Source organism: Bacteriovorax sp. BSW11_IV (genome assembly GCF_000447755.1).
Lineage (GTDB): Bacteria > Bdellovibrionota > Bacteriovoracia > Bacteriovoracales > Bacteriovoracaceae > BSW11-IV.
In genome coordinates this window covers 1-106,830 of sequence record NZ_AUNE01000025.1, presented here as the reverse complement: position 1 = coordinate 106,830, position 106,830 = coordinate 1, and the positions used below count along the sequence as shown (strand labels likewise).

The following is a 106,830-nucleotide window of genomic DNA, read 5'->3' as shown; positions in this document are numbered from 1 at the left end:
CATCTTTTGTAACTGTTTCAAACTTTGTAGAATTGGACTTTATTAACTTCAGTAGTTCTGGATAATATCCATAATCCTGAACTACTCCTACTTTTATTGTTAGAAGATCTTCAATCCTTTTAATTTCTAAGTTGCTATCTTTTCTTACGGCAACAATTAATGGAGATTGAAACATTGGTACAGTCAACTCGAGAGTCGCACCAAAAACATCAGAGGCCCATGCTGGCCATAGAAGATCAGACTTTCCCTCATTAACCATCTTAATTGCGCGCGACCAAGGAACAAAATGAGTCACAAGAGTATCTCCATTTTCCTCTAGAATACTTTTAATGATTGGAATTGTAATACCAGATTCAGGACAAGAGACACATGTGAAAGGTGGCCACTCTAATGAAGCAATTTTAATGACTCTTCCATATGAACTTTGAATTACTGCAAGTAATATGCAAAGAGTATAGATTAAATTTTTTAACATCGAAATGCGCCTCAATTTATTCTTCTGGCAAAGGTATCTGTTCTACTTCGTTGATAACTTTTGGGAACTCATTATTCTTCCATCTAAGCTTTGCCCTTTCTAATTTCTCTTTATCAGATGAGACAAAGTTCCACCATATATATCTTTTCTCTGGAAATGTTTCCCCACCAAAGAGCATATACTGAGCATCGCTAGATGCTTGAAATGATATTGCATGACCCTTCTTAAAGACAATTAGGGAAAAACGTTCATAGCTTTTTCCCTCTATTTCTACGGTCCCATTAACGACATATAGCGCACCTTCCTCATTATTTCCTAGATTCAATGAGAACTGCTCACCCTCTTTTGTTTGACCATAAAAGTAAAAAAGCTTTGAGTAAACGGGTAATGGAGAGCTTGAGCCCATTGACTCACCTGCAATGAGCCTCAATTGGGTATCCCCTTTTTCTATTAGAGGAAGGGAGCTCTCCTTCACATGAACAAAGCTTGGCTCAACGTCTTCACTCTCTTTCGGAAGGGCCACCCACAACTGTATTCCCTCTAAATTCATCGCTGTATCACTTTGCGCTCTTTCACTATGAACAATTCCGCTACCGGCAGTCATCCAATTAACTTCACCTGGTCGAATCATTTGCTCATTGCCTAGACTATCTCGGTGCATGATTTCACCACTAAAAAGATAGGTAATTGTAGAAAGTCCAATATGAGGATGGGCCCTGACCTTCATCTTCTTCTCACCACTCAACGTCACTGGCCCCATATGATCCCAAAAGATAAAAGGTCCTACCATACGCTTTTTCATGTATGGTAAAAGCCTTCTTACAACAAAGTTATCACCTAGGTCTGACTCTCGTGGTTCAATAACAAGTTCAACATTAGACATATTCCCTCTTTCCTTTGAGTTATAGCGCTTCTTGACCAACGACATTCATATTCTTATCAAAATTCATAAATGGATTATAACAAATTTCCCAAAGATTGTTTTCAGGGTCTGAAACATACCCACTATATCCCCCCCAAAAAACATCCTCTGGCTCTTTTAAGACAACAACTCCTCGCTGCTTTAGAAGTGAGAAGATATCATCAACCTCGGCCGTTGAAGTATAGTTAATGGCCAATGAAAAAGGCTTAAAACCTGTTCTTGTGTCATTTTCATGAACTTCTTTTGCAAGTAAATGTTCAGGATAAAAGGAAAGCATGAATCCATTCAATTGATAAAAAACGATATTTTCATTTTCAGAGACAGGCCTCCAAAGAAAAACCTTCTCATAATACTCACGCATTTTAGTAAGATTTTTCACACCTACTGTAATCAAAGATAATCTTTGTTCCATATGTTCTCCTTAAAATATTTTCTATTTTATCACAATTCTATGAATTGAGTTTAAGTTGAATAATGAATGATAAGTGTGAAAATTTGGCGCTATATAAAGAAGGCCCTAAGAAGTCTATTCTTAGGACCATTGATTAAGACTAATCTCTTGAGTGAGCAAGTTGACCAGCAACATAAGTTGCTTTGACTGCTCTATCATCACCTAAAGTCATGAGAACAAAAAGTTGTTCTTCAATTGACTTTACTCTCTCATTTCTTGTTTTAAGAAGTGGAGTTGATTCTGGATCAAGAATAACAAAATCGGCCTCATGACCTACTTTAAAAGTTCCAATTTTATCATCAAGATCTAGGGCCTGAGCTCCTCCCAATGTTGCGAGAAAGAACGCCTTTAATGAATCAAGGGGATAATTATTCAATTGGGCCATTTTATAACTTTCATTCAATGTTTGAAGCATAGAAAAACTAGTACCAGCACCAATATCTGTTCCCATACCAACATGAACAGGTCTTTTTGGATCTTTGGCCTGATTAATTTTAAATAACCCGCTTCCTAAAAAGAAATTTGATGTTGGACAGTGAGCAATGGCCGTTCCTGTTTCATGACAACGACACATTTCTTCTTCAGTTAAGTGAACACCATGAGCAAGAACAGATCTTCTTCCCGTTAGGCCAAACTTCTCATAAACATCGTAGTAACCTTTATGCTTTGGAAAAAGATCTTTTACCCATTCAATTTCAGCAAGGTTTTCAGAAATATGTGTTTGCACGTATACATCTTTATGTTCACTCCAAAGGGCACCGGCCATTTCTAATTGCTCTGGCGTACTCGTTGGTGCAAACCTAGGCGTAATGGCATATAGACTTCTTCCATTTTTATGCCATTTTTTAATAAGGGCCTTTGAGTCGTCATAGCCCGTTTGAGCTGTATCAAGAAGTTTCTCTGGTGCATTTCTATCCATAAGAACTTTACCCGCAACAAGCCTCATATTTTTTCTATTGGCCTCTTCAAAAAGAGCATCAACTGATTCTGGATAAACGGCACAGAAAACAAGAGCACTTGTAGTCCCATTTCTTAGAAGTTCTTCACAAAAAATCTTGGCCATAGCATCAGCGTACGTCTTGTCTTTAAACTGTTGCTCGGCCACAAAAGTATACTCATTCAACCAATCTAATAACTGGCGACCAAAGGCACCAATAATCTCAGTTTGAACATAGTGAATATGTGTATCAATAAAGCCTGGTGAAATAAGGTGGTTTTTATAATGAACTGGCGTGATCCCTTCAGGAAGTTCATTCTTAACTTGGTCGTAAGGACCAACTGCCGAAATAACACCATTTTTAGTAATTAATAGCCCATCAGGGATATAGCGAAATGAGCTTTCAACATCTGTTAAAAAAGGATCATCAATAAAATATACGAGTTTGCCACGAACGGCCGTGATTGAAGCTTGAGTGCTCAACTTGGTACCTCTCTTTCCAAAAATTCAGAAATTAGAGGTACCACATTTTACGCAAAAGTAGAAATACTCTTACCAAGTACTATAACAAGATTTATCAGATAGTTTTTTCTGAGTGATATTGTAGATGAAAGTACAGCTTGAGTAGCTATAGTGGACCATCAATTTATAGTGATCATCATCTTCTTCTTGGTATTTAAAATAGTTAGGCATGAAGCTTAATTGAAGATCAATGTGAGAATCATTTGCACAAAAATCTGCAGCATCAGCATAACCAAGAACATTTGTTGAAATGAAGTTTAAAGTTTCAACTTTCTTAGCATCATGAGCGAAATCTTCGCATTGGTAAGCGAAAGTATTTGCCACTAACATAAGCATTAAAGCAGCTAGTTTCATATTTACTCCTTAGTTTGATTAATAGAACGAGAGTTTATCCCATAAAACACATGGGAATTCAATTTATTTATAGGGCCAATTTAATGGCCATGACCACAAGCACAATCCAACTAAGGGCAAAGACCTGCATTCTTTTCATTACATTATTTGCCGTTAAGTGGATATAAGTGTGCACTACGCGAAGAACCACATAGGCCCAAGCTAGGACAAGAATAATTTGATCCACCTTATTCAAGGCCAAGGCAAAAAGACAAAGACCATAAAAAAGTGTTGGCGCTTCAAAAAGATTTGATAAGTTTCGCGAGGCCTGGATGGCGGCGTCCGATGAGCCTTCAAGCGATTGATAAGTTTTAAATTGTTTGATTGAAACTTTTTTAGATTTAACATCACGAACTCTGCGCGTGAACATAAAGAACATTACGAAGCCCGTTAAAAGGACCATGGCCAAAAAGGGAAAATAGATTAGTTGTTGATTCATATATCTCTCCTAAAAATCCCTATTATGTTCGGCCATTTAATCCCCTTTAGGCAATACTTAATTTCATCATCAAAACCCTGGAATCACTGAATATTCGAGATTAAAAAAAGGCAAAACCTTGACGCTCCTCGTTTAAGTATCATCTTTAGTGAAACAAACTGGAGTTGTTATGTTTTTTGAGCTTCGCTTTAAGGAAAATTATCTCTCAAATGCCCATTATAAAAATGCTTTTTACATGGCCTTTGCCATCCTCACTCTCTCCTACTTTCTTAGCTATGAATATTGGATGAATCTTTTTGGTTTTTCTAGTCTTCTTAATGCCAATGGCGAAAACGTCATGAATGCAAATCAATGGTGGAGGCTTATCACAAGTGCATTTATCCATGGCGACTTGGGGCATTTTCTCTCTAATTCATTCATGCTAGGTATTTTAAGTTTTTACGTTCAGTCTTTTTACGGACCAGTAGTTCTAATAATCACTACGATATTAAGTGCGGCCTCCATTAACTATATCGTGCTACAAACCATGAGTGAGCACATTTCATTAGTTGGAATGTCGGGTGTCGTCTACTTTATGTGGGGCTTTTGGCTCATCCTCTACTTCTTCATTGAAAGACATGTTTCGAAGATCAGAAGATTGATGAAAATAAGTATGATAACTTTCGTTCTCTTAATTCCGACAAACTACTCTCCTAACACAAGCTACCTTGCTCATGGAGTTGGATTGTTGTTGGGATTAGGTAGTGGTGGGATCTATTACTTGTTTAAGAAAAAAGAGTTCATATCCTATGAGAAATTTGAATATGAACTCTTATATGACTATACCAATGAAGAATCAGAGCAATTATTTTTCTAATTCTTCTTTTACAAGATCGCGTAGATATTCATAACCAAAACGCTCTAGCTGGCGCCCATTAACAAAAAATGTCGGCGTCATTCTTACTCCAAGCTTCTGCCCATCAGCAATATCCTGTTGAATAATTTTTGCAATTTCAGGATCATTCATATCAGTTTTAATTTTTTCTATATCAAGACCAATCTCTGGCAGATAATTCCAAATTAATTCTGGGCGAGGATTATGATGAGATCCCCAAGCTGGTTGATAGTGGAAAAGAAGCTCCATCGCTTCCCAGTATTTATCTTGTTTTCTTGCTGCTTCTAATATTTTTACAGCAAATTGAGAATTTGCATGGAAAGGAGCATAACGAACAACTAGTCTAACTTGACCGTTAAAATCATTTAAAATTCTTTTTACATAAGGATAAAAAGCCCTGCAACTTTCGCACTCAGGATCGAGGTATTCCACCATTGTAACTTTTGCGTCTTTATTGCCTAAAGTTGGAGAATATTCTCTTTCAAATACACTACTTTCGACTTTGGCGACTTTAGATTTTTGGGCATTTTGATATAGTTTTACACCAATTCCAAAAAGGGCAAGTAATAAACAAATAGAAGAGAAGATAAAAAGTTTTTTATTTTTCATTTTTAATCATCCTATGAAGATAAAGTAATATTGCTAAAATCGTAGAAAAAGCGAAAAAGGCCATCAGAGGGATCGTTATAAAGCCCAACCAATCAAGATACACTGTCGAACAACTGACACCTTCTCTACATGGAGCTGCACTTTCAGGAATAATTCCCCAGTGCAAAAGATTGTGATAGGCAGAAAAGAACCAACCCACAAGTGCCATCGGAGATAAATATCTTAAGGCCTCTTTTGTAGGATTCAACATTGCGGGAATAAATAATAAAACAAGTGGGTACATAAAAATACGTTGATACCAACACAAGCTGCATGGAGGAAAGAGCATAATCTCACTAAAGAACAAACTTCCTAGTGTTGAAATCGATGCGATCAACCAACAGGCAAAAAAAGCATAAAATTTTTTTTGCTGATTCAAACAGAACTCCTTTAATTAATTCAACGACGAATATATCATATAAAGTAATTAACGAATAGATAGGCGGAGGAGCTATGATAGCGGTAATTGCAGGGGCCACAGGATTAGTGGGGACTTATCTCGCCAAGAGATTAATAAATGACAAAAAATTTACAAAAGTCATCTGCGTTGGTCGCAGAGCTTCAGGTTTAAAAGATAACAAAGTCCAAGATATTATCTTGGGAGATCTCTCAGAACTAAAAAATGCTGCGCATCTCCTAAAGGGAGACTACTACTTTTGTACATTAGGTACGACGTTAAAGTCGGCCGGTTCAAAAGAAAATTTTAAAAAAATTGATTACCAGGCCATTGTAGACTTTGCTCAAATTGCAAAAATGCATGAGGCCAAATGCTTTAGTGTTGTATCGGCCACTGGGGCAAAAAAAACTTCAACAATTTTTTACAATAAAGTTAAAGGTGAAACAGAAGAGGTTCTAAAAGAATTGAATCTCTCTCGTCTTCTAATTTTTAGACCGGCCCTACTCATTGGAGATCGCAAAGAATTTAGATTTGCAGAAAGTGTAGCGATAAAAATGTCTAAAGTCATTTCAGTCTTTCTGCCGTCAAAGGCCACAAAGAAATTCGCCACTCAGGCCAAGGAATTAGCCAATGTCATGTATGAATTAGGCTCTCTTGATCAAGAAGGTACTTTCATTATTAATGCACAAGATATCTAAAGCGCTGGGACCTCAAACGTACAAGGTCCCAAATCTCCACTTCTGAAATCACTTAAAATTACAGTATAGATTCTGTCATAATCAGGAAGTCCACCCTTTCTTAGAAAATTTCTAAAAAGAGTAATTTCATGAATGGCCTCACCTACTGAGTAGTTAAAACCTTTTAAGTTATACTTCTGTTCAAGAAAAGGAGATTTCTCTTTAAGAAGATGGCCAATGATAAAACAAGCGACTTCTTCTTCACCGAGAATTTCATCTCTAATGGCATGGATTGCACACAACCAAAGTCCTTCATTTTCATCCTCAATATTTCGAGGCATAACTCCTGGAGTATCTAGAAGTTCAAAATCCTGACCTAAACGAATCCATTGTTGATTTTGAGTTAGACCAGGTTTATTTCCACTTTTGGCTGCATTTCTTCCGGCCATTCTATTAATGATTGTCGACTTCCCTGTATTTGGTAGTCCCACCATCATTAATCTTATGGCCGATTTTTTATCAGGTAACATGCTTTTTGCTTTTGCCTGAATTTTTTTGAGTGAATTGACATCTAAAGAGTTGATGAAAACAAAATTTTCTTCATTTTGTTCGAACCATTTTTCCCACAACTGAGTTTTATCAGGATCTGCAAGATTGGTTTTATTCACGACAATTAATCGTCTTTTTTGTCCGATCGTATTTTTTAAATCAGGATTTCCAGAGGCCATTGGCGCTCTAGCATCTCTGATTTCCAAAATAATATCCACGAGCTTCATCTTTTCTTTGATCTCGCGCGTGGCCTTGAGCATATGCCCAGGAAACCAATTGATTTTGGAATTATTAATAACTTTTTCTAGGATGTGCTCACCCTGATTCTTTTTCTTACTCTTTGGCATGGGGGGATATTAGCCTAAAACACCTAGTATATAAAGACCTCCCCTAAATAAGATCTGTCAAAATTGTAATCAATCTATGGATTTATTACAAAGAATAGGGCCATCCCGTCAAAAGGCCCTACAATGCGTCCATGAAAAAGCTAATTCTAATACTTTCCCTTATAAATTCAGTGGCCTGGGCCTCTGAGAAACCAAATCAGGCCATCGTCTCAAAGATGAGCTGTGAGCTTACAAGCAATACAGTTTCCCTTGTTTATAAAAATTCGAGAGGCGATTTTCTCAGCTGCGATCAAGTAAAAAGTTTTTCAGAAACAATTGATAGAGTTGCTGCGATTTCTCCAGTAGCACCAGCAATTAATCTCTTCATTGAAAGAGAGCATTCAAATGCATCATTTGATATGGGTCTCATCATTAGAGTTCCCTTGAGGCTAACTTTTAGCGGCCCATGGGGTCAGGTGTATTACGGTCAATTTATTTCTTCTCATTCAGTTATGGCCCATGAATATGGTCATGCTATTTTTAGTAAAATGCTTGAAGAACAAGAATTTTTCAAAGAAATGAAAGAAGAATCAGTGAGTTTTTCACAAAAAGATTTGGAACTCATGGCCGCGCTTAATAGTGGTGTTGATCAAAAAGAAGTTGAATTGATCAAGGCCCAAAGAGAAGTCATTTTAAAATCTCGTACAAGTAATAAAGAACATGCTCGCATTCGTAGAATATTAGGTGGCTATGATGAACTCTTTGCCGATGTCGTAGCAGTCTATGCCGCAGACAATAAGCGCACAATGGTTAACGCTCTCTTTTTCAATGAAATCTCAGATCAGGCCTTTGAGCTGGTAATGGCAAGAGATTTTTCTGGAGAAGAAAGAAGTTTTTCTAATGCACTTTTATCAGAAGAGCATGCGACATTCGCCCAGACAAGAAGCTTTATTGGAAATAATTTGTGGCCTTCAAACGATGATGAGAAAAAGAAGTTTCTTTCTATCGTTTTCGACAGCATTCTTGAAAATGTAATTGAGAGAATAAAATCACCAGTCGATGAAGAACTCTCTGCAAGAGAGCTTAATGAAAATCTTATCGATAGCATTAAGCAAAGAATCTAAGCTTCTCAATCTAGGGAAGCTTACACTTTAAAAAGAATTTGATTTTGCCATAGCCTTCTGTTCCAAACCAATCCACATACTGGCAATAAATTGATTTATAAACCTTTGTTTCTTGGTAAGAAGAATAAATTTCTTCGCCTATTGGCGTGGCCAAAAACGGAACAATGACAATAAAAGACACGACAAGAGTTATAATAATTTTAACCATATGGACCTCATTTAAGCATGCTTTTCAACTTTCAAAGCACTTTCCCACAAAAACCAACTATTTCCCTCAAGAACATCATTTAGAAGACCGAAACGTGTTGTATGGTTGTAAAAGGAATTTTGATATTACTTTCATTAAGTTTAAATAGTTATGCTGATTATTGCAAAGATAATGCAAAGGTCGTTGCTCATTATAAAAATGAAAAAAATAAATTAGCGAATCTCACTAAAGGTGCTTTAGAAAAAAAGAGCTATCACAACTCCCCTTTTAGATCCATAAAAGACCTCATCAAAAATAAATGTGTTACCTACAAAGACATTAATGTCACTGAAGAACTCTTTAATAACTATCAAAAAATATATTTTAAAAAACGTAAAGAACGATTAGACGATATCATTAAGATGAAGGCCAACTATAAGGATGTGTCAGCGGAGCTTGCTGAGTATAAGTCTATTCACAGCATGGACAAGTCTGACTATAGAGACTTTGTGGCCATTGAAAAAGAAAAGAAGATGATTAGCTTTTATGAGGCTAATGGAAAATTAAGAATAGCAGAAACTGCAAAAAAGATTGATCAAATATCATGTACGAATAAAGATAACAGAACTGCAGCACTAGGAAGAGTTCGCGATCAAGACTCTGTTGGATGGTGCTTTTCTTATGTGGCGTCTGATCTCCTCACCCATAAAACAAATAAAAAAGTATCGAGTATTGGTGTGGCCATGTCATATTATAAAAATGCACCAAAGCTCTCTTCTGCATATGCTGGAGACACAAGAAATGCTTTTAATGCCGCCTACAAAGACGGCCTATGTCTCGAATCAGAGCTACCTTCAGATGATTTCTTCTATACTTTGAATGGCAAAGATTTAAAAAACCAAATTCTTCCGATTGTAAAAAGAATTGAAGAGATTAATTCAAAAGAAATCACAAAAAGAGCGCAACGACCAAAAATCAACTTCATGAATCCACCTCAGTTGAAAACATGGGATGAAATTGTTGATTTCATCAAGAAAAACTCTGTGAACTCCTTTCATTCTTGTAGTGAAGAATACAAAGAGCTTAAATATCTTTTTCCTAATCTAGACTATAACGATATGAATAGAATTATGGGAGAAGCAGAAGTTGGTGCTTTATTTCAAGATTTGAAAAAAGCAAATTGTAAAATCTTTAAACCAAATAAAAAGATGGAAGCTAAATCGACTTATTACAAGCCTCTCGTTGATGAAAGATTGAAGATGATTAAACAACTGAATTCAATTCTTGATAAAGGAGATATTGCAGGGATCTCCTATGATCCTACAATTTTTTCAGTAAAAGATTCCGTAACAAATGATGGTGGCCACGCTTCTTCCATTGTGGCCAGAAGATTTAATAAGAAATCAAATAAGTGTGAATACCTCATAAGAAATTCTTGGGGTGCTCACTACAAATCTAAAAATTATGAAACTGACAAAGGTAATATGTGGGTTCCTGTAGAAGATGTAATGGGAAACACTCAAAGGCTACATTATGTTGAATAAAACCAAAATATTCCTACTTCTGTTCATCATGAATGCCCCTCTGGCAATGGAGTGTAAAACTGTAGATATCGAGTATCGATTCAATAAAAATAAGATCGAAGAGAAACTACCAGTTTGTTTTAAAGATACGTCTTTTATTTCGAACAACTGTAAAGATAACAACTGCCATGCCATAAACGTTTTAAAAGAACCAATTGATAAAACCGATCTTTTTAGTTTTGTCGGTTCCCCTCTTTTTGAAGTGTGTAGAAGACTAGGAGGAGAACCTAAATTATTTGATATAAAGTTAAATAAAGACTTCGAATCTTCAGCCTATTGCCTCTTTAAAAAAGATAGTTCATTCGTATCCCTAGATTATTTTAATGAATATCTTGAAGAAGGGAAAAAAGACATTTCTCTTGCTGGCCAACAATAGTCGACTTTTTTCAATCAATATTAAATGATTTCGCTAATTCAATAAATATGGGAAAATGAAGCTTCAATTTATCTGGGAGCTTCATAAATGAAAACCATCATTTCTTTTCTCATCTTAACAACTTTATCAATCTCTTCATATGCCACTTGTGATCAACTCTTTTCTCAAGGGAGTATAGAATATTCTTTTGCCGGTAGAACATTCGAAGATGGTAGCACGGCATACGATGAAGCTGTTGCCGAATCAAAAAAACCAGATGCCAACATGGGAATAATTTGTGAGAAGTTATTTCTATCAGCGAGTGGATTCCAATATGCTGTTAAAGGATTTCAAAACTGTGCAAACATTTTCAGATCTGCGATGGACGTTTGTTCTGGAACAGATAAGATCACAGCAAGCAAGCACAAGAACACTTGCCTCTCAAACAAAGATGTCTCAACAGAAAATTTCAGTTACATCTACAATGAATATAAAAGAAATTGTTATCAAGAATAATCGTGGGGAGAATCATTCTCCCCACTACATTATTGATGGTCAATTCTGTCTTCTCTAGGTTTTTCAATACCTAGAAAGCTTAACCAGCTCTTAGGTTTTTCACCCGTCGTAATTTCAATCTTTCTCGACTTAACCTCTGCTATTTTAGGTAGGGCCAAAGTCAAAACACCGTTTTCATAATGAGCCTCGAGCTTTTCTTTATCTATATTTTTTGGAAGAGAGAATGATCGGCTATAAGATCTCATTGACTCTCCACCATCAAAAGAATCCTTCGATTCGGCCATTACTGAAAGGAGATCACCACTAGTTTCAATGCTCACATCACTGGCATTTACACCAGGCATATCTATGCTCACAAGGAAGGCCTCATCAGTTTCTTTAACTCTAGGTTGTGCAACATTGTAGAAATTTCTTTCGAAACCTCTAAATACACGTGCAGGGTCAAAAGCTTCATCAAAAAATGGCATCAATGCTGTTTTTCTCATAAATACCTCCAGTAAAAAAGCATTCATCTTTTCTAACAATAAGGTGTGAGCACATAAAAAAATGTCAAGGCTACTAAGAGAAATTTTGCACAAAGTTTTGAAATGAGTTATAAAAAGTCTATGAAAATACATGAAATTAAAGGTTATATTCAATCAATTTATCTCGTTGAATATCCTGATAAATTTTTACTGTTAGATGGTTGTACACGTCGGGATGTCAAAGTCGTTTACAACTTCATAACGAAAAAACTTCAAAGAAGTATCAATGATTTAAAACTTGTCGTTGTTACTCACCAACACCCAGATCATGCGGGCGGGGCCAATGCCTTTAAAAAACAATTCGGCTGTAAAATAGCGACAACAAAAAAGGCAAATGATTGGTATAGAGGCCCAAGTGGATTAATCAAATTTATCATAGATCTCATTTTAACATTTTATGTTGCAAAAAAGATGGGCAAGAAATATGAAAATATCTTTTACTCACGTTTTGTAAAATATGATTATGAATTAAAAGACAATGATGTTCTTCCACTATTTTCCGATTGGACAGTACTCTTTAGACCTGGACATACAGATTGCGACTTAACCCTCTTTCACAAAGAGTCTGGTAGTGCCTACATTGCAGATAATATTATTAAAATTCGTTCAAAATATATAATCCCCTACCCAGTCAATTTTCCAGATATATATATCCAGTCTTTGAATTCTTATAAAGCAGATGCATTTAAGAAATTTTATCTTGCTCATGGTGGTTCTACCCAAATATCTCCTGCTGATATCGATGAAATTATTTCAAAAGTTTCTCATCGCCCAGTAAACCACAATCAACTATTCAAAAGACTTTTTAGAAATGCCAAGAAGCACAACTACTTTAAGTAGGGCTTTTAACGATAGAAAAAAACTATCTAAACCACCACATACCATAGAGCGAAACAATAAAAGAACGTAAAAAAATACTGTAATATCTATTAGTTAGCCCCATAGGTTTTCTCTATAGGCCCTAAGATTTTTTCAATTATCTCTTCTCACCCTGCTTTAGTAAATTGTTCCTAACAAAAAGTTAGTTAACCTCTCATTTAAGGAGTACAAATGAACACACTAATTAACTCACAACTTCCAGAATTCAAAGTACAAGCTTACCACAAAGATGATTTCAAAACTGTAAGCTCTGAAGACCTTAAAGGAAAATGGTCTATTCTTTTCTTTTACCCTGCAGACTTTACTTTCGTATGTCCAACTGAACTAGGTGATATGGCCGACAAATATGCTGAATTCCAAAAAATGGGTGTAGAAGTTTACTCAGTATCTACTGACACACACTTCACACACAAAGCATGGCATGATGCTTCTGAAACAATTAAAAAAATCAACTACCCTATGCTAGCTGATCCAACGGGAACTCTAACAAGAGCTCTAGGTGTACACATTGAAGAAGAAGGTCTTGCTTACAGAGGTACATTCCTAGTTTCTCCAGAAGGAAAAATTAAAATTGCTGAAGTACATGACAACGGAATCGGTAGAAATGCTGACGAACTAATGAGAAAAGTTCAAGCTGCTCAATTCATCGCTGAGCACCCAAATGAAGTATGTCCAGCTAAATGGAAACCAGGTTCTGAGACTCTTAAACCAGGTCTAGATCTAGTAGGTAAAATCTAAGAACTTTTTAAATTAGAAGTTTCTATAAGGGGGCCTTTAAGGCCCCTATATAAAAAGAAGAAGGTAGAGTATGTTAGAAAAAGAAATGTTAGAGCAATTGAAATCAGTTTTTACGAAACTAGAAAATTCAGTTGAACTCGTTGTTGATAATGCAAGTCACGAAGACCAAGCAAAGCTCTCTGAAATGTTGACTGCTCTTGCCTCCACATCTGACAAAATCTCAGTGAGAACAAGTGGAAAACAGGTAAGTGTTCCAGAGTTTCACATTGAATATAATGGTGCCCCAAATGGTATCTCATTCAAGGGAATTCCAGGTGGTCATGAGTTTAGCTCACTCATTCTTGCCATTTTAAATAGTGATGGAAAAGGTAAATTTCCAGACGAGCTCATCCAAGCAAGAATCAAGAAATTAAAAGGCAATATTGCCCTTAAAACATATATCTCACTTACATGTGAAAACTGTCCAGATGTAGTTCAAAATTTGAACCTGATGGCAATCATCAACCCTAACCTCTCACACCAAATGGTGGATGGTGGATATGTTCAAGAAGAGATTGAATCACTTCGTATCCAAGGTGTACCAAGTGTCATGAATGGTGACAAACTTGTAAGCTCTGGGAAAATTCAACTTGTTGATCTTATCGCAAAGCTTGAAAAAGAATTTGGTGTTGATGACTCAGCTGAAATCGGACCCGTTAATAAGGATCTTGGTGAATATGATGTAGTTGTTATTGGTGGTGGCCCAGCCGGTGCATCATCAGCTATCTACTCAGTTAGAAAGGGTCTTAGAACGGCCATAATTGCTGAGAGAATTGGTGGCCAAGTTCAAGATACAAAGGGAATAGAAAATTTAATTTCAGTTCCTTATACAGAAGGTCCTCAGCTTTCTGCTCAACTTGCAACACACTTGAATGAATATCCTGTGAAGGTATTAGAGCACAGAAGAGTAAAGAATATTGCTAACGATAACTTTAAATTCATCGAACTCGATAGTGGTGAAACACTTAAAACAAAGTCGATCATCGTTGCAACAGGGGCAAAGTGGAGACAGCTTGGTATCCCGGGTGAAAAAGAATATATCGGGCGTGGCGTGGCCTTCTGTCCACACTGTGACGGACCTTACTATAAAGGCAAGGATATTGCTGTTGTAGGTGGCGGTAACTCTGGGGTTGAAGCTGCCATTGACCTTGCTGGAATTGTTAAGTCTGTGACCCTATTTGAATTTATGCCTGAACTTAAAGCTGATAAAGTTCTAGTAGACAAGCTACGTTCACTACCAAATGTAACGATTCTAGCAAATGCAAGAACTTCAGAAGTTGTTGGAGATGGAAATAAAGTCATTGGTCTTGAGTACGAAGATAGAGCAACTGGTGAAATGAAAAAACTAGATCTTGACGGAATTTTTGTACAGATTGGTTTAGTTCCTAATAGTGATTTTATTAAAGACTTAGTTGAAACGAATAGATTTGGAGAGATCGTAGTAGATGTAAAAAACAGAACTAATGTTCCTCAAATTTATGCGGCCGGAGACGTAACAACGACTCCCTATAAGCAAATCATCATAGCCATGGGTGAAGGTGCAAAAGCGGCACTAACCGCTTTTGAAGATCTCATGCTTAAGTGATAGGTTAGTTAAGAGGCGCGTCCACAGTGTGGACGCGTTTTTTATTAGAACTTAAATTTCTTTTTCAGTGAATCGAGTGGATTTTTAAGCGGATTAGACTTCTCATTCTTCTTTAACGAATCAGTCAAACCGGAAAGTTTATTTTTATTCTTAGTGATTTCACCTTCATACTTTGATTTTAAACTCGCAATTTTATCATTGATCTGTTTTTTATTTCCTGCAAGTTTTTCATCAACACCACTTCTTAATTTTGCCTTGGCCTCGTTAATTTTAGCTTGCAACTGCTTACCAAGTGAATTTTTTATCGCATCAGCTAAATTTGTACTAATTTTAAAGTTTAGCTTATCAATTTGTCCTTTTGCCAATGCATCGACAGTAACGACCTTGGTATCATTAGCGACATTCTGCAATATTTCTTTAACATTCTTATTTTTAGCTTCGACATCGTAATTTATGCGTGAAAATTTATTATTCATACTAAGGGCAACGACATCACCTTCAATTTTCGCATCAATCATAGAAGACAAAGAAGCTTCCTTCATTCCAAAGCTCACTCCTTCGGACTTTGAAAAGGAACGATCTCGAACTGGCATAGAGCCTATAGATAAGGACATTGAGTCTTTAATATTCTCTCGATGATCAACGATAATCTTGGCCTTCATATTAGAAATCTCTTTATTTTTTAGATCTCCATCAAGAGTAAAAGTTGTTGGTGCCTTAACAACATTTTGATCTGTCGTAAGATTAAGCAGGCTCCCCTTTAGCTTCGTTTGTTCATTATCAGAAGAAATATTGGCCTTTTTCAACCAGAACAAAGGGTAAGAGTTTGGAGTCCCAAATTGATAATCTCTCCCCTTTCCTCTCGGATTTTTGACGACAGCAACTGTTTTCTCTTTTTTAGGAGGCATGTACTCTTTTGCTTTTTCAAAATAAACATTGTACTGCTCTAGCTTAGACACCAACTCAGCGCCAAAGAGGATTCTTGCGATAGAAGTGGCGTCAAGGCTTGGAATACTCATTTTAGATTCAAGGGCCGCCACATCTTCATTCACTAGACTTTCAGCTTTTTTTATTGAGCTTTCAACAAATTTAACTTCATCTTTAACTCTATTATAGGCCTCATCATATTTTTTGATGGCCCCAGTTATTTCTTTTTGAAGCTCATTTGCTTCTTTAAGAATTTTTGGCGCATTCTTAATATTTTTCATTCCCTTCCAATCAATGGCCTTAATTCGGTCATCATATTGGGAAATCTCTTTTTCCTTCGGAAGAGCATCTAGCATTGATTTTAGTTCTTTTTCTTTTTGATCGATAGTTCTCTCTAGTTCTTCATAATATTTTTTACTTTTAAGTTCACCTTCAATATTCTTGGCAAGATCTTTTGAACTGGTTCCAGAAAGTAGCGCAGAAATATCACCAAAGATATTTCCTTCAAATTCTTTTTTTGCATTCGAAAGAACTTCACTTGTTAAAGCTGGTCCAGCTTCTTTATCAGCTGCAACTTTCTCTTCTTTTGACAAAACTTTCCCAGCACTTTTTCGCTTACTGCCCGTTAAGATTCCTTCGATTGAAGACTCATCAATAACAAACTTTGCCCTTAGAAGTGCATCCCACATCATTTGAAAGCGAATTTTTTCAATTGCAAAAAGGTTTAAATCGGGATTTTTTGCATCAGTAAACTGAACATTGCTAACCTCAACACTTAAATCTTTAAATGATGAAACGACAGAGCCAACATTGACCTCTGCTCCATTAACTTTCGTTCCAAAAAACTCAATTGAATTTTTAACAACTTTATCAAGTAAGAAAATATTGAATCCAACAATAATGATTGTAATGATGAGAAAAGGAACAACTGCACCTTTTCTCACTGGCCCTAATTTTTTATTTTTTTTCTGTTCCATATATTACCCGTACAATTCTTCGTATTTTGCATACCATTTATAAAATCCGGTTGCCTTAACTGCTTTCCAGAACTTTGTTTGTTTGAATCTCTCAACCACAGATTCTCTATATTTTACGATCAATCCCTTTGACACAAAAAAGATCACAGGAAAAAGAAGAAAAGATACAATACCAGCTCCCATTACCACTGAGTTATAGAACTTAGTAAATGGAATGATTGGCATCATATAAAGAGTTTCAAATAGACCTTTAAAAGCACCCATCTCAAGGATGGCCCCACCAATTGAATCGAAAATTGGATCGAATACATAGGCAACAAATGCAAAGAAAAAAGCTGAAGTAAATGCAGCTCCCATTTGAATTCTTAAAAAGAAAAGCATAATAAAAACAAGAATAGTTTGTAGAGAAAAGACTGGAGCAAAGCCCAGAATCAATCCACAAGCAATCCCTGCTGCCAGTTGATTTTCACCAGTATCAGAATTGAGTAATTTTAATAAGGCAAAGATTTGTTTTAAAATAATTGTCATATATACCTACTTTAGAAAGTTCATTACTTGCGTAACACATTTTTCAATACCAAGTGCAACTTTTGAAATGGGGGCATCATCGAACATATAGGCCGGAGTCGTTACAATTTTTAATTTTTTATCGATATGAATTTCATCAACTTCACAATTGATATGTTTTGCACCCATGACTTCGATCGCTTGAGCTGTCCCTACATCATTTCCAATTGTCACTTCAGGAGCTTCTTTACCAAGAGCAAGACAAAGAACGGCAGGAGATATACAAATAGCACCAATAGGCTTGTTTGCTTTATGAACTTTTTCAATAACTTTTTGAACTTCCGGATTCATTTTCCCTTCAGCTCCTTTAAAGGCCAGTGAGGATAAGTTTTTAGCAACTCCAAAGCCGCCTGGTAGAACTAGAGCATCAAGTTCATCAATATTTACTTTTGTAATATCTTGGATTTTTCCGCGAGCAATTCTTGCGGATTCTTCTAACACATTTCTGTTATGATTTACTTCTTCACCTGTTAAATGATTTACAGTGTGATGCTGTTCGATATTTGGTGCCATAATAATGGCCTCGGCATCATTTTTATCAAGTGCGAGCAAAGTGAATACAGATTCTCTTATTTCAGCACCATCTAAGTAACCGCAGCCTGCGAGGATAACTCCCACTTTCTTTTTCATCGAAACTCCTTTTTAGTAATCCAAAAAAGTATCGCAAAAAAAGACTATGGGGGCAAGAATGCAAAGGGCCACAAAAAGTGGCCCTCTAGGAAATCAAGAAAGAGATCGCTCTATTAGAATCGCAGACCTACACCAAGCCCTACGATATAAGGATCAACATCAACTTTCGCCGATACTGAACCATTTGAGTATGTTTCTACATTTACATCTGTTGATAAGAAAAGTTTTTTTACGTCAAAGTTAAGGAAAACATTGTCTTGAATTTCATAGTCAGCACCTACTTGGAATGCATAACCAAATGCATCTTCGTAAGTTACTTTCTTTGCAACACCTGAGTCTTCACCATAGAAAATTGTATAGTTAATCCCAGCCCCTACATAAGGCTTAAGCTTGCCAAATTGATGGTGGTATTGAGCAAGTAGTGTTGGAGGTAGAATTGACACATCTCCCAAATCTAAGTTGTTCAAAGACGTTTTATAGGCCATTGCTTCATGTGTTGCAGTTGCAAGGATGAGCTCAAGCGCAAAGTTTTCATTAAAAAAGTAAGAGATATCTAATTCAGGAACAGATTCATTATTAAGTTTAACTTCACCACCCACTACAGATGGCGTCCCTTTTTCTTGTGGCATAACATTAATGGCCCTCATACGTACCATCATGTTCTTTGTTCCCATATCTGCATTAGCAAGAATTGGAGAGAGAATTAAACTTCCTAACATAAGCGTTTTCATCATTTTTTTCATATTCAAAAGCCCCTTTTAATAAGTTGGATTTAGGATACTCAAAATGATGTAATGGCATTATTGATTGGATCAATTCTAAAGATGATCTTAAGCATAACATTTTTGCTGATCTAAGTTACTTTACTTTGAAAAAATAAAACGATTTTTTAATCAACGCCATCAGAAAAACACTCAAGAAGGCACTTAAACCGAGAGCTCCACCCATTCCCTCTAGGAGAGGTACAAGATTGAAAAAGAGAAGTGTAAACACAAGAGCACTTACAGATAGGCCCAAGTGACCTATTTTTGTAGGGCAACTCATTCCGACAAAGGTTGCACCAAAAAACAAAGTTGTAACAAAGCGAATATCTATGGCGTAAAAATAGTTTATGATGGCAAAATCAATAAAGGAGAGAAGCGTTAGTACGCATGATGCTCTAATTGGACCCAACCAAGAAATCTTAGAACATTCAAAAGTTAAAAATGCTGCGACTAACGAGATAAGGCAATAAAACAAAATCATAAAATATCCCTTATGAGATACATTAGAGCAACACTCACAAAAGCAATGGTTCCAAGTTTTCCTCCAATACCTTCAAACATTTTCCTTGAAATAAGAAATAAAAGACCACCAATTAAAGACAAGATCAATATTTCGATGGGATTTGTGAGAATATTTGCTGAACACATTCCAGCAAAACTTCCAGAATAAATTCCTGATTGCGCAACCTTCTTCATTTCACTTGTCTTAGTTGGTAAAAATGAACCTAATAATCCAACTAAACACGAGGCCATAACAGGACTTAATAAAGTCTCACTATGCAAAAAAAAGCACATCCAACAGCCAGTGAAAAAAGAGAAGAATTTAATGAAAAACAACTTGGACATGAAGATTATTTTCCTGCGACAAGGAGCATCTGTCCATGCTAATTTTGGCACTTTATTTGCTCTATAAAAGTCATATTAATCCCAATCAGGGGAAATACTGATTATAAATAAAGGATCACGCCCAAATATTAGGCGCGTGTCCATTTTTTAGACATTATGAAATTAATTTTGGCCCTACTCTATTTATTGACTCTAACAACTTACGCCATCGATGTTTTCGATGAAAGGGGTCATTTAAGCGAGGACTACTCCGAGCTTGATTTTAGCGAGGGAGAAGTTCCCGAAGATCGAATGCTAACATTGAATGATCAAAAATCATTTGAGTATATTGAACTTCTTGGTCAGGGAAATACAACGACAATCCATAGAGTTCGTGACGCTAAAACTGGAGCAGAGTACGCTCTTAGACTTCCTCTAGAAAATGACCGCTATATTCAGTATACTAACAAAGTCTATCCCACACTTGAAAAGTATGGAGTAGCGATACCAAAGCGATACTCTTCCTTGGATTCTCTGTATGTTCTTGCACAGGTTATAGAGATAGAGTTTGACCTAACACATTTTCTTGAAAATTATAAAACACTAAAAATTAGTGACAGAAATAAGGAAGAAGCAATTCAAAAGCTTCTCATCTTTTTTAAAGAAAGCGCCATGTTCGAGGAAATTAGTGACTTCCATACAGGACAAGTGGCCTACTCTAAAAAAGATGGCTGGGTACTACTCGACTGGACCAATAAAACGGAACTTTTCAGCTCTAAAAAATCAACACATCTTCTTAGTGATGGTCGTTATGTTTTTGCTGATCTCCAAGAATATCAAGAAAATGATGATATCTCGTCTTTGATAGATCGAATAAGTGATGTCATTAAAAATGAGAGACATGATTTGTTGATTAAAGACGAATCCTCTTTCAATGAACTTATAAAAGGAATAGATCGCGACACTTTAATCAAAGGATTATCTCATCTATGGTACTCAAGAGATTATCTCACAAAATTTAAAAAACTTATCTTAGATATCAGAGCCAGTGACTTTAAAAAAATGAATTTTTCTGTTGCCGATATAGAGCTTTTCAAGAAAGGTTTAAATCTTAATAATCACGAGGCTCAGCCGATGGTCGAGATACAATTTGAATTGGCCACATCAAAAAAAGAAGTCATGAGTCTTTTAGAAAAAGATGATTCCATTTTGAGTTTTACAAAATCTGAAATCATTGAACTTTACAGCGAGAAGCTAAAACTCATTGGTTTCTCAACACAAGAGCTTCAGCTTCTCATATCCCGCTATAAAGGCTCAAACTGCTTCAACAGCTTAAACTCATTCTAAACATTCACTTTCTTACCTTTACGATACTGGACAGAAAGTTTTTTCCACTTATTTCGTTGCTCGCTATATGCGCCCTGATCAGATCGCCTTTGTAAATAAAGTGCTTCTTTTCTCATACGCAGATAATTTGCATAGCGATCAGAATCTAAATCTCCACTCTCAAGAGAGCCTAAAATCATACAACCTGGTTCATTTTGATGAGTGCAATTTGTAAACCTGCATTTTGCAATAAGCTCAGAGACATCACTAAAGCTTTCATCAAGCTCATCACTTGAGGCCACGAGCATGAGTCCTCTCATACCTGGAGTGTCTACAATCACCCCTGATTCATGTATATGTAGAGAACGGGAAACTGTGGTGTGAACACCTTTTCCGTCACTATCTCTGATTGCCTGTGTCTTTTGAATATCACTTCCCAAAATAAAATTAGTAAGCGTCGATTTCCCAACCCCAGACGATCCAATCAAGACATAAGATTCACCAGCACTCAATAAAGATCTTAATTGATTTAAATTCTCTCCTGTCTCAAAACTTAAGCAAATGACTTTATCTATCTTGAGTTCACATTTAAGCTCTTCAACAAAGTCCTCTATGGCAATCTCCCCTTCATAAAGATCGAGCTTCGTAAGAACCACAACAGGTTCCACTCCACTTGATCTTAACAAAGATATAAATCGTTGGAGTCTATTGACCTTAAAATTTTGATTTAAGGATGTACAAATTAATCCACCATCGATATTCGAAACAAGTGTTTGTTTTTTACCTGCAGCATGTCTAGCAATTTCATTCTCTCTCTCCAAAATTCGCACAATTGATGAAAATGAAGCAAGAGGGTTTTCAAGTGTAACCACGAAATCACCAACAACAGGTAAAAAATCATTTTCAAGAGCTGCACTAAGCGCGGCCCCGACAAGTTTTAGAGAAACCTCTTCTCCCAGAGAATTAATGCCGATATAACAATCTCTATGCACGTGACATATTCGTGCTATATCCGAAGGTTTTTCCCCTTCCTTTAATTGATTTTTGTAGCAAGAGCGCAGTCCTGCCTTTTCTAAAAAATTAGAATTCATTTATCCACCTTTAAAATAATTTAAAATAAAATTAAATAACCAACAAAAAGATGGAGTGACTCTTGCTCAGAATTTTTAATTACTTCTTTTTTAGTGAGTTTTTACTGATACAAGAAGTTCATCTGCCATCAAAAAATTTACATAGGCCATAATTCCCTCCTCGTTATTATGATTAAATGCGAATGCATATTCTGTATACTATTAAACTAGAATCCAAAAAAATGTCAACTACAGAATTTTCTTTGATCTCAATTGCTTTTTTAAAGAATCTTTTTTCTTACTATCTAATCTTTTTTTCACAGATGAATAAGTGGGTTTAGTCTTCATTCTCTTTTTAGGAGGATGTTCAACAACTCGTAACATCTCTAAAAGTTTATCCTTACATTCTTTAATATTTAAATTTTGAGATCTGTGCTTTTGGGAAGTAATCACAACATTGTCTCCAACAATATAATGACCGTATCTTTGTAAAAAGCGATCTTTTATTCCTTGTGATATGGCCTCCGAATGCGTGATATCCCAATGAAGAGTTGCTTTGCTGTTTACCTTGTTCACATTTTGGCCACCGGCCCCAGAGCTACGTGAGAATGAAAATGATATTTCGTCGTCTTTCAAAGTGATCATACGGCCCTAACCTTCTGAGAATACTACCATTTATAACTGTCTACTTATTCAACAGAGGCAATAAATTATATATGTATTATATCGTAAATTATGGTCATTTGGTACCTTCTCACAATGAGAAACTTATTTTTGCTCCTCTTCGCTATATGTATCAAATCTACTTTTGCAGTATCTGCTCTTGATTTATTTACGTTTGAAGATTCCTTCGATTGTAACGATAAATTCCCTCACCACAGCTATTGTACAGCTGTGAATGTAAAACCATGGAAAGAAGAAGAAAAGACCCTCGTTCGCAATTATCTTTCTATGCTGAAGAGTGAAAAGTTAGATCACTTCTACAATACAATCAAAGAAAAAGGCATACATAAATTCCACCGTATCGAGTACGGGGCCCGTTGGTATAATGACCATGCAAATAGAAAAGTTCTCTTCTCAAGAAGTAGTGATAATGCTCTCCTATGGGTTAACCCTGTTACCAAAATGATTGGATTTTCAGATCGTTTTTTTGATAACGAGCAGAGATCTGACCCCTACTCTCCACTGCCTAAAAAAGCACTGAATGTATTTCATGAATTAGTACATAACTTTGATATTGCCCAAGATCACATTTCGAACAATCCCCAAGTACAAAAGGCAATTGGCTGGATCTGGAATGGAAAAGATTTTGTTATTGAAGGCCTAGATCACGCCAAGGCTAAAAATGATTTTGATGAATTAATAAAATTGTCCAAAGATGGTTATAGACAATTATCTTATAACTTGATGCGAGAAAAGGGAATAGAACTTGGTCTTCCTTCGCTCTATTCAACTTTCAATACTCATGAATGTTTTGCTGAAATATTAACTCATTATATTTTCGATCCACATGCAAAAAATTATCTAAGTGAACAAGTTCAAAGTGTCTTAGATGATGTTGTTTTAAATTATTCAAAGGGCCAATGAGAAATTTTCCTCAATGGCCTTCTTTAATTCTTCTTCACTGCTAACATCAATCTCACTTCGATTCTTATTTTTAAGTGTCACAATTTTATTTGCTGAATAAAAAACAATTTTCTCATCATCCTTTTTGGAAATGATTAATTCATTTACAAATTTAGAATTCGGATGAGTATTAGTATAGTAATTACCAAGCTCAAAGTCTGATTCTTGGCAGGCATTTAAGTCAAATGTATAAAGGCTAAAAGGTCCTTCTTCCTTTTCTACAATTAATGTATAGAGGCCAGAATTTTCTTTTATATAATAATTTTCTTCTAAGATATTTGTCTTCTCCCCATTCAAAGCAATAATACGATTTGGTGTATAAGGACCAAAGCCAACATCAACTAAGTAAAGTTGATTATTAAGATTAAGAATAGTCATTCTGTGGGTTCTCGGTGCATCTATTTCTCTATTATAAACAACGCGACCGAGATGAGCGCTTACATTAAATTTCAAATCTTTTAGAACTTCATACATAAGTTTATTCTGTTCAAAGCAGTAGCCACCTCTTTTCTCAACGACAATTTTCTGGAAGAGGTCTTTTGTTTCCAAAGATAAAATCTTAGTGCCTTTGCTCTGATATACTTCAATATTGTTAAATGGAAATGAAGCTAGATGATTTGAAACCAATCTGTTGAGAAATTCAATTGTGTATTTTGGCCCATCAAAATTGTTACTTTTTAAGTAAAACTGCCCTAAATTTTCCATATTCTTCCCTTGTTCTCGACATTTTACAACAATAGTTGTTTCTATCGTTATTGTTTAACATATTAGAAACATTAAGTTGTCAGTGATAATTCTTATAGAAACCTATGATAACAATGATAACCATCTAATATAATTAATAAATTTTCAATTTTTTTTACACTCATATTAAAAATCACTTAAAATGATTCCTACTTGTAATCACCTGCACCGCTTTCAAAAGAGGAAATTGCATATGGAGCTCCAATCATTTCTCCAGGATTTTAATATTGGCCATTGGCAATGGAATATAAACACTAATCAAGTTACTTATTCAGATGTTTGGTGTTCACAACTTGGAAGAAATGCGCATGAAGTGGAGAGCTCTCTTAGTACATTTGAAAACCTTCTGCATCCAAACGATAAAGAAGCTACGATGAATCGCGTTCGCCAATTTATTGCCCATGAAATAGATAATTTTTCTTCTATATTTAGACTTCAACATAGTGATGGCACTTTTATCGAGATTTTTTCAACTGGTAATTTCTTGGATAAAGAAAGAACAATACTTCGTGGAATACATATTCCAACAAACAATATCTACCAAGGCTTCACAAGAAATCAATTCTATGAATTTTCAATTTCAAAAATCATCTCTACGGCAAAGTCTGGAGTTTTTGTTAGTAATCTGAATGGTAATATCAAATATCTCAATAGTACTGCTGTAAATTTCTTTAGCAAGGATGCTCACTCTCCAGAAGATATTCTCGAGAGAAATATTGCCGAATTCTATCCTGAAAGCATTATATTCTCTACTCTTGCTAAACTCTTCATAAAACAAAAGATGACAAGAGAGTATGCTGTTGAAGACAAGTCTGGCGTTACAAAGTTTTATGAAATAGATTTCACCATTGAGAAAGTTTTCAATGAGAACATGGTCATTGGAATTATTCGCGACATTAGCCACAAAAAGTAATTACATAAAACGATCTTGAAATGTTGTATTAAGGGCAAGATCCCTCAATTTTAACTGTGAATCTAAAAGCTCTTCACTACTGATATGATTGAAATTTTGAAGATCAGATTTCTCTAAAATTCCAAATGACTCAGAAATATGAAGAACTGTTCCCGATTTTGAAAGAGCGCGATCAAGCTCATCAAATGTAATTGCACAGTTATAGGGAACATCAATCCATGTAGTAAATGAAACAGGCTTGCTTCCACCAAACAGGTAAAAGTCACCCTTGTCTGTTTTACCTAGTAGATAGTCATAATCACTTGTTAAGAAATTCAGAAGATCAAATTCTAGAACATTTGGGGCCATCTGGGCCGTATTAGGCATCATGAAAAAGACTGCATCGTGGTCTTTAAGAAGTTTTTTATACAATCTATCAAGCTTGTCCCCTAGACCACCATCACCTTGTAAAAGAACCTCTTGCCCTTGCCAATAAGAGGCCTTCAGACCTTCTTTTTCCTCTAGAGCAAAGTAGATTTTAAAATCTGGGTTCACGCGTGCAATTTCCTTGGCCATATCTGCAGTGGCCTCTAAAGAATGGAGGTAAAAGTCCTCTGCGAAATCTTTCGACGTCGTTCTTGAGAGTCTATTTCTAATTGGCTTAAGGCCTGGAGTACGAGCTAAAATGACAAATGCGATATTCATATTAAAAATTAATCCATTAACTCATTAATATTATTTAAAATAATGGCACAATTTTTAATTCAACGTCTAGTTATTTTAAAAAGAAATCCAATTAGCCCGGAATCTCCCCTTTGCTCATACGAATTTGAAGATGAAGAACATCGTTATTGTACTTCTGATCGGACTCGTCTGAGAGGCGAACAAGATCAGTTAACGCCTCTATTTGCTTTTCGATAACGCTCATATAACGCGGAGAGATCCTACGTATCATCATTTTGTTCATCATTTTATCGAAGTTAAATTGATAGGAGAATTCAACATCCCAGTCATCAAAGGCATTATATATACTAGAGAGCTCTCTATCTGAATCTTTGGGGAATCGGAACTCCGTTGAGGTGCTGGTAATTTTATCTTCTTCTACTAGCGCCATTTCACTCTCCACTAAATCTTTAATTGATCTACCAAGGCCTTTAAACTTCTTCACCTCACTCAATTCAATTGGCGCACGAGAGAGAGTTAATAATAAGAATAGAAAATAATTCTCTTTTCTCTTATAAAGTGTGTTGACCTGCTTAATAGATAATTCTTTTTGTCCCTGGATCTTCAGACTTGGGATTTCTTTTTTCTCAGTTATTTGTGTTTGAGAATTCGCCCCGTTCTTGAATAGATAATCGAATGAATGAAATTGATTACTACAAAAGGCCAAAACAACTTCTTGCCCTGACTGAGCAGGAAGAGCTTTCGCAATTTGATTGACGATAAGCGCAGAGGGAAATGAAATATTTTTTTCGATCTTAACGAAATACTGATAATTGCACTCGAGTCCACGACTTTTTAAATGGTTAAAAAAGCTCTTTGATGTTTTGTAACCCTTCTCTAATCTAACCCTGACGAGAACCTGACCAAAAGACTCCACAAAAATACTCCTAGGCGATAATCGCCTCACAAAAGATTTCCTAGATAGTTATCGTCAATGTACAAGACATTCATTAATTTTTTTGGAGTCACACATGAAAACAATTCTAAGCATTGCTCTAATCGCTTTATCACTAGGTAACACCCATGCTGGTAATGGAGTTGAAAGAGGAAGAATTATCGTAAGTAACAATTTCGATATGAAACCTGTTATTGCAAATTACTTAGAATCAAAACTTTCAACATGTTCACTTGGAGTAAGAGGTGAATCATTTAAAGTAGACTCCCTATCAATTAAGAAGGATCGTGTTGACCAAGGTATTGTAGACCTTTACTACAAGATGGATGTTACTCACCTTGATCAAAATGGGATCTCAATTAATAAGCTATCAGTTGAAATTGAAGATAGTGACTATAGTAACTGGCGCCGTTACGAAGAGAAACTATCTTTTGAAATTTTGAATGACGAAAATAACCATTGCCTTTAATTAATGAATCTTTGGGAGGAACACATGAAGAAATTATTAGTAGTAGCAGCTCTTTTAACATCAACTTTTGCATCAGCTGAGTTAATTAACTCTGAATACAATGCAAGACAAAACACAACACTTGAAAACGGTATCGAAAAAGAATGCGGTCAATTCAAGTCTCTAGAAGTTCTTTCTTCTAAAAAAGAAAGAGTTGTAGTTGATCAAGGAATTGTAGATTACAAGTTCACAACAGTACTTTATGGAAAGCAAAAGTATGAGCAAAATATCTATGACAAGTACACTGTAACAGTTGTTTCTTGGTATTATGATGGATACGACCACGCTTCTGGCGAAAATGGTTGGTACCATGTTGAATCTGTAGTTTGTGAAGAACTTTAATTCAATCTAGGCCCTAATTATTAGGGCCTTTTTTATTCCATCACTTTTTCATCAAAAGACAACATTTCTAAATTTTCAAACTCTACATCAAAAATTCTTAACTCAACTCACCCATCACCATTACGATAAGATGATTATACGTAACAGGATAACAGATGAGTCAATTTCTAATTTCATTAACCATTGGTGCAATTGTAGGACTAATTCTCGGGGCCTTAAGCATACTGTTTTCAAAGTATGTTCTAAGAATTAAAAATGAGAAGAAGATTAGAATTATAAATGCCCTTTGTATCGTCACAACAATGAGCTTACTTAATATTGAGCCAATCCGTTTGATTCTAATAAAGGTTGTGACCCAGTTTATTCCGGGTGCACAAATTTAATCATCACGAGTTAATACATCCAATAATTCAACCTCAAAACATAAGTTTGAATTAGGAGGAATGATATTGCCAATCTGTCTCTCTCCATAACCTAAATGGCTAGGAACAAATAATTTTCTCTTGCCACCAACTTTCATCCCCACAAGACCTTGATCCCAGCCTTTTATGACTCTGCCAGTACCAAATACAAATTGAAATGGACGTCCTTTATCATAAGATGAATCGAATTTTGTCCCATCTTCTAAACGCCCATCATAGTTAACAATAAGAAGAGCACCTCTTACAGTTTCCTTGCCTTCGCCAATAACGAGGTCTTCAATTTTAAGTTCTAAGTTATCCATAAAAAATTCCTTATTTTAAAAATTAGGTTCCACAAAAAGTTTTTGTCACGACTTCGCCAGCGAGGGGCTCTACAGTAAGAGATAATAAGTCACTCTCTTCTTTGTAAGGATTACCAAAAGCATTTCTAAGAAAATGAAAGTGTTCAAAGTTACCATCAATTGCATCATTGATTGCTTTTTCAATTTGATGATTTCTAGGTATGATAAAAGGATTCACTGAATCCATTAATTCTCTTACTTCGTCAAAACCTTTTCCTTGTTCTTTTAATCTTTGATGCCAACGCGAAGATATTTCTTCGTCGACAAAATCAAAGTTATGCAAACTTCTAAATGTGTTTGTGAAGTCAAGACCATGATTTTCCATTGTGAGAAGAAAATCATTAATCAACTCACTATCACTTGGATGCGGATCAAAGATTCCAATTTTATTGCCCATCACTTTCAGCCACTGTGCCTCATAATAAGCAGAGTACTCTTTAAATTTTTGTTGTAATCGTTGGACAACTTCTTCATCATTCTCCTCATCTCTTTTTAAAAGAGGAAAAAGAGTATTGGCCAAAACAGAAAGATTCCAAAGAGCGATATTACCTTGATTCGCATAACGATAACGACCATGGCGATCAATTGAACTAAAGACCTTATCAAAAGAGAATTTGTCCATAAAAGCACAAGGACCATAATCAATCGTTTCACCACTAATTGAAGTATTATCTGTATTCATAACTCCATGGATAAAACCTAGTCCCATCCACTTTGCGACTAAACTCAATTTTCTTGTTACAATTCTGTCGAAGAACTGATTATATTTATCCTCGTGATCGATTAAATCTTTATCAAAGCGAGCAATGGCATAATCACTAAGTGTTTTGACATTGTGATGTTCTTCTCTTGAGAAAAAATATTCGAAAGTTCCCACTCTAATATGGCCACGGGCCACACGAGTAAATACTCCCCCTGGAAAAATATCCTCTCTGAATACATCATCACCTGTTAATACAGCGGCAAGGGCCCTTGTTGTCGGCACGCCCAAGTGATACATGGCCTCACTTACAATATACTCTCGAAGAACTGGACCTAAAGATGATCTTCCATCTCCACGGCGTGAAAAATGAGTACGTCCTGCTCCCTTTAAGTGGATGTCGTATAACAGACCTTCACGGTCAGTGACTTCCCCCATTAAGATGGCCCTTCCATCCCCGAGACTCGGTACAAAATGTCCAAATTGGTGACCCGCATAGGCCATCGAAATATAGCTTCCCTTTTCTAATAATTCTTTACCTGAAAAAACGAAGGCCAGCTTTTCATTATCGATGGATGAACAATCTAAACCAAGTTCATTCGCAAGCTTATCGTTAAAAGCAATTAGATGAGGCTTAACTGCTGCACTTGGTGTTTCATTAGAATAAAATTCATTTGGGAGTTGATTGTAGCTATTTGTAAAATTAATCATAAAAAACCTAAACAATATTTCCCTGCATCTTAACCGACTTCGTAAGCTCCGTCCAATAACAAGAAATTTCTTTTATTAATTTCTAGACTCCAAATTCCATCAAGACTAAAATAGCGACAAGGATGCACTATGAAAAAGAAATTTGACACTATCATTATTGGTGGTGGTTTTGGTGGTCTAAACGCTGCCATTAAGCTCGGTCAAAAAAAGAAAGAAGTCCTTATTATTGACAAGAGCAATCATCATCTCTTTCAGCCTTTACTTTACCAAGTTGCGACCGCTGGTCTATCACCTGCAGACATTGCAACACCAATCAGAGAAATACTCAAGAAGTACCCCTCTGTGAGCGTCATTATGGATGAAGTCCAAAAAATAAATAAAGAGACTTCAACTATAGAAACATCTTCAGAGCATAAATTTGAATTTAATAATTTGATTATCGCTACAGGCGCTCGCCATAGTTATTTTGGTAACGATCAATGGGAATCACTTGCTCCAGGATTAAAAAGCTTATCTGATGCCTTAAAAATCAGAGAGAATATTCTAAAGAGTTATGAATTAAGTGAGCTTGAAACAGATCAAAGTAAAATCGATGCACTTACGACATTTGTTATCGTTGGGGCCGGTCCAACTGGTGTAGAGATGGCCGGCGCAATTGCAGAAATTGCCACAAAAACTCTAACTAAAAATTTTTCAAATATTGATCCAAGAAGATCAAAGGTTTACTTAGTTGAAGGTGGCGATCGAGTCCTCAGTGCCTTTCATCCAAAACTTTCAGAGAGAACAAAGAAAGATCTGGAAAAAATTGGGGTTACGGTTCTCCTTAAATCTTTTGTAAAAGATATAAGTGAAGAAGGAGTAACCATTGGCGATAATTTCATACCGGCACGCAATGTTGTTTGGGCCGCGGGTAATAAGGCCAATCCGATTCTTAAAGAACTTAATTGTGAACTTGATAAAATGGGACGAGCTATAGTTGAGAAAGACTGTAGCATCAAAGGTCATAGTAATATTTTTGTAATCGGAGATGCCTCTGCTTTTCAAAATGGAAACACTTTTCTGCCTGGACTTGCACCGGTGGCGGCACAACAAGGTAAGTATGTTGCAAGACTTATCAAAAACAATACTCCCAAAGGAAAACGAGACAATTTCAAGTATCTAGACAAAGGAACAATGGCAACAATTGGTAAGAGTAAGGCCGTTATGCAAGTGGGACATTTTAAAATGGCCGGATTCTTTGCTTGGCTTTCATGGTGCCTCATTCACCTTCTATTTCTTGTCTTGTTTCGAAATCGCGTTTTTATCTTCTTTGATTGGCTATATAGCTATATCACTGAGCAAAGAGGTGCACGCCTCATCAAATAATGAGGTGTGTTCATCCGCATAATTTCGGCCCATTAGTTAATTAAATATTAAGATTTTAAAAGATTCTTTCATCAAATTTGGACTTGTCCTATCCTTATAGAACAATGATTTTAAAGGATTAGACCATGAAAAATTTGATTTTCGTCTTTCTACTTTTTGCCTGTGCTACAAAAAGAGATTATCTGGATAATGGTCGTAAATATTATGATAGTGGAATGTATCACAAGGCCATGGAGGAGTTTCAACTTGGTCTCAAAGTAAATCCAGCAAATGCTGATCTGAATATTGGTCTCAAGAGGAGTCAGGATAAAATTTATGAAGTCGAACTACTAAAAGTTCGAGATTCACGACTTGCAGGTGATCCCATGACGGCCCTACAGAAAATTAGAGAACTTGATAAGAATATGAGAGAGTGGAATCTTAACACAGATATCAATGGCTCTGAATTTAGAAAAACAGAACTTGAAAAACTACTTCTTAATCTAAAAGGATATCTCGCAAGCGATCTTGAAAAGGGATTTGTTCTAAAGACGCATAAGACACTAACTTCTTTCAGGGATGTGCTGGGGCCAATTGATGGTTATCAAGTTTATGAGAATGAGATAATTGCAAAGGGAAAAGAAAAATGTACCCAAATCATTATAGATCAAAAATTTTATAATATCTTTACGAGTAAATATTGTGAGTATTTTGGCGAAGGTCACAACATCGTCATAAGTACGGATGAGGAACTTTATAAATTTGATGGTGCAAGCTATATCATCGACAATATAAAAGTTCCCGGTGCAAATTACATCGCTTCTTCTAGACTCTATAATTCTAATGGAAAACAAGGAATCAGTAGTAAAACAAAATTGCATTTTAGCTACAATGAAAAAAGTAGCAATCCATCAAAGACGACCAACTACACAGATCAAGAATCATACTGGACGACAGAGAGAGAAACATATTGGGTGAATGAAGTTTATTATGCAAAAGAAATGAAATGCAATTATTTGAATACATATAACCCTTGCCAAATGATTACAGCTAAAAAGACACGAACTGTTCCAAAATTTAGAGATAAGAAAGTTAAAAAATATCGCGATGTAAGCAAGTCTTATACATTTAAAGTAAGACAGGTCGATCAGAACCTAAGACTTACAGGTCAGACTGAAATAACAATTGATGGAAAAAAAGTTATAGTCAGTCATAACTTTTACGAAACATATAGCGATTATGAACACAATGAATCTAGTTCACTGAAAGGTTTAAGACCAAAAAATCTTTCACTCAAAGATGTTCAAAATTGGAAGAATGCCTTTATTCAAAGGGTCACATCCGATCTCTATTACCAAGTTCACAATCACTGGAGGGCCAAGTATTGTAAGAAATCAGGTAGTCCTGTGGATCAGGGTGAATTTATGATGAGATGTGCATTAGTAGCAAGTGACAATGAACCCTTCTTAGACGAGTGGAGCCAGAACTTCTCTGGTCTGGCCTATAAAGAAATGAAAGAGCTTTTAAAAATTTAAGCAAAGCACTTTGAATAGTTTATCCATGCTGTTAATATTTCAAAGTGCAATTAAATCCTTCAGTCTACCCCATTGATGCAAAATTAGAAGATATCGCAAAAGCGTTAGAGAAATCCAATTGTCTCATAATCAAAGCTCAAACAGGTGCAGGAAAGACAACAAGACTTCCACCTTATCTGTGCCTAGAATCAAAAGCGAAAGTCCTTGTATTAGAGCCTCGAAGACTTGCAGCAAAATTATCAGCTCAAAGATGTGCCGAAATATTTGAGGAACAAGTGGGCCAAACAGTTGGTCACCACATTCGTTTTGATAAGAAACTCAATTCTTGCACAAAACTTTTATTTATTACAGAAGGTCTCTTTTTAAGTTATCTAAAAAGTGATGAAACATTGAGCGAATATTCTACAATTATCCTCGATGAATTTCATGAAAGAAATATTCATACTGATTTGGCCTTAACATTAATTCGCAGGCTACAACAGACGACTAGGCCAGATTTAAAACTGGTAATTATGTCTGCAACACTCGACACTCATGAATTAGAAAATTTTCTAGATGATTCTATTGTGTTTGATGTGCCAGGAAGAACATTTCCTATCGATATTGAATACCATACAGCTGACCCTTTAATGGCCATCGAAAATATGTTAAAAGATAAGAGATGCTCGCACAATATTCTTGTCTTTTTGCCAGGGATGACACAAATAAGGAAACTTGAAAGAGAATTAAAAGATGTTATTGATCCCAACATCAACATTGTCCCCCTACATTCATCTTTATCTAAGAAAGAGCAAGATTTGGCCTTTAATGGTGACGATAAGAAAATAATTCTTGCAACAAATATTGCTGAAACATCTCTTACAATTCCAAATATAACTGGTGTTATTGACATCGGCCTTGAACGTAGAGCAAGCTTTGCACCTTGGAGTGGAATGCCTTTACTGCTTTTAGAAAAAATTTCTAAAGCGAGTGCCACACAAAGAGCAGGAAGGGCCGGTCGAATTCAAAAAGGTATCGTTTACAGGCTTTATTCTGAAACCGATTTCAATCTTCGCCCTGCTTTTACACCAGCAGAAATAAAAAGAGTTGAACTCTCGCACTTCATTCTCGATCTATTTAAAATTGGCATATCTTCTCTAGAAGAGCTCTCTTGGTTTGAATTCCCAGATGAAAACAATGTAAATAAAGCGATACAAACGCTGGAGCTACTAAATGCCATTAAAAAGTATCGTCTAACAGATCTTGGACACTTTTCTTCTGACCTCTCTCTTCACCCAAGACTTAGCGCAATTGTTTACCACGCAAGAAATGAAACAGAAGAGCAACTTAAAAACATTATCCTTACTGTTTGTATAATCTCAGAAGGAATGCTTCTCAAAAATAATGTCGAATTCAATGAAAATGATGATGATGTTTGTGACCTTTCGATTCAACTAGATTTGATCAAAGCAAGCTTCTGGAAAGATCAAAAACTTGCCGACTATCCATTCCATTATATTGACAGAAAAAAAGAACAACGAATTATTGAACTCTACACCTCTCTTTGTAGCCGTTTTAAGATGAGCACATCGCTTCCCAAAAACAAGACAGACTATCTAACAATAATCCCTTACATCTTGAAAGGTTTTCCAGATAGAATCGCCAAAAAAGGAAAAGGAAATCAATACAATTTCTGTCAAGGACGTGGAGGAAGACCTACGAGACAAAGTTGCACAAGTGTAACACTACCAGAATACATCATTGTCTTAGATGCACTTGAAGACCCTAAGGCCAATGCCGCAATAGGAACAAGAATCCTTTATGCCTCAAAAGTTTTAGAAACTCATATAAAAGAATTGGATTCTTCATTACTAACAAACGAAAAAGAAACAGTCTTTAACGAAAAGAAAGGTACTCTGACAATTACTTCCCATCTTAAATATGGGAAAATCAATATTTCATCAACGACAATGCCTCCGTTAATTCCAATCGGAGAAGAGCTTGCTCAAATCATAAAAGAGAATTGGCCTTGGCCATTCAAAGATATTTCAGAACTTGAAATCTATAATCGCAAAGTTTCATTACTTAATAATGCCAATATCGAACACAACTGCCCTTTACTGGCCGATGATATGCTCGAGTTGTTCATTGACTCCATCATTGATGAAAAAAGCTCTTACAAGATTCTTCTTGAAAATGATCTGCGCATTTTGATCGAAGAGCAATTGTCTGCGACTGACCTCTATACCTTAGAGAATTTAACTCCTGATAAAATCACATTAAATAATCAAAAAACATTTAATGTAAAATATGACGAAGATACTCCCTATATAGAAGCGAGAATCCAAGACCTATACTCAGTGACGAAACACCCTCATATCCTAAATGATACGCTACCTTTAACAATAAAACTTCTCTCCCCTGCTGAGCGAGTGGCCCAAATAGTAAGAGACCTCCCTAGATTCTGGTCATCTTCTTGGGAACAAGTAAGAAAAGAACTTAAATCCAGATACCCAAAACACTATTGGCCGCAGGAGCCAGAAAAAAGTGATCCGATTCGCATCTTAAGAAAATAATTTCATAAACAAATAACCCAGATAATCTTATTTATTAAGTATGTACAATCACCAATAAAAAACCCTGAGCTATTCTGTCTTGCTTTTGAATCCATCCAACATTAAATTGGCAATATTATGGAAAAAGGCTTAACAAAATTTCAAATATTCTTCATGGCCATTACCTGTACTTTAGTAGTTGGTAATGTTTACTATAATCAACCCCTCCTTGGAGTTCTTGCGAGACACTTCAATGTCAGTGATGCTGAAATTGGACTCGTGCCAACATTAACATTAATTGGCTATGCATTTGGAATTGTCTTTTTAGTTCCACTTGGTGACATGGTTGAAAGAAGAAAGCTTCTTCAGGCCAGTATGATTGTTTCAGGACTCTTGTGTATTGGAATTTCTTACAGCCCCACTCTCTTAGTCTTAAACATCTTGAGCATGGCCATGGGTTTTTTTAATGTCTCAGCATCAGTCATAATTCCATTCGCTGCCAATCTAGCAAAACCAGAAGAAAGAGGAAAAGTGACAGGAATAGTCCTCTCTGGAATTCTTCTGGGCTCATTAATGGCCAGAACACTAGCAGGATTTATTGGGCAGTATATGGGTTGGTCTGGTGTATTTCTCATTGCCGGTTCAATCAATATAGTTTTAGCATTTGTAACTCAAATTGTACTTCCGTATTCAGGGCCACATTTTCAAGGTAGTTATAAAGGTCTTTTATTATCCCTTGGTGAGCTTATTAGAGACCTCCCAATTGCTCGAGAGGCCTCATTAATGGGAGGAATACTCTTTGCGTCTTTCTCAGCTTTTTGGACGACTTTAACATTTCTCCTCGAAGGTGCGCCCTTTCACTATTCGCCGCAGACGATTGGTCTTTTTGGTGCTCTTGGAATGATTGGGGCATTGGCAGCACCACTTGCAGGAAAGTATGCAGATAAAAAAGGAACAGCTGCAACGATTAGGCTCGGTCTTTATTGTTCAATGCTGGCCTTTGCACTATTAGCAGTATCCTCAGTACATGCAATAGGTATCGTCTTTGGTGTGCTGATACTTGATTTAGGAATTCAGGTTGCTCATATATCAAATCAATCAAGAATTTTTGAACTTAATCCAAATGCGCGCAGTCGCCTTAATACAATATATATATTCTCTTATTTTACTGGGGGAAGTTTAGGTTCATATGCAGGGACGCTGCTTTGGAGTTGGGGTAAGTGGCCAGCGGTCTCAATTGGTGGGCTTATTCTTTGTGCCTTCGCCGCTCTCATTTTCAGGAGAGGACGAAAAATTCGTGCAAATTTAGAATTTAAACCAGTATAGAACATCTAGAGAAAGTTTATACGATAGAAATAATAAAATAATTCCTGAAGCAACTTGAATATATCGCATAGAATTTTCATTTTTCAGGAATCTCCCCATAGCTGATGAGAATTCCGCCAATCCGAAAAACCAAAGGATAGAAAAGGTTGAGGCCCCAAGGCCAAACAACATTCTGTCATTAATATCCGGATATTTTGCAGAATAGCCACCTATAAGAACAACAGTGTCTAAATATACGTGAGGATTTAGTAAGCTAAACCATAGAGAGAGCATAATTACTTTCTTTGCAGAAATTTTTCCCTTGATGAAATTCCCATCCAATTTTTCTTTCTTAGATGTAATTCCTTCATAGAGTTTTCTTGCTCCGTAGTAAACAAGGAAGATAATTCCAAAAATCCCGAACGAAATTTTAAGCAAAGGAAATTTTACAAAAATTGTGGCAGCACCAATGACTCCAACAGCAATAAGAAGAGCGTCACAAATGGAGCAAACTGTAGCGACAAGATGATGCCTTTGTTTCTTTAATCCCGATTCAAGAACAAAGATATTCTGGGCCCCAAGACCTAGAATTAAACTCGATTGTAAAAAGAAGCCGTTTAAAAAGTTTTCCATCTGACCTAAAATGGGAAGATTATTTCTAATCTCCCCTTTGTGTAAATTCTTATTCGTTAAAAACAAGTTTTGGCTGCATATGTTTAATAAACAACCTATACAAACTTGGTAACACGATTAATGTTAATATAGTTGCTGACAAAATTCCACCAACGACTACCGTTGCAAGTGGCTTTTGAACTTCGGCCCCCAATCCAGATGAGAACATCATCGGCAAAAAGCCAAAGATATCCGTCAAGGCAGTCATAAGAACGGGCCTTAGTCTTGTCATTGCCCCTTCTCTTACAACATCATCTGCAGATTTACCATCTTCAATTAATCTGTTGAAATAAGTAACTAAGACAACTCCATTTAAAATACTTATACCCGATAGAGCAATGAAGCCAACTCCTGCAGAAATACTGAATGGCATACCCATAATATTTAGAGAAAGTACTCCTCCAATTAAGGCCATAGGTGCACAAGCAAAGATGAGAATGACTTGTGCAAAGTTTTTAAAGGCAGCGTACAACATCGCCAAAATGATTAGCAAGGCCAGGGGAACAAGAATTCCCAACCTTTCTTTTGCACTTTGAAGATTTTTAAATGTACCACCCCACTCAATAAAATAACCTTCAGGTAATTTTATTTTCTGAGCTACCGCCTCTTGGGCCTTGTGAACAAAGCTTTCAATATCCCGTGTCTCAGGATTCACTAAAACGGCGATTCTTCTTTGAGAGTTCTCTCTTGAAACGGCCGTAAAAGTTTCCACAAAATCAATTTTTGCAACTTTTTCGATTGGTACAGTAAAGCCCTCTGATATACCTACAGGAAGCTTTCTTACAAGCATGACATCTTGACGTTCCTGTTCAGAGAGCCTGGTGACAATTGGAAACCTTTTAACCCCGTCGTAAACATGACCAACTTCTCGACCTCCAATCGCAGTACTAATTGCATCTAAAACAGGTCTAGCCGTAACGCCAAGTTCTGCAAGTTCTTCAAATTTTGGAGTATATTGAAGCATTGGTGATTTTCCTTTTGATTCAGACTCTGCCTCACCAGCTCCCTCGATTTCACCAATAACTTCAGCAATCTCTCTGGAATATTCAATGAGTTTATCTAAATCTTCACCGTAGACTTTCGCAGAAATTGCGGCCCTCGTTCCCTCCAATAGCTCGTTAAAGCGCAACTCCACAGGCTGTGACAGCATTAGAACTTGACCAGGTATGGTTAATTCCAATCTCTCTTTAATTTCTTTCATTAACTCTTTTTTTGAAGAGATATGTTTATTGACATCATCTTTGGGCCACTTTGAGCGATCATGTAACATGACATAAGAATCGGAAATATTAACACCCATTGGATCTGTGGCAACTTCAGCAGCTCCAGTTCTAGCAAAGACATCTTTAACCTGAGGAAACTCTTTAATGACCTTCTCAGAAAGCCTTTGCATCATGACAGAGTTTTCAGTACTAATGTTAGCAGGACGGATAAATTGAATAGCAAAATCCCCCTCATCTAATTGAGGAATAAATTCTGAGCCCATTCTAGAAAAAAGAACAACACCTAAAACAATTGCAATGACTCCAATACTAAGAACGGCCTTTTTAAATTTTAGTGCCATATCAAGAGTTGGGCCAAAGGCCTTTTCTGCCATCGCCATAAGAAATGGTTTTTTATCCTTTGTTTTACCGCTTAAAAAAGTTGCGGCAAGAGCAGGTACTAGCGTGAATGAAAGTACCAACGCTGCCCCTAATGCCATAATAAATGTTGTGGCCATTGGACCAAACATTTTTCCTTCAACTCCTGTTAAAGCAAATAAAGGAATAAATACTGTAATAACAATCAATTCACCAAAACCTGCAGCAGATCTGATTTCAATGGCCGAATCAATGACGAGTTGTTTAATTTCTGCGCGAGTTAATTCACGCCCTAATTGTTCACCCCTTTTTTGCAAGCGATGAACACAGTTTTCGATTACGATGACTGCTCCATCCACAATAATTCCAAAATCAAGGGCACCAAGGCTCATGAGGTTCCCTGAAACATTTTGCCATCTCATAAGGATAAATGTGATCAGTAATGAGACTGGAATCATAAGAGATGTAATAATTGCTGCTCTTAAATTCCCTACAAGAAGTAGCAAAAAGACGATAACAAGCCCTGCTCCCATTAATAAGTTATGCTCAACAGTATTTAAAGTGGCATTAACCATATTGGAACGGTCATAAAGAACTTTTAGTTCAACCCATTCTGGTAAGTCTTTTTTAATATCCTCTAATTTTCCAGACACTCGTTGGGCCACAGTTCTTGAGTTTTCACCCAATAGCATAAAGGCCGTACCGACAATTGACTCTTCACCATTAACCGTAGCTGCACCAGTTCTAATTTCTTTATCATAACGAACATTTGCAATATCTTTGATTTTAATGATTTGATAAGAAGACAATCTTTTAACAACAACATTTTCAATATCTTTAATGTCATGAAGAAGACCAACACCGCGTACGAGTAGTTGCTCCCCAGTTTGTTGAATATAACCACCTCCGACATTAACATTTGTTTGTTCAATGGCATTTTCAATGTCATCAAAGTGAATTCCATATTCAGTCATCTTGGCAACGTTGGGCTGAATAAAAAACTGCTTCTCATAACCACCAATAGTGTTAACTTCGGTTACACCTTTAACTGTTAGAAGTCTCGGTTTAATAAACCAATCTTGAATTGATCTCAGTTCCATAAGCTGCATTAAGCGCTCATCTTCATTTCTCGCAGGATTTTTTGCCTCAATTGAGTAGTGAAAGATTTCTCCAAGGCCTGTACTAATAGGACCCATTTCAGGATTTACACCAATTGGCAGTTCGATATTTTGTAATTTTTCAGAGGCCAATTGCCTCGCTTTATAAATATCTGTCCCCTCTTTGAAAATGACTGTGACCTGAGATATTCCATAACGTGAAATTGAGCGAATCGTTTCAACGCCAGGAATTCCATTCATTGAATACTCTATTGGAAAAGTAACCATACGCTCTACCTCTTCAGGTACGAGCCCCTTTACTTGTGTATTAATTTGAACTTGAGTGTTCGTGATATCTGGGACGGCATCAATTGATAAATCTTGGAATGATTTAAAACCAAACAAGATTAACAATAGAGTTGCCAGAAAGACAAACATTCTATTGTTTACAGAAAATTCAATTATTTTATTAATCATAATAATACCTAAATTAAATTAATGAGAATGACCGTATTCAGACTTATCAGTTGAATAGACATCAGCAATACGAAGAAGACCAATACCATTAATAACAAGTTGATCGCCAAATTCAATGCCTTCAACTTTCACTTTGTAGCCTTCTTTATTCTCAGTAATACTTTTAACTGGCATTAACTTGAAAAAACCTGCCTTAAATCGGTATACACCTTTCAAATCCTTCGAAGTCACTAAAGTCGCTTTTGTAATTTGAAATTCATCAGAATCTACTGTTTGGAGTTTGAGTCCAAGTGCCTTTATCGCCTCTTTGCTAAGTTTAAAACCAAGCTTTTCATCTACTGCTTCAATGGCCTTACCTATTCCTACGGCCTTGGCCGATCCATGGGCATGTTCTTCTTCACCATGATCGTGATCACTATGGTCGCTGTGATCAGAATCTTCTTCTTCGTGTTTACTATGATCGTGCTTATCATCTTTCTTGTCGTCGTGTTTTTTTTCAACGGCCTTTTTATAAGTTTTTTCATGATTATGTCCTTCTCCAGCGAGAGAAGATACAGTTAAAAGACAAGCTGTAATTAATGTTAAATATAATGCTTTCATGTTTACTCCTAAATTTTTTCTTCTAGTAATGTTCCGTTGATTTTGTAAATATTCCATAATGCTTCAACGGCCCCTAATTCAAATTCAAATCTCGTACTGGCAAATTCGATCAACTGACGATGAGACTCAATAACAAGTGAAGTTGAAATAATCCCTCTTTTAAAAAGGGTTTCAATTCTATTGTGCTTTTCATCAAGTTCTTTTTTTGTTGCGATAACCATCAAAGAACGTTTAAACGAATTATACTTTTTTTCCCAAGATCTTTTATCAATGTCTGCTTCAAGTTCAATATTCTTGAGTTTGAGAGCATCTCTTTCCATTTCTAAATTCGCCATCTCTTTGTTCGCGTTATTGCGATTAAAAAGTGGTAGTTCCATAGACAAGCTAAGCCCTATTGACTGATAGTTTTTCCCATCAGACTTTTCAATCTCAAAAGTTGGTTTTATTTTTAAATCTGAATAAGCGCGACTCTTTTCATAATCAAAGCGAGACTTAGACATTTCTAAAACTGCCCGCGCTCTCAAGATTTTTGAATATTCATAATCAGTTTTCGACTTCGAAAACCTGTCTCTAAATTCAATAAAGCCAGGAAGAACTGAATTTTTGAGTTCGCACTTCTCACCGATAAAAAGGGAGAGATGGGAATTTAAGTCACTTTGTTCTGATCTAAGTTTAGCAACTTTCAATTTATAGTCATTCGCAACTAAGATCAGTGTTTCTTTCTCTACTAACTCTTCAGGAGAAAGTGTTTTTCTTTGTCCCTTGGTCTTGATGATCTTAGAAAATGCATCATGGGCCTCTTCATAAATTGGAATCAATTCATTAACTTGTCTAAGCCTGTAGAGCTTTAAAACAATATCAATCAATATATCTTCACTCTGCTCTCTTAATTCAAACTTGGCCTGATCAGCAACCTTAGTGGCAAGATCAACTCTTGCATCAAGCTTCCCACCTAATTCAATGGTATGAACAATGGATACCCCTGTTTTAGTCGTATCTCCATCGCTATCCTCTCCCTTCACACCACTGAGTTCCAACTCAGGATTGGGCCTTTCCTTGGCCTCATCAATCAACTTTCTTGCAATTTTGTTCTCTATTAGAGAAAGACTTAAATCAGGGTGATTGTTCTTAATACTACTTAATAAGTCGTTTGAATTTTCAATACGACAATTTGCGAGGGCTTCGCTACTCATTAACAGCGAGGCCAATACACATAGGTGTACAACGTGTCTCATATTCATTCCTATGAAATCGATTAATTAAAAAGGTAATACTTTTTGAGTAAAGTTAAGAAAAAAGTGGAGGCTTTAAAGATGGATCGAGAGCAGGTTCTTCATAATGAAATAAGAAATACCAAGACTCTTTAGTATTGGAAAAAGCAAAATCGTGTATTTTTACAGTTGGTTTTGTGTTGATGATGTTATGAATTCCTGAACAATGATGAAGACAATGGCCTTCTTCAGCATGGCATGGATCATCTGAGCAATCATGGCAATCTTCAGAAACGATTTCTGGACCTAATTTAGATCCAATATCAGTTTTTGATTTTTCGAGGGCCGTAACACTTGCTGAATCATAGACTTCTGCCTTTGGCTCGCTTATATAGCCAAAAAAGAACGTACATAAAATTAATAGACAAGTTATTACTTTAATCATTATCTATAAAATTTAATCGGCTCTTGAAATATAGTCAATTTAATTTCTCAACTTCCCTATTCCCCTTAATTATTATCTATTTATTCCGATATGGAAGTTATGAAAATAATTGAAGCACATAAGACACCTGGGGCATTAGCAGTAATAGGAATTCCTTTTTTTGCAGGTGGATTATTTTTTTTCTATGCCATGCTTAATCCCAATGCTCAATGGAGTGGTACGAAACCTTCACTTTTTGTAGGACTTATAGTCTCATTCATTTTCACACTTATTGGCGCTGCCTTTTTATTCGGAAGAAGTGGCTACATCCTCGACCCTTTTCGAAGAAGAGGACTTACCTACTGGGGGCTCTTGGTTCCTTTTAAACGATTTCATTTTAAATTTGAGAACATTAAATACATTCACATCTGTAAAGAAATTAGAAAGAGTAAAAATAGTTCGTATACTGTTTATCCTGTGAGACTCATCACAACGAATGATGTGAAAATAAATATCGAAAATAATCTACGCGACTATCTACTTGCGAGAGAAAAGGCCGAATCCATTGCTAGACAATGTTCATTCAATTTAAGAAATGATGAAGAAGGTGGAAAAATTTTAGGCCCATCTGAGGTTGATCCTGCCTTTATGGAGAAGCTTGAATCCAATATTAGCAGACCTCAATCACCCCTAAAAACACATATTAAATGTTCTGGAAGTACAGGAAAGTCAGTAATTGAAAGCAACTTTAAAACCTCTATTATTGGTGCACTTACTCCTTCACTGATTGTACTTCTTTTTGTTACTCCTTTTGCGCTCTACTTTTTTAGAGAACTAAGTACGGGAAACCCACCCAACTTTATCCGTTATTCATTTATTGGATTCTTTTTTGTTATTCCAATTCTTCTTACGTTAAATGCGACATTAGGAAGAAGGCAAAATGGATTTAAATTATCTTTTAGCGATAAATCAATTGAAGTACAAAGTTATAAAATTATGGGTCACACTACCCACAAAATTAAACTTCAGGAAATAGATGATATTACACTTCGAAGTTTCGATGCTAAGAATGCCCTTTTAAACTTAATAAATACTTCTGTTGGGGCCAGTGGTGGTGAGGTCAGCATCATCTCAAATGATACTCGCTATTCACTTTATCCATTTGAAAACGCTGAAAATGCTCAATTCCTCTATGATTTGATCTATTACGAACTTAGTCGTTACAAGTAGTTACATAACCTGTCTGGCGATTGACCATCCCCCTGTATAATTTTCAAGACACTATAAATATTCTGTATTTGAGTCATAATTGATCAAATTTTTAGTTAACCTTGTACAAAAAGTACAAAAAGAGGATCAATGAAACACCTAATTCTAAGAACTGCCCTTGCTTTTTCTTTTATGACTCCTGCATTTGCATTAACAGGATCTTATGAGCTAATTTCTGGAAATGGAGAAGATTGCGCAAGAATCCTAGAAATCACTGATGAAGGAAAATCAATCACCATAGATTTATCTAATGATCTCTCTTCTTATTTTAATTTAGACTCAAGTACAGAAGAGCTCTTAATTCAAAATATTAATGGCGGGAAACTAGAACAAAGATCAACAAATTCATCACATGGTACAAAATCAAAAACAACAACTGTAGCGACTCGTGATGATAATAGCGTTAATTTGAAAACAACGACGAAATTCGGTACTCTAATTACAACTGGAAAAGCTGAAAACGAATTAACACTTACTCTTGATGGAGATGAGCTAACATTAGATGTTATGCGCTCTTATAGCGAGACTTTTGGTAGCGGTTGGGAAAGACAATCAAGCTGTGTGTATAAAAAGAACTAATACAGAAAGGCCCAAACGGGCCTTTTTTTTATGCATCAACTCTTTTCGTCCAAAGAATTTTTCCATAAACAATGAGAAAAATCAAAAAGCCACTAGTCCAAAAACCACTCGCAAAATGAATACTAGATAAGAAATTTTCTGGAAATAATACTGGGATAACAAATCTAATCATGGCCCCAATCAAAATAAAAGAATAAGCAACAAGAGTCCAATTATTAGCATGAATATTACGACCTGTATGCCCCAGGGAAACTCTTGTCATTATTCCAATGGCCACAACTCCTAGTCCTCCAGCGAGGAATAAATGAAGGGCCGACTGTGCGAAAGAAAATGAATCATTGAATGAATTAAACCACTCAATGAATAATTCAACATTAATTAAGAACACACCTAAATTTAAGACAAAAAGAATGGGGATTTTAAAACTCAACCATGGACGCCAAAATATTTGTCTAGAGAAATTTAAGATGAAAGCAAAAAGATAAAATACAGGCGGACAATCTTTAAAAACCAGTGGTAGCAAAGTCGCAATACTTAGTATCTGAATGAACTTAGGTACATCTATTTGAACATCGCCTATTTTTTTCATTGTAAAAAAAGGCAATACTCTCCCAGCGATAAGAAGAATTAAAATTCTTAAGATCCCTACTCCCATCATTTTTCCGAATGATTCCCACTCATAAGATTCATAAGTATTTCCAAAACTATAAATTAGTTTTGAAAGTGTCATACCTGTAAGAATTGCACTAAACGGAATAAGTTGTTTTCTATGATTCTTAAGTTTATTTACGGCAAAGACTAAAACAGTTGGCAAAAAGATATTTGATAAAAGGAAATAGATTTCTTTTGGAACTGGTAAAAAAAAGGACATCCTTTCAACTATCCACATGGCGACAAGTAACAACAAGGCCTTTCCCTGATAAGGTCTTGTATTTGTCCAATGAGCACTTGCTGTAAAAAGAAAGCCTGCGATAAGGGCCCCTGTAAAACCAAAGAGCATCTCATGTCCATGCCAATACAAAGGATCAGAGTTTAGTGCAAGATTAAATCTTCCAAGGTATATGGAGGCCCACAACGTCGGGTTAATTGTGGCAATTAATGCGGCTAAGAGAAAAAAGGGTCTAAAACTTACTGATAATACTGGATGATCTTTTAGCATAGATACAGTCCTTTACGGTCCCGTCTTATTAATATATTATAAATATATCAATACTCCTGTATAGGATTTTTGTAAAGAGACTTTAAAAAGGAAGAAACATTTGTATTTTTTGAGAACGTGTTAATTCAAATTTAACTTGATCTCTTTTTTCACAATATTTCTTATCTTTTGTAAATTCGATACCATTAAAAACTTTATCTCTTAGATACTGATATTTTTCAGGACACTCTTTTTTATATTCATCCGCCACATATCTATAGGCCACAAAGGCCTCAGCAAAATCTTCGGCAGGATTTGTTTGCCCATATGTAGAGAAAAAACATGCATCTTCACTTTTACTCCACTCTGTTTTCAAATCATAGTTCTCAAAACTCATTTCACTTTCCCAACCACTTAAATCTTCCCATTCCGAAGAATTATCAGCGTTGAGTTTATGTCCTACAAAATGTGCAACTTCGTGAGCAAGAACGGCCATTCTATTTAGATCAGATCCGAAATTATTCCAAAGGCAATCAAAAAAGCGAAGCTCAGCATTAGCTCCGACACAGCCTCCTGATCCACTATACATTTTATACGTCATCCCTTTTTGCATTTTTACAAACGAACGATTATCTTCAAGCGGCAGCATCCCCCTAGGCAGGTCCTCAAGCCCCCAAAGCATTAAATCGAGCTCATCTTTTTGCCAATTATCTGCATCTCTAAAAGAAAGATACGAAGCATTTAATCCATATTCTTGATGTATATAAAGAATTCTAGGACCAACATCATCCCCAAAGATTTCTTTTACAGCACAAAGGACTTTGTCGCATTTTGATGTGAAGTTGTGCTCATCATCTGAGACAATGAAATTCTCTTTGGTGGTAAGTTTCTCAAAAATTTTTATAAGCTCAGGCGATTCGTTTTTAAATTTAATCCCATGAGACTCCACTGAGACCTTAGCACTTCCAGCTTCTTTGTCTTTCCTAGCTATTTTCGCCTCATAGTCCTTAGTTGAATATTTTATTCGACATGTTGTTTTACCTACAACAGGGTAGCGTCCAACGTGCTCATAACGAGAAAGAACTTTTTCAATATCATCTAAAGATTTATTCGGATAAAATTTCGGATTATAGGAAGAGCAATCAATATCTTGTGCAAAAATGGATAAACTCATCATCATACTTGTAAATGCGAGGAAAAATTTCATTATTGCTTCTCCATCACTGTTACTGCATCAATCCAATTATCAGAACTTCTTGATACAACGAAATAGAGTCCATACTCAGGAAGTGGCAATTGAAACGAGTTACCTGCATCGTGAGAGTTTTCCATTTTAACTTCGTAGGCTTTTTGAATTCTTTCTTTCTCTACCCACTGAACAAGATCACTAATTTTTAATACTCCGGGCCTGAACTTGAAGATGAAATAATTTATTTTTCCATTTTTTAGTGAAATCGTAGTGTCATATTTTTTATGATCTAATTTATAGAAATACTTATCACCCTTCTCTTTATGGGCCTTTCCAACGACTTTTAAAACTTCACTTGAAGTTGTTTTACCTGGGGCTAATTTTTGCAATTTCTCAGGAAGTTTTTTTGAAATGAAAGAAACAATACTTGACTCTGATGCATAAGTATTAAAGATAAATAGAGATAATAATAATAATAATTTCTGGATATGCTTCACAATAATGCTCCGATTTATTTATTAATCGGAGCCTACATACTTATTCTTTAGATCATTATTTGAAAAACCAAAGGAAGGATTTACGACTTAATTGTATCAATTGTGATATTCGACATGAGTAGTTTGTGAATTGGACACTTATTTGCCACTAACATTAATCTTTCTTGCATCTTTTCATCTATCTTAGAATCTAGCTTTATTGTTCTAGTTAGTTTTGACTCTACTCCCTCATTTTCAATTTTCACATCAACGAATGTGTCCCCAAGATCAAAGCCTTTAATATTCGCATAGCTCTTCATTGTCATTATTGTACAAGCAGCAAGGGCGGCCTCTACCAATTCATGAGGATTCAACCCCTTCTCATTACCTCCATGACTCTTTTCAATATCAGAGAAGATTTCATTTTTATCGCTCTTTAAAGAAGTAAAATAGTCTTCTATTATTTTTGCATTAATCATAATTACTCCTAATAATTTTTATTATCGATTTTATTTTATCTCAATCCTAGATTCAATAACATTACTATGTGATAATCATCATGATAGAAAACACTTATCATTATTTCAGGACTTGATATGACTCTAGATCAACTGGAAACATTCCTCGCAATCGCAAAAGAAGGTGGGCTAAGGGCCGCTTCTAAAGTTCTTCATAAAACCCAACCCACTCTTTCAACTTCTATGAAAAACTTAGAAGATGAACTTGGAGTAACTCTTCTAGATCGAGAATCCTATCGTGTGAAACTAACTGATGAAGGAAATGCTCTATTTGAAAAAGCACTAGATATTCTGTCTCAAGTTCAACAATTTCAAACTCTAGCAAAAGAGCTCAGCATGGGCAGAGAGGCAAAATTAAGCCTTGCCATTGACTATTTATGTCCTGTTGAATTTCTTCTAAAAGTTTTAAATAAGTTTAGAAAGAGTTGTCATCATACAAAGCTTGAAATGGACTTTGAAGTTCTTGGTGGAGCAGAAGATAAACTACTTAACAACAACGCTAATATCGCCATCACTCCTTTTATTAGCAAACATTCTAAAGTAGAATCACAGAAAATTTGCGATATTAAAATTATTCCCGTCGCTTCTACACAAATATTTAAAACGAGTAAACCACAACTCCCTCTCTTTCTAGAAACTCCACAAATTATTGTAAAAGACTCTGCAAAAAAATCTTTGCCCCTCGATTTCGGTCAAAATCAAGATTCAAGAGGATGGACTGTTTCTGATCATATGATTAAAAAAGAGCTAATTCTCAATGGTTTTGGATGGGGTCATTTAGAAGCTTCTTCAATTGAAAAAGAAATCAAAGCAAAAAAACTCATTGAATTAAAACTCAATGGTGTTAAAGCAAAGACCTTGCCTCTTTATATCGTTAGGGCAAATAATAAACCATTTGGTCCGGCGGCCAATGACCTTTGGAACCATATGGTGGAACAATTTAAAGAAATTTAAATTTCAGTAAAAATTTTTTCTAGGGGAAATCTCACCTTTTCCATTGTACTAAAGCGATCATCCTTACTGCGATAACCAATTGGACAAATGACAACAGTACCTAGTCCTTTTTCTTTTAAAGATAAAATGTCATCATAGCTATCTTTAAGAAATCCTTCCATAGGACAGGCATCTATTCCCATCATGGCACAACTCACAAGGAAATGCCCTAGCGCCAAGTATGCTTGTCTTCTCGCCCATTCGTTTAATTCCTCACGAGAAAGGCCATTAACAAATCCCTTCATCATATTGGCATAATCATTCATTGATTCTTTCGAAATATTTCGAATAGAGGCAACTGATTCTATAAAATCATCAACTGAATCAGTGTTAAAATTTGTTTTATAACAAAAAACTACAAGATGAGAACATTGTGTTATTTGTCCTTGATTCCAGCTCACGGCCCTAAGCTTTTGTTTTACCTCCTCGTTTTCGATCACTAAGAAGTGCCAAGGTTGCAGGCCATAAGAAGAAGGAGAAAGTCTCAAAGCTTCTTTCAATTTATGAAGATCATCGTTTGAGATTCTCTTAGTTTCATCAAATTGTTTTACAGCATATCTCCAATCTAAACTCTCTAATAGATTCATCATTATTTATCCCCTCTAACAAATTTTTGAATGATTTCGAATAGTACTTTAGCTTCAAATGCTGAGATGCTTATCTTGAATACTTCTACTAATAATAGATAAAGTCTTTCAGCACTTTCAATTTTTTCATCAACTCTCACACCATTATTAATATGTGAAAACATGTCATTGCTCATAAATTTCACACCATCATTTGCAAAAATAGAAATAACAAAACTATTAACAAATTTTGAATCAGGGTGAGTATTCGCGTAGAAATTTGAAAGCCTAAGGTCCGCTTCAGTATAGTTATTTAATTCAAATTGATAGAGAGAAAAGAAGCCCTCTTCTTTTTTTAATTCGAGTCGATAATACCCTCTTTCACATAAGACAACTCGATAAGTTGTATTATTATGGGCCCCTACTTCTACTCCATTCAAAGGAACCAGAACAGACGGGTTATAGGGACCAAAACCAACATCTGCTAAATATTTCTGATCATTAATGGTGACAATATTTACAAGATGCGTTTTCGGATTATCGGCATCATTATTTCCATAGATCACTCTGCCCAAAGCGTACTGTGATTCATAACCCGCTTTTCTTAGATCCTCTTTAAAAAATTTGTTATGTTCAAAACAGTAGCCACCGCGTTTTCTATGAGAGATTTTATCTTCTAAAGCATGATCGGCCAGCGAAAGGATTTCACCTTGCCCCAAAAGTATATCGACGTTGTTAAATGGGTAATTTTTCAAATGTTTTAGAATGTTCTCATTTACCTGCTTCATTTATCCCTCCTTATTGATAAGTAAAACACTTACAATTAATAAAACTAGTCCAATGAATTTCTCTTTATTGATTTCAATTACAGGCATACCGAAAATGCCAAAATGAGAAATGATAGTCGCTACGACCATTTGCCCAGTGACAACTCCCACGAGAACTCGCGCCACTCCAATTTGCGGCATTAACCAATAACAAAGCCCAAGTCCTACAACGCTAAAAAGACTTCCAAGGAACCATAGATGAGTTGGAGTAGCTCTTACTCTTTCAATTGATGGCAATGGTACAAGACCAAAGGCAATTAAAACCCCAATTAAAATGGCACTTACCAGATAAAGGCAAAATGAGCTTAAAAGCGGATTTTGAAGGTTTTTAGAAAGCTGGCCACTCAAGCTACTTTGAATAACAATGGCCATGCCTGAAACGATGCTTAATAGATTAAATATTAGTATTTTCATAACCCAAGGATAGTGAACTTGGGGCCCACTTTCCTTTACATATGTTGAAAAAAGACTAATTTTTTAGATTTTTTCTGATTCTACTGAGTTGTGTTGGTGTAATTCCCAAATTTGAGGCCAAGTGATAGAGCGGGATGCGATCCACCAGACCTGGGTTTTCTTCTTTGAATACCTGATACCTCTCCTTTGCTTCTTGGCTTAAAAGAGAGGTCACTAAAGGATCTTTTTCTAATAACCAGTGACGTTCAAGATAAACGATTTGGTACCATTTAAGATCGTGATGAACGTCTAAGAGAGCGCGATACTTTTTGTGATCAAGTTCGATCACAACCCCATTTTCTAGGGCCTCAATACACAGGGAGGATTCGCTTTGAGTTAGGGCCGCTGCAATACTCGCAGGAAAGCGCCCTTCTGCAAAAAAGTTCTTATTAACTTCTTTTGCATCGTCTTCAGAAATTATATAGGCCCTATAAAGCCCAATATGTGAAAAGAAAATAGATGTAGGGATATCGCCAAACTCAACAAGCCTTTCACCTTTTTTAACCTTTCTCACCTTTGAAATAGATAAGATTCCCTGCCAAGCTTGTTCAGACAAGACATAATAGGTATCCATTACTTTTCTAAGATGTGAAAAAGCTTCAAGTTCCATAGATGACTAGCCTCTCTCCTCATCTCGTAGAGTTAGAATTTCAAAACCATTATCGGTGACAGCAATGGTATGCTCCCATTGTGCTGATAGTTTTCCATCTTGAGTAACTACTGTCCAATCATCTTCTAGATGTTTAATGCCACCACTTCCTTCGTTAAGCATTGGTTCTATAGTGAAGACCATTCCTTTTTGAAGTTTAAGTCCTTTGCCTTTTTTACCATAGTGAAGAACTTGCGGTTCTTCATGCATACTGCGTCCAATTCCATGCCCACAGTACTCTTTTACGACACTGTAACCATTTCTAGTTGCATGCTTATGAACATAGAAACCAATATCTCCAAGGGTATTACCTGGTTTAACTTGTTCGATCCCTTTGAAAAGCGCTTCTCTCGTAGCTTCACAGAGCTTCTTAGCATCTTCACTGGCCTCTCCAACAATATACATGCGAGAAGTATCAGCGATGAAGCCATGTTTTTTTACTGTGACATCGAGGTTGACTATATCACCATCTTTTAAGATTTCACTTTCAGAAGGAACGCCATGGCAAACGACATTATTAACTGATGAATTGAGAGCAAATTGAAAATCATATTGGCCTATTGATGAAGGAATGGCATCGTAATCTTCTCGAATCCATTTCTCAGCTAATTTAGCAATATGGTATGTCGAAACACCTGCCTTAACTTCTGGAATAAGACGAGTTAATATTTCTCCTGCGATTCTTCCTGTCTCACGGTAGAGAACAAGATCTTCTTCAGTCTTTAGTGATATCATAAGATTTCCTTTTAGATCAATTTCCCAGGGGACATTCTAGCGCATTTCTTTTAATAGGTCTGCAAAGAACTCTTTCCAAAATATTTCCATGCTAGAAAAGTCATAACTTAGATTTTTTTTATTGTAGCGAGCATAACTTTTTTCAAGTTTTGATTTTGCCGAAAGAAATCTTTTAGGATTTGTCGGAACCATCGCTAAACGATAACCATACTGTCTATTAAAGTGCGATACATACTCACTGGTTGTAAATATACGACTAAAAAGTGGGTCTAGAACATACCACTTCCTATCATTGGCCCTAAGGATTACCGCCACATGGTGATTCCAATGAGCATTTTCAAACTCTCCAACTAACCACAGTTTTAAAATAGATTGCTTATCAATTCTATTTTTCAGTGCCTCAAGATGAGTGGCCATTGCACGACCGAAACAAAATCCAACTTGATTATTGGGATCATATTCGTTTACTCGGCCACAACTTTTTTGAATAAATTCTTTAGAACGAACACTATCTAAAATGGCTTGAATATCTTCTTTTGTTGTTTCTTTTAAAGATGAATATGGAATTTTATCCATCTCATCAATCATTGCGTAATTGAGATCAATTATTTGCTCATCAGTTTTAGAAGAAACAAAATCCTTATAAAATTGCATATTCAAATCCATCATATCGAGATCAATTTGCTCTCCATAGACATTAGAAATGAACACATTCATATCCTGATAGCAATTTGCGGCCAGAGTGTTGCTTGCGAAGAAAAAAGAAAAAGTATTTAAGATGAGAATAAAATAAAGCTTCATTTGGGCTGCATTTTAACTAATTTCCGCCATATTTATAGATTATTATAAAAACTACGCAATATGTTTAAAACTTTGTCACAACGCACTTTATCCCAATGCTACTCCGTGATAAATTCTAAATAGATTTGAGCATAAAAAATAAAAAGAGACTATGAATTTGAAATCTACATTAAAAAAAATAATATTAGATAAAGGTAATATCGTTACATTCGTTATTTTACTTTTCTTTTTCTACAAACAGGCACCTGTCATAATCAACAATTTCAAAACGACTGACACAACTCTCGAGAGCTACCAAGCAAAAGACATTTCAAATGGACAGATAAAATCATTCCCACCTTTTGATGAAAAAGTCATCGCTATATTTTGGGCAACTTGGTGTGGACCTTGTAAGGTGGAAATGAATAGACTTGATAAATCAGTGCAAGAAGGAAAAATAAAGAAAGAACAAATTGTGGCCATCAATCCCTATGAGAGTGAGATTATTATAAAGAAGTTTTTAGCATCTTCGCCCTATCCGTTTACATTTTTAGATGTGCCAGGGTTGTCACAAAAGCTTAATATACAATCCACTCCTACGACTTTATTCATTGAAAAAGGCCGAATTCAATCGGCCTCTTCAGGTATGAGTTTATTTGGAATTTGGAAAGCGGAAAAATTTATTAAAAACTAATCGAGCTCTTGTAATTGATCAATGATTTTATTTTTCAATTGCTCGAATTCAATATCTTCAATTTCTAGCATTATATTGCCTTCGACTTCAACGGCTTCAACATCTTCTAAGTTCGAATCAGAAGCAACACCAATAATTTCCTCATAAGCAATCGACATATCTCTATGAACAAAAGGGTCTAGAGCATCTAGAGCAACTGTAATCCCAGTACCTACGGCCGCACCACTGGGTACTCCGTACAATGTTCCACCAACTGCTGCAACTCCACCATCAAGGCTTATTCCCGCTCCTGCATAATATGCAGCAGTGGCCTTTGCTCCGATAATTAGTCCAAAATAAAGGGAGGCCACACCAATGACGACATCTGCTCCAGCGGCATAGTAGGCATATCTTTCATTCATATCAGCTAATTTTTTAATTTCTTTTCTACTGTAAGTACGAGTTATACCTTCGAGTTCTTCGCATTGAAGACTTTCAATATCGCCACTACATTCACTAAAGCGAAATTGATTTTTTTCAATTTCTTCCGCCTTAATATACTTACGTGGCGTATCTTCGGCCCTAATGATTGTATGAGCATCAACGACACTCCCTTGAATCAATGAACCCAAGATTAAAATAAATCTGATTTTTTTTATAACGGCTTTCATAACACACCTATAATTTGAATTTGACCAAATTATAGAGTGCTATGAATGAATTTTCTTTGGGATTGAAATATTTACTATCGCTGTTTATTTCTTAAACAGGTGTATGTAGCTGTTTCTATTAACTAAATATGTATCAAAATCACTCTCAAAAGTAGCGGGCACTGACTTTTTAACAAAGTCTTTAGACATTGATTCCTTGGCCCACTGATCAAATTTAGCTCTTATCTGTGAACTTATTTGTAGGTCTTGATACATATTCTTAGTAAGAAGAATACGTTGAAGCCCAGGGATAAAAGAAGTATCTACTAATGAAAGTTCGGTGCCTTTAAAAAAGGGTCCATGAAAGCCTGATAACAATGTCGTAAGATTTTTTTCAAGATCTGCTCTATGCTTCTCGTAGCTTTCCTTATCAGTGGCAATTGCAGCATTGAAGTAATTGGTAAGAACCACACTCGCAAGCTCAATTGTTGCCCTATCCTTGGCCTTTAATAAAGGATCCATTGGCAAAAGACTGCCAGGAGTTGTCTCGTCGATATATTCATTAATAACTGCTGATTCATAGAGAACTTCATCCCCAACAAGTAAAATGGGAACCTTACCAAGCGGGGAAAGTTTCAAAAACCAATCTGGCTTATTGAATAGATCAATATATTTTACTTCGTATGGGACATTTTTATAATTCATCGTAATTAATGAACGTTGAACATAGGGGCACAGCCCAAAGCTAATAATTGTATTCATTTACAACCTCTTATCCAGAATTTATTCCAATTATAACAATCAACTCACGCACGGCAAAATAAAAAAAACTGACCCAACTCCTTTAACAAATAATTTACAGATAAAGTGAAAATAGCGAAAATAACCCAAAATTAACCTTTCAAAAAAAGATCAAATTATGGGAAGAAAATCAGCAAAAATTGCAGCAAAAAAAGGCGCCTCAGACAAGGCAAAGGCACAAGTTTACACTAGAGCACTTAAAGATGTTTTCAAAGCATCTAAGAACGGTGGACCTGACCCCGATACAAACTTCCTTCTAAAAGTCGCTATTGAAAGATGTAAGAAGTTCAACGTTCCAAAAGACAATATTGATAGGGCCATTAAAAAAGGCCAGGGTTCTGATGGCGTTGGCTATGAAGATGTAACTTATGAAGGCTACGGACCAAATGGTGTGGCCATTTTCGTAGAAACATCAACAAATAACGTAACTAGAACTGTAAGTAACGTAAGAAGTTATTTTAGAAAATGTGGTGGATCACTTGGAGTGAATGGCTCACTTGAGTTTATCTTCGAAAGAAAGGCCGTATTTACAATCCCTGCTGAAGGTATTGATGAAGATGAGTTCACACTAGAACTAATCGATGCAGGAGCTGAAGATGTTGAGCTTGAAGATGACATGTATGAAGTAAAAGGACCAATGGAAGCTTTCGGTTCAATCCAAGACAAACTTCAATCGATGAACATTACACCTGAAGAAGCTGGACTTGTAAGAATCCCATTAACTTATAAAGAAGTTGATGAAGAAACTCTTGAACAAGTTGAAAAGCTAATCGATATGCTTGAAGCAGACGATGACGTTGTAACTGTTTACGATAATCTAGATTAAATAGAAGGGCCTAGCAAGGCCCTTTTTAGTTGATGGCATATTAGTAATCAATCACACTTGATAAAGGATAAAACAAATGAGCGACGATACTCAAACTTGCCCAAAATGTAATTCACCTTATGGCTATACAGATGGTCAAATGTGGATTTGCCCTGAATGCTTTAATGAATGGACATTAGAAGCACAAACAGAAGTAGCAGATGCACCAAAATTTTTAGATGCCAATGGCAATCAACTTCAAGATGGTGATGCCGTTACTGTTGTTAAAGATTTAAAGGCCGGTGGAACGACTATCAAAACAGGTACAAAAGTGAAGAAAATTAGACTTCTCGATGACCCTGTTGATGGCCATGATATTTCATGTAAGATTGATGGAATTGGTTCAGTTTATTTGAAATGTTCAGTCGTAAAGAAAGCATAAAACATAATAAAACCTGTCTTATGACAGGTTTTATTTTTTAAGTAAAACGATCAAGTTCTTTTTCTAAATTAAATCTCAAATTTAGATTCTTTTCCCTAAAAAACTCTTTATTTCTATCCGTTACTTAATGATAATTTAATAATAATTAAAATCAGGAATCTTATGGCAGACGGTGACAGTAAAATTGAAATTCTAAATTTTGATGAAGAACAACTTCGATATGAATTGATTGGAAACTCTGGTCAAGAACTAATGACAATCTCTCATCGTACCCATAGTTCAATTATTGAACAAATCGGAACGATAGGAAAAAGTATTTCTGATTTCAATTTAATCAAAGATGAAATTGATCATATCAATCAAGAGGCCGGACAAATTCATTCTAAAGTGCACGAACTGGCCAATGATACAAAAGAGAGCTCAACACAATTAGAAGAAGTGTATCAAAAAATGCAAGTCTTAGAAGATAAGTTTGAAGACGTGAATAAGCTTCTTAAAACAATTAATGCCATTGCCGATCAAACAAACCTTCTAGCGCTAAATGCTACAATTGAGGCAGCTAGGGCGGGAGAAGAAGGAAAAGGTTTTGCAGTAGTAGCGAATGAAGTTAAGGAACTTTCTAAGACAACAAAATCTGCAAATGAAGATATTCAAAATAAGATCCGTCTTATTGGTGAATCAATTAATGATCTTTCGACAAATATCCAATCTAGTCGTGAGAAAATGAATAAATCAATGAATGTTATGCTCACGACAAAAGATCAAGCAGACAATATCAATACCATTACTAAGAACTCAAAAAAATTAGTCATAGAGTCACTAAATAGCTTCAATAGCCTTGAAAACTCTTCTGAAAAAATGGAAATGGATGTAAGTGAGCTTGATACAATTGCAAAGGCCTTCTCTTACCTATTAGCACTTGTAAATCAAAATAAAACTCTTTCAATGGATCCTCTTGAGCGACTTGCTCCCCTAGTACAAACGAGTGACTATATTAATGCCAAAAGATTTTCTCACGATGAGCCTGAGTATATTCTTGATGAAAATGATATTCTCATTTCAGCAACAGATAAACGAGGAATCATTACTTTTGCCAATGAAAGTTTTTACAAAGTTGCACAATATGAAAAAGGGGCTCTTGTAGGAAAGCCCCATAATATTATTCGCCATCCAGATATGCCTAAAACGGCCTTTGGAGATCTGTGGAATGTTATTAAGTCTCAAAAGCTGTGGCAAGGTTATGTTGTCAATCGTGGACGTGAAGGAAGAATCTATTGGGTTAAGGCCATCGTCTTTCCTTGTTATGAAAATGGTGAATGCGTGGGCTACCTATCTGTTCGCTCTAAACCAAGTGCTGATGCGATAAGAAAGGCAAAAGAGGCCTATCGTCGTCTTATTTAGTCACTAGCAGTCTTGGCATGCTCATTGCTTTAATATAGGTAAATGAGCAGGTTTAGATGAATAATATAAAGAATAAATGTACATTTTTTGGACAATTGTTCCTTTTGGTAACAATTTTAGTACCGCAAATAACTTTTGCGGCCAAGAGTGATTGCCAAATAAAAATTGAGGAGCTCTTCCTCTCACGCAACAAGAAATTTTTCAATTACAAAGAGAGATTCTATCGAGGAATGGACCTGTCATTTTTAAATAATGATGAACTGACATCACAGGTAAAGGCAAAAAAATTATTTGACCTCTATTTGATGAGAATAACTGAGACACTAACTGAGACCCAAGCAAATGAGCTAAAAAAACTTGTAAGCGAAACTGAGTATATTAGAAATTCTGACTCACATAATGGTAGCTATTCCTTTGCTACAGAAAAATCTTCGGGTGAAATACGAGTCTATTCACTAAAATCACTCGCAGATAGTTTTTTAACCTATTCAACATTGGCCCATGAAACGGAGCACGCTCTGAAACAAGTTCTGGCAAAATCTAAAAATATCTCTCCCGCTGATTATAAAAAAACATTTTATGAAAATGAATATGAACGATCAAATTTTTTAGATGAAATGGGTGCAATCTCTGCTGAATGGCTTTATCTTTCGGCCGTTCCACAAAAGGAACTTGATATTCTAAGGGATAAGGCCGAACAATTAAAAAGAAAAATTGATCCTAATGAATATAAGTTGATTCTTATAAGTCTAGAGGCAAATCAATATCAGCTAATTGATTATTTAAAACTCAATTGGAAAAATAAAAGATATGACTACGCGACTTTCAAGCAAAATAGACTTGATGATGACTTAAATCGTGGCCATACATCAGACATTGCTTTTTTCACAGTTCTACTTTCTACAGGGACTATGGCCACTTATGGCCTCTATGAGCTCTACAATTGGCTCTCAGATGATGAAAATGATGAAACTGTAAATGAGTAATGGTAGGATATGAGAAAGCGATATATGCTCAAGTGCATTTGATCCACAAGTCAAAAAAAGCATCCCTGAAGCTACAAAGAAAAGCCCCCACATTATTTGCTTTAGAAGTAATTTTTTATGCAAGAATTTTACTTTGCGAACAAATAAAAATCCTAATGCTAAACCTGCAGCAAATTGTAGACCAACATATTGAAGACAATTGTGACTTTCCATTCCATCAACATGAACAAAATACGTCATTGCCTGTAGCACAAGTAATGACACCACCATTGAAAGCCCTAGTTTATCAGTATTCAAATACAGGTTCTTTCTAAAGGTACAGTGATTGAAACTTAGAACAAAAAAGACGAGAGCAAAAACAAATGCGAGCGTGGCCGCCATAACACTTAGTACAAGTGAAAGGTTATGATTGCCTAGGTGTAATTCGTAGTGCCTTGTTAAGAACAAGGCGCTAATTGAAATCCCTAAAAAAAGCATCAATAGTTTTGCTCTCATTTATTTCCTATTTGTGCGGAAGATTTGGCACAACTTTAAGTTTCTCTAAATATTCCCCTTTTGTCGACAAACTTCCGAGGAAAGATTTCAAATCACTAATATCATCTTTTGTTAAGTCCAGATCTAATTGTACTTTCCCCATAATGCGAATAGCTTCTTCTAAATCATTAACACTACCATCGTGAAAGTATGGTGCCGTATAGATTACATTTCTCAAAGGTGGAACTTTGAAATAATATTTATCATTCTCATCTTTTGTTAAAAGAAATCTTCCAAGATCTACATTTTTTGACCCTGTAAATTTCCAATAATCATGCGCCACTCCAAACTTTTGGAACATTTCCCCACCAACAAGTTCTCCACTGTGACAAGAGCTACAGCCAAATTCCATGAATTTTTTTAGCCCCCTCAATTCTTTTGAATCAAGTACGGTAATATTGCCTGCTAAAAAATCATCAAAACGAGCTGGGCCGACAAGAGTTCTTTCATAGGCACCGATAGCAAAGGCGGTTTTTTCAGCAACTAATTTAGGATCACTTTTTTTAATATCTAATCCATGATAGGCCTTCTTGAAAAGATCACTGTAATTTGCAGAAATAAGCTTCTCTCTAAGTTCTGCATGATCTTTAAGAGCAAAAGGAACTTTTACAGTAAATGAATGAATGGCCTGAGCTTCAACACTTTCACGATCTCCAATCCAGTGCTGTAGGAACTGCCCTGCTGTATTTAATACAGTTTGAGCATTTCTAGGTGCTTGTCTATCTTCAGTTCCTCGTGATTTCTCTAGCCCATCACTAAAATGTAATTGTGGTAAGTGACAACGAGAACAACTGACAGTTCCATTTTGACTTAGTCTTGTTTCAAAGAATAACTTTGTTCCAAGGTCAATAATTTCATCAGAAGGTCTTTTATCACCAAAATACGTAATACCATTAAGACCATTTCTAAACTCTTCCTTGGCCTGTTTGAAAGTATTTCCAACTTCAGTATTGTCTTCTACAAATTTAGGACTTGAACATGAAACCATTGCGAATAAGGGTAAAAGAAGTATAATTTTCATAAAATCTCCATTTTTACTACTTATACGGCCCACGAAGAAAAAGGTTACATTTTTTTGAACAAAAAAATTAATTGGTGTGAAGTTTTAAAAGACACCAAAGAAACTCAAAATTTCGAGACCTTAACAACTTTACTTAAAAGTGAAAAATTTGCTTTTTACCCCGCAAGCTTCCATAAATTTTCTTCAGAGATCCAGGAAGATATCATACAAAACAGCCTACTCTCCTTATGGCAATCAATGCCTATCTTTGATGAACAACTTGGGTGCTCATCTTGGATAAAGACGATTTGCTATAGTCGCTATATTGATTATTTAAGGAAAGAAAAGAATCTCTTTAAAACTGAAAGTATCGAGCTTAATGATTATTTAGATTTAAAGACCTCTTCAATTGATGAAATTGAAATTATTCATGACCTTAATGTTGCCCTTGATTTTTTAAAAGAAGATGAAACGTCCCTTCTCATTGAATTTAAAATGTTTGGTAATTCACTGAAAGAGCTCTCTAAGAAATTTGGGAAATCTGAAGGCTCTCTAAAAGTACGAATTTCACGAATTCTTAATAAGCTCACAAGTCAAAATAAGAAATAACTCTTATTTCTTAGCAATCTTTAAATAGCTTTGAAATTTTGGACAATCAAGATGAGATTTTTCAGGGCATGCACTTGCATGCAGTAATCCATCTCGAACGGCCTTTAATTTCTTCATTTTCAAATCAATTTCATGGGCCTTCTCAATTAATTTATTACGATTAATTTTAAATTGACCATTCGATCCCAACATATTCTTTAGCTCTTTAAGACTAAATCCAACTTCTTGACCAAGAGAAATCAGAGAGAGATTCAAAAGTACACTTTCATTGAAGATTCTCTTCAGGCCTTTGCGACCTATTGATTTAATAAGGCCGACTTCTTCGTAATAGCGAAGTTTAGAAGGAGCAAAACCCGACTTTTTTGAGACCTCATTTATATCAATCATTTTCATCTCCCTACTTGACCTCAAGTTGACTTGAAGTTGTATTATGATTTTAACATATCATACTGGAGTTAAAATGAGTCTCTTTTCTTTCCTAGCATCGTCTTTAATAGTTGGTCTAATTGCAACATTGTTCATGGACCTGTGGGCCCTCATAATGAGTTCATTCTTTAATATTAAAGGTCTTGATTACAAAATACTCGGGAGATGGATTTCTCTAATGTCGAAAGGGCATTTCAAGCATAATAATATTTTGAACATGCCCGCAGCTGTCCATGAACAACTTGTTGGTCAAATGGCCCACTATATAATCGGCATACTATTTGCTGGGATATTAATTATAATAGACGTGAATTGCCTCGTCATGCCAAATTTAACATTATCATTAATGATAGCACTTTTAACATTAGTGGCCCCATTTTTAATTATGCAACCGTGCTTTGGATTTGGGATCGCTGCAAGTAAAACACAACATCCTTGGCATAACCGCCTTAAAAGTCTCATGGCCCATATTGCTTACGGGATTGGTCTCTATCTAGCTTGTCATCTTATAGCAATTGTTAAATGATACTAAAATGAAAACTAAAATTATGGTAATAATGGTTTATGGATAATACTTTGACTCCTTCACTTCTGACTTTTACTACTCTATGTTTTATTCTGGCCATTACTCCAGGTGCAGATACTGCATTAGTATTGAAAAGCTCCCTTTCTGGTCAAAAGAAAATTCTGATCGCCTCTATTTTAGGCATTTGCTCGGGCCTATTTTTCCATGCCCTACTATCCTCAATTGGAATCTCGGCCATTATATCAAGCTCGCAGTCATTGTTCACGCTTATGAAATATATAGGCGCGGGATATTTAATCTATCTTGGATTTAAAGGTCTTTATGAAGCCTACAGAGGAGATCATCTCTTTGATAAAGATTCATTAAAAATAAATCCGATGAATTCATTGAAAAATGAATTTAAAAGAGGACTTCTAACAAATATTTTAAATCCTAAAGTTGCTGTTTTTTACTTAACCTTTTTACCTCAATTTACGAGTTCCAACGGTAATATCTTTTTTCAGACTATGGGGCTTGCTATAATTCATATTATGATGAGCTTTTTTTGGCTTTATTTCATAGGGGTTTTTGTTGCTTTTTTTAAAGATCAATTACAGAATAAAAAGATTCGAAGTGCGATTGAAGCAATTTCGGGTACAGCTTTATTGGCATTTGGAATTAAGCTTGCACTTAGCAAGCTTAATTTAGTAAATTAGAAAGAGTAGCAAACAGGAGCTAGTCCTCCATTTCTATAATAAGCACTTCGGTTTCCACATCTTGAACCATCACTTGCACGATCATTTGGACACTGACAACTATTGTCTAGGCCTTTATCAAAAAGAGGACCTTTTGAAGCAGAATGGCGCTCTTTTTGGCCGAACAATAATCCTGAAATAATGTCATGCTGTGATCTCAAATTCTCAGCATGACCATAGGCAATCCTATTACAACGAATTTGTGTATCATTTGTAGAAATATCGATAATTTTAAAAATAATGTTCTTATCAAAAACTATGCGAAAATCTTTACAATCTACGATAGCACCTTTTTTTGCAACAACTTCATATTTATAATCACCATTTAGGAAAATACTTGCAGGTGCACCAACGTTATAAATTAAATCTTCTCTAGAAGTCATTTCATTAATCTTATTAAAATTCTTAAAGTTCTTCTTTGATTTTTTTAACGCAAACTTCATACATCTTTCATGAAGATCAACAGAGATCTCTGAAATATCTCTAGACTTAACAAGTTGATTACTCTCATAACTAACTTCGATATTTCTGCATAAGACCTTATTCTTTTGAATCTTATCTATCGTATAAATATCAACTCTTTTTTGGTCCTCTACCTTTGTATAATTTGGACTGCCATAGAGATTCAAAATATATTCTCTCGTATATTTCTCAGATGGTTGTATATTCACTAAATCAGCGATTCTCTCTCTTCCGTTTAAGGAAGCACAGCTCACAAGACTAAGCAAAGAAGTGATTAGAAAAATATTTCTCATGACAATCCTCATTAAATTAGAATTCAAAATTAATAAGACCTACATAGGCACTCATTCCACGATATGTTTCATCACCATCTGCCGAAATAAATGAAGGACCAATAGCAATATAAGGATTCCATGCACTCACTTGAAAATCGAGCCTCACACCAAAATCAATTAGAGATGTTTCATATGAATAATATTCATCATTTATTTTTCCTTTGAGTTTCCCTTCTGAATAATTGATATATCCACCTAGACCCACATATTCACTTACAAAGTATGAATAAGAAGCACCAATTCCAATTCCTTTATAATCGATGGCCAGTCCCAAACTGGCTAAGTCATATTTATTCCCATCATAGTCTGCTGAATCACCTTTAGTTTTGAAGTAATTCAAATGGCCACGTAGTTTGTGTTGTAAAATATTCTTTGTTAAACCAACACTTAAATTTGATCCGATAAAGTTAATATCTGTATTATCGATCTTGTACTTATTTGCGACACCAATTATCCCTAGGTTAAATTTCAGGTCTTGCGTTTCTTCAAATGTTTCTACTTTTGTAAAACCATCTTTAACGACATTAATTTTTTCTGACTCTTCTGATACTGTTGATATTGTGGCCACCTCTCTTTCAATTTTTGGACCTAATTGTGTATCTGAAGAATTTTCTGTATTAGAAACATCAGTATCAACATTGTGTGATTGAGCTTCTTTCAAAGATTCTGCTATCTCGCTGGACATTTTTTCAATTAAGGCCTTTTTAAGATCAGGGTCTTGAATATTTCTCAACGCCTCGTCGTACTTTGAATAGTCGATAGCGAAAACGTTTAATGTTAAGAAAAAAGAAGTCAGTAATAGATTGAATTTCATTTTATGCCCCCGCAAAATATTCTGTTTCAAATAACAGAGCAATGTATGTGCCAGAAAGAACACGAAATAACAGTAACTTAAAGATGTGTTGGAATAATCAATTTTTGGGCAGTGTTGTTTAATTAGGCATAACTTTAGAGTTCTTGATTTTTAAACTTGCACAGACCAAACGGTCGGTGCTACAATCCAATTCATGGACACAAGACAACTCATCATCAATTCAGCATTAGCGATTCTTTCAAAAGAAGGGCATAAATCTTTAACCACAGCTCGACTGGTAGAAATAAGTGGTCTATCAAAAGGTGGAATTTATCATCATTTTGACAGTATTGATGACATTTTTTTAGCAGTGGCCGAAAAGATAACGACAGAACTGACTGTGGCCTTTGGCGAACTCGACTTCAAGGACATCAATCACTTCCATATTGTGCTCATAGATTTTGCTTTTGATGATTTTGATGAGCAGAAAGTTCTGTACAGCTCACTGCTATACTTCTTAAGTAACACTTTTACTGACAAGAAATATAAAACAATTATGCAAGAATGGATGCAAAGAACGATTAATGAATGGGCCCAAGTTTATCAAAAAAAGTTTGATATAAAGATATCTAAATCAAGACTAGATGAAGCCTGTCGGATGATTGATATGCATTTTTGCGGATTAATGGTCCATACATTACTTATAGAAGATATCTCTCATTATAAAAAAATCTCAAAAACATTTTTCAAATTGATACTTAAAGAATATTTTGTCTAGTCTCACGTTATGAGACTAGACTTAAATATTATCCGAAGATAGCAGTCACAACTTCGTTGATAGCACCTTTTAGACTCTGAGATTCGTTTTTTAGACCTGTTGCTGACATACTTGTCTCATCTGAAACTTCTAAGTTTTTATTTGTTATTTCATTTAATCTAAAAACAGCTTCATTGATCTCAGATATACTCTGAAATTGCCCGTGGGAAGCTTCCATAACATTTTTAGATATTTCTCCACTTTCGCCAATCGTTGTGGCAATGCCATTTAGTTCATCTTGGCACGATCTTGCGACAAGGATACCGCGATTTATTTTTTCAGAACTCTGTTTAATAATTCGCTCCATTTCTACTTTATTGGCCATGGCGAGTTCCTCAACCTTTGCAATTCCATCATTCAATAGCGCTTGAATCTCACTCGCCGACTGCCCTGACATATTAGCAAGATTTCCTACTTCTTCTGCAACAATGGAAAAACCTTTGCCGTGCACCCCTGCCCTCGCCGCCTCTACCGAAGCGTTAAAGGAAAGCAGCTTTGTTTGGAAAACAATATCGTTGATGACATTTGCTTTTTCAGCAATTTCAGTGATGATTTGTGTAATAGCATTCATCTTTTCAGTCGATGATTGAATTTGGGCCACAACATCGTGGTTTGAAACTTCAATTTCTTGAATAGCAGCAATCATTTGATCAACGGCCTCTTTTCCAGAAACAGTTGCGCCAATTCCCTTTCTGACGCTTTCAACAGATTTTTCAATAGCTCTATTATTATCTTCGATAGAATTTTTAATAAAATCTATACTATGTGAGGTTTCAGTCAAACTACTCGCCTGATTTGTTGTCCCATCTTTTAAGACATTACTTTGTTTAAAGATTATCTCAATTGAATTATCAACCTTTGAGCTTGTTTTCGTTAATGATTCAGTTGCACTAATTAATGGGCCAGAAATTGTTTTTTGCAAATATAGCGATAGAAAAAAACCTATTATCAAGATACCGACAGTTACTAGAACAATAAAAACTTCTAGTCTATTAATTGGCTCATACATTTCTGAGTGATCCATACCAGCGACAATCATCCAGCGCATTTCATCAATTGATTTGAAGGCCACTGTTTTTTTAGAGATAGAATTCGTTGTGGGGTGTTTCCAATTGTATGTATGGATGCCATTTTTCATCGTATGCATTTCTTGAAAAAACATCTTTCCATCAGCATCTGGAAGATCATATAGAGATTTTCCTTCGATAGAGTTATGAACAATCAACTTTCCATCGTAATCGACAATATAAGCGTATCCTGTTTCACCAAATTTTTGCTTACGAATTTCATCTTTAAGTTCATTCAAATTACTTTCGGCCTTCCCAACAAAGATTGCTCCAATAATTTTTCCATCAACTTTAATAGGGCGATAAATCGAGAGATACCATTCATTTATAACAAATGCTCTTCCGTAGTAATCTTCACCACTCATAATTTTTTCATAGATAGGATTGTCTTTAGGTATATAAGTACGAGTTGCACGTTGCCCATCATCCTTTTTAATATTGGTAGAAATTCGAACAAGTCCCTCTTCCACTGTTTGGAATAATGTAACCGCTCCTCCTGTTAAATGAGCAATATGATCAATGAGTTCATCATTTTGATAAACAGTTTTTCCATCAATTTTCATTGCCCCAATAGTCACGTCTGTCTGTTCATTACTCGTTTGATGAATGATTTTCATATTAATTTTTTGAGTGTCATCAACACCAGTAGTTGTGCTATTAATCTGATCACTCGCAACTCGAATTGAGCTGCCCAGAGAATTGTAATTACTTTTGTAGTACGCAAGAGTTGTGCTGCGATATTGTTCAACCTTTGCGTCGAGTTCAGAATTTACAGTATCAGTCACAGTTTTCTTCATATAAACATAAACAATAATCGAAATACTTGAACTGGCCAAAAGGATTGATCCCATAATAGCGAGCACCAGTTTCTTTTTAAGACTCATAAAAACTCCATTTAAAACGATGCCACTATTTCGGAAGTATTCAGAAAAACTAAACAGTCACAATTATTAACTTTTCCCTATTTTTGGTGAGTTACAGGCAAAAGACATAGAATTTCATAAGAAATCGAGTATTTATTGTTAAGTTCACGTACTAATCATGACATTAATCATAAATTGAGGTTAGAATGGGCCCATGAAAACACTACTGCTCTTTTCTCTATTATTTCTATCGGCCTGTTCAACTAAGAACTGGCAAAACGCTTCAAGACAAAGTGCAAACATGGCCCCTAAGGCCAGTGAAATAAATGAAGATATCGTTCTTATTTATCACGCGAGGGCCTTTGCTTGGCGAGGCTATTTTGGGGTGCATCCATGGATTACTTGGAAAAAGAAAAATGAAACTCAGTACACCGTCGCCCAAGTTATGTCTTGGAACTTAAGAAATGAAGGGACAACTGTTAATGTAAAAAAAGATATTCCAGATCGACTCTGGTATGACCGTACACCCACTCTTCTTTTTGAAGCACGTGGAGAAAAAGCATCTAAGATTATTGCTAAACTTCCTGACCTTGTTAAAAACTACCCGTTTCAAGATCGCTATGTTTTATGGCCTGGTCCAAATTCTAATACTTTTATTTCTTATCTTATCCGCAACATTGATGAACTCAATATAGAGCTACCACCCAACGCAATTGGAAAAGACTATTTTGGACCGGATACTTTTGTTTCAAAGACAGCTTCACAAACGGGATACACGCTCAGTGCATTTGGCTATCTCGGTGTAACAGCTTCTGCCAAAGAAGGATTGGAACTCAATTTATTAGGTCTACACTTTGGACTAGATTTCTGGGGACCGGCGATAAAACTACCATTTATTGGAAGGGTAGGATTTGAAGATAAAAAATAAGGGTCATTCGACCCTTATCTCTTTGCGATAGTTATGAAATTTTAACTTGAACAGCGCATGGACCTTTGGCCCCGTCACCTACTTCGTAAGTAACGTTATCACCTTCATTTAAAGTTCCTTGATCAACTGCTGATACGTGAACAAAAATATCTTTACCACCATCTGCTGGTGTAATAAATCCAAAGCCCTTTGCATCATTAAAAAATTTCACTGTTCCATTTGCCATAAATTCTCCTAAAAAATAAATATCTACTTCTTGCCCTTTTTTGCGGGGATCTTGAGTTTTAATAAATCATAAATATCTGTTAATTTTTTGCCTGTAACGAATTTTATCTCATCAATAAACATTCCTAAAGCAATCGTGTAAGTCTTATTCACCTGTGGATGGACTTCTTTCTCCTGATTAATCATCGAGAGAACTTTTGCAATTTCACAAATATTCGTTTCAGATAATGCTTCTTTTTGTGCATTAATTTTCTCATGAGTCGAATCATATTCTATCGGCTCATAACGAGTATTAAAAATATCAATTGCCTTTTGCACATTCTCTTTTGAAGCTAAAATTCTATAGTTTTTAGTATTTTTCATTGAGAAATAGTTAATGCAATTATTTTTTGTAAAATTAACTTTGAAAAAATCTTCAGCACCAGGCTCAAGATTTACAACGTCAACAATCTTGCCAATATCACCATCTGTACTAATTATATATTTTCCGACATTAATATTCTTTTCCATTAATATTTCCATCCTACTTATTTGACCAATTTTGAAGCATAATTCTTTGAACATCGGCAAAGAAAACTTCAACTTTAGTCTGATTCATAACTTTCAAAATAAAGCCGTACCCAAACTTATCATGATGAATATAATCGCCAAGATCAAAATTCTTAGATTTATCGTATTCAATAGCTGACTCTGTATTATTTTTTTTCAATCTTTCGAGATAGTCTTTTTGCCCTGCTTTACTTTTCCAACTATACAATTTCTTCATCATGCACCTCTCATTTCAAGACAAAGGATAAGATAAAAATCACCCACGCCTTGAACTCAAGGCTTATGTCTTAATTTAAATAATTTGTGAAACTTAAATTTTACTGATGGTTTCGAAGTTTGACTTAATTAGAAAAAATAAAAAACGAAAAGGAAAACTTAATATATTTTATTCTAACACAATACTAGAGTTAATAATACATATATATTCGATGCTCATTTTGTTACAACTATCTCAATTTGTTCAATATGTTACTTAATCATTACTTTAATCTTTATTTTCATGCTCAATCTCAGTTAATTGAAGAACATTGCCAAACAATGAGATTTCTCCTGTTTTATGATCAAATCTATTCAATAAGTATTGGCCCGAGCTTAAAATTAGAACAACAAAAACAATTGCGACAATTATATGATTAGATCTGATTTCTGACTCGTTCTCAACATCTAATTTTTTACCATTTATCATACTCGTAATCATACCATCGTTGTGACAAAGTTGATGAAACAATACTCCACCAATATGAAGAACAGTAGTAATCAAAAAAAGATGTGCTAATACTTCATGAACCTCTTCAAAAAAGTGTTTACTTATACCGAGTAACATCATCATGCCTGTCAGATTAATCGCTAAAGTCAAAAGTATTAATATAATTGTGACATAACTTGATGCTGGATTATGCCCAAGATATCTCTTTGTTGAGCTGGTAAAAATATCGCTAAAATAGCTAACAATTTCATTTGGATCTAAAATGAAAGCAGTAAATCGCGAAGTCCTAGAACCAATAAAGCCCCATATAACCCTTAAAAAGACAAGAACAAGCATCATTAAACCTGAGAGCATATGGTAAGCATAAAGACGAGACTCATCATCTACAAATTTTCCGATTATGAATGAGACTACAAATAGAGTTGCAAACGACCAATGAAAAATTCTAATTGGTAAGTCGTAGGCCCTTTTACTTTTCATTTTTCTTCTCCTTGTTTATCTTCTTTTAAGATCGAACAATTACGAGAGAAAAACTATAGGCTTGATGACCTATACTCACTAAAATCAGCATATTGGGTCAATTGCCCTATATTTTTTTATTAAAACAACCTTAAAATTTCTTAATTTACGATTATAATAAAGAATCAATTCTTATTCATGGAAGTTCTTTATGTTAACCTTTTTCCTTTGTATTACACTCCTAGGCCTTGCCTACAAATTCTATAGCCCCTTTGTTGAAAAACAGGCACGCATTAATGAAAACAACGAAACTCCTTGCAAGCGTTTCGAAGACGGTGTTGATTATGTTCCAGTATCACCCGTTAAGGCCTTTTTGATTCAATTTTTAAATATTGCAGGAGTTGGTCCGATCTTTGGTCCAATCCTCGGCGCAGTCTATGGACCAACAGCATTTATTTGGATCGTCCTTGGAAATATCTTTGGAGGTGCCGTCCACGACTTTTTCTCAGGTGTTCTAAGCATCAAAGAAGATGGAAAAAGTTTGCCAGAGATTGCTGGTCACTATTTAAATATCTACTTTAAAGGGATCATGCTTCTTTTCACAGCAATGCTCCTTTTCTTTGTAGGTGTTGTGTTTATTATGAGCCCCGCTGGTCTAATTAGTAATCTCGACGTCTTTAAAGATACAATGTTTGCAAGTAATGCCTTTTGGGTATTGGCCATTCTTGGTTATTACTTTTTAGCAACGCTTCTTCCTGTCGATAAGATCATCACGAAGTTCTATCCTTTATTTGGTCTTTTGATGGTTGTAATGACTACATCTATTGCAATAGCACTATTAATTAATGCTCCACAGTTACCAAAGATAGAAAATCTTTTTGCTTTTTTAAATCACTCTCACCTTACACACGAGCTACTAGATCGCGATCCGAATGGTCCTCCTGTATGGCCGCTTCTATTTGTTACAATTACTTGTGGTGCGATTAGTGGCTTTCACTCGACTCAAGCTCCAATCATTGCAAGATGTCTAACGAATGAAAAATATTCTCGCCCTGTGTTCTACGGGGCCATGTTGGCTGAAGGTGTTGTGGCCTGTGTTTGGGCCTTAGCTGGAATTTCAGCTTTCCCAGGAGGATATGTAGAACTAAAATCAGTCCTTGCACAGGGTGGACCAGGTCTCGTTGTAAATCAAATTGCGACTTCGTACCTTGGGGCCTTTGGTGGAATCATGGCCATACTTGCTGTTGCTATTTTTCCTATCACTTCAGGAGATACTGCATTTCGCTCACTAAGACTTACAATTATTGATGCTTTCAATATTTCTCAAAGTATTAAAAACCGTCTTCTCGTTTCAGTACCAATTTTAACTATTGCCTACTTCATGACAAAAATCGATTTCTCCCTAATTTGGAGATACTTCGCTTTCTCAAATATGCTTCTTTCAACAAGCGTTATGTGGCTGGCCACTAAATATCTATTCCAACAAAGAGCATTTCATTGGATTGCAAGTATTCCAGCAGCAATCGGTACGGCGGTAACAGTGTCTTATATTATGACTGCCGCCATCGGATTAAATTTGCCACAATCAACAAGCCAGCCTATTGGTGTTGTTGTAGGAGTCATTTGTATTATTCTACTCGCTGTATTTCATAAAAAATCTTATACAAAATAAAAAAGGTGCCATCACGGCACCTTTTTTTAATTCCAATTATCCGAAACCTTTTCCATTTCCGTACAACCCATATCTTTGTTATAGGGGTCTGTTTTAGCGCCAAATATTGGCTTTTTACTAATGTAAAATTCTGATAATTTTTGAGCTTCTTCGAATTCAAATCTTATAACAGTTGGCTTAATCCCAAACCAAGCATTTAACGGCGCCGAAAGAAGTTGAAACTGGGCGATCCCTCCTTCACTGATAGATTTAATATATTCATAGCGATCACTAAGAAATCTTCCGTAGCTAATTCCATTATCGAATACAACTTCCTTATATTGGTTCTTTGAATCCAGATATGAAATTTGAACAGTGAACTCAATGAGCTTATCGTCATCGAACAGAACAACCGGATAAATATTTAAAATACAAGTATCTTCTTCTCCTTTTGGTTGATAAGGCACCATCGGAATTCCTTTATAAGCTCCAAAGATCTTTGTGATATGAGGAAAGTTCTTTTGTAAGAATTCCATTCTTCTCTTCGTTAATTTTGAAGAAGAAGCAAAAGTTGATAAATTAAAAATTACTGTCATTAAAATCACTATTGTTTTCATAAGTATTTCCTTGTTAATTATTGAATTGAGACTGTACAACGTAGAGGATCCTTAAATCCTTCACTATCAATCTGATCATCTAGCCAAATATTAATATCATCTGCTGCTATATTAATTCCTCCAGTTAGATCTGTATCAGATGAATAAATATCGTCTTCATACATTTCTTTTGTCGGGGCAGCTAGAAGTAGCTCAATCCATTGATTCCCTCCATTCATCGACAATCTGGCCGTTAGTTCGTCGGCCAATCTATTTCTGCCTTGACCTCCACCAGATCTTTTAAAATTTATATTATCCATTTTAAAAATTTGCCCATTCAAAAGCTCTACGAAAAGATCACCACGCAAGGACTGCTCTCCACTAATTCTTCTTAAGTTCGTTAATTTTTGTAAACGAATCACCAAGGCCTTAACTGAAACAGGGCCACCAAGTTCATTCACCTCTTTACAAAGAACCTTATTAAAATTCTTCTGGATCAATTCTTTAGAACTGAAAAATCCCCCTTGTGAATACAAGGAAATAGACAACACACTTATAGTCAGAAAGTTTTTTAACATTCACGCCTCCTCTTTGTTTTGAGACTTATATCAAGGGTCATGACACGACGCAAATAAAATGTTTTTATTTTTTTACCAAAAAAGTAAGCTGAACTTAACAAATAAAATTACTACAAATAGCAATTAGTATCAAAAGTGAAACAATGAATTGCTGATTATTAATCTTGACCATTAACTCGTCTGTCCAGTAGAAGAGAGGACCACTTTCAATTCGAAGGATCACAATGAAAAAGATAATTGGATTAGTTCTCTTTTTAACCCTTTCTTCACATATAAGCGCAAAAGAAAATTTCGGTGGTATATATCTCGATTCAAGTATTCCAAAAGTACAAATTCAAACACTAAAAGAAGATTTCATTTATCTGTACAATACCCCTGAAACAGAAGTCGATTCTGAGTTTAAAACTGTTTTTGAACTAACTGATGTTAATGGCGCCGAATTATACAATTGGGTTTTTAATCGAGTTCGCTACATTGTGGGGCAAGATTATAAAAGAACAGGAAGAAACCTCTTAAAGAAAAAGGGTCACGTCTTCCCTTCTACTCCACTTCCTGATGGTGTCTTCGAAAAAGGTTTTCACACCTATGGTGCCGTCATTATTATGTCCAACTTAGGTGCGGAGCTTTACCTCACAGGGAAAAACGAAAATATCCTCAAAGGACTAAGACTAAATCGCGAAGAAGTTTACGTTCCTTCTCCTAGAACTGGGATTGTTCAAGTCGGAGAAGGCCTATTTCTTGAAAGACTTCTCGTAAATAAAGAACAAAATTCAGAAGCAAATAAAATCAAAAGACTTGGAACCATTTTTCATGAGGCCAGACATAGTGATGGAAATGCAGAGCATGTTGGCTTTATTCATAACGTCTGCCCAACTGGTCACGCTCTTTCTGGATTTTATGCCTGTGAATCTTCTCGCAATGGTTCTTACTCACTCGAAGCGCACGCGCTAAAAATGCTATTAACAAATTGTCATACTTGCTCGATTGAAGACCAGACAAAATTAAGTGCTTCAATAACTGATTCTCTTTCACGTGTTGTGGTTCGCTCTCACCTAAAAACAGAAGAAAAACTCCTTGAAGAGATTGAGGCCTTCCAAAGGGTTGTTGAATTTTATGAAAATTTATTTAAAACAAATCCTGATATGAAAAAAGACTATGAAAGTGAATTAATAAAATTTCAAGGTCAACTAAGTGAATCTGAAGCACAACTTGTAGAGCTAAGAACTCCGAAAATTCCTAAATTTTTAGACCCAATGCCAGAAGGGCATTTCTATGAAGTTTTAGTGGAAGATTCTTCTGAACTAATGGAAGCCTCATTGTCTCGATAGCAAATAGAATGAAAAAAAAACGTATTTTTCTCTATGTATTCTCTGCGTTCGGCTTGGCCTTCTCAATAATAATGATGGGCCAAGAAGAAATTCTAATTGAAAAAATTAAAACCCAATCATCGGCCCTTAAAATTATTTCCTCAAGAAGAGAACAGACGCCTTTTCAAATTTCAAAAGAAGATAACTTAAATACTGAACTTGTATCACTTCCACGAGTTAGTGACTTAAAAAACCTCAACGAACATGAAATCCATCATACTCCCGAGATCATACTAAAAGGCGCAAGTGTTGTTGGACGTATACACAATAATGCTGAGCAATTACCATCAAAGCGTCATGAGGCGATGCTCTTTTTTAAGAACTGCCTTGAGGATGAAAATATAGCTATTGCGATTAGGGCGGTCTGCCTCAATAAGGTCTATACTCTTATACCTAAATGGAGAATTCCAATATTAATTGAGGAAGATAAGATTTCTCTAGAACTTAAGGAATTGGCGAAAGAGCTTTTTTAATAGGCATATTTTAGAAGAACCTTGGCCGCATCATCAAAGAAACGATCAATTGCAGTTGGCTCTTTTACAACAGGTTTAAAGGCCTTATCTTCATAGACTGCATTATCAAAGACAAGGCCTTGGTTTACAAGCATTGGTTTACCTTTTACGCTTGTGCGACCTATGAAACTGAAGGCCATTACTTTTCCCTCTGATATGTCACATGATATCTCTGGTGTTTGACCATTAAGAAATATTTCGGAGTAATAGTTTTCAATCTCTTCATTTTTTTCATTACAGTGAGTACAACCCTGATATTTTGGCCTTGGTACATCTACAACTTTTTGTAGAGGAATTACGCACTTTTCATCGCCTTTAGTGTGTATGATGATGGCATTTCCCTCATCATTTGGAAGGACTTCTTTTGTAATTTTGGCAATTTTATATGTTTTATGCTTGGAAAGTGAAGTTCGAAGTGTCAGGGTACTTTCCATGAAATCATTGGCAAAAGTTATCGCAATAATTGAAAAACATAAAAAAGTCAGTGATATTCTTTTCATAAGAACAATCCTAACATGACCTTTAATTTTGACCTAGTGTAAGTATTTTCCAATATAATAATTAATCTTTTCACGAGCTTAAAACCTCCAACTAAGGGGGCTAAATAAGATCAACTAAATAAACACCCTGACCAACCCATTTTTTACGAGATTGACGATCAAGTTCTGTCACACGCAAGATTTCTTCAGCAACATCTTCTCTGGAAATTCTGAGCTTAGCTTTTTTCAGGGGAAGCATCTGATCATGATAGCTTGTTTCATTGAAACAATAACCAAATTTTCTTTTAGCACATCCATCAGTTAAAGAAGCAGGCCTAAAAACAATATACTCAAAATCTTTAAGATCATTCCCTCCAAGTATTCTTTCACTCTTTACAAGATTTCTAAACACAGGAATAAATTTTAAAACTTGATGTAAGTAAAAAGGAAAGTTTTGAGGAATAGCAAGTCTTGCATTAACGGGTTGACCAAGAACACCAACAGAGCTGTGAAAATAGAGATCAACAAGTCTCGCCTCTTTTAAACCTTCAAGAATGGCACTAATTGTATCAGTATAGATTGTGCATCTAGGACTCATCATATCTTTAAACTTAGTTGGTCCAACAAAACAACAAATCGAATCAATAGTAAGATCATCCATGAGTAATTTTACATAGGTATTCGACTTTAAAATATTAGCACTTTTGGCAATAAGCCTACCCGGAACTTGGGCCATTAATTCATTAGTTGGAGTGAGAACAGTATCCTCTAATAAATCTTGCATTCTCTTTAGGGCCAATTCATCGGATGGGGCACGGCACAGGGCCGTAACGTTATGACCTTTTAATAGGGCCTTTTTGATAAATAATCTTGCCCCTCTCGAGGCCGCTGCAACAACTAAGTAGTGTCTCATCTGTACTCCAACGTTAACACCAATGTAAACAATTGTTCACATGCTAAGTTAACACTTGTTTACATGCAAGTATAAAAATGAGATAATGGGCAAATGAGAAAAAAAACAAATACTTATCACCATGGATCGTTAAAAGAATCCATTCTTCATAATGCAAGTGAGCTTGTGGCCCAAAATGGCGCCCTTGATTTTTCTATCAGGGATATTAGTAACAAATGTGAAGTCTCCCCTGCCGCCATTTACAAGCATTTTAAATCAAGAAATGAAATAGCAGTTCACATGGCACTAGATGGTGCCAAAATCCTGTGTGAAGAATTTGAAAAAATCGCCAAATCCAAAGGCGCTACTCTTATGAATTTTGCCAAGGCCTACATTGCATTTGCGAAAAAGCATGAAGGATATTTTCGAGCGATGTACTTTAAACAAATAGCGGCCATGGAAGAGTACAAGGAATTCGAAACTATTACTGAACAACTTAACAAATATCTCTATGAATCTTTAAAAGGGAGTTCTAATATTAATGAGCTAGAACATACTATTAAGCGTATGCTTAGTTGTGCTCATGGTATTTCATTTTTAATTATCGATCAGTGTTTTAAACTTAGCGATAAGGAAATAGATAAAATCCTCAAAGACAACTTGAAGGATATCAAATAATTTTAGGATCAAAATATGGAACAAAAAGTATATAAGGCCATTAAATGTGATGATGGAAAAAAAAGATGCCCTTGGTGCACTTCAGATGAACAGTATATTTCATACCATGATAATGAATGGGGAAATCCTGTTACAGATGATCGCATTCTTTTTGAAAAAATCTGCCTCGAAGGTTTTCAATCGGGATTAAGCTGGAAAACGATTTTAGTTAAACGCGAACATTTTAGAAAGGCCTTCAAAAACTTTGACTATAAAAAAGTGGCGAAATTCACAGATAAAGATGTGGATAGATTACTTTTGGACGCTGGGATTGTTAGACATAGAGGAAAAATAGAGGCCGTTATTAATAATGCCAAATTGGCCCACGACCTTGTAAAAGAATTTGGCTCTCTATCAAATTACTTTTGGAGTTATGAAGCAAAGAAGAAGTCCAAAGGAACATCGAAAATACAAGCTACTTCTGAGGAATCCATTCTTTTGTCAAAAGATTTAAAAAAACGCGGTTGGAAATTTGTAGGACCTACGACAATGTATGCTTTTATGCAGGCCATGGGGCTAGTAAATGATCATGCCAAGGATTGTTTTAAAGTTTAGATCCCCAAATTTCACCTAATGTGATACTTAAAAAAGTGTCATCCTCATGAATAAGGAACAATTAATGAGTAATACGGAAAACGAATTAAGTTATACAAATAGTAATGGTGAAAATGTTTTTACATCTGCTTATCTGAAAAAAAGAGGGACTTGTTGTAAAACGAATTGCCTTCACTGTCCTTATGGATTTACTTTGAAAAACTTCAGTATTGAAATCCAAGAAATTCTTCCTAAGAATCTCAAACTTGCCAATGAAATTATTAGAGATACAAAACCAGTTGAACAGTCTGCTGTCGCCATGAGCTTACTTGCCAGTGCTTTTGGAAAAAAAGATCAGATTAGAATCCATCACATCACGGCGGAAAATCTGAATGACTTTGCCTTTGGACAATTTAAAGGTGAGATTTGTGCTGTTATCGAATTTTCTAACAAGCTTTCTGAAAGTTCTCGTTATGGAAACTCTGGTCGAACTGTGAAAGAATTATTTTTAAAGAAAGAATTTCAAGATCAAGGTCTGGGGATCGAACACGTTAAGCTATAGTTTATTCTAGTTTTTGAATTAATGTTTTAAATCTATCGATTTGTTTCCAATGGGCCTCAGAATTCTCACGACCTGTGGCCTCGGCCCTCTGCCTATCCTGAGCGGAATATCCTCTGCCCTGAGAGATTCGATGACCAAAATCGGCCCCAGCAAAGTGGGCCACTGAATCAGTGACAAAATAAGGATGATCCCCTTCAATACTCTTGTTGGCAGTGATGGCAGGAATGATATGGGCCTTTATCTTATAGGCCTCGCCGATAAATTGTGATGCCCAAGAAGAGAGTTCATTTGAATGCCCTCTTTTTCCAAGTTCATATCCCAAGGTAATTCCTGCAATTGCCTTATAGTTTCTATTGGACCAATTCCTTTTATAATCCATACCAAATATTTTTCGAGAATACATTCCTAGCTCAATCATAGAGTTAATAGAATCATCTGCGAGAACGTCCTTAAGCTTTTTAAATCTATTATGATCTTCCCTTCTTAATCTCTCTCTAAATTCATTTTTTATGACTCTTGCCCCAGGATCAGAGAGAAGAATTTGAACTAGCTTTATTGCCTTTTCATTATTTCCAGTAATCTCTATGGCCAGTACACCAAGATCAAGATCGCTGATCTTCTTTGGGAACTGTTCAGGTTTTGTTCTGTCATATTGATAAATTTCCCTCTTCCAATTTGTACCTAAGAGTTCATTTAATTTCTTATCAAATTCTATAATATATTGATCAAACTCGGGATTTTTCACGAGAAATTCGACATAAATATCAGAAAAACTTCCTGGATATGTCGATGATAAATCAATAAGTGAAAAGGTATCTTTTAAGACTTTATCACATTCATTTTCAAGCGACTTTAAATTCAATTTCAAATTTTCTTTCATGCATAAAGCTTTTGCAACGAGAAGCTGTCTCTCACTAATACGACTCTGCCCAAGTTTATCTTCTTTTTTTATACTGCAAGCTCGTAAAATTTCTTGGAACTCATTATCAAATGAGCTTGGCTCAAAAGTATTCATTTGAAACATATAATCAAAAAATGGTTTCGTCGTTTTAGTTAACTCAGCACTTGATACATTTTGATGGCGAAGAATTTCTAATGATTGAACAACTGTAGCTTCGGTCTCATTTTGAATAATCGCACGAGTATATTTCTCAAGGTTCGCAATTTCCAAAAGGTTTGTAGAAATACAATAACCATTGTAGCAGCCAGTTTCTCTGATGAACTGTTCACTTTGAAAATCTTGTGCAAGTGAATTAAGTGAAAAAAAAAGACCTATGATTACTTGTATTCTCATAGGTCTCTTATCGGATTCTTTTGTTGATTCTTAAAAACTAAGTGTTTTGACTTCTCAATCAATTAGTTTTCAGAACCTGGATTGTACCAAAGTGTTTTCAGCTCATCCACAGTCCCAGGAAAGACGTTTACGTCCATATCGTAGCGTGTACCAGGAACGTTATAAAGACATGATCCCGTCTTTGTACAATTAATTTCGCTAGAGAATTGCCATAGGAAATATGTATCCCATATACCAGTTGGAAAAGATGGGATATTTTCTCTAAAGCGAGCATACCAAAACGGGGCTTTTTTAATCAGTGCATGATTTTTTGCTTTACTGTTAAGATCTAGCGCCGTTGAGTGGTTGGCATATATGACAACGATTTTCCCGGTGCGATCATAAACGTAATCAATAAACTGTAGGGCTTCTTTAACATTCATCATTGATGACGATTGAGTATTTTCTAAATCAAGAATGAGTAGGGCCTCGTCATCATTACCTACAGTATCTAAAAATTTATCGGCCTGTTCAATAACGTTGCCTGGGCGTCCCAAGTGATAAGCACCCCATAAGTAACCACGCTCTCTGGCGATTTCTCTTCTTTGAGCGTAACCTTTATCAACTTTAAGTCCATCACCAGATCTATGGATCACGGCCGCCATTCTTTTGTCAGCGGCCATTTTATCCCAATCAATACCATTGCTTTCATAAGCATCAATCACGATCGCAGACTGTGAATTACTCCATGGGCGATTCAGTGTATTTAACTGAGGTAATGAAGTAGGATTATGATGAGGAAACTCTCCTACAGGCCTAGGCACTTCAGGATCATCCTCAACTGGTTCAGTAACAGACGGATCGACATACTTAAAAGTATATTTACTTTCTTGTATTAATTTGTCATCACCATCATGGCCACGTAAAACAACCTTCTCGGCCTCTTTCACTTCTTGCGGTGTAAATTCAAAAACAGATCCCACCACTTCAACTTGCTCTTCTTCGCCAAATTGAATTGTGACCCTTTCAATTTTCTCTGAGACTTTTATTTTTAACGAATAAGACACTCCAATATCAAACGTGCGCATACTCGATTCAAGTTCGAGTATATTTTCTTGCTGTTGACATGATGTAAAAAGAATTAAAAGAAAACCTAAAAAAACATTCGAAAGATTAAAAACTTTCATGATTAAACTCAAAAGAAACGTCGTTTCTTTTGTCGATTACGATCTATGGCAACTAACGTACACAACTCAACAAACGTACAGAAAGATCATAATTAGCTATAGAATGCTACCCTCTATACAGGCCAGATCGGCACTTCAGCGATTTTCCTTAGAACTTTCTAGAATCTTTAAACGAGTAATTATCACAACGAGCGTTGCTATAAATTTAAAACTCAATTATCTTTACTCACACCCTTATGATTACCGGAGTTAAGTGCCTGAAAACACTAATTATCTATCTAACCTTTCTTAGTTCTACACTCGCAAGTGCTAATAGTGATTATTTAGTCGGTGATAAGGCCTATTCAGTTTTTAATTCCATCGTAAATAATGGCGGGGACGTCTATTGCACATCAAATACTTGCAACCTTGAAGCAAACTGTAGTTTTGATCGATATCAACCATCTGGTGAAAAATATAAATGCACCATCAATCAAGAAGTCACAATCTCTTCAGAAAGTTCTAAAGAAATTTTTGATTCGATTTTCAATAATGCTTTATCTGTAGATGGTAATTGTAGCGCGTCTTACTGCACTCTATTAGCAAAGTGCAGTTATGACAGAATAAATAGAGCGCAAGATGAGCGCTTTATTTGTGAACTCTTCTAATCGATTTAAATAAGAACTAAGGTGCCAACTAAGGAACTAAGGTGCCACGTACCCTAAATTTCTCTTAAGGGAACGTGGCACTTATATTAAGTTAAGATTATGAAAAAAATAATTCACTCAAAAGACTTCATATCAATGCCATGGAAAAATGGTGGTGGAACTACCAGAGAAATTTTTCGCTATCCAGAAACTGGTGAATGGAATTTTCGCATCTCTATTGCACAAGTAAATCAATCTGGGCCGTTTTCAATCTTCAATGGTTTTATGAGGCATCTTCTTTTGTTGACTGGAAAAGGTATGGTCCTCCACAGTGAAACAGGGGATTACATCATGGACACTCCCCTAGTTCCCTATACATTTTCAGGTGAGATTAGTATTGATGCTGAACTAATTTCAGGGCCCAACACAGATTTCAATGTTTTTTGGAACCAGGCCCTATATGAATGTTCAATTGAAGTTATCGATAATCCTATAGAGAAAAACATAGTCCTAGGAGCAAGTGAGTTCTGTTATATTTATACTGTTGCAGATGACCAGTGCCTTTGCTTGAATGACATTGCACAAGAGATAGAAATTAAGGCCAATTCTATCTTTATTCACTTGAAGACGATCTCTTAGACAAATATCATTTAGCACCGAGTCACATACTCGCCGCATCAACTAAAAAACAATGAATGGCCTAATGCGCTAGCAATTGAGAATTTCAATGCTATTTGCTATAACATTAGGATAATCAACTACATTTAAAGACAGGACAAAACTATGAGTTTGTATGCAGACTACTTAAAGGAAATCGAAGACAGAAAAACACAAGGTCTTCACGCAAAACCAATTGATGGTAGCGAACTTCTAAAAGAAATCATTGCTCAGATCAAAGACACAAACAATGAGCACCGTAAAGAATCTCTAAACTTCTTCATCTATAATACAGTACCGGGAACAACGAGTGCTGCCGCTGAAAAAGCAAAATTCTTAAAAGAAATTATCCTAGGTCAATCAACAGTTGCAGAAATTTCAACTGACTTTGCTTTTGAACTACTTTCTCACATGAAAGGTGGACCTTCTGTTGAAGTTCTTCTAGACCTAGCTCTAGGAAACGATGAGAAAGTTGCAAAGCCTGCTGCTGAAGTTCTAAAGACTCAGGTTTTCCTATACGATGCAGACACTGACAGACTTAAAAAAGGTCTTGCTGACGGAAATAAATTTGCAAAAGATATTCTAGAGAGCTATGCGAAAGCAGAGTTCTACACAAAACTTCCTGAAGTTGAAGAAGAAATCAAAGTTGTAACTTTTGTTGCAGGTATTGGTGATATTTCAACTGACCTTCTCTCTCCAGGTAACCAAGCTCACTCTCGTTCAGATAGAGAACTTCACGGGCAGTGTATGATCACTCCAGAAGCGCAACAAGAAATCAGAGCGCTTCAAGCAAAGCACCCTGATGCAAGAGTAATGCTTGTAGCTGAAAAAGGTACAATGGGTGTTGGTTCTTCAAGAATGTCAGGGGTAAATAACGTTGCCCTTTGGACAGGAAAGCAAGCTAGCCCATATGTTCCCTTTATCAACATCGCTCCTATTGTTGCTGGTACAAATGGAATCGCTCCAATCTTCCTTACAACTGTAGACGTTACAGGTGGGATTGGTATCAACCTACAAAACTGGGTTAAGAAAACTGATGCTGCTGGAAAAACAGTTTACGACGCTAACGGTGAACCAGTTCTTGAGCAGGTTTTCTCTGTTGATACAGGAACAATTTTCACTATCAACACAAAGACTAAAAAACTTTTAAAAGACGGAAAAGAAGTAAAAGATATCGCTTCTGCTCTAACGACTCCAAAAATGGAATTCATGAGAGCTGGTGGATCTTACGCTGTAGTATTTGGTAAGAAACTACAAACTCTTGCAGCTAAAGCACTTGGCCTTGAACTTAAATCAGCATACGCTCCTTCAAAAGAAGTATCTGTTGATGGACAAGGTCTTACTGCAGTTGAGAAAATCTTTAACAACAACGTACTTGGTGCAACACCAGGAAAAACTCTTCACGCAGGTTCTGTTGTAAGAGTAAGAGTTAACGTTGTTGGTTCACAAGATACAACTGGTCTTATGACGGCTCAAGAGCTTGAGTCTATGGCCGCTACAGTAATCTCAACAACTGTTGATATCGGTTACCAATCAGGATGTCACACAGCTTCTGTTTGGGATTCAAAAGCAGCTGCCAATACACCAAAACTTATGAGCTTCATGAATCAAGCTGGTCTTGTTACTGGTCGCTCTCCAGATAAGAAATACCCTGCAATGACTGACGTTATCCACAAGGTTCTTAACGACCTTACAGTTGATGACTGGGATATCATCATCGGTGGTGACTCTCACACAAGAATGTCAAAAGGTGTTGCTTTCGGTGCTGACTCCGGAACTGTTGCACTAGCTCTTGCTACTGGTGAAGCTTCAATGCCAATTCCTGAATCTGTTAAAGTAACTTTCAAAGGAACTCTAAAAGATCATATGGATTTCCGTGACGTTGTTCACGCGACTCAAGCTCAAATGCTTAAGCACTTCGGTGGAGAAAACGTTTTCCAAGGTAGAATTATCGAAGTTCATATTGGAACTCTTCTTGCTGACCAAGCTTTCGTATTCACAGATTGGACTGCTGAAATGAAAGCGAAAGCATCAATCTGTATCTCAAGCGACGAAACTCTAATCGAGTCTCTAGAAATCGCTAAGAGCAGAATCAATGGTATGATCGACAAAGGTATGGACAATAAAGCAGGATCTCTAAAAGGCCTTATTGCTAAAGCTGATAAGAGAATTGCTGAAATTAAATCTGGCGCTAAGCCAGCTCTTACTCCAGATGCAAACGCTAAGTACGCGGCTGAGTTTACAGTTGATCTAGACCTAATCGACGAGCCAATGATTGCTGACCCAGATGTTAACAACGAAGATCCATCAAGAAGATATACTCACGATACAATCAGACCAATTTCTTTCTACGAAGGTAAAAAGCCTGTTGATCTAGGATTTATCGGTTCATGTATGGTTCACAAAGGTGACATGCAAATTCTTGCTCACATGATCAGAAACCTTGAGAAACAAGATGGTAAAGTTGAATTCAAAGCACCACTAGTTGTTGCTCCTCCAACTTACAATATCATCGAAGAGCTTAAGGCCGAAGGTGATTGGGATATTCTAACAAAGTACGCAGGATTCGTATTTGACGATACAAACCCTAAATCAGTTGCTCGTACTACTTACGACAATACAATGTACCTAGAAAGACCAGGTTGTAACCTTTGTATGGGTAACCAAGAAAAGGCCGCTAAGGGTGACACTGTTATGGCGACTTCTACTCGTCTTTTCGAAGGCCGCGTAGTTCAAGACTCTGACACTAAGAAAGGTGAATCACTTCTTTCTTCTACTCCGGTAGTTTTCCTATCATCAGTTCTAGGAAGAACACCTAGTATTGAAGAGTATAAGAATGCTGTTAAGGGGATTGAGCTTACTAAGTTTGCTCCACTTACAAAGTAATTTTCAAATTACATTTATAAAAAGAAAGGACGCTTCTAGGCGTCCTTTTTTTTGAATGGATCAATAGCATGACATGGACACGAAGGCCCATGGGTAAAATAGTAATTTAAAATTGGTGCCGCTCCCAAAAAGAGGCCACACAAAATAAAGAAAAAAGTTTTCATCGTGATCTGTCCTTTTCTTGAGTCTCTTTGTGAAAAATATATTGCATGATCGCTATCAGAATTGGCGGTCCATAACAAAGAGGAATATCCATATATAAATGCTCCATAGACACGAGCCCTCTTAGAGTATCAAATAAATGAATTACAGCGTGAGGAATGAACCACAACTGTAGAATAAAAAACGCATGGGAGCGCCACGAACTTTGATATATGGCCTTTACACAAATAATCGCAAGCATAATGAAGATGCAGCCCATATCTCTGATGAAATGCTCATTCATAGGTCCAAAATCAGGTATACGCCCAGGTAAATTCAAGTACCAATGATTTGGTGAAATCAACATCCAAAGCCCATTAATGACATTTCCTATCGCTAATAGCGAAAAGAACACTCGCCATCTTAAGTCATTACTCACTTTTACCTCCCCTTTTTGATATTATTTGCAAAACACTAATTAAGGATATAAAATATCCTTAATTATTCAAGGAGAAAAATATGACTCTGAAAAAAGGATTGTTTCACTTTATAAGAATGACCTTAGCAATTACCTACTTCTGGGTGGTGGCCGATCGACTAGGATTTCTAGGCCCTGCAGGTAATGTGGGTGTTGTATGGGGAGATTTTGATAAATTTCTCGAATACACAGCAACACTGAATCCCTGGTTTCCCAGAGGTCTTTCAGATTTTCTTGGTTATGTTGTTACGATTGTCGAGGTGATTTTAGGGATATTACTCATTAGTAATAATTTTATAAAGTATGCCTCACTTGCAAGCGTTCTTCTTTTAATTATTTTTACTTTGAGTATGACTTTTTCACTTGGAATAACAGAGGCCTATGACTTTATTATATTCACTGTGATTCTTGGAATTGGGTCCGGAATACTTTATAAAATGTCTCTCTAAAATAATTAAATAGAGGGGCTCCTCTGCCCCCTCTATTTAATTATAGAAAAAATGTAGAATCTTTTGCTAAATTTTCATATACAGATTTACTGATTTTATAGACCCATGGCCCTTTTTCTCTATTTATTCGTTGGGCCTCGGTTTGGGCCTTTATAACGTCTTCAATCATTTGCAATTCTTGCTTACTATCATCTTGTCTAATAATAAATGACCTCGGTTCTTCATCTAAAAGAGCTGTGAGCTTAACAAAATGATCTTCTTTTTCTTTCGCAAAACTAATCTTATATATCAACTTATTCTTGAGTTTAATTTTTATATCTTTATTAAAGTTTAGAGTTTGAACCATTGGTTCAGCTAGAGAGTAAAAGTCATCAAATTGGATTGATGAAAAACTCTTAGCAAACTTTTGTGCTTTTTCTTTTTTAAATTTATTATCCAAAGGTCCTTCAAAAACAAACTCTTTATCTTTTTTAACAATCTCCAACTTCTTGTCTGAGGTCAACCATAACTTTTCTATATCTTCCTCTTTCACCTCTAACAGAACAGTGTTGATGAAGTCTTTATATGATGAATTTAGCCAAAGACTTTCCTCAGAAAGATAGATTTCATTCTTGCCTTCTCTAAAGAGATAATTCCCTTTTCCTTTATGAGATTTTCCGACGACGAAAGATATTGTTTTCTTACCATCATTATCGAACAACTCGACAAGATATTTTCTCTTATCATCACTCAGCTCATAATTAATAAGATCATCTTTACTGACATCAGAGGACACCTTTTCCCTGACTTGAATACTTGCTATTTTATAGATTAAGTCGTTTACCTTAGATACAGATGCAGGATAGGATTTATAATTCTCAAGAACAAATCTATTTAAATCTCTTGTAAGTGTAATTTTCTTATTGTCGCCAAAACTTAATGAGATCTTTTGAATTTTGTTTACATCAAGACCTTTAATATAGTCACTCCCGGCAAGAAGGTCTGTACCTCTTTTATTTTCATTCATATATACAAAGAGAGAGGTTACAAACAAGATGCTAGTAAAAATTAATAATGTCTTCAATTTCATACATTCACCTCTTCAAGTTGAGTTGATTGCTTCGTATTACAATCTGCTTTATTCCTCATAACTCTTTTTCCGCGCATCAAGCGGTTTCTTTTATTATTAAAATAAACACCAAAACCAACTATGATTATTGGAACGAAGAGTGTATTTAAGTATTGAAAGAATTTCCCAATCGCCTCAATACTCTCACGCCCCTCTCGCTTTACGTTACGAAGTTCTTTCTTAAGGACCGCAATGCTTCTAGCGAGCTCTTTTTTCTTCTCAATACCTTCATTTTGAAGAAGTGCAATATTTTCAGTGCTCGCATTTTGTCCCAACTGATTTAGTTCAGCCTGAAATTTAGAAATCCTAGAATTAATTTCTCTTACCTTATCCGCAGTCCTTTTCTCTGATTCAAATTCAATGTCATTAATGACATCAAATGAACGATTAACACGACCTTTTGATCTAACACTCATCAAATCAATATCTCCGTTCAGGGCCTCAACACTATTCAAAAACAAAGTACTATTATCATTAGCGATAGCTTTCCCTAGAAAAGTATTCTTAAAAGCAAATTGATCATTAATAAAATCAACATCCGAGAAGACAATAATTGCACTTTCTTTTGACGACTCTTTTATAACTTCAACTTTCTTTGGTTCTTCATTTTCATTTTTGTTATTACCATTGACTGTTGATTTTACACCATCAGGAAATGCAGTTTTAAACTTTCCAACAACTTTATAGGCCATCACAACAGGTTTCGTTCCTTCAATGAATTTATTCCAAAGAGTTTCAGGATTATTTAGCTCATACCCCACTGCTGTATAACTATTTCCTTTGGCCGTCGTGGACAAGATTGGAGTATGCTCAACATTTTCAACAGAGCTTGCCTCCAGAACTCCTGGAAAAATAAAAGTTGAATTATTTATCCCAGAAGTTACATTGTCTTTATAATCATCAGTACAATTCTCGTTACAATTTACAAGTGCGAGAAGCCTTCCTGCCGGCATATTTGGATTAAATCGACCAACTCCGCTCAGATATTTATCCCCTGCATATGTATTGGTCTTTAGTTCTAATCCCCATTTGTCCATTATTTTTTTAAATGCAGCATCTGGAGAACTAGAAACCCCACCAAGCATACTAGCGCTTCTATCGCTAACAGCGTTAGGATCAACAAGAACGAGTAGATTTCCACCCTTCAATATAAATTGATCAATCGCAAAAAGTGTTGCATCAGAAAATCCTTTTGGATGGATTACAACTAAGGAATCTATTCCTGAAATAGATTTAGTATCCTTTTCAATTTTTCTAATATTGTAAAAATCTGAAAGCATATTGGTCACAGTCCAAGACTCATCGACACTTTTCCCCTGCATTCGCATAATTTGTGCCATATACGGACTTAAATTTTCGGTCATGACATCCATAGAAGAAATAATACCAATGGTTTTCTTTTGTGGATTGAGTACGGTATAAATTAATTTGGTTAACTTGTACTCAAGCTTATCTTTTTGGTTTGGATCAAAAAAATCGATAACTTTTTCTGTACCAGATTCATTTTCAGCAACAAGCCCAAAAAAATAACTTTCTGTCTCTGTTAAGTAAAACTTTCTTAACCCGTAAACTATTGCATCTTCTTCTTCAGGAGTATCTGGCCTTGGGTCGATGATCTCAAGACTAAGATTATTTCTTGAATTAGCAACGTACTGACGTAAAAGTTCTTGAACATAAAGATAATGGTTATTAAATACTCTTAATCCTTCAGTTCCTTTATTCGCTGCAGTCTTTGAGTAGTATAGCTTTAGTTTTACCTGTGAATCTAACTTAGACAGAATTGATTTTGTTCCTTTAGAAAGGGTATACAATCTCTCTTGAGTAAAATCTACTCTTGCTCTTTTTAATAAAGTTGAACCAATATAAATCATCAAGGTCATAGAAAATAGACCCAGAATAACTTTTAGAACATTTTCGTTATGCTTATCCATTTCCTTGCCCTCCTAATTAGCCTTATTCTCATTCAGAAGAATAATATTTCCATATAACCAGCATACGATCATGACGAGAAAGAACCATAAATCACTTAGGCTTATAACCCCCCTTTCTATTGAGTCAAAATGATTTAAAACACTAAGGGATTCGAAAACATCTACTAAATATTTTGGTGAAAATGTGGAGATAAAATCAAGAATCGGTGGAGATCCGGCCATCACCAACAAAAAACTTACACAAACGGTAAGTATGAAGCTAATAACTTGATTCTTGGTAAGGGCCGAGAAAAATCCTCCTACAGCTAGAAGCGCACCGGCCATAAGAAAAGAAGCGACATACCCCAAGAGGGCCACTCCAAGATCAGGATTTCCCAGGTAGACAACAGTTAAAACCATTGGAAAGGTTCCTGCTAATGCCACTGCGATGAATAGCCATGATGCTAAAAATTTAGCGAGCACGGCATCCCTTACAGTAACAGGCATCGTAAAAAGAAGCTCTATCGTTCCAGACTTTCTTTCATCAGACCAAAGCCTCATACTAACAGCAGGTATTAAGAAGATAAACATCCAAGGGATGTATCTAAAGAAGGAGCTCATAGAGGCTTCACGCATATGGAAAAAACTTCCTCGACCCGGCTCAAAAGTCAAATAACCAATACCAAATAAAAACATTACTAAAAAGACATATCCTAATGGTGTTTTAAAATAACTTGCAAACTCTTTTATGAATAAGTACTTTATCGTTCGATTCATCATACTGCGACTCCCTGAATTTCATGACCAGTAGTAATTGCTCTAAAAACATCTTGGATTCGCCCATTATCAGATTTCAATTTCAACTCATTGGGAGTTCCTTCAAATAATTTTTCCCCTTCTCCAATGATAATGCATCTATCACAAACTTCTTCAACTTCTTCCAATATATGAGTAGAAATTAAAATGCATTTTTCTTTAGCAAGCTTCTTTATCAGTTCTCTTACGTCATGCTTTTGATTTGGATCGAGCCCATCAGTTGGCTCATCTAAAATGAGAACCTTTGGATCATGAACTAATGATTGGGCCAAAGAGACTCTTCTTTTGTATCCCTTAGATAGTGTTTCTATTTTTTGAAATTCTACAGATTCGAGAGCGCACATTTTGATAACTTCACGAACTCTATTTTCAATTAAATGTGTCTCAATTCCACGCATCTTTGCAATGAACTCTAAAAACTCTCTAACATACATGTCCTCATATAAAGGCGCATTCTCTGGCACATAACCAAGATTCTTTTTTGCCTCTAGTGTGTTCTTTTGTATGGAATTACCACAAATGATTGCATCTCCATTAGTCGCCTCTAAAAAGCCCGTAATCATTTTCATTGTGGTTGATTTCCCAGCACCATTGGGTCCTAAAAAGCCCAATACTTCCCCCTGATTGGCGTTAAAACTAACCCCTTTCACTGCATGGAAATCACCAAATCTCTTTGAGATTGAATTAACCTCAAGCATGATTTAACCTCCTACATTATTACGTTTATCATTAACGAAACTTTCGTCTCCATACTCAAAAAACTCTTTATGTCTCTTATGTAGTCCTTTCTTTCGTATCGAATGTTTAATTGGACACCAGTATTTTTCTGTACGTGAAGCAACTTCTCTGACGTATGCAATGAGGCCATTAAAATAGCTACAATAAGTACAATTAATTTTTTGGATAGAATTTAAATAAGAAAGTTTATGACGATCAAAAGCAATATAATGAGATCGATCAACCTTTTCAATTCCATAAACAGGAAAACAAATATTTTGATAAATATAAATGAACAAATCTAAAATAATCGCAGGAATAATCATCGAGTAAATCACGGGAGCCGTTAGCACCAACATGATGCTTTGTTCTAAATTTGAATATTTAAACGTATGCAAATTAAAATATCTTTTCACAAACTTCATAAGAAATCTCCTACTTAAAAACAATGCATCTACTTCTAAGAGTTCATTTTAAAAAATTTGAAGACTGAAATTTTGTTGACTATTAGGATCAACATTGGCGGAAAGAATTTTTTGACATTGATCAGATTGCTCTGTGGGCATATCATTTCACACTCCTCGTTAATATAACTTCTTAAGAAATGCTGGTATCTAAAAAAAAATTGTCAAGGTTCAAAATAAAAAAAAATTAACACTAAGCCTTGACGATAATATTTTAAATACCATCTTGAAAAAGACAGTGGCTGAGACCTTCTATTTACGGGTACTTAAAAAAGATTCGAAATAGATGTTGTTTCAACCATCAATCTATTACAAGGAGGCCATATGTTGATGAAAAGAGACTCGCAAATCTCAAATGATCCAACTGTTTCATTCTTCGGTATTGAACTCAATCAAAATCAATACCAAAAGATCAAAAAGAGAGTAGATCAACTTAAAGAAAAGTGTCCATCGCATTGCTCTTTTAAGCTCGAATTTGAAAAAAGAAGTTCCTGTTATATTGGGAAAATAAATATCAAATCATTAAGTGAAAATTTTTATTCAAAAAAAATTGCTCATAATCCTTATCAAGCATACTTAATGCTAGAAGAGGATATCGAACAACAGCTTTTAAATTGGAAGAGAAGACGCTTCAGCTCGAAGCTTGAGAATTCCTTTGCAGCTCAATCCCCACCAAATCTCTAAACTTCTCTGCTAAGAAAGTTCGTTTTGAATCCATTCTTCAGAGAGTTCAAAAATAATAGAAGGGACTTCGTTATTAATTCCAGAGATGATATCAGATAATTTTGTCTTTCTAAGGACGGCACGCCAAGCTTCATCAGCTTGGTACATCGCCTTTGCGATCGTACAAGTCGTACTTCTATCTTTATGTTCTTTTTTTAGGCATGGATTATTGAAGCGAATCTCTTGGCAATTGAAAGATTTTTTTGTGCCCTCGATGGCCTCAACGATGTCCAGAAGACTAATTTTAGAAGGAGATCTGGCAATTCGGTATCCTCCTCTTGGGCCAAGAGTTCCTTCAATAAGTTCAGCAGCTGCTAAACATTGAAGGGCCTTTGAAAGATACTCTTTTGGTACGCCGTGAAACTTCGCCAATACTTTTGTGGGAATATAGATGCCATCCGGCACTCTTGCCAGTAGCTCCATACAGTGAATTGCCCATTCGATCTGATTACTTAGTTTCAAGATTTCACTTTTTTAAAATTTTTAACTCATTTAAAAATACAGCATATTGCGTAAAATGGGTATCTTATTTGAAATTAGATGAAAAAAAAGGACGCTCTCAGGCGTCCTTATTTATTCTAAAATTAGAATCGACATTTAACAGAGGCCCTTACGTCCATAAATGGATCAAATCTATTTGTATAAACATTGATATAGGCATAACTACCTGGGTAAATAACCACATTGTTCATGAATGAATCAAGGCGCACGCCATTTTGAGTAAATCCTGAAGCTCTTCCAGAACAAACCATTGCACGATTCCAATAATTTTGAACAACAGCCTGAGCGTGAGTGTTGTTAAAACTTACATCCGCATTCACGCGAAAGCTTCGTGCCATAGAAGATACTGATGCCAATGTTAAGGCCAATAAAATAATCTTTTTCATATTTTTCTCCTTTAAAGAAATTATTTTTTATAACAAGAGTTATGTAGTTTATTTAAAAGCTGGTTAATGCGAGGAGTGACACCTTCGACATTGAATTGGAAACGATCAAAATAGTATTCATTATTTTTGTTCCAGTAAGTTCCTGTGCGACCGGCCTGTCTACTGAATTCGATATACAAATTGCGTGGAGTCCAACCAATTCCATTGGCGAAATCAAGGGAGAAATCAAATGTAATTGGTCCAGCTTTCGTGATAGTGGCAGGGTGCTTTCTCTCTGATGCAGAACCTTTAAAATTAATCTTGCAGCCATCTCTGGTTACAGTAACTTTATCAAATGTTGCAAATTGATAATCAAAAAGAAGAGTGCGCACTCCTAGAATCTCTGCCATCTCTTTCATATAGGACGTTCTCTCTGCCACTATTTTATTTTTTCTAGTGACTTCTTCTACGTTTTTTAAATAGGCATCCCAAATCGCCTTAATAACAACGACCTTGCCCTCTACGACATAAAACTTATATTGTCCCTTATCAGTATAGTGAACGGTATAAACTTCTAAACCATCTTCCAATTCTGGTTTACTAATGTACTGAAATTTTCTAAGAAGTTGATAAGCTCTTAAATTGTAGTTATCAATTTTTGAAGAATTAGAATTGAGACCGCTTATAACTTTTGCCGTTTCTTCAGTTAAAGCTAGCTCTACGATATTAAAACTCTTTCTATCGCAAACAACATAATCACCGGCACCAAATTCTAAGAAATAAAATTTATCATCGTGACTATCGTTTAGAATTTTAAAATTCTTCTCAATAAATGAACAACTCTGACCTTTTAATCCAACAAAATCAGCGTTTGCCAAAGTTGAAAACAAAGCGACAAGAGTGAAAATAAAAATTTTCATCCGACTCTCCTTAATACATTAGTGATTAAAAACTAACGTATTTGAAGATAGGTCTCAATATTCATATGTAGATATTTCTGCACTGTCACATTCTTAAACAATTAAAATCACGAGGATTTCAATATGTATCTTACCGCCAAAAACGAATGACTTAGAAAAGGAACTTTAAGAGAAACTAGATTAATTCTCAGGATGAAAGATTAAGATTAAAAAAAAATAGTTTTAATCATTTAGCTCATATAATAAAGGAAGTTCCACTCTATAAGGTCTATTGATTGAGAATAACTAAAATAACATTATTCTTGTACGCGCTAGTCATATCTATTTTGATATTCTCCTTCACATATTTCATCCTGAAATCTAATCTAAATTCACTGATTACATACAATCAAAGTGTCTTGCAAACATTAGTATCATCAACTTCAACAAGTTTAATTAACGAAAGTAAAAGAGAGGCCCATAAATTTAAGTTCTCACATTTTTGGGAAATTCTTACAAAAACAAGAATTGGTCAAACTGGAGAAACCTACCTCGTAAATAAAGACGGAGTCCTCCTTTCGCCATCGCGATTTCGAGATGAACTCGTAAGAGAAAATAGAATTGAAAACAATCTCCCCGAAGCAGAGAATTTTAAAATAGAAATTCCAGGTTCAAAAACAAATATAATGTTAGAAAGCCTGAAAATGGCCCAGTCAGGTTGTCACATTCAAGGCTATCTTGATTATCGAGGAATAGAAGTCATCGGTTGCTGGAAATGGCTTGAGGCCTTAGGTATTGGGGTGGTTTCTGAAATTGATACATCAGAGGCCTTCGCTCCGTTTAGAAAAGTTCAAAAAGATGTTTATCGCTTTTCAGGAATAATGTATACGCTCATTCTAATCGGTCTTATATTTGTTTATCGAAATTTTGCATCATTGTTTCTATCACTATTGTCTAAGAAAAATAAGGCCATCAAGGCCGAAGAAAAAGCAGTGCAGGCGTTAGAAATAAAAAATCGTTTTGTTGCCAATATGTCCCACGAAATACGAACACCACTCAACGGAATTATTGGTGGATTACAGCTTCTTGGAGAGGCACAACTTCCAAAGGAACAAAAGAAAATCGTAAAATCTTCTATCGATAGCAGTATAAATCTTAAAATATTATTAGATGAAATTTTGCAATACTCAAATATTGAATCCAATAATACTAAAATTAAAAATAATGCTTTCAATTTCAAAGATAGTATTCAAAAAACAATCAATCAATTCAAACCCCAAGCGGATAATGGAAAAATAAAACTATCCCTTTATATTTGTAAAAGTATCCCAAAGATAATCAAAGCAGATGAAGTACTTATAGGCCAAATACTGTCCAATTTCATAAGTAATGCCATAAAATTCACTCCTGCAAATGGGAAAGTAGAACTTAGAATAGAAAAAGTGAATAGCTCTGTTAATGAAATTAGAATGCGCTTTACAATTTCAGACAATGGGATTGGTATTGCAAAGGATAGTCAGGAGAGAATCTTCGATGCCTTTAATCAAGACGACACCTCTAAGACTCGCAAGTTTGGAGGCACAGGGCTTGGCCTTGCCATTAGTGCACGTCTTGTTCAAATAATGAAAGGAACAATCAGAGTAGAAAGTGAATTAGATAAAGGATCGAACTTTCATATTGAGCTTCCTTTAGAAATTGGTCGTGAAGAAGAAATAGAGATTGAAAAATCAGTAAATCAACTTGAGAAGATTAACGTCCTTTTGGCAGAAGACAACTCAACTAATCAATTAGTCGCAAGCACATTTTTAAAAAAATTAGGTGTGCACTATGATATTGTAAACAATGGAAAAGAAGCCATCGAGGCCGTCAGAAACAAGAAATATGATCTTATCTTTATGGACATTCAAATGCCTGAAGTTAACGGCATTGATGCATCGAAGGCCATAGTTGACGAATTCAAAGAAAATGCACCAATAATCATTGCTCTTACAGCAAATGCATTCAATGAAGAGCGAGAAATGTGCTTTAAAGCTGGAATGAAGGACTTTATTTGTAAACCATTCTCGAAAGAAGATTTGCGAAAAGTTCTTCTAAAGTACGCCTGAGTTGTCCATCTTTGATTAATTCTAGACAAGAAGCTCAAGACATTCATCCATCCTATAAAAACTGCTAATATAGCGAAAACTTTTCATTGGATATTTATGAACATACTTAAACGACTTCACCATAGGGCCCCTTATCTTTTAATATCAAATGTCGTAGAGCACTCTCCTAAGTTTTTACATGCTAAGGCGACACCCAAAAATGAAGATTTCTACATTGTGGGACATTTTCCAGGTGCACCAATTGTTCCTGGTGCCATGATGCAAGAGATGACAACACAGGCGGCAGGTCTACTCATTGCTGAGCACTACTCACCCGTAGAAGATTACGATTCTCAATCGACAAAAGGTTTTGCTTTAGGAGTTCTTCGTGCCGTTCATAAAGCAAAGTACAAGCACTTCGCAAGGCCTGGTGAAATTCTTGATGTTAAAGTTGAACTCATAGATAATTTTGAAAACTCATTTCGCTTCAAGGGCCATATCGAAATTGAGAACAAGAAAATCATGATGATAGAGTTTACACTTGTTAATATCTCAGATGATTTAATTAAATAAGGCCATCTGACTAATGCTTATAAATATTATCGTCAAATTAAATTTTTGAAGCTAGCTTCTTATTCTTTAGCAGTTATCCCCTAATCCGGAATGCACACTCTAATTCGATGCCCGTCAAGATCTAGCACCACAAACGTCGGGCCAAAAACCGCCTTGTGAAATTTCTGTTCAATCACAACGCCAAGCTCCTGCCATTTCTCATATAAATCCAAGACTCTAATCTCATCAGAAACCATGATGGAAAGCTCAAAGCGACTCCCCACCCCTTCGGAAATAAAGTCTTTTGCCTTGTTGGACCACAAAGAAAAGCTAAGTCCATTTTCCATTGAAAATGAAGCATAGGTTGGGACGATGAAACTTGGCTCGATTTCAAAAATTTTTTTATAAAATTCAATACTTTTTCCAACATCGCTCACATAGATAGTAATTAAATTTAATACATTCATGGAAGTCTCCTTGTTAAATGTTCTGAAGTTAGAATAGCAGATGACACTGTCAAAAAATGGCAGTATAAATAAATAATGATTCGAAGTGACCGACTTTTAGAGCTCTTACAAATATTGCGCACAAATCGCTATCCCATAAGTGGGGAAAAGCTCGCGCAGAAATTAAATATAAGCCCTAGGACTTTGTACCGTGATATTGCCCTTCTTAAAGATAAGGGTGCCGAAATTATTGGCGAACCAGGTATTGGCTATATTTTAAGACCCGGTTTTTTCATTCCTCCTCTTATGTTTAATCAAGAAGAGCTAGATGCCATTGTTCTGGGACTACAGTGGGTACAGCAATATGGTGATGCCCCCCTTTCCAAAGCATCACAAAATGTCTTTTCGAAAATTTCCGAGGGACTTCCAAAAAATACCGTAAAAGAAATGAATCGCCTTACTCTCAGAGTCGGCGCTCCTGCAAAAGAAGAACATCAGAAAGAGGACTTAAGTGAATTGCGAAATGCGATTCGCATGAGGAACAAACTTGAAATAAAATATCGCTCAAAAACATTTCTTATATTCCCAATAACAATTGGATACTTCAAGGACAAACGCATTCTTGTGGGATGGGACGACGACAAAGAAGTTTTCCACCACTTCGACACAAAAAAAGTTATTCTCATAAAAACCCTAGAGCAAATGCTACTAAAGTCTCAGGGCTGTTTATTTGATCAATGGTTAAAGGCTGAACTGGCCACTATGACCTAGATTCAGCTCTGCTCTTAGATCATGATACCTTTTTCTTTAGCTGCTTTTGAACTTCACGATGCATTAAAATTATTTTTAGCAAAGACACAACGAGAATCCAAAAAGAGAAAAGGCGAAGTGTTTTCATGAAAACTTCACATTGATGAGTCTATGATTCTAACAAATGAAAAGAAGAGACAATTGATTAGAGTACTGCAAGCAGTTAAACTAATAAAATAAGGACGCACTTAGCGTCCCTAAATATTGATGAATTTTAATGTGGATCATTTTTAAATTAACGACATTTTCCAAATTCTTGCTGAATTTCTTTAATCATTGAATTTCTATTCATTTTTGCTTTAACTGATCTAAATGGTGATGAAAGAGCATTAACTGTCGCAACACCAACTGATGCAATAGATGAATCTAAATCTGTATTCATTGGTGCTGCTGAAGCACTTCCTAAAGCGTACTTAATTTCAGAATCATGTGTACGGTATTTAACTGAAAAGTCACAGCTATAATAAGAATCACCAAAAAATTCTTGAGATGAAGAACAGTTAAGTTTTTCGATAGAGATAACACACTTAACTTCGTTTTCTTCACCTTTAAAAAGGTCATAATAATCTACGTTTGCATAAGTAAAAAAAGACATTAATGAGAGCACAGTAATCATTAGTTTTTTCATAAATTCATCCTGTTTTAAATTAGTTTTAGATTAAAAACATAAATAATGCGGCGCAATATATCATGTTTTATAAAGGCGGGAAGAATATCTGTAAATAATACCACTTCTGAATTAAAACAATAACATAGACTTCAAACGAGCCCTTCAAGACCCTGAAAAAACCTTCTAAATTAATGCTAAAAACTAACTCAAACGATAGATCCCATCTTTTCTTGTCATAAGTTTTTCAGCAATAAACTCTCTTCTAATTGTACAAAAATCTTCGTTATACTTTTCAATTCTGGCATTCACTTCGGCCTCTGAGTAATCACGATCTTTTTTAAACTCTTGTAATAGATGTTTTAAAATTACAACTCTCTTCTTTCTTTGAACTGGAATTGATTTAAGTTCACCATTTTTGAAAAATGTCTTAATAATTTTTTGTTCATACAAAACTTCATTCTCATCTTCATGAGAAACAGAAACTTTCAAAATAGCGCCAAGTATATTTTGATCTAGAACTTTCTTTTGTAGTGAGAAGACTTTGTAGTATTGCTCTTTGCGCGCTTTTATAAGGCCCACCGATTCTAATTTTTTGAGATGGTGAGTGATTGTGCCTGGAGAAAGGGATAGCCTCTCTGCGAGAACTTCCGCATAAAGATCCTTTTCTGCCAGGCTTTTAATGATACTCAGCCTTGCTTCATCACCTAATACTTTGAAGATATTTGCAAGATTCATCGATTAACCTGCACTTACTTCTGAGCGCATCTTTTGAACTGAGGGCAGCGACACCACCCATTCAAATGTGCTAAGTTTAATCATGCCCTTGTCCGCATCTTCATCTCTACCAAAGCGAATATCTTCGCTGTAGCTTTGAGACCAATCTCTATACATTAACTTTGTCGTATTAATGAACTTCTCAGGTGTTGCATTCGTAAATAGCATTTCCATAATTTCAAAAACGTTATCTCTAATCTTTCTTTCAACGTTAATGTCGATCTTGCCACGATTTAGGCCGCTGGCCTGCTTTTGCAGTTCTTTTAATTCTTTTAAAAATTCCATTTCAAAACTCCTTTTCTATTTTGATGGATGTCAAAATAAAACAGGACACAGAAAATGGCAATAATTATTTCGATAAATATCAAATCAGATTTCAAAAAAACGTAAAACCTTTAAATCTATAGCTATCGCAAGGATGCAACCTATCAAACTTAAAAGTACGCTCGATTAACTTGTAATACTGATAAGGATACAAAACACTAAGATGGTGTGACTATTTTTAGTCGATTAGGGCAAATAACAATCATTAAAAAACTACTTACCAAGTAGTTTTGAGACAATATTCTGTACTTGTAACTCACTTAATTCATCATTAAAACTTGTGATATATTGACGTACATGCAAAAGATTTACAACTTTAATAAAATTCTCTTTTTGCGTTGTCATTTGATTTGTCATCAGCAAGATATTTCTTACTCGTACTTTTTTTGAATTTTTAAAAAATGAAGAGAAACTAGAAGCTCTAGGGTTTAAAAAACAGTAGAAAGCAAAATTGGCCCTTTTGATTTGATCAAATACTGTATATTCTGACTCTATGTTCACTGTAGATTTAGACCAATTTTTCGTCTCGATCAAAAAAACTCCAGCAGGAGAAACAACAACGTGATCAACTTGAGCTGAATATATTCTTTGACCATTTTTTACGCTATAAAGTGGTTTTCTAAATTTCAATGTTATATTATTGAGTACATAAAATGAGTCCGGAAGCTTCTTCAACTCTTCTAATGCTTGTAATTCTCCCAAAGCTCCCTGGATAAGATTATAATTAGAATCAAAAAAGTTCTTAGAAATATATGAAACTCCAGACGATTTCATTACCTTCTCTATAATGATATTCTCCGAATGCCTTTGCTTTATCAAAAGAGACTTATCTAATCTTCGACGTTTAATTTTATAGCTCAAATATTTAAAAATTCGGATCAAAATAAATCCACTATCTTTAATCTTCAAATAATCAAAATCTAGTGAACTAAGAGATTGCTTTATATTTGTAATGTCTGCAACGTTTTCTAAGGAGGCTACTTTTTGCGCTAACTCAATTTTTTGCTCACATTCTTTTTTATAATCAAGAACATCTTGAAGAGATTTTAAATGTATTACACCAACTTCTCTTTGAAATGATATTAATCGTTCGAGGCATTCTATTTCACCGAATACTTTGGCCATTAAATTCTCGATTTATAAATCTCTACGTAAAAAATGAAAGATTGATTATAGTAAATCTCTAACCTTATTACGCATGTAAGTGTCTAATTCTGAATAAATTTGCTTGCATTCTTCAGCATGAATATTAGAAAGTTCTTCATCATTTCCATACTTTTCAGACCATATTTTATAATCTTCCATTTTACTTTTACTAATTAGAAATTCTTTCCAATCTCCAGCAAATTTGTCTTTATCAACATTACAAGTTCTACAACAATAAAGGACATTTCCCCAGCAGTGCATTCCTCCGGTTTCTTTTTTCATCGGAATTACGTGATCACGTTCAGGCTTATTTGCATCAGAAAATGGTGTATTACAATAGAAGCAACATTCTCTTTGGAAAGACAATGCTTGCACTTTGTGTAAATTTACATTCCCCTTACTTTTTAATGGTTGATTTCCAAGCCTTTGATCATATGCAAGCCCTGCATGATATAAGAAGACTCTTACTGATGTATTAGATAAATCGCCATAATTATAAAAAAGAGGCATAACAATCTCCATGAATTTACAATGATAGAACTACCTTCTATTATCCAAAACATTTTCAGATACAGAAACATTGTTCATCTTTAATTGCTTGATATATCCAGTATCTTTTTGCCAGTTAGAATTACCTTTGAGGTTCAATATTACCGTTTCTTTCTTTCCATCACTTGTCACATAAGTTAATAGCGCCTCTTTCAAACGACCAATCTTGTCATGATTAGATGTATTTAATAAGATCCATTTCTTCGTAAATAAACCCGGTGGAATGACAAAATCTTTATGATACAAATGGCCGTCCGGGAAAAGTTTCTTATTATTTTCTTCACGATTTCCTGCTTCGAACTGAGAGATATTCATCGACATGGCCGCTCCCAAAGTCGCTCCAGCAAGAAAGTTTACACCTGAATAATTATTGTAACGAGAGCTAGTACCAGCCGCCGCGACACCAGCAGCAACAGCAGCTAACGTTGCTTGATTTTGGGCCGCTACTTTTGCTTTTTCTTTATTCATATCGTTTACGGCATCAAGAAAATAATTAAGCTGATTGCCTGAGACAAATTTAACACTTTCATTTACTTCAGGATGATCGAACTTAAAATAAACCTTCTCTATCCTAATCCAACGACTCGTAGTATTTTCGAAGGTCAAATTGATCATTCCAAAAAAGTTACTAGACAGTTTGTCGTCAATTTGAGAGCTAATGCGAAGCCCGATATCTGTTTCGCCCTTGCCCTTTCTTTTACCATTTTTTTCAGTTTCTGTTTCATTTGATTCAACTTGTTGTGCATAGCCACCTTTATGTAGACTATATTGAGCACACGATGTTAAAAGACTTAAAAATGCAACTAGCGATACAATCCTCATTAGATCTCCTCTATATTTCCAAAGGTTTTATACTTATTTCTTCATCCTCTAAATTTTCCATTAAATCGTATTTGTCTTTGTTCTTCTTGGGACAGTAACTATCAATTCCAGATTTACAAAAATCTGATGAAAAAACTTTAATCTCGGATGAAGTTAGATTCATCTTCGCTAGTTTTTTGCAAGCAACCTTAGCTCCACCAGTGCACCCTTTGATTAAGAGGTCTTTTTTATCCATGTTAGACCCCACATCAATTAATTGATCGCATGAATAGCCATTGCCAATATCACATAGATTTTTGAGAATATTTTCATAATGGGTTTTCTTGTTTTTATATTGGATCGTGTTTTCAAAACATTTCAACTTACCAACAATGTGACAGGCCTTAACAAAAAAGGATTGTGAAAGTTCAAAATTTGAATCAATTTTTAGCTTCGATAAATAGAAACATGCCTTAGATTTGCCCTCTTCACAGGCCTTAGTTAGAAGAAGTTCAGCATCTTGAGATCTGCCATCTTTAATTAAAATATCCGCTTTATTCACACATTCATTCGATTGCTTAATACAATCACTTGAAAACAAGACTTCTGTCTTATACTGTTCTAATAAGGCCCTCAGATTTTTGTTTTCTATTTCTTTTTTTGAATCACAATCTTTCTTTGAGACACTATATCTGACATAGCTTTGATAATTTTCATCCTGACAACTCTCAAAGAGCTTTGTCTCTTCCGGAATTGAGCCACACTCACTTACCAAATCAGACAATGCCTTTCCCTTTGCACTCAACCATGCCTTCTCAGATGTTTTTCCATCACCCTTTGCAGAGAATTGGACGAAATCTACAACTTGACTACGGCCCAATTTTCTTGCCCACAACTGCCCGTTTGAATCTCTTTGCTCCAAACAATCAGCACTCAAGGAGTTTGAGGACAAGAGCAATAGAACAGATATCAATGATAGATATTTCAAAAGATAATTCCTTAAGACTAAAGTATTAATCTCGCTTAACGGAAGAATGGGTGTGTTATTTGAGTCAAGATTTCTTTATGTAACTTTAAAAGACTGACCATTTTATTTGTCACATTTTTCAAAACATCGAATCATAAGTATAAGCTTTTTAATAAATAACAAAAGACATTTACAATGAGAATCTATTTAAAAGTATGTGGACTTGGAGAAACACTTTGAAAAAAACAAAGCACTCTATTCAGCGCCAAAGACAAAGAAATATAAAAGAAAAAGAGCTTCAAAAGGCTATTGCTCATGGAAAACATGTTAGAACATGTAAACAAACAGACAGAAAAGTGTTTGAGCACTTGAATCTAACTTATATCACCTCGGCCTGTGAAGAAGTAATCATAACTGTATATAAGAATAATGAGGACTATTTCAATCCAAAACTTAAAGACGTTATTAACTTTGAAGAGGCAAAGAAAAGAATTTTGGAAAAAAGAGCAGAACAAGAAGATGTATCCGCTTTTGCCCCAACTCCTGGATTGAATTCAATGCCTATAGAGGAAATTGAAATGGATTACGAGGAATATCTGCTGTATCTGAAAAAGGAAGCGGCGTAAGGGGTAAAGAAGTTTTAAAAAATTTCAACAAAATTTTATGTGAAAATAAAATTCAATACGCAGTAAAAAAACCCCACATTCGTGGGGACGAGGTTTATGACATTTTAAATCGTCTAGCAGAACGACTTAAAATTTCTTTTTCTTATCTTTCACTAGCACCTTATTTTTGAGACAACTCAAATTAAAAAAAGTAAGGATTAAGTATGAGTCAATGAGACAGATGGCAAAGAACTCAATCCCCCGGTGAACTCCATGATAGCATTCAACGTCTTTTGATTTGATCCTTCCAAGATAAGAGATGTCTCCAATTCCATATTTCATCTGAAATTGAATATAAAGTAATTCCTCTGGTGAAATCTCAACTCTGTAGCGGCTAAAGAATCGATCAATGGCATGTTCTGAATACTCTAATTCTCGAGACACGATATCCCTCCCCATATTTTCAAGGTCGCTTAAATAAAGAAATCTTGACTCAAGATCAGCTTTATTATGTCCGATAAAACTGACAAATACTGTCAGAATAAAAAATTATAAGGCACCGAAATTATGGGTAACATTAGACCAGAAAGAAGAAGGGAAATGATTTTTTTGCTTTTACGAAATCATGATGAAAATGTCGGTCTCACAATTCATGAAATACATTCTTATCTTGAAAACCAGGGCATTTATGTCGACACCAATACCATTAGAAGAGATATCACTTCTCTTTCAACAACTCACGGACTTGTTTGCAGTGAAAGTAAGCCTGTTCGTTATTGGAGTTCGAAAGACTTTCAAATAAAGCATGAGCTACGCTTGGATGATGATACATTACAAGTTCTCATCATCGCCCTTAATAATCTAAGAAAAATATCGCATGAATATTTCAACGATTATGCCGCGAAGGCCGAAGCGACAATATTAAACTCTCTAGACGCTAAGACGGGCGAAGAGCTTATAAGATCAAAAAATAAATATTTTTTTGACTATAGTTCCTCAGGAAGGCCACAGGGTGAGAATACAAAAGACTTTCAAAAAGTAATGAAAGCAATTCGTGAGAATAAAATAATCACCTGTAAAAATGAATCTCCTTATAAAGATAATGAGCATAATATACGCATAAGAAAGTTTGCGCCACTTATGTTTCTTCTTAGCTCTGGTGTCCCCTACTTTTTAGTTGAAGATCTTGAGGACAGAAAAATTAAAAAGCTTAGGGCCACAAGAGTTACTTGTGTGAAGATTTCTAAGATTATGCATCAATCCTCCTTCAACAGTGAGAACTTGAAGACCAATAGTTTAATTGGTGGCTGGGGAGGAATTGAAGAAAACTCCATTGATATTAAAATCATATGCGACAAAGTCATGGCAACTTTTTTTAAAGAGAAAAAAATCCATTCCTCACAAAAAGTTAAAAATCTCAATGAAGACACTTTTGAAGTCACTTTAGCTTGTTCCCATAGCAGTGAGATTGTTCGCTTAATTTCGTCATTTGGAGGTCATGTGAAATCAATTGAGCCTTCTGAATTATACTCTGAAGTTAAAGATATTTGGGAGAATGGTCTTCAGAATGTTGCTTAACTTCTATAGGATTAATAAAAATGCTTAAATTTTCAAACAATAAATTGATTCCTCTAACTGAATCAGATTTAAAGACAAACGGATTACTTGAAAGGTTTAACTTACAAGAAGCAATAGCAAATAGTTGGAAAGAATTTACAAAAGAAATCAAATATCCAGAACTAATATACATCGGAAAAGAGGTCATCCCAGACAATAGCACTCTTGGTCGAATCGATATACTTGCTTATGATCCAAATGAGAATGTTCCCGTTGTCATTGAACTCAAAAGAAGTAAGGATAAATACCAATTACTGCAAAGTATCTCTTACGCTGCTATGGTTTCAAACTGGACCAATGAAATGTTTATCCAAGAGGCCAATAAAAATAAAAATGAAAAAGCAGAAGAAATTGAAGGCATTATCACTAGATCTGAAGAAGATAGCAATGTGAAGATCATCTTAGTTGCTGAGAGATTTGATCCTGAAGTTATCATTTCTACAGACTGGTTAATAAAAAATTCATATTTAAAAATTACCGCTATCTCACTTAGTGTTTTCAAAAAAGACGATGACCTTTACTTTAGCTTTGACCAAAAATATCCTCTTCCAGAACTTAATGAAATTTATGAACTTAGAAATAGAAAGAAGTCTAAAACTGTTTCAAAAGATAAAGAAAGAAGCTGGAAAGATGTAAGTGATGCTCTCTCCTATGACTGGGGTCCTGAATTTTTAGAGAAATGTCTGAAAGAAGCTAGTGGCGATTCCAATCGATCTCGCTTTATCCATTTACGAAAAGACGTTGACGGTCTTAAGGCAATCTCCTTCTTTTTTCGTAGAAACTATTTAAATGTCTATATTCTTGGAAAACTAGAAGACCCCGACTCTCTTTTTAAAAGCATATTTTCATCAGGTGTGGAATTAAATGAGTGGCTTGAGGGGTATTCAATACATTTAACGACGAGAAAGGAGTATGAAGAGCTTTGTCGTTGGTTGAATTTTTGAGGAATTCATTCTTTTTCAAATCAAAACTAGAGTGGCGAAATTATTGAAAGCAGTAATCATTTGCTATAAATTCAAATTTTGAGTTCGTCATTCTTCTTGAGAGACTGAACATGCCCATACAAAATCCTCAAGGTCATTTTATTTGTGGAAGATTCAAACACACTTTCTGAACATAACCCCACCATTTCAAAACATTAGTGAGTTGCTGGAGCTTGCATTTGAGCTTAAGTCCTGAGCTAGCTTCTTTGACACTGGCCCAAAGCCTCTATCAATAAAGTCAACTCACCACTAAATCGGTGTTATTTTAGCCTTTCTACAGCTCTAGTTTTTTGACAATATGCAGATTAGAACTTTCCTTGGTGCTAATAGATTCTACACGTACATGATAAATCCTTATGATTCTAAGCTTCTCTCTAGCCGACTCAGAATCAATTGCAAAATTAAGTACTTTCTTCTTTGTCATCAATGAAGGATAGATAATACACTCCACATTTGCTGAATTATGAGGACTCCTGAAAAAGAACTTACTAATTGCAGCTGTTAACTTGTACTTTTTAGAAGAACTTACTTTTTCTCCAAGTTTCTTACTTATATATTTATACAGAAGATTATTTTTCTTTTTTTCACTCTTACTTAAATTTGAAAAGAAAAAATCTAGCCTCCCCTGGTGGCCCATCATCCTATCAAATCCAGTTCCCACGCCACCTAGAAAAACTGACTCAAAGAATGTATTCTCTATAATATCAAATTCAGCAATAACCCACTCACTTCCAGGCTTTGCTCTACACTCAAGAACAGTAGATAATATGTAATTTGAAGCATAGAATCGACTTTCTGTTATGGAATGACATCGACCATAGTCAACTTGAAACTGAGCTGGCTTAGCCCAGTAATTATCAGGATTGTCTAAATCAAACGTCCCATCAACTTGCCTGGCCCTAAAAAGCCCGAACCTAGGATCACCAGTTTCTTCTCCAAAGGATAGAGCAACACGACAAAGAACAATGCCACTAAAGGTCTCAATAACTTTTTTAAAAACATCCTCAAAAGAGCTATTCTTTAGGTCAATTTTATCAAGTTCATTTAACTTTCTCTTTAATTCATTAATTGAAATATTGGTAAAATAGTCTTTAACGAGCATGTATGAATGATAACACTAGTTCCAAGGTAAAAGAAAAGAGGAAGAGTAAAAGTCTCACCCTGTAGTGTGTACAGATTTCTCTGCTCTTAATCCTATAAATTAAGTAAAAAAATAGCCTTCATGAAGTATGATACTATTTTTCAGCAAAAGAGATTATTGAACAATCACCCTTCCCATTAATACGCTATGTTATTCATAAGGATTTTGCAATACCTTTTTCTCAAGAGTAGCGAGTAGGTCAATCTCTCCCCAGTCTACAAACCAATTCATTTTTATAAAATGTTTTTCTACTCTATTAACATCAGGTGTACCCGACGAAAGGCCTAGGTTTTCTAATAATTTTTTAATTACACTCTTTCTCAATTTTTTGGAAACATATGGGCAAGATAGAATATCTAAAACTAAATGTATTTCTTCAGAAGAAGATACTTTGTATTTCTGTGTTACTAGCTTTAATTCAATAGTATTCTCTAAATCTTTTCTCAAGTTTTCGAATTCAC

At 35.5% G+C, this 106,830-nt stretch carries 125 protein-coding genes and 1 pseudogene; 49 read left to right on the top strand and 77 right to left on the bottom strand.

The window, feature by feature from the left end; genetic code table 11:
• From M899_RS07165 to M899_RS07140, 6 genes are all read right to left on the bottom strand, one after another.
• On the bottom strand, positions 1–475 hold a 475-nt coding region (locus M899_RS07165), incomplete at its 3' end, for a substrate-binding periplasmic protein (protein WP_021270732.1).
• A 16-nt stretch (positions 476–491) separates the two neighbouring features.
• Positions 492–1,358 carry a pirin family protein gene (locus M899_RS07160; protein WP_021270653.1) on the bottom strand — a complete coding sequence of 289 codons (867 nt, stop codon included), beginning with the start codon at positions 1,356–1,358 and terminating at the stop codon, positions 492–494.
• 19 nt (positions 1,359–1,377) lie between these two features.
• The gene (locus tag M899_RS07155; protein WP_021270642.1) at positions 1,378–1,809 is read right to left on the bottom strand and encodes a VOC family protein; all 432 of its coding nucleotides are present in this window, start codon (positions 1,807–1,809) and stop codon (positions 1,378–1,380) included.
• A 139-nt stretch (positions 1,810–1,948) separates the two neighbouring features.
• On the bottom strand, positions 1,949–3,268 hold the full coding sequence (gene guaD / locus M899_RS07150) for a guanine deaminase (RefSeq protein WP_021270697.1): 1,320 nt from the start codon (positions 3,266–3,268) through the stop codon (positions 1,949–1,951).
• A 69-nt stretch (positions 3,269–3,337) separates the two neighbouring features.
• Complete coding sequence (locus M899_RS07145) at positions 3,338–3,661, bottom strand: hypothetical protein (RefSeq protein WP_021270760.1); 324 nt, start codon at positions 3,659–3,661, stop codon at positions 3,338–3,340.
• Between the two features lie 67 nt (positions 3,662–3,728).
• Positions 3,729–4,139 (bottom strand): MAPEG family protein, encoded by a 411-nt coding sequence (locus M899_RS07140; RefSeq protein WP_021270691.1) that lies wholly within the window; start codon positions 4,137–4,139, stop codon positions 3,729–3,731.
• 169 nt (positions 4,140–4,308) lie between these two features.
• Between M899_RS07140 and M899_RS07135 the strand changes: the two genes are divergently transcribed.
• A complete protein-coding gene (locus M899_RS07135) occupies positions 4,309–4,995 on the top strand; it encodes a rhomboid family intramembrane serine protease (RefSeq protein ID WP_021270715.1) in 687 nt (228 codons plus the stop codon).
• Here M899_RS07135 and M899_RS07130 read toward each other — a convergent pair.
• Positions 4,984–5,622: a DsbA family protein gene (locus tag M899_RS07130; RefSeq protein ID WP_021270645.1), complete on the bottom strand. Its 639-nt coding sequence runs from the start codon at positions 5,620–5,622 to the stop codon at positions 4,984–4,986. The genes M899_RS07135 and M899_RS07130 overlap by 12 nt on opposite strands.
• Positions 5,612–6,040 carry a disulfide oxidoreductase gene (locus M899_RS07125; protein WP_021270676.1) on the bottom strand — a complete coding sequence of 143 codons (429 nt, stop codon included), beginning with the start codon at positions 6,038–6,040 and terminating at the stop codon, positions 5,612–5,614. Before M899_RS07125 ends, M899_RS07130 begins: the two co-directional genes overlap by 11 nt.
• A 74-nt stretch (positions 6,041–6,114) precedes the next feature.
• Between M899_RS07125 and M899_RS07120 the strand changes: the two genes are divergently transcribed.
• A complete protein-coding gene (locus M899_RS07120; RefSeq protein ID WP_021270641.1) occupies positions 6,115–6,756 on the top strand; it encodes an NAD(P)H-binding protein in 642 nt (213 codons plus the stop codon).
• Here the strand turns inward: M899_RS07120 and ylqF are convergent.
• Positions 6,753–7,631 carry a ribosome biogenesis GTPase YlqF gene (gene ylqF / locus M899_RS07115; protein ID WP_021270707.1) on the bottom strand — a complete coding sequence of 293 codons (879 nt, stop codon included), beginning with the start codon at positions 7,629–7,631 and terminating at the stop codon, positions 6,753–6,755. The two genes, M899_RS07120 and ylqF, sit on opposite strands and share 4 nt — an antisense overlap.
• 131 nt (positions 7,632–7,762) lie before the next feature.
• On the opposite strand from ylqF, the gene M899_RS07110 reads away from it, so the two are divergent.
• The gene (locus M899_RS07110) at positions 7,763–8,734 is read left to right on the top strand and encodes a hypothetical protein (RefSeq protein ID WP_021270708.1); all 972 of its coding nucleotides are present in this window, start codon (positions 7,763–7,765) and stop codon (positions 8,732–8,734) included.
• Between the two features lie 10 nt (positions 8,735–8,744).
• Here the strand turns inward: M899_RS07110 and M899_RS07105 are convergent, their stop codons facing one another.
• The gene (locus tag M899_RS07105; RefSeq protein WP_021270709.1) at positions 8,745–8,942 is read right to left on the bottom strand and encodes a hypothetical protein; all 198 of its coding nucleotides are present in this window, start codon (positions 8,940–8,942) and stop codon (positions 8,745–8,747) included.
• A 101-nt stretch (positions 8,943–9,043) separates the two neighbouring features.
• Here M899_RS07105 and M899_RS07100 point away from each other — a divergent pair, with 101 nt between their 5' ends.
• From M899_RS07100 to M899_RS07090, 3 genes are all read left to right on the top strand, one after another.
• Positions 9,044–10,465 (top strand): hypothetical protein, encoded by a 1,422-nt coding sequence (locus tag M899_RS07100; protein WP_021270744.1) that lies wholly within the window; start codon positions 9,044–9,046, stop codon positions 10,463–10,465.
• Positions 10,455–10,880, top strand: coding sequence for a hypothetical protein (locus M899_RS07095; protein ID WP_034728319.1), 426 nt, complete (start codon positions 10,455–10,457; stop codon positions 10,878–10,880). The genes M899_RS07100 and M899_RS07095 overlap by 11 nt, the downstream gene beginning before the upstream one ends.
• 87 nt (positions 10,881–10,967) lie before the next feature.
• Positions 10,968–11,375 (top strand): hypothetical protein, encoded by a 408-nt coding sequence (locus M899_RS07090; RefSeq protein ID WP_021270763.1) that lies wholly within the window; start codon positions 10,968–10,970, stop codon positions 11,373–11,375.
• A 29-nt stretch (positions 11,376–11,404) separates the two neighbouring features.
• On the opposite strand, the gene M899_RS17610 is transcribed toward M899_RS07090, so the two are convergent.
• Entirely contained in the window at positions 11,405–11,860 is a 456-nt protein-coding gene (locus tag M899_RS17610; RefSeq protein ID WP_021270663.1) for an Hsp20/alpha crystallin family protein, read from the bottom strand.
• Between the two features lie 102 nt (positions 11,861–11,962).
• On the opposite strand from M899_RS17610, the gene M899_RS07080 reads away from it, so the two are divergent.
• The 3 genes from M899_RS07080 to ahpF all read left to right on the top strand — a co-directional run bounded on the left by M899_RS07080 (position 11,963) and on the right by ahpF (position 15,140).
• Positions 11,963–12,739, top strand: coding sequence for an MBL fold metallo-hydrolase (locus M899_RS07080; protein ID WP_052610324.1), 777 nt, complete (start codon positions 11,963–11,965; stop codon positions 12,737–12,739).
• A 210-nt stretch (positions 12,740–12,949) separates the two neighbouring features.
• Positions 12,950–13,516 (top strand): alkyl hydroperoxide reductase subunit C, encoded by a 567-nt coding sequence (gene ahpC, locus M899_RS07075; RefSeq protein WP_021270640.1) that lies wholly within the window; start codon positions 12,950–12,952, stop codon positions 13,514–13,516.
• A gap of 70 nt (positions 13,517–13,586) precedes the next feature.
• Positions 13,587–15,140, top strand: coding sequence for an alkyl hydroperoxide reductase subunit F (ahpF, locus tag M899_RS07070; RefSeq protein WP_021270668.1), 1,554 nt, complete (start codon positions 13,587–13,589; stop codon positions 15,138–15,140).
• A 44-nt stretch (positions 15,141–15,184) separates the two neighbouring features.
• Here the strand turns inward: ahpF and M899_RS07065 are convergent, their stop codons facing one another.
• The 6 genes from M899_RS07065 to M899_RS07040 all read right to left on the bottom strand — a co-directional run bounded on the left by M899_RS07065 (position 15,185) and on the right by M899_RS07040 (position 19,758).
• Positions 15,185–17,044: a TIGR03545 family protein gene (locus M899_RS07065; RefSeq protein ID WP_021270655.1), complete on the bottom strand. Its 1,860-nt coding sequence runs from the start codon at positions 17,042–17,044 to the stop codon at positions 15,185–15,187.
• Positions 17,045–17,047: 3 nt separating this feature from the next.
• Entirely contained in the window at positions 17,048–17,572 is a 525-nt protein-coding gene (locus M899_RS07060; protein ID WP_021270649.1) for a TIGR03546 family protein, read from the bottom strand.
• A 6-nt stretch (positions 17,573–17,578) separates the two neighbouring features.
• Positions 17,579–18,241 carry an isoprenoid biosynthesis glyoxalase ElbB gene (gene elbB, locus M899_RS07055; RefSeq protein ID WP_021270688.1) on the bottom strand — a complete coding sequence of 221 codons (663 nt, stop codon included), beginning with the start codon at positions 18,239–18,241 and terminating at the stop codon, positions 17,579–17,581.
• Between the two features lie 113 nt (positions 18,242–18,354).
• A complete protein-coding gene (locus M899_RS07050) occupies positions 18,355–18,984 on the bottom strand; it encodes an OmpW/AlkL family protein (RefSeq protein WP_021270677.1) in 630 nt (209 codons plus the stop codon).
• Between the two features lie 115 nt (positions 18,985–19,099).
• Positions 19,100–19,486 (bottom strand): hypothetical protein, encoded by a 387-nt coding sequence (locus M899_RS07045; protein ID WP_021270680.1) that lies wholly within the window; start codon positions 19,484–19,486, stop codon positions 19,100–19,102.
• Positions 19,483–19,758, bottom strand: a complete 276-nt coding sequence (locus M899_RS07040; protein ID WP_155897132.1) for a hypothetical protein — start codon at positions 19,756–19,758, stop codon at positions 19,483–19,485. The genes M899_RS07045 and M899_RS07040 overlap by 4 nt, the downstream gene beginning before the upstream one ends.
• Before the next feature lie 249 nt (positions 19,759–20,007).
• On the opposite strand from M899_RS07040, the gene M899_RS07035 reads away from it, so the two are divergent.
• Positions 20,008–21,177 carry a hypothetical protein gene (locus tag M899_RS07035; protein ID WP_021270665.1) on the top strand — a complete coding sequence of 390 codons (1,170 nt, stop codon included), beginning with the start codon at positions 20,008–20,010 and terminating at the stop codon, positions 21,175–21,177.
• Here M899_RS07035 and rsgA read toward each other — a convergent pair.
• Both rsgA and arfB read right to left on the bottom strand, forming a co-directional pair.
• Positions 21,174–22,247, bottom strand: a complete 1,074-nt coding sequence (rsgA, locus tag M899_RS07030; RefSeq protein WP_021270752.1) for a ribosome small subunit-dependent GTPase A — start codon at positions 22,245–22,247, stop codon at positions 21,174–21,176. The genes M899_RS07035 and rsgA overlap by 4 nt on opposite strands.
• A 228-nt stretch (positions 22,248–22,475) precedes the next feature.
• Positions 22,476–22,871 (bottom strand): alternative ribosome rescue aminoacyl-tRNA hydrolase ArfB, encoded by a 396-nt coding sequence (gene arfB / locus M899_RS07025; RefSeq protein WP_021270656.1) that lies wholly within the window; start codon positions 22,869–22,871, stop codon positions 22,476–22,478.
• A gap of 114 nt (positions 22,872–22,985) precedes the next feature.
• Here arfB and M899_RS07020 point away from each other — a divergent pair, with 114 nt between their 5' ends.
• On the top strand, positions 22,986–23,813 hold the full coding sequence (locus tag M899_RS07020; RefSeq protein WP_155897130.1) for a hypothetical protein: 828 nt from the start codon (positions 22,986–22,988) through the stop codon (positions 23,811–23,813).
• Here the strand turns inward: M899_RS07020 and M899_RS07015 are convergent.
• Complete coding sequence (locus M899_RS07015; RefSeq protein WP_021270725.1) at positions 23,799–24,557, bottom strand: arylamine N-acetyltransferase family protein; 759 nt, start codon at positions 24,555–24,557, stop codon at positions 23,799–23,801. The two genes, M899_RS07020 and M899_RS07015, sit on opposite strands and share 15 nt — an antisense overlap.
• A gap of 232 nt (positions 24,558–24,789) precedes the next feature.
• Between M899_RS07015 and M899_RS07010 the strand changes: the two genes are divergently transcribed.
• Positions 24,790–25,509, top strand: a complete 720-nt coding sequence (locus M899_RS07010) for a PAS domain-containing protein (protein ID WP_021270639.1) — start codon at positions 24,790–24,792, stop codon at positions 25,507–25,509.
• Here M899_RS07010 and M899_RS07005 read toward each other — a convergent pair whose 3' ends face one another.
• Positions 25,510–26,193 (bottom strand): hypothetical protein, encoded by a 684-nt coding sequence (locus M899_RS07005; protein ID WP_021270652.1) that lies wholly within the window; start codon positions 26,191–26,193, stop codon positions 25,510–25,512. It lies immediately after the preceding gene.
• 91 nt (positions 26,194–26,284) lie between these two features.
• On the bottom strand, positions 26,285–27,088 hold the full coding sequence (locus tag M899_RS07000) for a hypothetical protein (protein WP_021270687.1): 804 nt from the start codon (positions 27,086–27,088) through the stop codon (positions 26,285–26,287).
• Positions 27,089–27,182: 94 nt separating this feature from the next.
• On the opposite strand from M899_RS07000, the gene M899_RS06995 reads away from it, so the two are divergent.
• The 3 genes from M899_RS06995 to M899_RS06985 all read left to right on the top strand — a co-directional run bounded on the left by M899_RS06995 (position 27,183) and on the right by M899_RS06985 (position 28,339).
• A complete protein-coding gene (locus tag M899_RS06995) occupies positions 27,183–27,575 on the top strand; it encodes a hypothetical protein (RefSeq protein WP_021270654.1) in 393 nt (130 codons plus the stop codon).
• A 24-nt stretch (positions 27,576–27,599) separates the two neighbouring features.
• Positions 27,600–27,956 (top strand): hypothetical protein, encoded by a 357-nt coding sequence (locus tag M899_RS06990; RefSeq protein ID WP_021270670.1) that lies wholly within the window; start codon positions 27,600–27,602, stop codon positions 27,954–27,956.
• A 155-nt stretch (positions 27,957–28,111) separates the two neighbouring features.
• Positions 28,112–28,339, top strand: coding sequence for a hypothetical protein (locus M899_RS06985; RefSeq protein WP_021270755.1), 228 nt, complete (start codon positions 28,112–28,114; stop codon positions 28,337–28,339).
• Here M899_RS06985 and M899_RS06980 read toward each other — a convergent pair.
• Together M899_RS06980 and M899_RS06975 are read right to left on the bottom strand one after the other, a co-directional pair.
• Positions 28,336–28,680 (bottom strand): FKBP-type peptidyl-prolyl cis-trans isomerase, encoded by a 345-nt coding sequence (locus M899_RS06980; RefSeq protein WP_021270661.1) that lies wholly within the window; start codon positions 28,678–28,680, stop codon positions 28,336–28,338. The two genes, M899_RS06985 and M899_RS06980, sit on opposite strands and share 4 nt — an antisense overlap.
• 22 nt (positions 28,681–28,702) lie before the next feature.
• Positions 28,703–30,130, bottom strand: a complete 1,428-nt coding sequence (locus M899_RS06975) for a protein adenylyltransferase SelO (RefSeq protein WP_021270658.1) — start codon at positions 30,128–30,130, stop codon at positions 28,703–28,705.
• Positions 30,131–30,259: 129 nt separating this feature from the next.
• Here M899_RS06975 and M899_RS06970 point away from each other — a divergent pair, with 129 nt between their 5' ends.
• From M899_RS06970 to M899_RS06955, 4 genes are all read left to right on the top strand, one after another.
• On the top strand, positions 30,260–31,495 hold the full coding sequence (locus M899_RS06970) for an NAD(P)/FAD-dependent oxidoreductase (protein ID WP_021270660.1): 1,236 nt from the start codon (positions 30,260–30,262) through the stop codon (positions 31,493–31,495).
• 125 nt (positions 31,496–31,620) lie between these two features.
• The gene (locus M899_RS06965) at positions 31,621–33,009 is read left to right on the top strand and encodes a hypothetical protein (RefSeq protein ID WP_021270742.1); all 1,389 of its coding nucleotides are present in this window, start codon (positions 31,621–31,623) and stop codon (positions 33,007–33,009) included.
• 44 nt (positions 33,010–33,053) lie between these two features.
• Positions 33,054–35,564 (top strand): ATP-dependent helicase C-terminal domain-containing protein, encoded by a 2,511-nt coding sequence (locus tag M899_RS06960; RefSeq protein ID WP_021270734.1) that lies wholly within the window; start codon positions 33,054–33,056, stop codon positions 35,562–35,564.
• Positions 35,565–35,681: 117 nt separating this feature from the next.
• Positions 35,682–36,869, top strand: a complete 1,188-nt coding sequence (locus tag M899_RS06955) for an MFS transporter (RefSeq protein WP_021270722.1) — start codon at positions 35,682–35,684, stop codon at positions 36,867–36,869.
• On the opposite strand, the gene M899_RS06950 is transcribed toward M899_RS06955, so the two are convergent.
• Genes M899_RS06950 through M899_RS06930 form a run of 5 tightly spaced genes read right to left on the bottom strand, consistent with a single transcriptional unit; the run spans position 36,849 to position 42,930 of the window.
• On the bottom strand, positions 36,849–37,481 hold the full coding sequence (locus M899_RS06950) for a LysE/ArgO family amino acid transporter (protein ID WP_034728313.1): 633 nt from the start codon (positions 37,479–37,481) through the stop codon (positions 36,849–36,851). The two genes, M899_RS06955 and M899_RS06950, sit on opposite strands and share 21 nt — an antisense overlap.
• Positions 37,482–37,530: 49 nt before the next feature.
• Positions 37,531–40,674 carry an efflux RND transporter permease subunit gene (locus M899_RS06945; RefSeq protein ID WP_021270683.1) on the bottom strand — a complete coding sequence of 1,048 codons (3,144 nt, stop codon included), beginning with the start codon at positions 40,672–40,674 and terminating at the stop codon, positions 37,531–37,533.
• A gap of 18 nt (positions 40,675–40,692) precedes the next feature.
• Positions 40,693–41,274, bottom strand: a complete 582-nt coding sequence (locus M899_RS06940) for a hypothetical protein (RefSeq protein WP_021270679.1) — start codon at positions 41,272–41,274, stop codon at positions 40,693–40,695.
• Positions 41,275–41,282: 8 nt separating this feature from the next.
• Positions 41,283–42,509 (bottom strand): TolC family protein, encoded by a 1,227-nt coding sequence (locus M899_RS06935; protein ID WP_021270700.1) that lies wholly within the window; start codon positions 42,507–42,509, stop codon positions 41,283–41,285.
• Between the two features lie 52 nt (positions 42,510–42,561).
• Entirely contained in the window at positions 42,562–42,930 is a 369-nt protein-coding gene (locus M899_RS06930) for a hypothetical protein (RefSeq protein ID WP_021270693.1), read from the bottom strand.
• Between the two features lie 99 nt (positions 42,931–43,029).
• Here M899_RS06930 and M899_RS06925 point away from each other — a divergent pair, with 99 nt between their 5' ends.
• Positions 43,030–44,139 carry a hypothetical protein gene (locus M899_RS06925; protein ID WP_021270678.1) on the top strand — a complete coding sequence of 370 codons (1,110 nt, stop codon included), beginning with the start codon at positions 43,030–43,032 and terminating at the stop codon, positions 44,137–44,139.
• A gap of 129 nt (positions 44,140–44,268) precedes the next feature.
• Positions 44,269–44,757, top strand: coding sequence for a hypothetical protein (locus M899_RS06920; protein ID WP_021270686.1), 489 nt, complete (start codon positions 44,269–44,271; stop codon positions 44,755–44,757).
• Between the two features lie 28 nt (positions 44,758–44,785).
• Here the strand turns inward: M899_RS06920 and M899_RS06915 are convergent, their stop codons facing one another.
• The 4 genes from M899_RS06915 to M899_RS06900 form a co-directional block, all read right to left on the bottom strand.
• A complete protein-coding gene (locus M899_RS06915; RefSeq protein WP_021270717.1) occupies positions 44,786–45,916 on the bottom strand; it encodes an NnrS family protein in 1,131 nt (376 codons plus the stop codon).
• Between the two features lie 82 nt (positions 45,917–45,998).
• Positions 45,999–47,102, bottom strand: a complete 1,104-nt coding sequence (locus M899_RS06910) for a phosphoenolpyruvate--glucose-phosphotransferase regulator (protein ID WP_021270748.1) — start codon at positions 47,100–47,102, stop codon at positions 45,999–46,001.
• Positions 47,102–47,581 carry a hypothetical protein gene (locus tag M899_RS06905; RefSeq protein WP_021270702.1) on the bottom strand — a complete coding sequence of 160 codons (480 nt, stop codon included), beginning with the start codon at positions 47,579–47,581 and terminating at the stop codon, positions 47,102–47,104. Before M899_RS06905 ends, M899_RS06910 begins: the two co-directional genes overlap by 1 nt.
• A gap of 80 nt (positions 47,582–47,661) precedes the next feature.
• Complete coding sequence (locus tag M899_RS06900; protein ID WP_021270750.1) at positions 47,662–48,039, bottom strand: OsmC family protein; 378 nt, start codon at positions 48,037–48,039, stop codon at positions 47,662–47,664.
• Between the two features lie 117 nt (positions 48,040–48,156).
• On the opposite strand from M899_RS06900, the gene M899_RS06895 reads away from it, so the two are divergent.
• A complete protein-coding gene (locus M899_RS06895; RefSeq protein WP_021270749.1) occupies positions 48,157–49,032 on the top strand; it encodes a LysR family transcriptional regulator in 876 nt (291 codons plus the stop codon).
• On the opposite strand, the gene M899_RS06890 is transcribed toward M899_RS06895, so the two are convergent.
• From M899_RS06890 to M899_RS06865, 6 genes are read right to left on the bottom strand one after another with little or no spacing between them, the layout of a single operon-like run.
• On the bottom strand, positions 49,029–49,661 hold the full coding sequence (locus M899_RS06890; RefSeq protein WP_021270648.1) for an NAD(P)H-dependent oxidoreductase: 633 nt from the start codon (positions 49,659–49,661) through the stop codon (positions 49,029–49,031). The genes M899_RS06895 and M899_RS06890 overlap by 4 nt on opposite strands.
• Positions 49,661–50,425, bottom strand: coding sequence for an arylamine N-acetyltransferase family protein (locus M899_RS06885; protein WP_021270740.1), 765 nt, complete (start codon positions 50,423–50,425; stop codon positions 49,661–49,663). Before M899_RS06885 ends, M899_RS06890 begins: the two co-directional genes overlap by 1 nt.
• Positions 50,426–50,878 (bottom strand): DMT family transporter, encoded by a 453-nt coding sequence (locus M899_RS06880; RefSeq protein WP_034728309.1) that lies wholly within the window; start codon positions 50,876–50,878, stop codon positions 50,426–50,428. It abuts the gene before it with no gap.
• A 55-nt stretch (positions 50,879–50,933) separates the two neighbouring features.
• Positions 50,934–51,527 (bottom strand): Crp/Fnr family transcriptional regulator, encoded by a 594-nt coding sequence (locus M899_RS06875; RefSeq protein WP_021270718.1) that lies wholly within the window; start codon positions 51,525–51,527, stop codon positions 50,934–50,936.
• 6 nt (positions 51,528–51,533) lie between these two features.
• Positions 51,534–52,301, bottom strand: coding sequence for a type I methionyl aminopeptidase (map, locus tag M899_RS06870; protein ID WP_021270671.1), 768 nt, complete (start codon positions 52,299–52,301; stop codon positions 51,534–51,536).
• Positions 52,302–52,337: 36 nt separating this feature from the next.
• Positions 52,338–53,102, bottom strand: coding sequence for a hypothetical protein (locus M899_RS06865; protein WP_021270726.1), 765 nt, complete (start codon positions 53,100–53,102; stop codon positions 52,338–52,340).
• 151 nt (positions 53,103–53,253) lie between these two features.
• Between M899_RS06865 and M899_RS17605 the strand changes: the two genes are divergently transcribed.
• On the top strand, positions 53,254–53,775 hold the full coding sequence (locus M899_RS17605; protein ID WP_021270705.1) for a TlpA family protein disulfide reductase: 522 nt from the start codon (positions 53,254–53,256) through the stop codon (positions 53,773–53,775).
• Here the strand turns inward: M899_RS17605 and M899_RS06855 are convergent.
• Together M899_RS06855 and M899_RS06850 are read right to left on the bottom strand one after the other, a co-directional pair.
• Positions 53,772–54,425: a hypothetical protein gene (locus tag M899_RS06855; RefSeq protein ID WP_021270719.1), complete on the bottom strand. Its 654-nt coding sequence runs from the start codon at positions 54,423–54,425 to the stop codon at positions 53,772–53,774. The genes M899_RS17605 and M899_RS06855 overlap by 4 nt on opposite strands.
• An 84-nt stretch (positions 54,426–54,509) precedes the next feature.
• Complete coding sequence (locus M899_RS06850) at positions 54,510–55,166, bottom strand: glutathione S-transferase family protein (RefSeq protein ID WP_021270743.1); 657 nt, start codon at positions 55,164–55,166, stop codon at positions 54,510–54,512.
• 157 nt (positions 55,167–55,323) lie between these two features.
• On the opposite strand from M899_RS06850, the gene M899_RS06845 reads away from it, so the two are divergent.
• The 4 genes from M899_RS06845 to M899_RS06830 all read left to right on the top strand — a co-directional run bounded on the left by M899_RS06845 (position 55,324) and on the right by M899_RS06830 (position 58,839).
• Positions 55,324–56,031 (top strand): YebC/PmpR family DNA-binding transcriptional regulator, encoded by a 708-nt coding sequence (locus M899_RS06845; protein WP_021270667.1) that lies wholly within the window; start codon positions 55,324–55,326, stop codon positions 56,029–56,031.
• 76 nt (positions 56,032–56,107) lie between these two features.
• Complete coding sequence (locus M899_RS06840; protein WP_021270644.1) at positions 56,108–56,452, top strand: zinc ribbon domain-containing protein YjdM; 345 nt, start codon at positions 56,108–56,110, stop codon at positions 56,450–56,452.
• 162 nt (positions 56,453–56,614) lie between these two features.
• Positions 56,615–57,853: a methyl-accepting chemotaxis protein gene (locus M899_RS06835; RefSeq protein ID WP_021270651.1), complete on the top strand. Its 1,239-nt coding sequence runs from the start codon at positions 56,615–56,617 to the stop codon at positions 57,851–57,853.
• Positions 57,854–57,909: 56 nt separating this feature from the next.
• Complete coding sequence (locus M899_RS06830; protein WP_021270701.1) at positions 57,910–58,839, top strand: hypothetical protein; 930 nt, start codon at positions 57,910–57,912, stop codon at positions 58,837–58,839.
• Here the strand turns inward: M899_RS06830 and M899_RS06825 are convergent.
• A complete protein-coding gene (locus tag M899_RS06825) occupies positions 58,804–59,334 on the bottom strand; it encodes a hypothetical protein (protein ID WP_021270659.1) in 531 nt (176 codons plus the stop codon). The two genes, M899_RS06830 and M899_RS06825, sit on opposite strands and share 36 nt — an antisense overlap.
• A 7-nt stretch (positions 59,335–59,341) precedes the next feature.
• Entirely contained in the window at positions 59,342–60,394 is a 1,053-nt protein-coding gene (locus M899_RS06820; RefSeq protein WP_021270733.1) for a cytochrome-c peroxidase, read from the bottom strand.
• Positions 60,395–60,448: 54 nt separating this feature from the next.
• Between M899_RS06820 and M899_RS06815 the strand changes: the two genes are divergently transcribed.
• On the top strand, positions 60,449–60,982 hold the full coding sequence (locus tag M899_RS06815; protein WP_021270664.1) for a sigma-70 family RNA polymerase sigma factor: 534 nt from the start codon (positions 60,449–60,451) through the stop codon (positions 60,980–60,982).
• Positions 60,983–60,985: 3 nt separating this feature from the next.
• On the opposite strand, the gene M899_RS06810 is transcribed toward M899_RS06815, so the two are convergent.
• The gene (locus M899_RS06810) at positions 60,986–61,369 is read right to left on the bottom strand and encodes a helix-turn-helix domain-containing protein (RefSeq protein ID WP_021270647.1); all 384 of its coding nucleotides are present in this window, start codon (positions 61,367–61,369) and stop codon (positions 60,986–60,988) included.
• 73 nt (positions 61,370–61,442) lie between these two features.
• Between M899_RS06810 and M899_RS06805 the strand changes: the two genes are divergently transcribed.
• A complete protein-coding gene (locus M899_RS06805; RefSeq protein ID WP_021270721.1) occupies positions 61,443–61,934 on the top strand; it encodes a DUF2938 family protein in 492 nt (163 codons plus the stop codon).
• A gap of 38 nt (positions 61,935–61,972) precedes the next feature.
• Positions 61,973–62,629 (top strand): LysE family translocator, encoded by a 657-nt coding sequence (locus M899_RS06800; protein WP_021270675.1) that lies wholly within the window; start codon positions 61,973–61,975, stop codon positions 62,627–62,629.
• On the opposite strand, the gene M899_RS18370 is transcribed toward M899_RS06800, so the two are convergent.
• Together M899_RS18370 and M899_RS06790 are read right to left on the bottom strand one after the other, a co-directional pair.
• Complete coding sequence (locus M899_RS18370; RefSeq protein ID WP_021270731.1) at positions 62,626–63,423, bottom strand: hypothetical protein; 798 nt, start codon at positions 63,421–63,423, stop codon at positions 62,626–62,628. The two genes, M899_RS06800 and M899_RS18370, sit on opposite strands and share 4 nt — an antisense overlap.
• Positions 63,424–63,439: 16 nt before the next feature.
• Positions 63,440–64,279 (bottom strand): hypothetical protein, encoded by an 840-nt coding sequence (locus M899_RS06790; RefSeq protein WP_021270741.1) that lies wholly within the window; start codon positions 64,277–64,279, stop codon positions 63,440–63,442.
• Between the two features lie 193 nt (positions 64,280–64,472).
• Between M899_RS06790 and M899_RS06785 the strand changes: the two genes are divergently transcribed.
• Positions 64,473–65,036, top strand: a complete 564-nt coding sequence (locus tag M899_RS06785; RefSeq protein WP_021270751.1) for a TetR/AcrR family transcriptional regulator — start codon at positions 64,473–64,475, stop codon at positions 65,034–65,036.
• A 28-nt stretch (positions 65,037–65,064) separates the two neighbouring features.
• Here the strand turns inward: M899_RS06785 and M899_RS06780 are convergent, their stop codons facing one another.
• Positions 65,065–67,026, bottom strand: a complete 1,962-nt coding sequence (locus tag M899_RS06780) for a methyl-accepting chemotaxis protein (RefSeq protein WP_021270674.1) — start codon at positions 67,024–67,026, stop codon at positions 65,065–65,067.
• A gap of 193 nt (positions 67,027–67,219) precedes the next feature.
• Here M899_RS06780 and M899_RS06775 point away from each other — a divergent pair, with 193 nt between their 5' ends.
• Positions 67,220–67,933 carry a DUF3750 domain-containing protein gene (locus M899_RS06775; RefSeq protein WP_021270662.1) on the top strand — a complete coding sequence of 238 codons (714 nt, stop codon included), beginning with the start codon at positions 67,220–67,222 and terminating at the stop codon, positions 67,931–67,933.
• Between the two features lie 31 nt (positions 67,934–67,964).
• Here M899_RS06775 and M899_RS06770 read toward each other — a convergent pair whose 3' ends face one another.
• The 4 genes from M899_RS06770 to M899_RS06755 all read right to left on the bottom strand — a co-directional run bounded on the left by M899_RS06770 (position 67,965) and on the right by M899_RS06755 (position 69,893).
• Positions 67,965–68,159, bottom strand: a complete 195-nt coding sequence (locus tag M899_RS06770) for a cold-shock protein (protein ID WP_021270737.1) — start codon at positions 68,157–68,159, stop codon at positions 67,965–67,967.
• A gap of 23 nt (positions 68,160–68,182) precedes the next feature.
• Positions 68,183–68,668, bottom strand: coding sequence for a hypothetical protein (locus M899_RS06765; RefSeq protein ID WP_021270716.1), 486 nt, complete (start codon positions 68,666–68,668; stop codon positions 68,183–68,185).
• Between the two features lie 13 nt (positions 68,669–68,681).
• Positions 68,682–68,927, bottom strand: coding sequence for a hypothetical protein (locus M899_RS06760; RefSeq protein WP_034728303.1), 246 nt, complete (start codon positions 68,925–68,927; stop codon positions 68,682–68,684).
• A 264-nt stretch (positions 68,928–69,191) separates the two neighbouring features.
• Complete coding sequence (locus tag M899_RS06755; protein WP_021270704.1) at positions 69,192–69,893, bottom strand: cytochrome b/b6 domain-containing protein; 702 nt, start codon at positions 69,891–69,893, stop codon at positions 69,192–69,194.
• A 190-nt stretch (positions 69,894–70,083) separates the two neighbouring features.
• On the opposite strand from M899_RS06755, the gene M899_RS06750 reads away from it, so the two are divergent.
• Complete coding sequence (locus tag M899_RS06750) at positions 70,084–71,544, top strand: carbon starvation CstA family protein (RefSeq protein ID WP_021270736.1); 1,461 nt, start codon at positions 70,084–70,086, stop codon at positions 71,542–71,544.
• Between the two features lie 26 nt (positions 71,545–71,570).
• Here the strand turns inward: M899_RS06750 and M899_RS06745 are convergent, their stop codons facing one another.
• Together M899_RS06745 and M899_RS06740 are read right to left on the bottom strand one after the other, a co-directional pair.
• Complete coding sequence (locus M899_RS06745; protein WP_021270696.1) at positions 71,571–72,140, bottom strand: hypothetical protein; 570 nt, start codon at positions 72,138–72,140, stop codon at positions 71,571–71,573.
• A 17-nt stretch (positions 72,141–72,157) separates the two neighbouring features.
• Positions 72,158–72,697, bottom strand: coding sequence for a hypothetical protein (locus M899_RS06740; RefSeq protein ID WP_021270724.1), 540 nt, complete (start codon positions 72,695–72,697; stop codon positions 72,158–72,160).
• A 224-nt stretch (positions 72,698–72,921) separates the two neighbouring features.
• Here M899_RS06740 and M899_RS06735 point away from each other — a divergent pair, with 224 nt between their 5' ends.
• On the top strand, positions 72,922–74,025 hold the full coding sequence (locus M899_RS06735) for a hypothetical protein (protein ID WP_021270746.1): 1,104 nt from the start codon (positions 72,922–72,924) through the stop codon (positions 74,023–74,025).
• Positions 74,026–74,033: 8 nt separating this feature from the next.
• Positions 74,034–74,537: a hypothetical protein gene (locus M899_RS06730; RefSeq protein WP_021270720.1), complete on the top strand. Its 504-nt coding sequence runs from the start codon at positions 74,034–74,036 to the stop codon at positions 74,535–74,537.
• Here the strand turns inward: M899_RS06730 and M899_RS06725 are convergent.
• Both M899_RS06725 and M899_RS06720 read right to left on the bottom strand, forming a co-directional pair.
• A complete protein-coding gene (locus M899_RS06725) occupies positions 74,534–75,076 on the bottom strand; it encodes a hypothetical protein (RefSeq protein WP_021270706.1) in 543 nt (180 codons plus the stop codon). The two genes, M899_RS06730 and M899_RS06725, sit on opposite strands and share 4 nt — an antisense overlap.
• 100 nt (positions 75,077–75,176) lie before the next feature.
• Entirely contained in the window at positions 75,177–75,968 is a 792-nt protein-coding gene (locus M899_RS06720; protein ID WP_021270669.1) for an NADH(P)-binding protein, PF13460 family, read from the bottom strand.
• A 93-nt stretch (positions 75,969–76,061) separates the two neighbouring features.
• On the opposite strand from M899_RS06720, the gene M899_RS06715 reads away from it, so the two are divergent.
• The 3 genes from M899_RS06715 to M899_RS06705 all read left to right on the top strand — a co-directional run bounded on the left by M899_RS06715 (position 76,062) and on the right by M899_RS06705 (position 77,760).
• Positions 76,062–76,625, top strand: a complete 564-nt coding sequence (locus M899_RS06715; RefSeq protein WP_021270643.1) for a TetR/AcrR family transcriptional regulator — start codon at positions 76,062–76,064, stop codon at positions 76,623–76,625.
• Positions 76,626–76,640: 15 nt separating this feature from the next.
• Entirely contained in the window at positions 76,641–77,219 is a 579-nt protein-coding gene (locus tag M899_RS06710; RefSeq protein WP_021270757.1) for a DNA-3-methyladenine glycosylase I, read from the top strand.
• Positions 77,220–77,283: 64 nt separating this feature from the next.
• Positions 77,284–77,760, top strand: a complete 477-nt coding sequence (locus M899_RS06705) for a DUF5522 domain-containing protein (RefSeq protein WP_021270738.1) — start codon at positions 77,284–77,286, stop codon at positions 77,758–77,760.
• Between the two features lies 1 nt (position 77,761).
• Here the strand turns inward: M899_RS06705 and M899_RS06700 are convergent, their stop codons facing one another.
• Both M899_RS06700 and M899_RS17600 read right to left on the bottom strand, forming a co-directional pair.
• Positions 77,762–79,054: a hypothetical protein gene (locus M899_RS06700; protein ID WP_021270650.1), complete on the bottom strand. Its 1,293-nt coding sequence runs from the start codon at positions 79,052–79,054 to the stop codon at positions 77,762–77,764.
• Positions 79,055–79,116: 62 nt separating this feature from the next.
• Entirely contained in the window at positions 79,117–80,220 is a 1,104-nt protein-coding gene (locus tag M899_RS17600) for a glycoside hydrolase family 25 protein (RefSeq protein ID WP_021270759.1), read from the bottom strand.
• Positions 80,221–80,456: 236 nt separating this feature from the next.
• On the opposite strand from M899_RS17600, the gene M899_RS18365 reads away from it, so the two are divergent.
• From M899_RS18365 to M899_RS06685, 3 genes are all read left to right on the top strand, one after another.
• Positions 80,457–80,867 carry a hypothetical protein gene (locus tag M899_RS18365; protein ID WP_021270698.1) on the top strand — a complete coding sequence of 137 codons (411 nt, stop codon included), beginning with the start codon at positions 80,457–80,459 and terminating at the stop codon, positions 80,865–80,867.
• Positions 80,868–80,966: 99 nt separating this feature from the next.
• Positions 80,967–81,485: a HutD/Ves family protein gene (locus M899_RS17595; RefSeq protein ID WP_052610321.1), complete on the top strand. Its 519-nt coding sequence runs from the start codon at positions 80,967–80,969 to the stop codon at positions 81,483–81,485.
• Between the two features lie 144 nt (positions 81,486–81,629).
• Positions 81,630–84,389 (top strand): bifunctional aconitate hydratase 2/2-methylisocitrate dehydratase, encoded by a 2,760-nt coding sequence (locus M899_RS06685; RefSeq protein WP_021270758.1) that lies wholly within the window; start codon positions 81,630–81,632, stop codon positions 84,387–84,389.
• 160 nt (positions 84,390–84,549) lie between these two features.
• On the opposite strand, the gene M899_RS06680 is transcribed toward M899_RS06685, so the two are convergent.
• Complete coding sequence (locus M899_RS06680) at positions 84,550–84,969, bottom strand: hypothetical protein (protein ID WP_034728296.1); 420 nt, start codon at positions 84,967–84,969, stop codon at positions 84,550–84,552.
• An 80-nt stretch (positions 84,970–85,049) separates the two neighbouring features.
• Between M899_RS06680 and M899_RS06675 the strand changes: the two genes are divergently transcribed.
• A complete protein-coding gene (locus M899_RS06675; RefSeq protein WP_021270764.1) occupies positions 85,050–85,457 on the top strand; it encodes a MauE/DoxX family redox-associated membrane protein in 408 nt (135 codons plus the stop codon).
• A gap of 40 nt (positions 85,458–85,497) precedes the next feature.
• Here the strand turns inward: M899_RS06675 and M899_RS06670 are convergent, their stop codons facing one another.
• The 5 genes from M899_RS06670 to M899_RS06650 are packed head-to-tail and all read right to left on the bottom strand — an operon-like array spanning position 85,498 to position 90,367.
• The gene (locus tag M899_RS06670) at positions 85,498–86,526 is read right to left on the bottom strand and encodes a DUF4340 domain-containing protein (protein WP_021270673.1); all 1,029 of its coding nucleotides are present in this window, start codon (positions 86,524–86,526) and stop codon (positions 85,498–85,500) included.
• Entirely contained in the window at positions 86,523–88,496 is a 1,974-nt protein-coding gene (locus M899_RS06665) for a GldG family protein (protein WP_021270729.1), read from the bottom strand. The genes M899_RS06670 and M899_RS06665 overlap by 4 nt, the downstream gene beginning before the upstream one ends.
• Positions 88,497–88,508: 12 nt before the next feature.
• Entirely contained in the window at positions 88,509–89,255 is a 747-nt protein-coding gene (locus M899_RS06660) for an ABC transporter permease (protein ID WP_021270713.1), read from the bottom strand.
• Positions 89,252–89,989, bottom strand: coding sequence for an ABC transporter ATP-binding protein (locus M899_RS06655; RefSeq protein ID WP_021270728.1), 738 nt, complete (start codon positions 89,987–89,989; stop codon positions 89,252–89,254). Before M899_RS06655 ends, M899_RS06660 begins: the two co-directional genes overlap by 4 nt.
• 3 nt (positions 89,990–89,992) lie before the next feature.
• Positions 89,993–90,367 (bottom strand): hypothetical protein, encoded by a 375-nt coding sequence (locus M899_RS06650; protein ID WP_155897128.1) that lies wholly within the window; start codon positions 90,365–90,367, stop codon positions 89,993–89,995.
• 429 nt (positions 90,368–90,796) lie between these two features.
• Here M899_RS06650 and M899_RS06645 point away from each other — a divergent pair, with 429 nt between their 5' ends.
• Positions 90,797–91,156, top strand: a complete 360-nt coding sequence (locus tag M899_RS06645) for a hypothetical protein (RefSeq protein WP_021270695.1) — start codon at positions 90,797–90,799, stop codon at positions 91,154–91,156.
• 9 nt (positions 91,157–91,165) lie between these two features.
• Here M899_RS06645 and M899_RS06640 read toward each other — a convergent pair whose 3' ends face one another.
• The 3 genes from M899_RS06640 to M899_RS06630 all read right to left on the bottom strand — a co-directional run bounded on the left by M899_RS06640 (position 91,166) and on the right by M899_RS06630 (position 92,981).
• Positions 91,166–91,657: an RrF2 family transcriptional regulator gene (locus M899_RS06640; RefSeq protein ID WP_034728293.1), complete on the bottom strand. Its 492-nt coding sequence runs from the start codon at positions 91,655–91,657 to the stop codon at positions 91,166–91,168.
• Positions 91,658–91,779: 122 nt separating this feature from the next.
• A complete protein-coding gene (locus M899_RS06635) occupies positions 91,780–92,082 on the bottom strand; it encodes a hypothetical protein (protein WP_021270690.1) in 303 nt (100 codons plus the stop codon).
• A 20-nt stretch (positions 92,083–92,102) separates the two neighbouring features.
• Positions 92,103–92,981 (bottom strand): hypothetical protein, encoded by an 879-nt coding sequence (locus tag M899_RS06630; RefSeq protein ID WP_021270745.1) that lies wholly within the window; start codon positions 92,979–92,981, stop codon positions 92,103–92,105.
• A 398-nt stretch (positions 92,982–93,379) separates the two neighbouring features.
• Between M899_RS06630 and M899_RS06625 the strand changes: the two genes are divergently transcribed.
• Positions 93,380–95,065 (top strand): ATP-binding protein, encoded by a 1,686-nt coding sequence (locus tag M899_RS06625; RefSeq protein ID WP_021270727.1) that lies wholly within the window; start codon positions 93,380–93,382, stop codon positions 95,063–95,065.
• Positions 95,066–95,161: 96 nt separating this feature from the next.
• Positions 95,162–95,617 (top strand): 3-hydroxyacyl-ACP dehydratase FabZ family protein, encoded by a 456-nt coding sequence (locus M899_RS17590; RefSeq protein WP_021270723.1) that lies wholly within the window; start codon positions 95,162–95,164, stop codon positions 95,615–95,617.
• An 80-nt stretch (positions 95,618–95,697) separates the two neighbouring features.
• On the opposite strand, the gene M899_RS06615 is transcribed toward M899_RS17590, so the two are convergent.
• Positions 95,698–96,063 (bottom strand): VOC family protein, encoded by a 366-nt coding sequence (locus tag M899_RS06615; protein ID WP_021270754.1) that lies wholly within the window; start codon positions 96,061–96,063, stop codon positions 95,698–95,700.
• 75 nt (positions 96,064–96,138) lie between these two features.
• Between M899_RS06615 and M899_RS06610 the strand changes: the two genes are divergently transcribed.
• Entirely contained in the window at positions 96,139–96,813 is a 675-nt protein-coding gene (locus M899_RS06610) for a helix-turn-helix transcriptional regulator (protein ID WP_034728291.1), read from the top strand.
• A 274-nt stretch (positions 96,814–97,087) separates the two neighbouring features.
• Here M899_RS06610 and M899_RS06605 read toward each other — a convergent pair whose 3' ends face one another.
• The 7 genes from M899_RS06605 to M899_RS06575 all read right to left on the bottom strand — a co-directional run bounded on the left by M899_RS06605 (position 97,088) and on the right by M899_RS06575 (position 102,044).
• Entirely contained in the window at positions 97,088–97,480 is a 393-nt protein-coding gene (locus M899_RS06605; RefSeq protein ID WP_021270703.1) for a hypothetical protein, read from the bottom strand.
• Between the two features lie 183 nt (positions 97,481–97,663).
• A complete protein-coding gene (locus tag M899_RS06600) occupies positions 97,664–98,197 on the bottom strand; it encodes a DUF2087 domain-containing protein (RefSeq protein WP_021270646.1) in 534 nt (177 codons plus the stop codon).
• A 3-nt stretch (positions 98,198–98,200) separates the two neighbouring features.
• A complete protein-coding gene (locus tag M899_RS06595) occupies positions 98,201–98,521 on the bottom strand; it encodes a hypothetical protein (RefSeq protein ID WP_021270739.1) in 321 nt (106 codons plus the stop codon).
• A 252-nt stretch (positions 98,522–98,773) separates the two neighbouring features.
• Positions 98,774–99,685 (bottom strand): nuclease-related domain-containing protein, encoded by a 912-nt coding sequence (locus M899_RS18535; protein ID WP_021270682.1) that lies wholly within the window; start codon positions 99,683–99,685, stop codon positions 98,774–98,776.
• 45 nt (positions 99,686–99,730) lie between these two features.
• Positions 99,731–100,228, bottom strand: a complete 498-nt coding sequence (locus tag M899_RS06585) for an HNH endonuclease (protein ID WP_081653753.1) — start codon at positions 100,226–100,228, stop codon at positions 99,731–99,733.
• 18 nt (positions 100,229–100,246) lie between these two features.
• A complete protein-coding gene (locus tag M899_RS06580) occupies positions 100,247–101,077 on the bottom strand; it encodes a hypothetical protein (RefSeq protein ID WP_021270756.1) in 831 nt (276 codons plus the stop codon).
• 10 nt (positions 101,078–101,087) lie between these two features.
• Entirely contained in the window at positions 101,088–102,044 is a 957-nt protein-coding gene (locus M899_RS06575) for a hypothetical protein (protein ID WP_155897126.1), read from the bottom strand.
• A 215-nt stretch (positions 102,045–102,259) separates the two neighbouring features.
• Here M899_RS06575 and M899_RS06570 point away from each other — a divergent pair, with 215 nt between their 5' ends.
• On the top strand, positions 102,260–102,649 hold the full coding sequence (locus tag M899_RS06570) for a DUF4258 domain-containing protein (protein WP_155897124.1): 390 nt from the start codon (positions 102,260–102,262) through the stop codon (positions 102,647–102,649).
• A gap of 126 nt (positions 102,650–102,775) precedes the next feature.
• On the opposite strand, the gene M899_RS06565 is transcribed toward M899_RS06570, so the two are convergent.
• Entirely contained in the window at positions 102,776–103,072 is a 297-nt protein-coding gene (locus tag M899_RS06565; protein ID WP_021270685.1) for a hypothetical protein, read from the bottom strand.
• 156 nt (positions 103,073–103,228) lie between these two features.
• On the opposite strand from M899_RS06565, the gene M899_RS06560 reads away from it, so the two are divergent.
• Both M899_RS06560 and M899_RS06555 read left to right on the top strand, forming a co-directional pair.
• Positions 103,229–104,206: a helix-turn-helix transcriptional regulator gene (locus M899_RS06560; protein WP_196801743.1), complete on the top strand. Its 978-nt coding sequence runs from the start codon at positions 103,229–103,231 to the stop codon at positions 104,204–104,206.
• Between the two features lie 20 nt (positions 104,207–104,226).
• Positions 104,227–105,189: a hypothetical protein gene (locus tag M899_RS06555; RefSeq protein ID WP_021270681.1), complete on the top strand. Its 963-nt coding sequence runs from the start codon at positions 104,227–104,229 to the stop codon at positions 105,187–105,189.
• A 313-nt stretch (positions 105,190–105,502) separates the two neighbouring features.
• Here the strand turns inward: M899_RS06555 and M899_RS06550 are convergent, their stop codons facing one another.
• Both M899_RS06550 and M899_RS06545 read right to left on the bottom strand, forming a co-directional pair.
• Positions 105,503–106,330 carry a hypothetical protein gene (locus tag M899_RS06550; protein WP_034728288.1) on the bottom strand — a complete coding sequence of 276 codons (828 nt, stop codon included), beginning with the start codon at positions 106,328–106,330 and terminating at the stop codon, positions 105,503–105,505.
• Between the two features lie 189 nt (positions 106,331–106,519).
• Positions 106,520–106,830, bottom strand: a pseudogene (locus tag M899_RS06545) (hypothetical protein); the annotation flags it as partial.

What these genes read in the sequence shown, in the direction of transcription:
- M899_RS07160 (WP_021270653.1), bottom strand. Translation starts at nt 1,358, where the DNA reads ATGTCTAATGTTGAACTTGTTATTGAACCACGAGAGTCAGACCTAGGT.
- M899_RS07155 (WP_021270642.1), bottom strand. Translation starts at nt 1,809, where the DNA reads ATGGAACAAAGATTATCTTTGATTACAGTAGGTGTGAAAAATCTTACT.
- M899_RS07145 (WP_021270760.1), bottom strand. Translation starts at nt 3,661, where the DNA reads ATGAAACTAGCTGCTTTAATGCTTATGTTAGTGGCAAATACTTTCGCT.
- M899_RS07140 (WP_021270691.1), bottom strand. Translation starts at nt 4,139, where the DNA reads ATGAATCAACAACTAATCTATTTTCCCTTTTTGGCCATGGTCCTTTTA.
- M899_RS07135 (WP_021270715.1), top strand. Translation starts at nt 4,309, where the DNA reads ATGTTTTTTGAGCTTCGCTTTAAGGAAAATTATCTCTCAAATGCCCAT.
- M899_RS07130 (WP_021270645.1), bottom strand. Translation starts at nt 5,622, where the DNA reads ATGAAAAATAAAAAACTTTTTATCTTCTCTTCTATTTGTTTATTACTT.
- M899_RS07120 (WP_021270641.1), top strand. Translation starts at nt 6,115, where the DNA reads ATGATAGCGGTAATTGCAGGGGCCACAGGATTAGTGGGGACTTATCTC.
- ylqF (WP_021270707.1), bottom strand. Translation starts at nt 7,631, where the DNA reads ATGCCAAAGAGTAAGAAAAAGAATCAGGGTGAGCACATCCTAGAAAAA.
- M899_RS07110 (WP_021270708.1), top strand. Translation starts at nt 7,763, where the DNA reads ATGAAAAAGCTAATTCTAATACTTTCCCTTATAAATTCAGTGGCCTGG.
- M899_RS07105 (WP_021270709.1), bottom strand. Translation starts at nt 8,942, where the DNA reads ATGGTTAAAATTATTATAACTCTTGTCGTGTCTTTTATTGTCATTGTT.
- M899_RS07100 (WP_021270744.1), top strand. Translation starts at nt 9,044, where the DNA reads ATGGTTGTAAAAGGAATTTTGATATTACTTTCATTAAGTTTAAATAGT.
- M899_RS07095 (WP_034728319.1), top strand. Translation starts at nt 10,455, where the DNA reads ATGTTGAATAAAACCAAAATATTCCTACTTCTGTTCATCATGAATGCC.
- M899_RS07090 (WP_021270763.1), top strand. Translation starts at nt 10,968, where the DNA reads ATGAAAACCATCATTTCTTTTCTCATCTTAACAACTTTATCAATCTCT.
- M899_RS17610 (WP_021270663.1), bottom strand. Translation starts at nt 11,860, where the DNA reads ATGAGAAAAACAGCATTGATGCCATTTTTTGATGAAGCTTTTGACCCT.
- M899_RS07080 (WP_052610324.1), top strand. Translation starts at nt 11,963, where the DNA reads ATGAGTTATAAAAAGTCTATGAAAATACATGAAATTAAAGGTTATATT.
- ahpC (WP_021270640.1), top strand. Translation starts at nt 12,950, where the DNA reads ATGAACACACTAATTAACTCACAACTTCCAGAATTCAAAGTACAAGCT.
- ahpF (WP_021270668.1), top strand. Translation starts at nt 13,587, where the DNA reads ATGTTAGAAAAAGAAATGTTAGAGCAATTGAAATCAGTTTTTACGAAA.
- M899_RS07065 (WP_021270655.1), bottom strand. Translation starts at nt 17,044, where the DNA reads ATGGAACAGAAAAAAAATAAAAAATTAGGGCCAGTGAGAAAAGGTGCA.
- M899_RS07060 (WP_021270649.1), bottom strand. Translation starts at nt 17,572, where the DNA reads ATGACAATTATTTTAAAACAAATCTTTGCCTTATTAAAATTACTCAAT.
- elbB (WP_021270688.1), bottom strand. Translation starts at nt 18,241, where the DNA reads ATGAAAAAGAAAGTGGGAGTTATCCTCGCAGGCTGCGGTTACTTAGAT.
- M899_RS07050 (WP_021270677.1), bottom strand. Translation starts at nt 18,984, where the DNA reads ATGAAAAAAATGATGAAAACGCTTATGTTAGGAAGTTTAATTCTCTCT.
- M899_RS07045 (WP_021270680.1), bottom strand. Translation starts at nt 19,486, where the DNA reads ATGATTTTGTTTTATTGCCTTATCTCGTTAGTCGCAGCATTTTTAACT.
- M899_RS07040 (WP_155897132.1), bottom strand. Translation starts at nt 19,758, where the DNA reads ATGGCCTCGTGTTTAGTTGGATTATTAGGTTCATTTTTACCAACTAAG.
- M899_RS07035 (WP_021270665.1), top strand. Translation starts at nt 20,008, where the DNA reads ATGAAATTAATTTTGGCCCTACTCTATTTATTGACTCTAACAACTTAC.
- rsgA (WP_021270752.1), bottom strand. Translation starts at nt 22,247, where the DNA reads ATGAATTCTAATTTTTTAGAAAAGGCAGGACTGCGCTCTTGCTACAAA.
- arfB (WP_021270656.1), bottom strand. Translation starts at nt 22,871, where the DNA reads ATGATCACTTTGAAAGACGACGAAATATCATTTTCATTCTCACGTAGC.
- M899_RS07020 (WP_155897130.1), top strand. Translation starts at nt 22,986, where the DNA reads ATGAGAAACTTATTTTTGCTCCTCTTCGCTATATGTATCAAATCTACT.
- M899_RS07015 (WP_021270725.1), bottom strand. Translation starts at nt 24,557, where the DNA reads ATGGAAAATTTAGGGCAGTTTTACTTAAAAAGTAACAATTTTGATGGG.
- M899_RS07010 (WP_021270639.1), top strand. Translation starts at nt 24,790, where the DNA reads ATGGAGCTCCAATCATTTCTCCAGGATTTTAATATTGGCCATTGGCAA.
- M899_RS07005 (WP_021270652.1), bottom strand. Translation starts at nt 26,193, where the DNA reads ATGAATATCGCATTTGTCATTTTAGCTCGTACTCCAGGCCTTAAGCCA.
- M899_RS06995 (WP_021270654.1), top strand. Translation starts at nt 27,183, where the DNA reads ATGAAAACAATTCTAAGCATTGCTCTAATCGCTTTATCACTAGGTAAC.
- M899_RS06990 (WP_021270670.1), top strand. Translation starts at nt 27,600, where the DNA reads ATGAAGAAATTATTAGTAGTAGCAGCTCTTTTAACATCAACTTTTGCA.
- M899_RS06985 (WP_021270755.1), top strand. Translation starts at nt 28,112, where the DNA reads ATGAGTCAATTTCTAATTTCATTAACCATTGGTGCAATTGTAGGACTA.
- M899_RS06980 (WP_021270661.1), bottom strand. Translation starts at nt 28,680, where the DNA reads ATGGATAACTTAGAACTTAAAATTGAAGACCTCGTTATTGGCGAAGGC.
- M899_RS06975 (WP_021270658.1), bottom strand. Translation starts at nt 30,130, where the DNA reads ATGATTAATTTTACAAATAGCTACAATCAACTCCCAAATGAATTTTAT.
- M899_RS06970 (WP_021270660.1), top strand. Translation starts at nt 30,260, where the DNA reads ATGAAAAAGAAATTTGACACTATCATTATTGGTGGTGGTTTTGGTGGT.
- M899_RS06965 (WP_021270742.1), top strand. Translation starts at nt 31,621, where the DNA reads ATGAAAAATTTGATTTTCGTCTTTCTACTTTTTGCCTGTGCTACAAAA.
- M899_RS06955 (WP_021270722.1), top strand. Translation starts at nt 35,682, where the DNA reads ATGGAAAAAGGCTTAACAAAATTTCAAATATTCTTCATGGCCATTACC.
- M899_RS06950 (WP_034728313.1), bottom strand. Translation starts at nt 37,481, where the DNA reads ATGGAAAACTTTTTAAACGGCTTCTTTTTACAATCGAGTTTAATTCTA.
- M899_RS06945 (WP_021270683.1), bottom strand. Translation starts at nt 40,674, where the DNA reads ATGATTAATAAAATAATTGAATTTTCTGTAAACAATAGAATGTTTGTC.
- M899_RS06940 (WP_021270679.1), bottom strand. Translation starts at nt 41,274, where the DNA reads ATGAAAGCATTATATTTAACATTAATTACAGCTTGTCTTTTAACTGTA.
- M899_RS06935 (WP_021270700.1), bottom strand. Translation starts at nt 42,509, where the DNA reads ATGAGACACGTTGTACACCTATGTGTATTGGCCTCGCTGTTAATGAGT.
- M899_RS06930 (WP_021270693.1), bottom strand. Translation starts at nt 42,930, where the DNA reads ATGATTAAAGTAATAACTTGTCTATTAATTTTATGTACGTTCTTTTTT.
- M899_RS06925 (WP_021270678.1), top strand. Translation starts at nt 43,030, where the DNA reads ATGAAAATAATTGAAGCACATAAGACACCTGGGGCATTAGCAGTAATA.
- M899_RS06920 (WP_021270686.1), top strand. Translation starts at nt 44,269, where the DNA reads ATGAAACACCTAATTCTAAGAACTGCCCTTGCTTTTTCTTTTATGACT.
- M899_RS06915 (WP_021270717.1), bottom strand. Translation starts at nt 45,916, where the DNA reads ATGCTAAAAGATCATCCAGTATTATCAGTAAGTTTTAGACCCTTTTTT.
- M899_RS06910 (WP_021270748.1), bottom strand. Translation starts at nt 47,102, where the DNA reads ATGAAATTTTTCCTCGCATTTACAAGTATGATGATGAGTTTATCCATT.
- M899_RS06900 (WP_021270750.1), bottom strand. Translation starts at nt 48,039, where the DNA reads ATGATTAATGCAAAAATAATAGAAGACTATTTTACTTCTTTAAAGAGC.
- M899_RS06895 (WP_021270749.1), top strand. Translation starts at nt 48,157, where the DNA reads ATGACTCTAGATCAACTGGAAACATTCCTCGCAATCGCAAAAGAAGGT.
- M899_RS06890 (WP_021270648.1), bottom strand. Translation starts at nt 49,661, where the DNA reads ATGATGAATCTATTAGAGAGTTTAGATTGGAGATATGCTGTAAAACAA.
- M899_RS06885 (WP_021270740.1), bottom strand. Translation starts at nt 50,425, where the DNA reads ATGAAGCAGGTAAATGAGAACATTCTAAAACATTTGAAAAATTACCCA.
- M899_RS06880 (WP_034728309.1), bottom strand. Translation starts at nt 50,878, where the DNA reads ATGAAAATACTAATATTTAATCTATTAAGCATCGTTTCAGGCATGGCC.
- M899_RS06875 (WP_021270718.1), bottom strand. Translation starts at nt 51,527, where the DNA reads ATGGAACTTGAAGCTTTTTCACATCTTAGAAAAGTAATGGATACCTAT.
- map (WP_021270671.1), bottom strand. Translation starts at nt 52,301, where the DNA reads ATGATATCACTAAAGACTGAAGAAGATCTTGTTCTCTACCGTGAGACA.
- M899_RS06865 (WP_021270726.1), bottom strand. Translation starts at nt 53,102, where the DNA reads ATGAAGCTTTATTTTATTCTCATCTTAAATACTTTTTCTTTTTTCTTC.
- M899_RS17605 (WP_021270705.1), top strand. Translation starts at nt 53,254, where the DNA reads ATGAATTTGAAATCTACATTAAAAAAAATAATATTAGATAAAGGTAAT.
- M899_RS06855 (WP_021270719.1), bottom strand. Translation starts at nt 54,425, where the DNA reads ATGAAAGCCGTTATAAAAAAAATCAGATTTATTTTAATCTTGGGTTCA.
- M899_RS06850 (WP_021270743.1), bottom strand. Translation starts at nt 55,166, where the DNA reads ATGAATACAATTATTAGCTTTGGGCTGTGCCCCTATGTTCAACGTTCA.
- M899_RS06845 (WP_021270667.1), top strand. Translation starts at nt 55,324, where the DNA reads ATGGGAAGAAAATCAGCAAAAATTGCAGCAAAAAAAGGCGCCTCAGAC.
- M899_RS06840 (WP_021270644.1), top strand. Translation starts at nt 56,108, where the DNA reads ATGAGCGACGATACTCAAACTTGCCCAAAATGTAATTCACCTTATGGC.
- M899_RS06835 (WP_021270651.1), top strand. Translation starts at nt 56,615, where the DNA reads ATGGCAGACGGTGACAGTAAAATTGAAATTCTAAATTTTGATGAAGAA.
- M899_RS06830 (WP_021270701.1), top strand. Translation starts at nt 57,910, where the DNA reads ATGAATAATATAAAGAATAAATGTACATTTTTTGGACAATTGTTCCTT.
- M899_RS06825 (WP_021270659.1), bottom strand. Translation starts at nt 59,334, where the DNA reads ATGAGAGCAAAACTATTGATGCTTTTTTTAGGGATTTCAATTAGCGCC.
- M899_RS06820 (WP_021270733.1), bottom strand. Translation starts at nt 60,394, where the DNA reads ATGAAAATTATACTTCTTTTACCCTTATTCGCAATGGTTTCATGTTCA.
- M899_RS06810 (WP_021270647.1), bottom strand. Translation starts at nt 61,369, where the DNA reads ATGATTGATATAAATGAGGTCTCAAAAAAGTCGGGTTTTGCTCCTTCT.
- M899_RS06805 (WP_021270721.1), top strand. Translation starts at nt 61,443, where the DNA reads ATGAGTCTCTTTTCTTTCCTAGCATCGTCTTTAATAGTTGGTCTAATT.
- M899_RS06800 (WP_021270675.1), top strand. Translation starts at nt 61,973, where the DNA reads ATGGATAATACTTTGACTCCTTCACTTCTGACTTTTACTACTCTATGT.
- M899_RS18370 (WP_021270731.1), bottom strand. Translation starts at nt 63,423, where the DNA reads ATGAGAAATATTTTTCTAATCACTTCTTTGCTTAGTCTTGTGAGCTGT.
- M899_RS06790 (WP_021270741.1), bottom strand. Translation starts at nt 64,279, where the DNA reads ATGAAATTCAATCTATTACTGACTTCTTTTTTCTTAACATTAAACGTT.
- M899_RS06785 (WP_021270751.1), top strand. Translation starts at nt 64,473, where the DNA reads ATGGACACAAGACAACTCATCATCAATTCAGCATTAGCGATTCTTTCA.
- M899_RS06780 (WP_021270674.1), bottom strand. Translation starts at nt 67,026, where the DNA reads ATGAGTCTTAAAAAGAAACTGGTGCTCGCTATTATGGGATCAATCCTT.
- M899_RS06775 (WP_021270662.1), top strand. Translation starts at nt 67,220, where the DNA reads ATGAAAACACTACTGCTCTTTTCTCTATTATTTCTATCGGCCTGTTCA.
- M899_RS06770 (WP_021270737.1), bottom strand. Translation starts at nt 68,159, where the DNA reads ATGGCAAATGGAACAGTGAAATTTTTTAATGATGCAAAGGGCTTTGGA.
- M899_RS06765 (WP_021270716.1), bottom strand. Translation starts at nt 68,668, where the DNA reads ATGGAAAAGAATATTAATGTCGGAAAATATATAATTAGTACAGATGGT.
- M899_RS06760 (WP_034728303.1), bottom strand. Translation starts at nt 68,927, where the DNA reads ATGATGAAGAAATTGTATAGTTGGAAAAGTAAAGCAGGGCAAAAAGAC.
- M899_RS06755 (WP_021270704.1), bottom strand. Translation starts at nt 69,893, where the DNA reads ATGAAAAGTAAAAGGGCCTACGACTTACCAATTAGAATTTTTCATTGG.
- M899_RS06750 (WP_021270736.1), top strand. Translation starts at nt 70,084, where the DNA reads ATGTTAACCTTTTTCCTTTGTATTACACTCCTAGGCCTTGCCTACAAA.
- M899_RS06745 (WP_021270696.1), bottom strand. Translation starts at nt 72,140, where the DNA reads ATGAAAACAATAGTGATTTTAATGACAGTAATTTTTAATTTATCAACT.
- M899_RS06740 (WP_021270724.1), bottom strand. Translation starts at nt 72,697, where the DNA reads ATGTTAAAAAACTTTCTGACTATAAGTGTGTTGTCTATTTCCTTGTAT.
- M899_RS06735 (WP_021270746.1), top strand. Translation starts at nt 72,922, where the DNA reads ATGAAAAAGATAATTGGATTAGTTCTCTTTTTAACCCTTTCTTCACAT.
- M899_RS06730 (WP_021270720.1), top strand. Translation starts at nt 74,034, where the DNA reads ATGAAAAAAAAACGTATTTTTCTCTATGTATTCTCTGCGTTCGGCTTG.
- M899_RS06725 (WP_021270706.1), bottom strand. Translation starts at nt 75,076, where the DNA reads ATGAAAAGAATATCACTGACTTTTTTATGTTTTTCAATTATTGCGATA.
- M899_RS06720 (WP_021270669.1), bottom strand. Translation starts at nt 75,968, where the DNA reads ATGAGACACTACTTAGTTGTTGCAGCGGCCTCGAGAGGGGCAAGATTA.
- M899_RS06715 (WP_021270643.1), top strand. Translation starts at nt 76,062, where the DNA reads ATGAGAAAAAAAACAAATACTTATCACCATGGATCGTTAAAAGAATCC.
- M899_RS06710 (WP_021270757.1), top strand. Translation starts at nt 76,641, where the DNA reads ATGGAACAAAAAGTATATAAGGCCATTAAATGTGATGATGGAAAAAAA.
- M899_RS06705 (WP_021270738.1), top strand. Translation starts at nt 77,284, where the DNA reads ATGAGTAATACGGAAAACGAATTAAGTTATACAAATAGTAATGGTGAA.
- M899_RS06700 (WP_021270650.1), bottom strand. Translation starts at nt 79,054, where the DNA reads ATGAGAATACAAGTAATCATAGGTCTTTTTTTTTCACTTAATTCACTT.
- M899_RS17600 (WP_021270759.1), bottom strand. Translation starts at nt 80,220, where the DNA reads ATGAAAGTTTTTAATCTTTCGAATGTTTTTTTAGGTTTTCTTTTAATT.
- M899_RS18365 (WP_021270698.1), top strand. Translation starts at nt 80,457, where the DNA reads ATGATTACCGGAGTTAAGTGCCTGAAAACACTAATTATCTATCTAACC.
- M899_RS17595 (WP_052610321.1), top strand. Translation starts at nt 80,967, where the DNA reads ATGAAAAAAATAATTCACTCAAAAGACTTCATATCAATGCCATGGAAA.
- M899_RS06685 (WP_021270758.1), top strand. Translation starts at nt 81,630, where the DNA reads ATGAGTTTGTATGCAGACTACTTAAAGGAAATCGAAGACAGAAAAACA.
- M899_RS06675 (WP_021270764.1), top strand. Translation starts at nt 85,050, where the DNA reads ATGACTCTGAAAAAAGGATTGTTTCACTTTATAAGAATGACCTTAGCA.
- M899_RS06670 (WP_021270673.1), bottom strand. Translation starts at nt 86,526, where the DNA reads ATGAAATTGAAGACATTATTAATTTTTACTAGCATCTTGTTTGTAACC.
- M899_RS06665 (WP_021270729.1), bottom strand. Translation starts at nt 88,496, where the DNA reads ATGGATAAGCATAACGAAAATGTTCTAAAAGTTATTCTGGGTCTATTT.
- M899_RS06660 (WP_021270713.1), bottom strand. Translation starts at nt 89,255, where the DNA reads ATGATGAATCGAACGATAAAGTACTTATTCATAAAAGAGTTTGCAAGT.
- M899_RS06655 (WP_021270728.1), bottom strand. Translation starts at nt 89,989, where the DNA reads ATGCTTGAGGTTAATTCAATCTCAAAGAGATTTGGTGATTTCCATGCA.
- M899_RS06650 (WP_155897128.1), bottom strand. Translation starts at nt 90,367, where the DNA reads ATGTTGGTGCTAACGGCTCCCGTGATTTACTCGATGATTATTCCTGCG.
- M899_RS06645 (WP_021270695.1), top strand. Translation starts at nt 90,797, where the DNA reads ATGTTGATGAAAAGAGACTCGCAAATCTCAAATGATCCAACTGTTTCA.
- M899_RS06635 (WP_021270690.1), bottom strand. Translation starts at nt 92,082, where the DNA reads ATGAAAAAGATTATTTTATTGGCCTTAACATTGGCATCAGTATCTTCT.
- M899_RS06630 (WP_021270745.1), bottom strand. Translation starts at nt 92,981, where the DNA reads ATGAAAATTTTTATTTTCACTCTTGTCGCTTTGTTTTCAACTTTGGCA.
- M899_RS17590 (WP_021270723.1), top strand. Translation starts at nt 95,162, where the DNA reads ATGAACATACTTAAACGACTTCACCATAGGGCCCCTTATCTTTTAATA.
- M899_RS06615 (WP_021270754.1), bottom strand. Translation starts at nt 96,063, where the DNA reads ATGAATGTATTAAATTTAATTACTATCTATGTGAGCGATGTTGGAAAA.
- M899_RS06610 (WP_034728291.1), top strand. Translation starts at nt 96,139, where the DNA reads ATGATTCGAAGTGACCGACTTTTAGAGCTCTTACAAATATTGCGCACA.
- M899_RS06605 (WP_021270703.1), bottom strand. Translation starts at nt 97,480, where the DNA reads ATGAAAAAACTAATGATTACTGTGCTCTCATTAATGTCTTTTTTTACT.
- M899_RS06600 (WP_021270646.1), bottom strand. Translation starts at nt 98,197, where the DNA reads ATGAATCTTGCAAATATCTTCAAAGTATTAGGTGATGAAGCAAGGCTG.
- M899_RS06595 (WP_021270739.1), bottom strand. Translation starts at nt 98,521, where the DNA reads ATGGAATTTTTAAAAGAATTAAAAGAACTGCAAAAGCAGGCCAGCGGC.
- M899_RS18535 (WP_021270682.1), bottom strand. Translation starts at nt 99,685, where the DNA reads ATGGCCAAAGTATTCGGTGAAATAGAATGCCTCGAACGATTAATATCA.
- M899_RS06585 (WP_081653753.1), bottom strand. Translation starts at nt 100,228, where the DNA reads ATGGAGATTGTTATGCCTCTTTTTTATAATTATGGCGATTTATCTAAT.
- M899_RS06580 (WP_021270756.1), bottom strand. Translation starts at nt 101,077, where the DNA reads ATGAGGATTGTATCGCTAGTTGCATTTTTAAGTCTTTTAACATCGTGT.
- M899_RS06560 (WP_196801743.1), top strand. Translation starts at nt 103,229, where the DNA reads ATGATTTTTTTGCTTTTACGAAATCATGATGAAAATGTCGGTCTCACA.
- M899_RS06555 (WP_021270681.1), top strand. Translation starts at nt 104,227, where the DNA reads ATGCTTAAATTTTCAAACAATAAATTGATTCCTCTAACTGAATCAGAT.
- M899_RS06550 (WP_034728288.1), bottom strand. Translation starts at nt 106,330, where the DNA reads ATGCTCGTTAAAGACTATTTTACCAATATTTCAATTAATGAATTAAAG.